General features: G+C 46.0%; 96 protein-coding genes, 1 other RNA gene and 1 pseudogene (1 of these 98 running past the window's edge). 41 read left to right on the top strand and 57 right to left on the bottom strand.

Features of this window, described 5'->3' with window-relative positions; all coding sequences use genetic code 11:
- On the bottom strand, window positions 1-1,018 hold the start of the coding sequence (locus QUB08_RS00485) for a hypothetical protein (RefSeq protein ID WP_333222497.1). Its footprint begins 1,589 nt before the window's first position; only the first 1,018 of its 2,607 coding nucleotides appear in the window; its start codon is at window positions 1,016-1,018; its stop codon lies off the left edge, out of view.
- A 234-nt stretch (window positions 1,019-1,252) separates the two neighbouring features.
- On the opposite strand from QUB08_RS00485, the gene QUB08_RS00480 reads away from it, so the two are divergent.
- Both QUB08_RS00480 and QUB08_RS00475 read left to right on the top strand, forming a co-directional pair.
- Entirely contained in the window at window positions 1,253-2,632 is a 1,380-nt protein-coding gene (locus QUB08_RS00480) for an NB-ARC domain-containing protein (RefSeq protein ID WP_333222495.1), read from the top strand.
- 27 nt (window positions 2,633-2,659) lie between these two features.
- The gene (locus tag QUB08_RS00475) at window positions 2,660-3,595 is read left to right on the top strand and encodes a tetratricopeptide repeat protein (protein ID WP_333222493.1); all 936 of its coding nucleotides are present in this window, start codon (window positions 2,660-2,662) and stop codon (window positions 3,593-3,595) included.
- Between the two features lie 64 nt (window positions 3,596-3,659).
- On the opposite strand, the gene rph is transcribed toward QUB08_RS00475, so the two are convergent.
- Entirely contained in the window at window positions 3,660-4,379 is a 720-nt protein-coding gene (gene rph / locus QUB08_RS00470; protein ID WP_333222492.1) for a ribonuclease PH, read from the bottom strand.
- Between the two features lie 130 nt (window positions 4,380-4,509).
- On the bottom strand, window positions 4,510-5,076 hold the full coding sequence (locus QUB08_RS00465; protein WP_333222490.1) for a nucleoside monophosphate kinase: 567 nt from the start codon (window positions 5,074-5,076) through the stop codon (window positions 4,510-4,512).
- A gap of 356 nt (window positions 5,077-5,432) precedes the next feature.
- On the opposite strand from QUB08_RS00465, the gene QUB08_RS00460 reads away from it, so the two are divergent.
- Window positions 5,433-5,960 (top strand): P-loop NTPase family protein, encoded by a 528-nt coding sequence (locus tag QUB08_RS00460; RefSeq protein WP_333222488.1) that lies wholly within the window; start codon window positions 5,433-5,435, stop codon window positions 5,958-5,960.
- Between the two features lie 129 nt (window positions 5,961-6,089).
- Here QUB08_RS00460 and QUB08_RS00455 read toward each other — a convergent pair whose 3' ends face one another.
- Together QUB08_RS00455 and QUB08_RS00450 are read right to left on the bottom strand one after the other, a co-directional pair.
- Window positions 6,090-6,302, bottom strand: a complete 213-nt coding sequence (locus QUB08_RS00455) for a hypothetical protein (RefSeq protein WP_333222486.1) — start codon at window positions 6,300-6,302, stop codon at window positions 6,090-6,092.
- Window positions 6,303-6,571: 269 nt separating this feature from the next.
- Window positions 6,572-8,071, bottom strand: coding sequence for a GUN4 domain-containing protein (locus tag QUB08_RS00450; RefSeq protein ID WP_333222484.1), 1,500 nt, complete (start codon window positions 8,069-8,071; stop codon window positions 6,572-6,574).
- A 613-nt stretch (window positions 8,072-8,684) separates the two neighbouring features.
- Here QUB08_RS00450 and QUB08_RS00445 point away from each other — a divergent pair.
- Window positions 8,685-10,136 carry a hypothetical protein gene (locus QUB08_RS00445; RefSeq protein WP_333222482.1) on the top strand — a complete coding sequence of 484 codons (1,452 nt, stop codon included), beginning with the start codon at window positions 8,685-8,687 and terminating at the stop codon, window positions 10,134-10,136.
- A 47-nt stretch (window positions 10,137-10,183) separates the two neighbouring features.
- Here the strand turns inward: QUB08_RS00445 and QUB08_RS00440 are convergent, their stop codons facing one another.
- Window positions 10,184-10,351 carry a hypothetical protein gene (locus QUB08_RS00440; RefSeq protein ID WP_333222480.1) on the bottom strand — a complete coding sequence of 56 codons (168 nt, stop codon included), beginning with the start codon at window positions 10,349-10,351 and terminating at the stop codon, window positions 10,184-10,186.
- A 581-nt stretch (window positions 10,352-10,932) separates the two neighbouring features.
- On the opposite strand from QUB08_RS00440, the gene QUB08_RS00435 reads away from it, so the two are divergent.
- The 9 genes from QUB08_RS00435 (at window position 10,933) to QUB08_RS00395 (ending at window position 23,465) form a co-directional block, all read left to right on the top strand.
- Window positions 10,933-13,758 carry an ATP-binding protein gene (locus QUB08_RS00435; protein ID WP_333222477.1) on the top strand — a complete coding sequence of 942 codons (2,826 nt, stop codon included), beginning with the start codon at window positions 10,933-10,935 and terminating at the stop codon, window positions 13,756-13,758.
- Between the two features lie 11 nt (window positions 13,759-13,769).
- Window positions 13,770-15,146, top strand: coding sequence for a response regulator (locus QUB08_RS00430; protein WP_333222475.1), 1,377 nt, complete (start codon window positions 13,770-13,772; stop codon window positions 15,144-15,146).
- A gap of 71 nt (window positions 15,147-15,217) precedes the next feature.
- The gene (locus tag QUB08_RS00425; RefSeq protein ID WP_333222473.1) at window positions 15,218-15,367 is read left to right on the top strand and encodes a thiamine S protein; all 150 of its coding nucleotides are present in this window, start codon (window positions 15,218-15,220) and stop codon (window positions 15,365-15,367) included.
- A gap of 489 nt (window positions 15,368-15,856) precedes the next feature.
- Window positions 15,857-16,324 carry a ribosome maturation factor RimP gene (gene rimP, locus QUB08_RS00420; RefSeq protein WP_015178987.1) on the top strand — a complete coding sequence of 156 codons (468 nt, stop codon included), beginning with the start codon at window positions 15,857-15,859 and terminating at the stop codon, window positions 16,322-16,324.
- A gap of 270 nt (window positions 16,325-16,594) precedes the next feature.
- Window positions 16,595-17,881 carry a transcription termination factor NusA gene (nusA, locus tag QUB08_RS00415; protein ID WP_333222471.1) on the top strand — a complete coding sequence of 429 codons (1,287 nt, stop codon included), beginning with the start codon at window positions 16,595-16,597 and terminating at the stop codon, window positions 17,879-17,881.
- Between the two features lie 95 nt (window positions 17,882-17,976).
- Window positions 17,977-18,291 (top strand): YlxR family protein, encoded by a 315-nt coding sequence (locus tag QUB08_RS00410; RefSeq protein ID WP_333152294.1) that lies wholly within the window; start codon window positions 17,977-17,979, stop codon window positions 18,289-18,291.
- 382 nt (window positions 18,292-18,673) lie between these two features.
- Window positions 18,674-21,841: a translation initiation factor IF-2 gene (gene infB, locus QUB08_RS00405; RefSeq protein ID WP_333222469.1), complete on the top strand. Its 3,168-nt coding sequence runs from the start codon at window positions 18,674-18,676 to the stop codon at window positions 21,839-21,841.
- A 419-nt stretch (window positions 21,842-22,260) separates the two neighbouring features.
- Window positions 22,261-23,001 carry a low-complexity tail membrane protein gene (locus tag QUB08_RS00400; protein WP_333222467.1) on the top strand — a complete coding sequence of 247 codons (741 nt, stop codon included), beginning with the start codon at window positions 22,261-22,263 and terminating at the stop codon, window positions 22,999-23,001.
- Between the two features lie 239 nt (window positions 23,002-23,240).
- Window positions 23,241-23,465 (top strand): hypothetical protein, encoded by a 225-nt coding sequence (locus tag QUB08_RS00395; RefSeq protein WP_333152289.1) that lies wholly within the window; start codon window positions 23,241-23,243, stop codon window positions 23,463-23,465.
- 286 nt (window positions 23,466-23,751) lie between these two features.
- On the opposite strand, the pseudogene QUB08_RS00390 reads toward QUB08_RS00395, so the two are convergent.
- From QUB08_RS00390 to QUB08_RS00360, 7 genes and pseudogenes are all read right to left on the bottom strand, one after another.
- A pseudogene (locus QUB08_RS00390) lies at window positions 23,752-24,479 on the bottom strand (IS1 family transposase).
- A gap of 147 nt (window positions 24,480-24,626) precedes the next feature.
- Window positions 24,627-25,202, bottom strand: a complete 576-nt coding sequence (locus QUB08_RS00385) for an alpha/beta hydrolase (protein ID WP_333222465.1) — start codon at window positions 25,200-25,202, stop codon at window positions 24,627-24,629.
- A 678-nt stretch (window positions 25,203-25,880) separates the two neighbouring features.
- Window positions 25,881-26,189: a DUF3493 domain-containing protein gene (locus tag QUB08_RS00380; RefSeq protein ID WP_333222463.1), complete on the bottom strand. Its 309-nt coding sequence runs from the start codon at window positions 26,187-26,189 to the stop codon at window positions 25,881-25,883.
- 169 nt (window positions 26,190-26,358) lie between these two features.
- On the bottom strand, window positions 26,359-27,591 hold the full coding sequence (locus tag QUB08_RS00375; RefSeq protein WP_333222461.1) for a DUF445 family protein: 1,233 nt from the start codon (window positions 27,589-27,591) through the stop codon (window positions 26,359-26,361).
- An 85-nt stretch (window positions 27,592-27,676) separates the two neighbouring features.
- Complete coding sequence (ubiE, locus tag QUB08_RS00370) at window positions 27,677-28,378, bottom strand: bifunctional demethylmenaquinone methyltransferase/2-methoxy-6-polyprenyl-1,4-benzoquinol methylase UbiE (RefSeq protein ID WP_333222459.1); 702 nt, start codon at window positions 28,376-28,378, stop codon at window positions 27,677-27,679.
- 280 nt (window positions 28,379-28,658) lie between these two features.
- Window positions 28,659-29,603, bottom strand: coding sequence for a response regulator (locus QUB08_RS00365; protein ID WP_333167152.1), 945 nt, complete (start codon window positions 29,601-29,603; stop codon window positions 28,659-28,661).
- An 87-nt stretch (window positions 29,604-29,690) separates the two neighbouring features.
- The gene (locus QUB08_RS00360) at window positions 29,691-30,905 is read right to left on the bottom strand and encodes a transposase (RefSeq protein ID WP_333222457.1); all 1,215 of its coding nucleotides are present in this window, start codon (window positions 30,903-30,905) and stop codon (window positions 29,691-29,693) included.
- A 227-nt stretch (window positions 30,906-31,132) separates the two neighbouring features.
- On the opposite strand from QUB08_RS00360, the gene QUB08_RS00355 reads away from it, so the two are divergent.
- Window positions 31,133-32,227 (top strand): RuBisCO accumulation factor 1, encoded by a 1,095-nt coding sequence (locus QUB08_RS00355; RefSeq protein WP_333222455.1) that lies wholly within the window; start codon window positions 31,133-31,135, stop codon window positions 32,225-32,227.
- 142 nt (window positions 32,228-32,369) lie between these two features.
- Here the strand turns inward: QUB08_RS00355 and QUB08_RS00350 are convergent, their stop codons facing one another.
- On the bottom strand, window positions 32,370-33,344 hold the full coding sequence (locus tag QUB08_RS00350; RefSeq protein WP_333222453.1) for a DUF4349 domain-containing protein: 975 nt from the start codon (window positions 33,342-33,344) through the stop codon (window positions 32,370-32,372).
- Between the two features lie 166 nt (window positions 33,345-33,510).
- Here QUB08_RS00350 and QUB08_RS00345 point away from each other — a divergent pair, with 166 nt between their 5' ends.
- Window positions 33,511-35,973 (top strand): ATP-dependent helicase, encoded by a 2,463-nt coding sequence (locus QUB08_RS00345; RefSeq protein WP_333222451.1) that lies wholly within the window; start codon window positions 33,511-33,513, stop codon window positions 35,971-35,973.
- A gap of 275 nt (window positions 35,974-36,248) precedes the next feature.
- Here the strand turns inward: QUB08_RS00345 and QUB08_RS00340 are convergent, their stop codons facing one another.
- The gene (locus tag QUB08_RS00340; RefSeq protein WP_333222449.1) at window positions 36,249-37,931 is read right to left on the bottom strand and encodes a tetratricopeptide repeat protein; all 1,683 of its coding nucleotides are present in this window, start codon (window positions 37,929-37,931) and stop codon (window positions 36,249-36,251) included.
- A gap of 459 nt (window positions 37,932-38,390) precedes the next feature.
- Here QUB08_RS00340 and QUB08_RS00335 point away from each other — a divergent pair, with 459 nt between their 5' ends.
- Entirely contained in the window at window positions 38,391-40,259 is a 1,869-nt protein-coding gene (locus tag QUB08_RS00335) for a pseudouridine synthase (protein ID WP_333222447.1), read from the top strand.
- 102 nt (window positions 40,260-40,361) lie between these two features.
- On the opposite strand, the gene QUB08_RS32065 is transcribed toward QUB08_RS00335, so the two are convergent.
- Both QUB08_RS32065 and QUB08_RS00330 read right to left on the bottom strand, forming a co-directional pair.
- Window positions 40,362-40,496 (bottom strand): DUF6883 domain-containing protein, encoded by a 135-nt coding sequence (locus tag QUB08_RS32065; RefSeq protein WP_445300873.1) that lies wholly within the window; start codon window positions 40,494-40,496, stop codon window positions 40,362-40,364.
- A 226-nt stretch (window positions 40,497-40,722) separates the two neighbouring features.
- On the bottom strand, window positions 40,723-43,245 hold the full coding sequence (locus QUB08_RS00330; protein WP_333222445.1) for an EAL domain-containing protein: 2,523 nt from the start codon (window positions 43,243-43,245) through the stop codon (window positions 40,723-40,725).
- Between the two features lie 303 nt (window positions 43,246-43,548).
- On the opposite strand from QUB08_RS00330, the gene dapB reads away from it, so the two are divergent.
- From dapB to QUB08_RS00310, 4 genes are all read left to right on the top strand, one after another.
- Window positions 43,549-44,376, top strand: coding sequence for a 4-hydroxy-tetrahydrodipicolinate reductase (dapB, locus tag QUB08_RS00325; protein ID WP_333222644.1), 828 nt, complete (start codon window positions 43,549-43,551; stop codon window positions 44,374-44,376).
- Between the two features lie 291 nt (window positions 44,377-44,667).
- Window positions 44,668-45,378 carry a phosphate ABC transporter permease gene (locus tag QUB08_RS00320; protein WP_333222443.1) on the top strand — a complete coding sequence of 237 codons (711 nt, stop codon included), beginning with the start codon at window positions 44,668-44,670 and terminating at the stop codon, window positions 45,376-45,378.
- A 73-nt stretch (window positions 45,379-45,451) separates the two neighbouring features.
- Window positions 45,452-45,688, top strand: coding sequence for a DUF4160 domain-containing protein (locus QUB08_RS00315; protein WP_333222441.1), 237 nt, complete (start codon window positions 45,452-45,454; stop codon window positions 45,686-45,688).
- Window positions 45,669-46,001 (top strand): DUF2442 domain-containing protein, encoded by a 333-nt coding sequence (locus tag QUB08_RS00310; protein ID WP_333222439.1) that lies wholly within the window; start codon window positions 45,669-45,671, stop codon window positions 45,999-46,001. Before QUB08_RS00315 ends, QUB08_RS00310 begins: the two co-directional genes overlap by 20 nt.
- Window positions 46,002-46,019: 18 nt before the next feature.
- Here the strand turns inward: QUB08_RS00310 and QUB08_RS00305 are convergent, their stop codons facing one another.
- The 6 genes from QUB08_RS00305 to QUB08_RS00280 all read right to left on the bottom strand — a co-directional run bounded on the left by QUB08_RS00305 (window position 46,020) and on the right by QUB08_RS00280 (window position 56,767).
- Window positions 46,020-46,643, bottom strand: coding sequence for a precorrin-8X methylmutase (locus QUB08_RS00305; protein WP_015179019.1), 624 nt, complete (start codon window positions 46,641-46,643; stop codon window positions 46,020-46,022).
- Window positions 46,644-46,743: 100 nt separating this feature from the next.
- Window positions 46,744-47,550 carry a TPM domain-containing protein gene (locus QUB08_RS00300; protein ID WP_333222437.1) on the bottom strand — a complete coding sequence of 269 codons (807 nt, stop codon included), beginning with the start codon at window positions 47,548-47,550 and terminating at the stop codon, window positions 46,744-46,746.
- A gap of 265 nt (window positions 47,551-47,815) precedes the next feature.
- A complete protein-coding gene (locus QUB08_RS00295) occupies window positions 47,816-48,136 on the bottom strand; it encodes a transposase (protein ID WP_333222642.1) in 321 nt (106 codons plus the stop codon).
- A gap of 97 nt (window positions 48,137-48,233) precedes the next feature.
- Entirely contained in the window at window positions 48,234-48,986 is a 753-nt protein-coding gene (locus tag QUB08_RS00290; protein ID WP_333222435.1) for a transposase, read from the bottom strand.
- Window positions 48,987-49,276: 290 nt separating this feature from the next.
- Entirely contained in the window at window positions 49,277-54,751 is a 5,475-nt protein-coding gene (locus QUB08_RS00285) for a WD40 domain-containing protein (RefSeq protein WP_333222433.1), read from the bottom strand.
- A 684-nt stretch (window positions 54,752-55,435) separates the two neighbouring features.
- Window positions 55,436-56,767, bottom strand: a complete 1,332-nt coding sequence (locus QUB08_RS00280) for a P-loop NTPase fold protein (RefSeq protein WP_333222431.1) — start codon at window positions 56,765-56,767, stop codon at window positions 55,436-55,438.
- Between the two features lie 337 nt (window positions 56,768-57,104).
- Here QUB08_RS00280 and QUB08_RS00275 point away from each other — a divergent pair, with 337 nt between their 5' ends.
- From QUB08_RS00275 to ftsZ, 3 genes are all read left to right on the top strand, one after another.
- Window positions 57,105-57,992 (top strand): FtsQ-type POTRA domain-containing protein, encoded by an 888-nt coding sequence (locus tag QUB08_RS00275; RefSeq protein WP_333222429.1) that lies wholly within the window; start codon window positions 57,105-57,107, stop codon window positions 57,990-57,992.
- Between the two features lie 42 nt (window positions 57,993-58,034).
- A complete protein-coding gene (locus QUB08_RS00270; RefSeq protein WP_333222427.1) occupies window positions 58,035-59,135 on the top strand; it encodes a transposase in 1,101 nt (366 codons plus the stop codon).
- A 476-nt stretch (window positions 59,136-59,611) separates the two neighbouring features.
- Window positions 59,612-60,886 carry a cell division protein FtsZ gene (ftsZ, locus tag QUB08_RS00265; RefSeq protein WP_333222425.1) on the top strand — a complete coding sequence of 425 codons (1,275 nt, stop codon included), beginning with the start codon at window positions 59,612-59,614 and terminating at the stop codon, window positions 60,884-60,886.
- Between the two features lie 161 nt (window positions 60,887-61,047).
- Here ftsZ and QUB08_RS00260 read toward each other — a convergent pair whose 3' ends face one another.
- Window positions 61,048-61,812 carry an MBL fold metallo-hydrolase gene (locus QUB08_RS00260; protein ID WP_333222423.1) on the bottom strand — a complete coding sequence of 255 codons (765 nt, stop codon included), beginning with the start codon at window positions 61,810-61,812 and terminating at the stop codon, window positions 61,048-61,050.
- A 215-nt stretch (window positions 61,813-62,027) separates the two neighbouring features.
- Here QUB08_RS00260 and thiD point away from each other — a divergent pair, with 215 nt between their 5' ends.
- Window positions 62,028-62,837: a bifunctional hydroxymethylpyrimidine kinase/phosphomethylpyrimidine kinase gene (gene thiD / locus QUB08_RS00255; RefSeq protein ID WP_333222421.1), complete on the top strand. Its 810-nt coding sequence runs from the start codon at window positions 62,028-62,030 to the stop codon at window positions 62,835-62,837.
- A 62-nt stretch (window positions 62,838-62,899) separates the two neighbouring features.
- Here the strand turns inward: thiD and dndE are convergent, their stop codons facing one another.
- The 8 genes from dndE to dndB all read right to left on the bottom strand — a co-directional run bounded on the left by dndE (window position 62,900) and on the right by dndB (window position 71,101).
- The gene (gene dndE / locus QUB08_RS00250; protein WP_333222419.1) at window positions 62,900-63,301 is read right to left on the bottom strand and encodes a DNA sulfur modification protein DndE; all 402 of its coding nucleotides are present in this window, start codon (window positions 63,299-63,301) and stop codon (window positions 62,900-62,902) included.
- A gap of 265 nt (window positions 63,302-63,566) precedes the next feature.
- The gene (dndD, locus tag QUB08_RS00245; RefSeq protein WP_333222640.1) at window positions 63,567-65,564 is read right to left on the bottom strand and encodes a DNA sulfur modification protein DndD; all 1,998 of its coding nucleotides are present in this window, start codon (window positions 65,562-65,564) and stop codon (window positions 63,567-63,569) included.
- Between the two features lie 285 nt (window positions 65,565-65,849).
- Window positions 65,850-66,302, bottom strand: a complete 453-nt coding sequence (gene tnpA / locus QUB08_RS00240; protein ID WP_333222417.1) for an IS200/IS605 family transposase — start codon at window positions 66,300-66,302, stop codon at window positions 65,850-65,852.
- Between the two features lie 29 nt (window positions 66,303-66,331).
- Entirely contained in the window at window positions 66,332-66,718 is a 387-nt protein-coding gene (locus QUB08_RS00235; protein WP_333222415.1) for a hypothetical protein, read from the bottom strand.
- A 204-nt stretch (window positions 66,719-66,922) separates the two neighbouring features.
- Window positions 66,923-67,135: a hypothetical protein gene (locus QUB08_RS00230; protein WP_333222413.1), complete on the bottom strand. Its 213-nt coding sequence runs from the start codon at window positions 67,133-67,135 to the stop codon at window positions 66,923-66,925.
- A gap of 7 nt (window positions 67,136-67,142) precedes the next feature.
- On the bottom strand, window positions 67,143-68,828 hold the full coding sequence (gene dndC, locus QUB08_RS00225) for a DNA phosphorothioation system sulfurtransferase DndC (protein WP_333222411.1): 1,686 nt from the start codon (window positions 68,826-68,828) through the stop codon (window positions 67,143-67,145).
- Entirely contained in the window at window positions 68,825-69,823 is a 999-nt protein-coding gene (locus QUB08_RS00220; protein WP_333222409.1) for an HNH endonuclease, read from the bottom strand. The genes dndC and QUB08_RS00220 overlap by 4 nt, the downstream gene beginning before the upstream one ends.
- Before the next feature lie 165 nt (window positions 69,824-69,988).
- On the bottom strand, window positions 69,989-71,101 hold the full coding sequence (gene dndB / locus QUB08_RS00215; protein WP_333222407.1) for a DNA sulfur modification protein DndB: 1,113 nt from the start codon (window positions 71,099-71,101) through the stop codon (window positions 69,989-69,991).
- 271 nt (window positions 71,102-71,372) lie between these two features.
- Between dndB and QUB08_RS00210 the strand changes: the two genes are divergently transcribed.
- Window positions 71,373-72,965, top strand: a complete 1,593-nt coding sequence (locus QUB08_RS00210) for a DGQHR domain-containing protein (RefSeq protein WP_333222405.1) — start codon at window positions 71,373-71,375, stop codon at window positions 72,963-72,965.
- A 62-nt stretch (window positions 72,966-73,027) separates the two neighbouring features.
- On the opposite strand, the gene QUB08_RS00205 is transcribed toward QUB08_RS00210, so the two are convergent.
- The 14 genes from QUB08_RS00205 to QUB08_RS00140 form a co-directional block, all read right to left on the bottom strand.
- The gene (locus tag QUB08_RS00205; protein WP_333163313.1) at window positions 73,028-73,243 is read right to left on the bottom strand and encodes a DUF6887 family protein; all 216 of its coding nucleotides are present in this window, start codon (window positions 73,241-73,243) and stop codon (window positions 73,028-73,030) included.
- Complete coding sequence (locus QUB08_RS00200; RefSeq protein WP_333077086.1) at window positions 73,230-73,418, bottom strand: DUF6888 family protein; 189 nt, start codon at window positions 73,416-73,418, stop codon at window positions 73,230-73,232. Before QUB08_RS00200 ends, QUB08_RS00205 begins: the two co-directional genes overlap by 14 nt.
- A gap of 155 nt (window positions 73,419-73,573) precedes the next feature.
- Complete coding sequence (locus tag QUB08_RS00195; RefSeq protein WP_333222403.1) at window positions 73,574-74,620, bottom strand: endonuclease/exonuclease/phosphatase family protein; 1,047 nt, start codon at window positions 74,618-74,620, stop codon at window positions 73,574-73,576.
- A gap of 10 nt (window positions 74,621-74,630) precedes the next feature.
- Entirely contained in the window at window positions 74,631-75,101 is a 471-nt protein-coding gene (locus QUB08_RS00190) for a DNA phosphorothioation-associated protein 4 (RefSeq protein ID WP_333056136.1), read from the bottom strand.
- A 67-nt stretch (window positions 75,102-75,168) separates the two neighbouring features.
- A complete protein-coding gene (locus tag QUB08_RS00185) occupies window positions 75,169-75,489 on the bottom strand; it encodes a nucleoside triphosphate pyrophosphohydrolase (RefSeq protein WP_333222401.1) in 321 nt (106 codons plus the stop codon).
- Between the two features lie 12 nt (window positions 75,490-75,501).
- On the bottom strand, window positions 75,502-76,161 hold the full coding sequence (locus tag QUB08_RS00180; protein WP_333222399.1) for a Uma2 family endonuclease: 660 nt from the start codon (window positions 76,159-76,161) through the stop codon (window positions 75,502-75,504).
- A complete protein-coding gene (locus QUB08_RS00175) occupies window positions 76,148-78,214 on the bottom strand; it encodes an AAA family ATPase (RefSeq protein WP_333222397.1) in 2,067 nt (688 codons plus the stop codon). The genes QUB08_RS00180 and QUB08_RS00175 overlap by 14 nt, the downstream gene beginning before the upstream one ends.
- Complete coding sequence (locus tag QUB08_RS00170; RefSeq protein ID WP_333222395.1) at window positions 78,211-78,486, bottom strand: hypothetical protein; 276 nt, start codon at window positions 78,484-78,486, stop codon at window positions 78,211-78,213. The genes QUB08_RS00175 and QUB08_RS00170 overlap by 4 nt, the downstream gene beginning before the upstream one ends.
- Window positions 78,487-78,572: 86 nt before the next feature.
- A complete protein-coding gene (locus tag QUB08_RS00165; RefSeq protein ID WP_333222638.1) occupies window positions 78,573-79,919 on the bottom strand; it encodes a DNA phosphorothioation system restriction enzyme in 1,347 nt (448 codons plus the stop codon).
- 90 nt (window positions 79,920-80,009) lie between these two features.
- On the bottom strand, window positions 80,010-80,585 hold the full coding sequence (locus QUB08_RS00160; RefSeq protein ID WP_333222393.1) for a Uma2 family endonuclease: 576 nt from the start codon (window positions 80,583-80,585) through the stop codon (window positions 80,010-80,012).
- A 34-nt stretch (window positions 80,586-80,619) separates the two neighbouring features.
- Complete coding sequence (locus QUB08_RS00155) at window positions 80,620-81,063, bottom strand: hypothetical protein (RefSeq protein WP_333222391.1); 444 nt, start codon at window positions 81,061-81,063, stop codon at window positions 80,620-80,622.
- A gap of 198 nt (window positions 81,064-81,261) precedes the next feature.
- Window positions 81,262-81,642 (bottom strand): phasin-related domain-containing protein, encoded by a 381-nt coding sequence (locus QUB08_RS00150; RefSeq protein ID WP_333056143.1) that lies wholly within the window; start codon window positions 81,640-81,642, stop codon window positions 81,262-81,264.
- Window positions 81,643-81,665: 23 nt separating this feature from the next.
- An RNA gene (ffs, locus tag QUB08_RS00145) (signal recognition particle sRNA small type) lies at window positions 81,666-81,762 on the bottom strand.
- Between the two features lie 23 nt (window positions 81,763-81,785).
- Entirely contained in the window at window positions 81,786-82,052 is a 267-nt protein-coding gene (locus QUB08_RS00140) for a YciI family protein (protein WP_006632991.1), read from the bottom strand.
- A gap of 120 nt (window positions 82,053-82,172) precedes the next feature.
- Here QUB08_RS00140 and QUB08_RS00135 point away from each other — a divergent pair, with 120 nt between their 5' ends.
- Complete coding sequence (locus QUB08_RS00135) at window positions 82,173-82,727, top strand: 2'-5' RNA ligase family protein (RefSeq protein WP_333222389.1); 555 nt, start codon at window positions 82,173-82,175, stop codon at window positions 82,725-82,727.
- A gap of 378 nt (window positions 82,728-83,105) precedes the next feature.
- Here QUB08_RS00135 and QUB08_RS00130 read toward each other — a convergent pair whose 3' ends face one another.
- Window positions 83,106-83,792 (bottom strand): ComF family protein, encoded by a 687-nt coding sequence (locus tag QUB08_RS00130; protein WP_333222387.1) that lies wholly within the window; start codon window positions 83,790-83,792, stop codon window positions 83,106-83,108.
- Between the two features lie 72 nt (window positions 83,793-83,864).
- Here QUB08_RS00130 and QUB08_RS00125 point away from each other — a divergent pair, with 72 nt between their 5' ends.
- The 3 genes from QUB08_RS00125 to QUB08_RS00115 all read left to right on the top strand — a co-directional run bounded on the left by QUB08_RS00125 (window position 83,865) and on the right by QUB08_RS00115 (window position 87,270).
- Window positions 83,865-86,351: a putative PEP-binding protein gene (locus QUB08_RS00125; protein WP_333222385.1), complete on the top strand. Its 2,487-nt coding sequence runs from the start codon at window positions 83,865-83,867 to the stop codon at window positions 86,349-86,351.
- Between the two features lie 199 nt (window positions 86,352-86,550).
- Window positions 86,551-86,997, top strand: coding sequence for a hypothetical protein (locus QUB08_RS00120; RefSeq protein WP_333222383.1), 447 nt, complete (start codon window positions 86,551-86,553; stop codon window positions 86,995-86,997).
- A gap of 117 nt (window positions 86,998-87,114) precedes the next feature.
- A complete protein-coding gene (locus QUB08_RS00115; protein ID WP_333222381.1) occupies window positions 87,115-87,270 on the top strand; it encodes a hypothetical protein in 156 nt (51 codons plus the stop codon).
- On the opposite strand, the gene QUB08_RS00110 is transcribed toward QUB08_RS00115, so the two are convergent.
- The 3 genes from QUB08_RS00110 to QUB08_RS00100 form a co-directional block, all read right to left on the bottom strand.
- On the bottom strand, window positions 87,267-87,554 hold the full coding sequence (locus QUB08_RS00110) for an RNA-binding protein (protein WP_333222379.1): 288 nt from the start codon (window positions 87,552-87,554) through the stop codon (window positions 87,267-87,269). The two genes, QUB08_RS00115 and QUB08_RS00110, sit on opposite strands and share 4 nt — an antisense overlap.
- A 546-nt stretch (window positions 87,555-88,100) precedes the next feature.
- Window positions 88,101-89,666, bottom strand: a complete 1,566-nt coding sequence (locus QUB08_RS00105) for a methyl-accepting chemotaxis protein (RefSeq protein WP_333222377.1) — start codon at window positions 89,664-89,666, stop codon at window positions 88,101-88,103.
- Between the two features lie 1,677 nt (window positions 89,667-91,343).
- The gene (locus tag QUB08_RS00100; protein ID WP_333206003.1) at window positions 91,344-91,562 is read right to left on the bottom strand and encodes a hypothetical protein; all 219 of its coding nucleotides are present in this window, start codon (window positions 91,560-91,562) and stop codon (window positions 91,344-91,346) included.
- 186 nt (window positions 91,563-91,748) lie between these two features.
- Here QUB08_RS00100 and egtC point away from each other — a divergent pair, with 186 nt between their 5' ends.
- The 3 genes from egtC (at window position 91,749) to egtD (ending at window position 95,348) form a co-directional block, all read left to right on the top strand.
- Window positions 91,749-92,537: an ergothioneine biosynthesis protein EgtC gene (egtC, locus tag QUB08_RS00095; protein WP_333222375.1), complete on the top strand. Its 789-nt coding sequence runs from the start codon at window positions 91,749-91,751 to the stop codon at window positions 92,535-92,537.
- Window positions 92,509-93,780, top strand: coding sequence for an ergothioneine biosynthesis protein EgtB (locus QUB08_RS00090; protein ID WP_333222373.1), 1,272 nt, complete (start codon window positions 92,509-92,511; stop codon window positions 93,778-93,780). Before egtC ends, QUB08_RS00090 begins: the two co-directional genes overlap by 29 nt.
- Before the next feature lie 512 nt (window positions 93,781-94,292).
- Window positions 94,293-95,348 carry an L-histidine N(alpha)-methyltransferase gene (egtD, locus tag QUB08_RS00085; protein ID WP_333222371.1) on the top strand — a complete coding sequence of 352 codons (1,056 nt, stop codon included), beginning with the start codon at window positions 94,293-94,295 and terminating at the stop codon, window positions 95,346-95,348.
- 284 nt (window positions 95,349-95,632) lie between these two features.
- On the opposite strand, the gene QUB08_RS00080 is transcribed toward egtD, so the two are convergent.
- Together QUB08_RS00080 and QUB08_RS00075 are read right to left on the bottom strand one after the other, a co-directional pair.
- Window positions 95,633-96,244 (bottom strand): hypothetical protein, encoded by a 612-nt coding sequence (locus QUB08_RS00080; protein ID WP_333066699.1) that lies wholly within the window; start codon window positions 96,242-96,244, stop codon window positions 95,633-95,635.
- 409 nt (window positions 96,245-96,653) lie between these two features.
- Complete coding sequence (locus QUB08_RS00075) at window positions 96,654-96,965, bottom strand: RNA-binding protein (RefSeq protein WP_333222369.1); 312 nt, start codon at window positions 96,963-96,965, stop codon at window positions 96,654-96,656.
- Between the two features lie 1,013 nt (window positions 96,966-97,978).
- On the opposite strand from QUB08_RS00075, the gene QUB08_RS00070 reads away from it, so the two are divergent.
- The gene (locus QUB08_RS00070; RefSeq protein ID WP_333222367.1) at window positions 97,979-98,788 is read left to right on the top strand and encodes an SDR family NAD(P)-dependent oxidoreductase; all 810 of its coding nucleotides are present in this window, start codon (window positions 97,979-97,981) and stop codon (window positions 98,786-98,788) included.
- Window positions 98,789-99,007: 219 nt separating this feature from the next.
- Entirely contained in the window at window positions 99,008-99,844 is an 837-nt protein-coding gene (locus QUB08_RS00065; RefSeq protein ID WP_333222365.1) for an MBL fold metallo-hydrolase, read from the top strand.
- 17 nt (window positions 99,845-99,861) lie between these two features.
- Here the strand turns inward: QUB08_RS00065 and QUB08_RS00060 are convergent, their stop codons facing one another.
- On the bottom strand, window positions 99,862-100,170 hold the full coding sequence (locus QUB08_RS00060; protein ID WP_333222363.1) for a DNA methyltransferase: 309 nt from the start codon (window positions 100,168-100,170) through the stop codon (window positions 99,862-99,864).
- Between the two features lie 169 nt (window positions 100,171-100,339).
- Between QUB08_RS00060 and ribBA the strand changes: the two genes are divergently transcribed.
- From ribBA to QUB08_RS00030, 6 genes are all read left to right on the top strand, one after another.
- Complete coding sequence (gene ribBA, locus QUB08_RS00055; RefSeq protein WP_333222361.1) at window positions 100,340-102,055, top strand: bifunctional 3,4-dihydroxy-2-butanone-4-phosphate synthase/GTP cyclohydrolase II; 1,716 nt, start codon at window positions 100,340-100,342, stop codon at window positions 102,053-102,055.
- Window positions 102,056-102,083: 28 nt separating this feature from the next.
- Window positions 102,084-103,523: a pentapeptide repeat-containing protein gene (locus QUB08_RS00050; RefSeq protein WP_333222359.1), complete on the top strand. Its 1,440-nt coding sequence runs from the start codon at window positions 102,084-102,086 to the stop codon at window positions 103,521-103,523.
- Window positions 103,524-103,621: 98 nt separating this feature from the next.
- Window positions 103,622-105,355 (top strand): ATP-binding protein, encoded by a 1,734-nt coding sequence (locus QUB08_RS00045; RefSeq protein ID WP_333222357.1) that lies wholly within the window; start codon window positions 103,622-103,624, stop codon window positions 105,353-105,355.
- An 878-nt stretch (window positions 105,356-106,233) separates the two neighbouring features.
- Window positions 106,234-107,238: an RNA polymerase sigma factor, RpoD/SigA family gene (locus tag QUB08_RS00040; RefSeq protein WP_333222355.1), complete on the top strand. Its 1,005-nt coding sequence runs from the start codon at window positions 106,234-106,236 to the stop codon at window positions 107,236-107,238.
- A 532-nt stretch (window positions 107,239-107,770) separates the two neighbouring features.
- Window positions 107,771-108,268: a hypothetical protein gene (locus QUB08_RS00035; RefSeq protein WP_333222353.1), complete on the top strand. Its 498-nt coding sequence runs from the start codon at window positions 107,771-107,773 to the stop codon at window positions 108,266-108,268.
- A gap of 66 nt (window positions 108,269-108,334) precedes the next feature.
- Window positions 108,335-111,001 (top strand): CHASE4 domain-containing protein, encoded by a 2,667-nt coding sequence (locus QUB08_RS00030; RefSeq protein ID WP_333222350.1) that lies wholly within the window; start codon window positions 108,335-108,337, stop codon window positions 110,999-111,001.
- Window positions 111,002-111,148: 147 nt separating this feature from the next.
- Here the strand turns inward: QUB08_RS00030 and cobO are convergent, their stop codons facing one another.
- The 4 genes from cobO to QUB08_RS00010 form a co-directional block, all read right to left on the bottom strand.
- Entirely contained in the window at window positions 111,149-111,784 is a 636-nt protein-coding gene (gene cobO, locus QUB08_RS00025; protein WP_333222348.1) for a cob(I)yrinic acid a,c-diamide adenosyltransferase, read from the bottom strand.
- Window positions 111,785-111,843: 59 nt separating this feature from the next.
- Entirely contained in the window at window positions 111,844-112,422 is a 579-nt protein-coding gene (locus QUB08_RS00020) for a Uma2 family endonuclease (RefSeq protein WP_333222347.1), read from the bottom strand.
- Between the two features lie 105 nt (window positions 112,423-112,527).
- A complete protein-coding gene (locus QUB08_RS00015) occupies window positions 112,528-113,106 on the bottom strand; it encodes a Uma2 family endonuclease (RefSeq protein WP_333222345.1) in 579 nt (192 codons plus the stop codon).
- A 161-nt stretch (window positions 113,107-113,267) separates the two neighbouring features.
- Entirely contained in the window at window positions 113,268-113,885 is a 618-nt protein-coding gene (locus QUB08_RS00010; protein ID WP_333222343.1) for a hypothetical protein, read from the bottom strand.
- Between the two features lie 117 nt (window positions 113,886-114,002).
- Here QUB08_RS00010 and QUB08_RS00005 point away from each other — a divergent pair, with 117 nt between their 5' ends.
- On the top strand, window positions 114,003-115,277 hold the full coding sequence (locus QUB08_RS00005) for a molybdenum cofactor synthesis domain-containing protein (protein ID WP_333222341.1): 1,275 nt from the start codon (window positions 114,003-114,005) through the stop codon (window positions 115,275-115,277).
- The last annotated feature ends 66 nt before the right edge of the window (window positions 115,278-115,343 follow it).

The following is a 115,343-nucleotide window of genomic DNA, read 5'->3' as shown; positions in this document are numbered from 1 at the left end:
TGAGGCGATAGTCATCGGCATAAGCACCGCTACGAGTGGGGTTGTTTCTGTCAGTGGTACTGAGGGAACTGTTTATAGTGTGGTTGAGACTGAGAGTCGGTAAGGTTGTACTTCCACCTGAAGAAACAGTCCTTAAAGTGTAACTACCTGTCGCTCCTGGGGCATAGCTAGTTGCTCGCACCAAGTAATTCTTGCCTGACAGGGGTGTAAATGTGAGTCGGGAATTATTGTTTCCTGCTGAGTCATCATCAAAATCAATTACTTGTGCCGTACCAACATCGATAAGTTGCAAGTAGCTATCGAAAGCTGTTGAACTCATTTCCACTTGCACGGGTAAACCTGGTATTAAACCTGATAGACTGTATTGGTCTGTGTACCGACCACTACGAGTAGGATTGTTGATATCTGTAGTGCTGAGAGTTCCGCTGACTGTTCCGTTCGCACCGAGAGGAGTTGAATTTTTTTCTATGGCAATTTCGCTGCCATTTATGACAATTATTGCCCGATCGTCCTCAGCTTTTAACGCAGCTAATTCTTCCGAACTTAATGCTTTCTCTCGAACAGCAGCGACAAAAATCGCTCCCTCATCTCCCGGTGTATCAATTGCATTCACCTGAGCATCAATTGAGTGTCCGATTTCTTCGAGAATAAGGTCTTCTAAGGCTGCGGTGTCTGCGCTCTCTCCGGTTAAGATATCCTTTGACAAATAAATCGTATTTGTTGCTGTAGCAAATGCACCATTCGCTCCGGCAATGTCCCCACGATCCACTAATTCTATAGGTGGAATGGTACTAAAATCACCAATAAGCCATTTGTCTACAATTGTTTGTGCGGCTTGAACATTGTAATCAGCTCCGAAGACCAACTTAAGTTTTTCCTTTAAGTCGGGCTCGGCAGCAAAGCGTTGAAGGTCTTGATAAACCTTTGGTATTACCTGAGAATTTAGGATATTAGTAGAGGCGTAATTCTCATAAGTTGTCAAACTTTGGTTAGGATTAGTGTTGTTCAATTCAAACATAGCTTACCTCTGGTTGGGCGATCTGAACGAGGTGATTTTCACCTTTTTATATCTATGTCATGTGGGAAGTTTCGAGTTTAATTGGCCGCCCACATTTCTAATATCTCAGATCCCAATTGGATTAACGGCTCAGCTTGGCTCATTTTTTTGTTCACTAAATAGTTCACTGCTTCTCTTACTTACGGAACCAAGGTGAGCTATAATTGGGTGAGAACACCGCAGGGGTAATGCAGAATGGTTAATACTCTGAAGGCGTCACAACGAGGGCTAAAAATCGTTGACGAAGCTAGATGCAACAAGCGCTGGACTCAAGAAAAGTGGAGGCAAGCTTCTTTTACCTCAATCTCAACATTGAAGAGGTTTTTGAAGGGGGACCGGATCGATCGGTATGCTTTTATTGCAATTTGTCAGGCTGTATGCGTTAACTGGGAAGAAGTTGCTGAACCCAACGAAATTCAGGAAACAGAGTTACCTGTGGTATCTGTTGCCAGCACAAAACCTTCACTGGAAGACCAAATTAACGTATTACCACTACAACCAACTGACGGTTACAGCAAAAACCAGCGTGGAGTATGGATTCCCAATTTACGATGCCGAAAGGTGTGGGGAAGAGAGAGTTTCAGCGAAGAACTGTTACACCGGCTAAACGACCCGCAAGAAGCACCTATTCTCTCTCTATGCGGTAGTGCGGGGTACGGCAAGACAGAAGTAGCCTGTAATGTTGCTATGGCAGCAGTGCGTAACAATCTCTTTGCTGATGTACTATGGGTCAAAGCAAGAGACACTGAATTTTCTGATGGTAAAATCAGCCAGTCAGAACGAGATGAGGCGCTTAGTTGGAATCAGTTACTTCAAGAGATTGCCCATCAACTAGATGGCTGTTCGGTAAAGCGAGTTCACCAGCGCATTAAAGAAGAAAAGAGGCTGATTGTACTAGACAATGCTGAAACTGCACAACTTGAGGAGATTTTACCCAAACTTAATGAAATGCTTAACCCTAGTCGGGTATTACTAACCAGTCGCTTTCAAACCAATGCTTCTTATGTTGGACTGATTAATATTCCGCCCTTGGAAGAGAACTGCTCTTACCAGTTGTTGCAAGATGAAGCTAAATACAAAAATGTACCTGCAATACTACAAGCAAACACAGAGCAACTTCAACAAGTCTATCATTTATCTTGTGGTGCTCCGCTTGCATTACATTTTATCGTTGGGCGTGTCTTTGACGATGGCACATTGGAGCCAGTGTTGTCGGCACTAGAACAAGCTGGCGGAGATGTTGAAAAAATTTACGAGTTTTCCCTAAAGACAGCTTGGCAGCGAATTAGCGATGTAACTAAGAAGGTACTCCGTTACATGGGGAACTCTGATGCAGGTGTGACTTGGGAAGAATTGTCTGGTGCTAAACAGGTACAGGAATCAGACTGGATCGTAACCCGGCGCGAACTGGGGCGGTGGTATTTGATTGAAAAGGAAACAGATGCCAAAGGTAAACCGCGCTATAACTTGCATCCTTGGGTAAGACGCAGCCTGCGAGGAGGATTGGTAGATAAGTGGCAACTGTCCCTTCAGGAATGGGAACAGATAGCAAAATGGAAGTACGATATTGACTAATCCAGACAATTAAATGGAAAGGTAATTATGAAGATAGATTTAACATTACAAGAAGAGAGAGCAAATCTCTTTAGTGCTTTGAGTCGGTGGGCAGAGATATGTTTATCACAAAATGATGAAACTGATGATTCATTCATATTACTATTGAAGGTGTGGGAAAAAGTCAGTGGAAAACTCTGGTTTGAATGTTACTGGAACGATTATTTTCACTGCGGTAAAATCGTTCTTAAAGCTGCTAGATATGTAAATGATGTCAAGGTTCAAGCACAGCTATTAGGTGAACTGGGCTACGCTTGCATGGAAGGCGAAAATTTTGTCCAGGCTCAGCAATGTTTCCAGGAATCGCTACAGAAGTATCAATTGCTTAAAGAATTTTCAAAAGAATGTAAGTTGCTACGCTATTTGGGAAATTTAGCAAATCGGCAAAAGCAGTATGAACTTGCTTTAGAGCATTATCAACAAGCTTGGGATATTTTGAAGACCAAGCGGAGTCAAATACCTATTGACGATCAATTAGCTCTTCATGAAGCAGAGTTACCAAATGTTATTGGATGCGTGTATCTTGAGTTGAGAGATTTTTCTGCGAGTTATCAGCAGTTTAATCTATCTCTAAAAAACTATCAAGTTTTGCTAGAAGATTATCCTCAGAAGAGAATTCGATATCGCTACTATCAAACCGAGCTAATAATGAATTTGGGAAAATGTCACTTTCTACAAGGAGATTACGAGCAAGCTAGACGTTGCTATGAAGACTGCCTCCTAGTCAGCAGAGAAATTAGTCGCAATGATACAATGGCTACTGTACTACTAAGTTTAGCTGAGTTAGCAGAGGTAGAGGGCAACAAGGAAGAGGCTATAAAACTAGCAAGTGAATCTGAGCGTGTTGCTGGTACTGAAATTACCTCTGTACGGGAGCGAGCTGCTATTTTCAAGGAAAAATTGCTGTCAAAGACAATGTTTTGACCCTGGAATAGTGAGACTATACCAGATTTACACTATTTCTCTATATATTATGAATTAGATTTACCTACTCAGCCAAAGCCTGCCGCTGAGCCTCTAACAATTCCAGAATCCCGGTTTCTGCAAAATCCAAAATTTGATTTAACTGACTCCGACTGAAACTTCCATCTTCCGCAGTTCCCTGAATTTCAATGATATTCAAATCTCCATTCATCACCACATTACAATCAATTTCAGCAGCCACATCTTCAAGATAATTCAAATCTAAAAACGGCTCGCCTTCCAAAAGTCCCACAGACACGGCCGCCACTTGACGAATAATGGGCGATCGCACTAAATCACCTTTTTGCACCAACTTATTCAAAGCGTCAGCCACAGCCACAAACCCGCCAGTAATTGAAGTTGTGCGAGTCCCCGCATCAGCTTGCAAAACATCCGCATCCACAAGTATGGTGCGTTCTCCCAAGAGTTGCATATCCAAGCACGATCGCAAACTGCGTCCAATCAACCGCTGAATCTCCTGAGTGCGTCCCGATAACTTCATAAATTCCCGCTCTTGTCGCTGCGGCGTAGATCCCGGCAACATTCGGTATTCCGCTGTCAGCCAACCTTGTCCGGTATTCTCCAGAAATCTCGGCACTCCCGGCTTGATTGTAACGCTGCAAAGTACCTGAGTATCGCCACTTTTCGCGAGCACAGAACCGCTAGCAAATTTGGTAAACTGTCGATCGAAACTAATCGGACGAAGTTGATTTGGTTGTCTGCCATCGGGACGTTGGAAAGCCATAATATTTAGGTGATTGGTAATGGGTAATTTGGTATTAAAAAATTAAAATTGGGTATTAATCTTCCGGTTTCTTTGATTCCGTCAATATGCAGTCATTCCATCTAAAATCTAAAATCTAAAACCTAAAATCTTATGCCGATTTGCCCTTAGCCTCGATTAATTTGAGAATATGCTGCTGGACTTGTTGTGGAGATTGATCGCCATCAATAGTTAACAGTTTGTTGCGGTATTCGTAATACTCTAAAAGAGGAATAGTGCGTTCGTGGAACAAATCGAGCCGACGCTGTAAAATTTCAGGGTGGTCATCCGATCGATCGCGCTCGATCGACCTACTCAGCAAAACCTCGATCGGCACTTTCAGCCAAACTGCCCAATCTAGCTCCTGCGCCAAATCCTCTAATAAAAAATCCAACTCCTCAGCTTGAAAAGCCGTTCGCGGATAGCCCTCCAACACCCAGCCATTAAAGACATCCCACAGCAGCAGTCGGCGGCGAAAGAATTCAATCATAGCTGCGTCGGGAACTAATTCCCCTTTTTCGACATAAGACACCGCCAGCTTGCCTAAATCTGTGTCTTCTGCGATCGCCTCCCGTAGAATGTCCCCCACAGCCAGCAAAGGAAGGCTCAAATTGCTGCACAGTAGTTCAGCCTGAGTTCCCTTTCCCGCTCCTGGCCCTCCCAGAATCACCACTCTCACAGTCCCTGCTCCTAGTGCCGCGACATTCAAATTTTACGCGATGTGTGTACCTTTTCTTAAAAGCCCTGGACGCAGCAAGACTTTCATCACCTTGGTTTTTCACCCTATAACGGTATAAATGTCAAGCTCCACGCCGTATTTTCGTAAAAAACCCCGTTTCTGCCTAAGTGCTAATTGAGTTCAAAAATCGCACAAACGACTGCGAATGCCACTGCCGCGAGCTTTTGACAACTTGTATATCTAGTGTTCGATCGGATGTGCACCCGGCCCGGTACACTATATATTGTCAAGCAGGCTTCAGCCGCGCCAAGGTCGGAGCTGCACTCAAGACTTAGTTGCTGATTAAATATTGCCCTATGGTTGCTCAGTTACAAACCCCTAAACTCAATTTAACCCACAGCTTGCCCTACACAGTTCAAGGGCTGGTGCAAGTTTTTACAGGCCCGCACCGCTGCTTTTTTACCAGTGTCATGGCTCAAGCCCTCAGAATTGCAGGACAGGGAGCTCCCGTGCTAGCGGTGCAGTTCCTCAAAGGGGGAATTAATCAAGGGCATCAGCATCCGGTGCGGCTGGGGCAAAATTTAGATTGGGTGCGCTGCGATTTGTCACGCTGCATTGAGAATGCCGATTTAGATGAGCTGGAGACGCGATCGATCGAACAATTGTGGCAGTATGTTCAAAATGCGGTGCGCGAAGGCCGTTATGCCTTAGTTATTCTCGATGAATTGAGTTTAGCGGTTAATTTAGGATTGATTCCCGAAGCCGAAGTGGTGGCATTGATTGACAGCAAGCCACATCATTTGGATATGATTTTTACCGGGCCATCCATGCCCCAAAGAATTTTGGATGTTGCCGACCAAATTACTGAAATTCGCCGCAGTTAAGGACAATGATTCAATTTGCGATCGCCTTTTTAGCGGTCGCATTTTTTATGTATAAAAATAGTATCTAAAAAAAAGAGGCGATCGCTTAGCTCAAAGAGCGATCGCACGCTGATCAATTTACCAGCGACGTTACGCTTGAACTACCGGATCGAACACAACACTCAATCGATCCGTCGGCACCATCCGCTTGAGAATTTTCAAGTGACCGTCTGCATCCGACCAACTGCGAAACTCACCCACAACCACCTTTTCCACATTTGGAAGCGAGCGAACTATAGTCCACGGCTTAAGACGTTTTTCTTGCAACATACTAGATAAATCTCCTTGGTAAATTGGAGCCAAAGCCAGTCCCCATGATTGGCCACGGTCGAGGACTGACTTTTGACTTTGCAAACTTGCCCTTCTCTAAGAACATAGCACAAAAAAAATGGTTTGTGATTATATCTTATTTTTCGCTTTTTTTAGAGCTATTTTCTACATAACAGACGATTAAACTCAAAACTTGTTAACTCTTTAATTCCCCACTCAAAACTCTTTCATTACTAACACTTCGACTTCGCTTGGGGTGCAGCCTGACTAATAAATTCTGCCTTCTACCTTCTACCTTCCTTCTACAAATCCCGCCGCGACAGCAGAAACCAGATCCCACCCAAACCCAAAACACCGCACAAAACCCCGCCTTCCCACCCAAAAACAGTCCCCCCCGGCAAATGTCCCGGCTTTGCTTTAGAAGTAAAATTCAGCTCAGAATAGTATACCCACTGGCTGTTAACCCGCCAGCCCACTCGATCGCCAAACTTCTCCCAAACTGTAGCATCATAAACACCAGGCTTTCCCCCCAACTTCAGCCACAAACCCTTTTGCACAGAAAAACCGAATCTGCGGTGACTGTGCCGCACCCAAAGTTTATCGATAGTCTGCAAATCCTTAGCTGGAAACTTCCTAATATCTTCCTCACTCAAATAACCCCGTGAATTTTGCTGCATCACCTCCAGCATTTTCACAGAAGTTTCCTCATCAGCACCACGCCAATTTTTAGCAGCCAGCAGCCTTGCCAAGTGAGAATAATCAATACCTTTTTCGGACTCTAAATTCACAGAAACTAGCGGAGAATCAGTCACTGGTTGAGTCGGAACCGAAGGACTAACAACAGTTGCCTGCTGCGACTTTTCCCGCACGGGGACAACAACAACAGGAGGTTTTAAAGCATCCAAAACTTCCACAGCCGATTTGTAGCGATCTTTAACATATTCCTGAATCAACTTATCCAAAACCTGACCTAAATCCTCGCTAATTTGTGTTCCTTTTGGCAAAGCCTCCCTCCACAGCCACCGGCCTTCAAGCGGATCGTAAAGGTCATCGTGAATGTCGCCGTAGATATCCAGATAAGGCATAACAGAAGTCAGCAAGCGAATGCAAGTCACCCCCAAACTATAAAGGTCGCTAGCAGGAACAGCCCTACCGTGACGCTGTTCTAGAGCCGCGTAGCCGGGAGTTCCCAGCTTAGTTCCTGTTTTGGTCGGAGCCGCAGCTACTACCTGTTTAGAAACCCCAAAATCTATTAGCACTAACTTACGATCGCGAGCTCTGCGGATCACATTCTCAGGCTTAATATCGCGGTGAATTACATTTCGGTCGTGAACAAACTTCAATAATGGCAACAAATCTAACAGCAGTTCGCAAGTTTTAATTTCGCTATAAGCACCGTACTTATCTAACTCATCCTTTAAATTATTGCCATCAATAAACTCTTGAACCAAATACAAGCGCCCATCTTCCTCAAAATAAGAAATTAACTGAGGAATTTGCGGGTGCTTCAGTTCGTATAACCGCCTTGCCTCTTGTTCAAACAGTCGAACATATTTTTTAAAATGACCGGGCTTACGCTGAAACTCTTGAGGGGGGGACAACTGTTTAATCACGCACAATTCCTCAAATTTTCCATGATTAACAGCTCGGAAAGTCCTGCCAAATCCCCCATCGCGCAGCGGTTCAGTTGCTGCATAAAGGTCTTTTAGCAGCAGCTTTGAACCACAATTAAGACAATACTTTGTGCCTGGTGGGTTCTGACGCTTGTCTCTTGGGCAATCGAGATTAAGGCAGTATGTCATATATTAAAAAAATGCGAACAAAATTAGTAGGAAGGGTTTTATATTATTCAAGAGTCCGATCGCGAGCTGGTTTTTGTAGAGGCGAAACCTCGAACCTTACGGAGGCGACAGCCACCCTCGCGATCGGAGGGGGCGCTCCCGCCCGACTGCCGCCCCTGAGCAAGTATAACTCTCTTGAGGGTTTGACCTCAAACTCGAAGTCCTCATCTAACCTTAGACTCCGCTGCGTGCAATACATTTGATTTAGCGGTCAAAGAGCCACCAGATCAAACAGAAATAGTAATTTATTACCAGCCCCGTGAGTTCTGCAACGCCAAAAAAACTGAGGATTCCCCCTGAGATATAATTTTATTGCCAGAGAGAAGCACACTAACGGGAGCTGCGGCTTCCGTCAAGTTCGATCGGCTTTAATATTTTAGCAGGATAATTTATTACCTAACCAGGCGGAATCAACAATCCCAAACTCCCCAACAAACGCACGTTAAAATAAAGACTAGCTTGCTCGATCGCAATCCGAGCGTGACCAGACAATTAGCCAGTTTTCCCTGTTTCCTTTTTTCAGCTATTACCAGTTACATCTATTTCCATAGTTCTACTTAATTAGGAACCGTCAGTGACACCAAAACTACAGCCATCTCCCACTCCAAACTCCCGCAAAAAATCACCAAAAGTACCTTGGTTCGAGCGGTTCATGGCACTGGTCGCCCTAGGAAATTTAAGCCTAGTAATATTTGACATAACTTACGTACCGGGGCGAGATTTCTACCTCCGGCAACTGCCAGTTATAACTCAACTATACGACCCATTTAAAGGAATTAAACCCCACCGAGACACCCAACAATATCTGGAAACCTTAGAAGAATTAAAAATTCAAGTAGTGCAAACAGGCTTGCCATCCCCCGAAGTAGCAGCCAAATTGCAGGAAATAAACAATCTGAGCGCGAAAATGATCGACGAAGATCCCTTTCGAGTAGCATCAAAAAGTGGCACCCTAGAAAAAATAAAAGACCGGATGCGCGATCGCGCCCCAAATCCGCAAGACTCCGCTAAACAATCATTCCAAAGATTCTGGAGCCCTGACTATTTAAACAAACAAGGCTGGCAAAAAGAAATCCAGTGGTTTGACTCCAAAATCAAGCCATTAATCGCCACCAACTATTACCGCGAGATTGGAGAAAACGGCGAATTTACCGATAATTTCTGGCTAATCGACCTGCCATTCATTGCCATATTCGCGATCGAATTTTTAGCCCGTACCTACTTGATCAGCCGCCGCCACCGCAGCGTCACTTGGCGATCGGCCATGCTCTGGCGATGGTACGACATCTTCCTGCTCCTCCCATTCTGGCGCCTGTTGCGAGTATTACCCGTCACAATTCGCATCCACCAAGCCAAAATGCCGGATCTCCAACCCATACGCACCCAAATCAGCCGAGGTTTCGTCGCCAACTTCGCCCAAGAATTGACCGAAGTTGTAGTAATTCAACTGATCAACCAGATGCAACAATCAATTACCACAGGCGAACTCGCTCGTCAACTCTTTAAATCCCCAAAACAGCGCTATCTAGACATCAACAATATCAATGAAATAGAAGCGATCGCCACCCATCTCGTCCAAATAACCGTCTACAAAGTCCTCCCCCAACTCCAGCCAGACCTAGAAGCCCTCCTCCGGTACAATATTGAAAGCTTCCTCAAACAATCCCCCCTCTATCAAGGATGGAAGCAAGTACCCGGCCTGGGAAATCTGCCCGAACAGCTAGCACAGCAATTAGTTGCAGAACTCTCAAAATTAGCCACCCTCGGCCCCCAAGATGCCTACGAAGCCTTCAAAATCGCCAGCGAAGACCCCATAAGCATCAAACTCTCAAGCCAGCTAGTGCAACATTTCGGGCAAGCTTTAGGAACCGAACTGCAACAGCAGCAAACCTGGCAAGAAATACAACTGCTGCTGTGCGACTTCCTAGAAGAGTTCAAAATCAACTACATTCAGCGGTTGAGCGAAGAAGACTTCGAGAAAATTTTAGAACAAGCCAAAGAACTGCAACGGATAACCCCGCGTTAGGGCAAGTCTCCACCGCTTTACTTATTTTTTTCTTCCCCAATTAGCAATTAGCAATTACCCTGCTGTAACTCCTGCAAATGAAAATTGCTGGAATTGTAAAGTTTCATGTGCGATCGGCATTCTTTACCAGAGTCATCTGCAGAGTTGTGCATCACATCTTCAGCGCCGTAGTTAGTTAGACCGCCGTTAGGGTTCTCAGCGGCCTGGCGTGTCATGTTTTTAGCGAGAAAGGTCAATCGATTTTCGATTTTCGATTTTCGATTTTCGATTTTCGATTGAAGCATTGACTTGCGCGAGATAAATACGTTCGGCAAGTTTCATCGGATACAGGTTTTTTATTTCTGGGTCCTGAGTCTGCTTTCGGAATGAATCGGGGGGCTTGTATCTTGGATGCTTGATTGTCAATTTTTTTAGACGTATATTATATCAATTTCTATGTAAGTTTGATGAGATTCTAGTTTTTAGACTCAATCTGTAAAGTAAAGTTAAAAAAATACTACAAATCTCTCTAGACCAAGTAATCTATTAGATATGATTGCTAAGGGGTTTCCTAAAGGCTAAAAAAAATTACAAATGCTATAAAAAAATAAGCCGCGTCAGTATCTTTAGTCAGATATTATTATACCCATCTCAGAGAAAGCACGTAAGTAGCCCGGCTTGTTTAAGCAAGTTACTGTCTAAAACTTTTCACTAAATATTATAGATTGCTTTTCAATATATATTTCCTCAGCCTCATTTCACTCTTCTCCACTGAGATTTTTCCGCCAACTCGTTACCCCAGAAGTAACACCAATCAATGTCACAGACCTCTGCAACCACTTTCCTGTCAAACCGTTCTAAAAAAAAGGTGTCCCTGCGCCTAATTTTAGTATTCCCATTCGTTCTACAAATATTTGCCGCCGTCGGGCTGACAGGCTGGCTATCCTTACGCAACGGGCAAAAAGCAGTCAACGAAGTTGCTAGTCAGTTGCGGAGTGAAATTACGGCCCGCATCCAGCAGCAGCTCAACACATACCTAGATACAGCCCCTCGCGTCAATCAACTGAATGCCAATGCCCTTCGCCTAGGATACTTAAATCCCGACGAATTGGAGAGTACGGAGCGCTATTTGTGGGAGCAACTTCAAGCCTTTCCTTCTCTGCCCCAGATGGGTTTTGCTACTAAAACGGGAGAGTTCATTGCCATTGAACGCCAAGAAAATGGCAAAATTTTTTTTAAAATAGCAGACAAAGAGCATCGGAATGAACTTCATATTTATGAATCTGATAGCAAAAGCAATCAAAGAAAGCTCTTACAAGTCTCCCGCAACTACAATATACTCCGCCGTTCATGGTATAAAGACAGTGTACGCTTAGGCCGGCCCACATGGAGCGAAATTTTTCCGCTTACAGGTCAGAAAACGCTCTCCCTCCCTGCCGGACATCCAGTTTATGACGAAAGTGGCGAACTGCGCGGAGTATTCGTTGCTAATTTTTTGATCTCTTTCCTCAGCGACTTTCTGCAAAGCATAAAAATCGGTCGATCGGGACAGACATTCATTATGGAACGTTCTGGACTCCTAGTAGGCAGTTCAACTCTCAAAGAAGCATTTATCACCAACAATGGCAAACTCGATCGCCTGAATGCTTTAGACAGCACAGATGATTTAATCCGGCTGACAACAGCGCATTTAAAAGAACACTTTGGCGACCTCACTAAAATTAATAGCTCTCAGCAATTGGATTTTACGATCGCCGGCCAGCGGGAATTCCTCCAAGTTATGCCCTTTCAGGATAGCCGAGGATTGGACTGGCTGATCGTCGTCGTAGTTCCTGAAAGCGATTTCATGGATCAAATTAACGCCAATACCCAGACTACCATTTTGTTGTGTTTGGGAGCCTTGGCGCTGGCTACCGTTTTGGGAATCTTAACCGCACGCTGGATTACCAGCCCGATTCTCCGTTTGAGCGAAGCTTCTAGAGCGATCGCCAGTGGCGACTTAGAGAAAAATGTGCAGGTAAAAGGCGTAGAAGAACTAGAAGTTCTGGGTCAGTCTTTCAACCTTATGGCACAACAGTTGCGCGAATCCTTTGAGGCGCTAGCCAAGACCAATTCCGAGCTAGAAATCCGAGTAGAAGAACGCACCGCCCAACTCACGGAAGCCAAACAAATCGCTGATACTGCCAACCAAGCTAAAAGTGAATTTTTAGCGAATATGAGTCACGAATTGAGAACGCCCCTCAATGGAATTTTAGGATACGCTCAAATCCTAGAACGCTCAACAACGATGGCTCCGAAAGATATCCAAGGCATCAGTATTATTCACCAGTGTGGTTCCCACCTTTTAACCCTGATCAATGACATCTTAGACCTCGCTAAAATTGAAGCTCAGAAATTGGAACTGTACGCGAAAGATTTCCATTTTCCTTCCTTTTTGCAGGGAGTCGCGGAAATCTGCCGCATTCGAGCCGAACAAAAAGGAATGGCTTTTGTTTATCAACCCAGTTCGGAAATTCCTGCTGGCATCTACGCTGACGAGAAACGCTTGCGACAGGTACTAATCAACTTACTGAGCAATGCAATTAAGTTTACAGACTCGGGACGAGTGACTTTTAAGATAGAACATCTGGAAAAGGGGAAAGGTGAAAAGCTACAAAGCCATGAGCAAAAGCCAGCCTCACCAATTCACAAAATTCGGTTTCAAATAGAAGATACTGGCGTTGGTATGACACCAGAACAATTAGAAAAAATATTTTTGCCTTTTGAACAGGTAGGAGACAGTAAGCGGCAGGCGGAAGGAACCGGACTCGGTTTAACAATTAGCCAGAAAATTGTCGAAATGATGGCTAGTACAATTCAAGTAAAAAGTCAGTCAGGAGTCGGCAGTGTTTTTTGGCTAGATTTGGATTTACCGGAAGCAGTAGACTGGGCAAATACAGCCACGGTGGCCAAGCAAAAAAAGCTGGTTGCCTACCAAGGTAGAAAGCAGAAAGTTTTGGTTGTGGATGACAAATGGGAAAACCTCTCGGTCATTGTCAATCTGCTGGAACCCCTCGGATTTGAAGTAACCGAAGCTAAAAACGGTCAAGAGGGTTTAGAAAAAGTAGAAGAGTTTCAGTTCGATTTGATTATCACTGACTTGGTGATGCCAGTGTTAGATGGCTTTGAGATGATGCGCCGTATCCGAAATTTGTCACACTATAAAGACGTGGCAATCATCGCTTCATCTGCCAGTGTATTTGCTACCGACCAACATAAAAGCTTGGAGGGGGGAGCCAACGATTTTCTCGGTAAGCCTGTGCAGGCAGAAGAGCTATTTGAGATGTTGCAAAAGTATTTAAAACTTGAATGGATATATGAGGAACAAAAGAATGAAAAAATTAGCAATATTCCCTTTTCATCAGAGCCTCAATCACTTTCTGAATCGACCTCTGTAGTAGCGCCCCCGCCCGGAGAAATTGAACTCTTACTTGAACTGGCGATGAGAGGCAACGTGAAAGGAATTGTGAAGCGCAGTGAGCATCTAGAGAAACTGGATCAGAAATTTGTGTCCTTTGCTGTTGAGCTGCGCCAGTTAGCCCAAGGCTATCAGGTAAAAAAAATTAAAGAGTTTATTACATCCCACAGAATACAAAAAGAATGAAGGCAGCAAATATGGAAACAAGTAGCATCTTAATCGTCGATGATAATCCTAGCAATCTAGACGTGCTTTCTGAAGCTTTAGCGGGTTCGGGATGGGAGATATTGGTAGCAACTGATGGTGAAACTGCCATCGAACAGGCCGAATATACTCAGCCTGATTTGATTCTTTTAGATGTGATGATGCCAGGAATTGACGGGTTTGAAACCTGCCATCGCCTGAAGGAAAGTCCGTTGACGAACGAAATTTCGGTAATTTTTATGACGGCTCTTTCTGACATAGGAGATAAAGTCAAAGGCTTTAATCTAGGGGCGGTGGATTACATTACTAAGCCCTTTGAACAAAAGGAGGTATTAGCTCGCGTCAACCTCCATTTAAAGCTGCGTTCTCTTACTAAAATTCTCGCAGACCAAAATCTGCTTCTCAAACGGGAAATAGAAGACAGGCTCGCCGCAGAAGCAGCGTTACATCAGCTCGCGCAGGAGTTAGAAAAACGGGTGGAAGAACGAACCGCTGAACTTTCTCAAGCTTTGGATAATCTTAAAAAAGCTCAAGTGCAAATCGTTCAAAGTGAAAAGATGGCTTGCCTTGGTCAACTTGTAGCTGGAGTGGCTCACGAAATTAACAATCCAGTTAGTTTTATTTCCAATAATATCCCTATTGCCAAGGAATATATTGCCGATTTGATCGAGATGACTCGGCTTTGCCAGCACAACGTTACTTCGACATCAGAATTTGAGGATAAGTCCCAGGAGATTGAGTTAGATTTTATTGTTGAAGATTTGCCAAAAATTATTGATTCAATGGCGGTCGGAACAGAGCGACTTTACAATCTTTCTATGTCACTGCGTAATTTCTCTCGGTTGGATACATCGGCACTAACGCCCGTGAATATTCACGATGGGCTAGATAGTACCTTATTAATTTTAGGGCATCGACTGAAATCTAAAGGAAGTTTCCCAGGAATTGCAGTGATTAAAGAGTATGGGGAATTGCCGCTAGTAGAGTGTTATCCGGGGCAACTTAATCAGGTATTTATGAATATATTGGCGAATGGAATTGATGCTTTAGAAGAGTCTACGATTAGTTGTCCGCTGTGCGGGGAAAAGAAACAGAGTAATGACACTCCACAGATTCGGATCTGCACAGAAATGCTTCAGGATGACAGAGTGGTGATTCGGATTGCTGATAATGGGGTTGGCATAACTCAGGAAGTAATGCAGCATTTATTCACGCCGATGTTTACTACTAAATCAGTAGGTAAAGGGACAGGTTTAGGTTTGTCTATTAGCCGGGAGATCGTAGAACGAAAACATGGTGGTAAGCTGACCTGCATTGCCTCGCCCGAATGGGGGGTAGAGTTTGTAATTGAGCTTCCTATTCAGCATTAGTAATGGGGATTTTTTATGGTTAATTTTAGTTTTGCTGTTTTGTCAATATACCGTTAATCATGCGATCGCCCATGTCTAATCTACCAATCACCATCACTGTCAAACTCTTGGCAGCCTATCAAGAAGCAGAGGGCTTGTCCGAAGGGAAATTAGAATTTCCCAAAGAAACTCCCGTATCGCAAGTCCTAGAACGCCTGAGTGCCACTCCCCCCCTGTTCTAGGATCGATCGCACCTGCTTGAATATCAACCAGGAATTTGCCCTCGCCCCACCCCACTCCAAAACGGTGATGAAGTCGTCCTTATTCCCCCTGTCAGCTCTCCCCTTCTGCCCTCGGACAGTCCGCCGATGGCGATCAGTTTGTCACCGGGCGGGCGATCGAGCTAAACTGAGAACTGAGGCCTGCCTTCGATCGGAAGAAGTCCTCAAACTTCTTGGAAGAAATTGTTTTACCTAGGAGTGGGTCAAGCCCACTTTTTTTGTTGCATTAGTCGCAGGAAAAGAGCTCAGGGCGTCTGACTTGCAAGTTGAGGACTGATTTAGTAGGGGTACCCCCCCGCTTGAGATCCCCAGCAGGGATGTTGGGTAAGTCCCAAAGTTGAAGACGAAAGTCGCAGCCACCTAATCAAACCACCTCAAAGCCAAGCAATCTCAACACCAAATTTTTCCTTGCCGTGTCCGAGTTCAGGAGTTTTAACTTAAGTATTCGATATGACTCATCCCCTAATCCCACAAATCATTGACTTAGCTACCCCCGTTGCGGAAACACTGGGATTGGAAGTAGTGGGAGCAGTGTTTCACACCAACCAAAATCCTCCCGTCTTGCGGGTAGACATCCGCAACCTCCAACAAGACACTGGTTTAGCCGACTGCGAGCGCATGAGCACAGCCCTCGATGCCGAGTTAGATGCAGCCGACATCATACCCGATGCCTACGTGCTAGAGATTTCCAGTCCCGGAATATCCCGATTGCTCAGCAGCGATCGAGAATTTATTACCTTTAAAGGTTTCCCCGTGACAGCCAAAACCACCGAACCCGACTCGCGAATCAAAGAGTGGAAAGGACTCCTCCTGGGCCGGGATGAAACAGCGGTTTATCTCAATCAAAAAGGGCGACAAGTTAAAATTCCCCGCCCTCAGATTGTCAAAGTTGAACTAGACGAAGGAAAGGAGATGTAAAGGGAAATTGTGAGTTTTGAGTTTTGAGTTTTGAGTTTTGAGATTGCCTCGCAGCAAGCTGAAAACGCTTGGCTGCGAGTTAATTTTTAACAATCACATCTGTAGCCACGGGTTGAATAGGAACAACAAATAAATTGTTACAGCACCCAGAACCCCTAATCATATCAAGTAACTCATCACTCCTCTGTCATCACTTTTCCTGGAAAATTTCCAAGTACTACTTACCGATTACCAGTTACTTATTACCACAGCAAAAAAGGAGAGTTTTATATGTCAATGGTTCCCCTGCCCGGACTCAAAGAAATGGTCGAAGGTATTAGCAAAGAACGCAATTTACCCAAACACGCCGTCCAAGCAGCCTTGCGAGAAGCCCTGCTCAAAGGATACGAACGCTACCGCCGTACCCAAAAACTCGATCACTTCAGCGAAGAATACTTCGACAACTTTGATGTAGAACTCGACGCAGAACAAGAAGGTTTCCGCGTTTTAGCAAACAAAACTATTGTCGAAGAAGTCATCAATCCCGATCACGAAATCTCACTTTCCGAAGTGCAAGAAGTAGCCACGGAAGCTCAGCCGGGGAGTATCGTGCTCGTAGACGTAACACCAAATCAAAAAGAATTTGGTCGGATGGCGGCCATCCAAACCAAACAAGTTCTCGCTCAAAAACTGCGCGACCAACAGCGCAAAATGATTCAAGAAGAGTTTAAAGATTTAGAAGAAACCGTTCTTCAAGCAAGAGTGCTCAGGTTTGAGAGGCAGTCGGTAATTTTAGCAGTTACCAGCAGCTTCGGTCAGCCAGAAGTAGATGCCGAACTCCCTAAGCGCGAACAGTTGCCCAACGACAATTACCGGGCCAACGCTACATTCAAGGTTTATCTCAAAAAAGTAGGCGAAGGCTCAACTCGTGGGCCGCAGTTACTTGTTTCTAGAGCTGACGCAGGTTTGGTGGTTTACCTGTTTGCTAACGAAGTACCAGAAATAGAAGACGGGGTGGTGAGGATTGTCGCCGTAGCCAGGGAGGCAAATCCGCCATCCCGGCACGTCGGCCCCCGGACTAAAATAGCAGTTGATACTCTCGATCGCGACGTAGACCCTGTAGGAGCCTGCATCGGAGCGCGGGGATCGCGGATTCAGGTAGTAGTCAACGAATTGCGGGGCGAAAAAATCGACGTGATCCGCTGGTCTCCAGACCCAGCAACTTATATTGCTAACGCTCTGAGTCCCGCTAGAGTAGATGAAGTGCGTTTAGTTGCTCCAGAAGGCAGGAGAGCTCACATTTTGGTCGCTGAAGACCAACTGAGTCTTGCCATTGGCAAAGAAGGTCAGAACGTCCGCCTCGCAGCCCGCCTAACTGGTTGGAAAATCGATATCAAAGATATTGCTAAGTACGATCGCGCGGCCGAAGACAGCAAATTGGCAGCAGAAGCAACTAGGCTCGAAGAACTAGCAGACGACTACGACGCAGACGAAGCAGGCGACTACGACGACGAGGAAACCGCAGAATTTGATGAAGAGGAGGCAGTCGCCACGGAGGAAACCGAAGCCGCAGTCTAAAAACTGTGACATTCACTGTTATTTTCTCACTTCGGGAGACAAGGAGGACTTGTCCCCTACTCCCTCCTCTCCCCCTACTCCCCCTCTGACAAGAAATGAAACCGAACTACCGGTGCTGTGCAAGTTGTCGAAAAATAGCTCCAAAGGAAGCTTTTTGGCGAGTAGTCAGGCTCTATCCTTCTCATCAGGTACAATTAGATCGTGGCATGGGCCGTTCTGCTTACCTTTGTCGGGAAGCCGAATGCCTCAAAGCAGCTCAGAAAAAAAATCGACTTGGGCGATCGCTCAAAGCGTCTGTGTCTGACGAACTGTACCAAACACTTTGGCAGCGTTTAGCCACATCTGACTGTACATCTTACTCTGGCCTAGCCGGACGAAAAACCGACAATAGTTCGGCATCGACTGTATAAACCCTCTTGGCAGCCCTACCAGTAATTACCGGTAGCGCCAGCTATAAAACCCCAATCCGATCTGCCCACCAGTCTGGAAAGATTTGTGTCAGATTAGATAAGGGTAGGGTACTAGCAGAGGTATCCTCAAGGTGGAAAGGCAAACTTTGAAGCTTGAGAGAGTGGGTTTTGCCAAAACTCAGACTTCGGAGTTCCAAGTTCCCAAACAGACTTGAGAATTCTTCAACCGCAGACTTCAGCGAGTTGCATCTTTTAGATAAAATTGCTGAGCGAGTACCAAAACCCCGATTCCTGACACTGAATCAATCACACCGAATGATGTCGTCATTAGCACAAAAAATCACAATGTAAAAACTGGTTGGCACAAAAGAGGGCAGAGTGGATGAACAACGGCAAAGTAAGAATTTACGAATTATCACGGGAACTAAATTTGGATAATAAAGACATCTTGGCAGTTTGCGAGCGGCTCAATATTTCAGTCAAGAGCCACAGCAGCACAATTACAGAATCCGAAGCAGAGCGCATTCGCAAAACGGCGGAAAAATACGTAGCCAGTAGCCACTCTTCCCCCGGCAAGCCAGCTCCACCCGAAAGAGCAGCCGCGCCATCGAGAGAATCTGGCCCTCACCCTAACGACCAACAAAAAAAGCAGCAAATTTTAGAAATACGCAGTCCAAAAGTACGGCCGGCTGGTGCCTCCTCCCAGCCTGCAGGCAACGAGGAGAACAAAAACCAGCCGGCGGCAACCGTGGCAACTCCTCCCAAGTCGCCTGCTGCTCAACAACTCCAGCCTCCAGCTAAACCGAATATCAATCGACCTGTACTGTCGAAGCCAAATGTCGCTGTGTCGGCGGCTCCGTCAGAAAGAGTGTCGGAAAATGTAGGTGCGATCGCCCCGGAGACCACCGCCCAGGCTCAGGCACCGGCGGCACCTCAACCGCCGTCGGAAAAGGCTCCAGAACGCACCCAGCAACCGCCGATGATCGCACCGATCGCGCCCTCGGCAAAACTCACGTCGCCCCCAGTCAGAGGGGCGTCCGAGTCGGCTAGCCGTAGCCCACAAAATCTGGGGAACAAGCCGGTACTCAAACTGGCAAAAACCGAGCAAGAGCAATCAGGACAGTCAGAAACTCTGGAAGCGCCGGCTAAACCGAGCCGCCCCAGCAGACCTGCACCGGGAGGTACCGAATCTCGCGACGCGCAAAGACCGCGCCGGGAAGGCCCAGGTGGCCCAGTCAAAACTCCACTGGCCGATCGACCCCAGCCCGGTGGGCCGCGCCGGAGCCTGGCCCCCGCAACGTCAGCTACCGGGCTGCGTAGCCGGGGCGGTGGCACCGGAGCGCTAGGGGATGACACTGATGACAATGAAGAAGATAATACGCCGTTGCTGGAGATTCCTCTCCTCGAAAGGCCCTCCCTCCCTCGTCCTGCCAAAAAGACATCGGTCATTTGGGAAGAAGATGATGACGAAAACTCAGATGCTGCCAAAGCTGCCAAAGCTGTTAAGGCAAAACGTTCTCGCCTCAAACCCATAGACGAGGATGACGATGACTTAGAAAACGGCTTGGATCTGCCAGCACCAGTCACGGTCAGCCTGTCCCTAGCCCGCCCAGCGAAAGCGAAGGGACAAGCAGCACCCAAGTCAACACCAACTCCGGGCGCACCCGGAAGCAGCGGAAAAAATAAGAGACCAGGCCCTTCTCACGATAAAAGTTCTTCAGGTTCGAGCGGGGGACGCGGCAACCGGGGCAAAACAGCCGAAGCTAAGGTAGAACGTCCAGAAAAGCTGCTGCTGAGCAGGCCGATGACCGTTCAAGAACTAGCAGTTACTCTGGCTGTTCCCGAAACCGAAATTATTAAGCGGCTTTTCTCTAAAGGAATTGCGGTAAATATTACCGAAACCCTGGACATTCCAGCGGTGAGGATGGTAGCCGAAGAAATGGGCGTAGAGGTGGAAACCCCAGAAAAAGTAGCCCCAGCTATCAAAGTGATCGAGATGCTGGACGCAGCGGATTTGGAATACCTCGAACGCCGTCCGCCAGTAGTAACGATTATGGGTCACGTGGATCACGGTAAAACTACCTTGCTCGACTCGATCCGCAAAACCAAGGTGGCTCAGGGAGAAGCTGGGGGCATTACTCAGCACATCGGTGCTTACCACGTAGATGTGGTACACGAAGGCAAGAGCCAGCAGGTGGTATTTTTGGATACGCCCGGTCACGAAGCCTTTACAGCGATGCGGGCTCGGGGAACACGGGTTACGGACATCGCCATCTTGGTGGTGGCTGCAGACGACGGCGTGCGACCCCAGACAATTGAAGCGATCAGCCACGCGAAAGCGGCGAAAGTGCCAATTGTCGTGGCTATCAATAAAGTTGACAAGGAGGGTGCTCAGCCGGAACGGGTGAAGCAAGAGCTTACTGAGTACGGCTTGGTGGCAGATGACTGGGGCGGCGATATCACGATGGTTCCAGTCAGCGCGATCCGAGGCGAAAACCTGGATACTCTGTTGGAAATGATTCTGACAGTGGCGGAAATGGAAGACCTCAACGCCAACCCGCACCGACCTGCTAAGGGTACTGTGATTGAAGCTCACCTCGACAAGGCAAGGGGGCCAGTGGCAACTCTGCTGGTGCAGAACGGCACTCTGCGAGTGGGCGATATTGTGGTCGCAGGCTCGGCTTTGGGCAAGGTGCGCGCCATGATCGATGACCGGGGCGATCGCGTAGAGCAAGCAACTCCATCCTTCGCGGTGGAAGTGCTGGGGCTGCGGGAAGTTCCTCGCGCCGGAGACGAGTTTGATGTCTTCGCAAACGAAAAAGAAGCTGCGGCGATCGCAAGCGGAAGAGCTACCTCCAGACGAGATTCACGCCTGCTGCAAGGCGGCCGGATCAGTCTCAGCGGCTTCTCTCAACAAGCTAAGGAAGGCGTTCTCAAGGAACTCAACTTGATCTTGAAGGCAGATGTCCAAGGCTCCCTCGAAGCAATTGTCGGCGCTCTGACTCAACTTCCTCAAAAAGAAGTTCAACTCCGACTGCTGCTATCTGCTCCTGGGGAAATTACCGAAACGGATATTGACCTCGCAGCAGCCAGTAATGCTGTAATTATCGGGTTCAATACTACTCTCGCCACCGACGCTCGCCTCGCGGCTGACCAAGCGGGGGTAGACGTGCGAGAATACAGCATCATCTACAACCTCTTGGATGACATTCAAGGGGCGATGGAAGGTCTGCTGGAACCCGAATTGGTGGAAGAACCTTTGGGTCAAGTAGAAGTGCGCGCTGTCTTTGCGATCGGTCGCGGGGCTGTGGCTGGATGTATGGTACTCTCTGGCAAAGTCATCCGTAACTGTAAGGTGCGGGTGCGCCGGGGCAACAATGTCGTTTACGAAGGTGTCCTAGACTCCCTAAAACGGATGAAGGAAGATGCCAAGGAAGTCAATGCTGGCTTTGAATGCGGCATTTCCTTGAGCGGGTTTAGCGACTGGGCGGATGGCGATCTTATTGAAGCCTACCGGATGGTTACTAAACGCCGGACTCTCTCTCAATAGTTTTGAGTTGTGAGTGTTGAGGGGGAAGAGAATTTTTGAGCGATCGCAACCAAATTGCCGATCGCTCGCCACTCTTCTCTTCACTCAATACTCCCAAACTCATCACTCGCAACTTTTGTTTTTAACTTATAGCAGAAGGAAGAAGCCAGAAGGCAGAAGGTTTTAGTTATCGAGGATAGAAGGAAGAAGTAAGAAAAGCAAATATATCCGCAATTAACAACGTCCTCATAGTCTTGGCTGTTGCTAAAAATTCTAAATTTAAAACTCCAATAAGACTTACGCACAGCAATCGAGTTTCCTCCCAAAATGCTTGGTGTTACCGCTAGATATGTAGTCTTCGCACCAGATTTATTGGTTAAGAGTGCGTCGCCGACTATCAAAACTCTGAATTAAAAACTCATAACTCATAATTATTGAAAGTGCGTTCTTTTTGGTCCGATCCTTTTTTGTGGATTCACCTTTCTGGGGCGGCTACACTGCCGATATTCCTAGGAGTGTGCTTGTTGGGACTCGCAGTGGGTTCTCCCTTGCTCCCTGTCTGGTTAGAAATATTTTTAGTGGCTGTAGCAGGTATTGTTCCTGTGCTGTGGATGCAGTGGTTCCGCCCTTTTTACATTTTTAGTATTTTAGTGGTGGCGGTGAAACCGCAGAATTTAACTTCTGTGCAGCACCGACTTCTGACTCGGTTTAAAACTAAGTTAAATCAAGGAATCGCTCTTTTTGTAGCTGTTTTGCTGGCAGTAATTTTGTGGCAACTCTACCGATGGGCTCCTCTCGCGGCTTCGGTGGCTCCCTTTCCTCCTTCCTGGCGGTGGGCTGGATTGTTGTTGGCAGTTGCTGCTTTTTTAGCTAGCAATTTGTTTTTGCAGGTGTCTGCTAGTGTCATGGCGGTTTTGTTGACGCCGGAATCAGAATTTGCAGTGACAAAGCCTCATGTTTTAGAAAAAATTCGGCAGGATTTTACGATCGCACCTTGGCAAGTCGATCGACTTTTGCCGGCTTTGGCAGCCGAGACAACTGCCGCTGTGGCTGCACCCGCAGACTCAATTGGGCCAGCATCCGGCATAGGGAATTCGTCAGTCGGCAGTATAGTCAACCCAAAACCTGCTGACACCAACGGCGTTACATCTCTACCCGAACAGTCGAGCGAAAAAAAGTGAAATAAAAAATTAAGAGGGGACAATTGTAGTTTAAGCTACTTTAATTTGTACAGATGTATGCTGTGAAAAAATAGGTAAGGCCCCTCTTCTGATAGAGATTATTAATAGTCTTAATATTTAATTTTTAATTGCAAGTTGTGGATATTTTAGGTTGGCTCTTTGGAGAGAAGAATCTATAATAGAGAGTGTCAAGGTCAGCTTTAAATCCTTACAGGGGATTAAAACAGAGGTATAACAATATGGCGAATTATCTACCGATCGCACAAGAACCTCAAGCCGCCGAGCCGATCGAGCTGTGCGAAGATTCTGAAATCTGGGGCAGTCTCAAATCCGCGATCGGCGCAAGTTCAGGATTTCAACGCTGGCAGCTAGAACTCAATTTTGAGCGTCAGCAGCAAAATGCCACCATCGATCAGCAGGTTCGGTCCTATCTGCGGGAAACTTTAGAAACTTTGGCTTACTGAGTGCCGTAAAACCAAATATTGTCACGGTTTGTGAATTTTATAGCCCAATTCTGCTGGCATCCCCTCCAATATGCTATGTGAGTGCCGAGAGTGAGTGTCGAGAGTGAGTGTCGATCGGAACTTCGGAGATCAAATTGCAGGGGACAGTATTTCTCGGCGTTGCTGATTTACGGTATGAAAGGCTAAATATGCAAGTCATAGAAATCAGTATCCACAAAGCTTCTGCCTTTTCAACTTATTTTTTTCATACCCTAATTAAGCAACGCCTTTTTTTGGCGTTGCTGAATCAAGGTATGAATGCCCCAGGCATGGGAATATCGTGAAATTTCAAGTAATGTATTAATAACTTAATAGAATGCTTGAGCATTTTCTCACACTTAGAATAACAAAGAGTCTTCCGATGTAGTCTGGCTAAATAATGTCTTAGTCTTGTATTTTATCCTTCTAAGGAGTGTCATATAAGTCTTACTGATAATCTGATACTCATCAGGAATAAACATGGGATATACAGACCATCCATCAGTTACATAAAAGTAGCAGTTCCATGCACTTACTTGGTTCCATAATGGTTCAAATGTCTTAGCACGCTAGATCCCCTAATACCCATCCTAAAATTCCTGGTCGAAAATGGTCAACCGCTGTCCACAACCAGATTTTGTCTGTTTTTTTTTACATAAGTTTGTAATTCCGAGAGCTCACCAACTTCTGGAATGACTTCAGGGTCATAAACCTCTGGTAACAGTTTTCCGACTTGTTTTACCCTATTTATTACGCTCGGTATGATGAACTCCCTTAACTCGTTCTATCGCCCGTAAACCCATACCATTGACGTACATTTTTAGGCAATCACGTTTGATGCTCTCGCTATAACCAAGGGTGGGATTCATACTGATTAATGAATTGACGACCACATTGGACACAAATGTGATTCTGTTTTCCTTTCTTCTTGCCGTTTTTACGGATATGGGTTGATTTACATTCGCTTGCATTGCATAAATTATTCCTCCTATTCATACTCTAACTCAGCAACGCCTTTTTTTTAAGCTTGTGTAAAAATTAGGCAAATTTTGCACAAAAAAAATGTAACTCCCCTGTAATTGATGCAGGTTCAGCAACATTATGCGATCGCTCGAAGCAATCAACCGTCCTTGACCAAATCCACTACAATCTAGGCAGACGAATCTTGTTCAAAATGTCTTGCAGCCGTTCTGAAACTCCGCCCAATTGTTCTGACAAAGCTACAAGTTTGCCGTAAGCTTCAACTAAGCGATCGCCCTCAACATAAACTTCTGGAGTAGGATAATTCTTCATCGCTTCCAGCATTGTAATCTCGTTATCATTAGTTGCAGACAGCACCAAGGCAGATCTCAAAGCTTCTCGATTTGCATTCCCAGAAGGAGTGCGAATTACCTGACCTACCTCATCGAGAATTATTTCCCCAACCTTGCTGTTAAGCGTCCGATCCAAAAAGCTTTGACTGACTTTTACTGGTCTCGTCAGACTGTTGCGAACCGCTTCCGGGTCTTTTTTTGCTTTTCCCAGCAGCATTTCTAACCCGGGCGACATTTTCCCAGTTTCTGCAAAAATTTCTAATTCGCTGACGGGTAAAGTCATTCGGATCGCACTGTATTTGAGCACTACCTTTTCGGCCGCCGCCGCAGCATTGCTGTAAAATACAATTCCCGCGCCTGCTGCTAAAAATAGTGTCCACCGCCCTTTGAAAAATGATCGACCCATAGTAAAATCTCCCAACATCTTTTTCTACTTCGACTTTGACACATCTCATTAGTTACTGCACAGGCTAAGGTCTTCGGGAAATACCAAATTATTCTATGGCCCCAGCACTGATACCATTTTAGATTTTAGATTTTAGATTTTAGATTGGCGAATGACTGATGACGATCGTGGTTTTGAGCACAAGTCTACAGGTGCAGGATTTTTGGGAACTGGTATTACCTATCTCGGATGCTAGGGAAAAAACTCGGTTCAGGGCGCTTCTACGCGCCTCTCTGTACACGGTGCACACCCTACTGATAACACTCAACCATTCAGTTTTGCGACCGCGATTCAACAGTCAACAGTCAACAGTCACCGACATTGCAACCGGAATTGATATGATTCTCTCTCCCAATCTGCCGATCCTACCAAAATGCCTAACGCCAGCTCTTCTATCAGTGAAGGCTGGCGCTGGGCTTAAGTTTATTTTATATATTTAGGGTCTTTATGAAAGCTGACCCCAATTGAACGAATTACAAGCGGTTTATGATTAGGGCCTTTAAATTTGCTGACCCCAATTAAAGCCACATTCTTAGTATTACAGGGATCGCTGGGAAACCACGATTTCATAATAATTTCTTTATATTTATAACTTTTCCTTGCCTCAGATAGATTTTTGTCTCGATTTGTAAATTTTTATTACTTCGACTTCGGGGCTCGGCTCTGGGCGCGCTGCTCCCAGCGAAACAGGAACACCATCAGGGCCACAACTCCGACTTGGAGGGCAAAATTGGGCAAAGCAGAACCAATTTCCCGGCCAGAGGCAATTTTAGCGAGGAAAACCAAGCCGCCGATAAAGCCCGAAGCGCCACAAGCTACATAGACAAACTGTCGCAGAGGCCGGTAGGGAGTGGCCATTTCTGCAGTTAAACGCTCGTATTGTTGGCGGCTGAGGTTGCGCGGGTTTTTTGGGATGTTTGTGCGATCGTCCGAATTTGGGGTTGGCATAGATTTAGGAAATAAGTAAATTAGGATTGGGCCACAAAAACCCGGTTTTTACCAAAAACGGTCTGGCTGAGGTAGCAAATACTAGCGAAAAACCAGGTTTTTGGTAGTGGGTGCACCATAGAGAGTGAATATTAGACTACAACAAATATCTCACCACTGCCGAAACAAATCACCGCTGAATCCAAAGCACAACTGTCTGCAAACAGCCGACAAAAACGCCCAAAATGCCTCCTAAATTTACAATTCCCTGCAACTCGCTTTTGACAATTCCCTGAATTGCTAACTCCAATTCTTCAGGAGAAGTACCTTTGACTCGATCGACAATCACCTGGTCAATATTCAAAATCGGGATAGCCTGAGCTACAATATTTTCTAAATCCCGCTCTAGATAGCGTTCTAAAACCAAAGCAAGTTCTTTGCTGACAATTCCGAGGGAAGCGCTCATCACCGCTGAAGTTTGCAAGCGATTGAGAATCAACCGCGAAATATTTTCCCAGTCAATAGATTTGCTCAACCCCTCAAGTACCTCTGTACCCCGCTGCTGAACATAGCTGCGAACACTGTCGCGCATAGTTTTTCGCAACTGTCTCACAGTCGAAACCGGTAAATTTTGCATCGACAAATTTTGCAGCCATTCCTGAATTCGCCCGCGAATTCCCAAAGAAATAGTTAACTCTGCTAACCGCTGATTTGTCGCTTCTCTATCATCCAGACAAAAAGTCCGCAGCCGAGTTAAAGTGTTCCGCAAACCAAACAAATTTGCTACTACCCAATAAGTGCCGCTGGTTTTTTCTCGAAACCCTTCATCGATGATCGAAATATTGCGATCCGTCAAAAAGTCAATTAAAGCCTGCCGCAGCACTTCCGGGGGTATTACTACCTGCAACAACCACTCAGCAAGCTGAGCCGCCTGAGCTTCAGTTAGCTGAATCTCCAGCAAAACTTGGTCAAAAATTTGATTTAGCTGAGCTTCTAAAAAATCTTCCCGGCGCGCCAAAACTTTGAGAATTCGCGGCACAGATTCTCCCAGCAAATCTCGCAGAATGTTAGCAAGAATTTTAGCGGTTTTTTGCTCTGCGTCTGCTTTTACCTGATCCAGCGCCAACTGCAACAACCAGAGAATTATCGACTGCATCCGCTCGGTTTGCAGGAGGCGGCGAGCTAAGTTTTGCAGTTCCTGTGGGGTCAGCAGCGAACCCATAATTGTGTCGGAAATTCGCTTTGCTAAACGCTCTTGGTTGCGGGGGATCAAGCCTGGAGTGAAAGGCAACTTCCGCCCTTTGATGTAAATAGCTCGATAGGGGCGGAACAGCATTTTGATAGCTATATCGTTAGTGAAATAGCCAATAATTCCTCCCACTACAGGTGGGGCCAACAACAGCCAAATGTCAGACGGATTCATCAATAATTGGGAATTGGGAATTGGGAATTGGGAATTGTTAACTGTTGTTAACTGTTGACAACTGACAACAGTCAACTGACAACAGTCAACTGACTAATACCAATACTCCCATCATAGCTCCGGCAATCGGGTAGTGGGTGGCGGTGGCAAATCCGGCTTGGCGGGCGATCGCGACTTGCTGCTTGCCGATCGGGAATTTTTCTAAACTAGGATTAATGTAAGCATATTCTTGAGTCATGCCAAATTGCTGAGCAATGGGCACTACGAGACTGTCTAAATAAAACTGCTGAAAGCTCCGCATTAGGGAATTGCTGGGGCGGTGGAGGTCGAGAATAGCTGCTTTGGCACCGGGTTTGAGCACGCGGTGCAATTCCTGAAGACTGCGGGGGATGTCAGTCACGTTACGTAGGCCATAACCCATTGTGGCGCAGTCGAAGTAATTGTCAGCAAAAGGCAAGTTTAGGGCGTCAGCTTCTATCCAGGAAATGGGACTTGCAGGGGTGAGAAAAGGTCGATCGCGCCTGGCCGCAACGGCCAATTGTTCGGCAGAAAAATCTACTCCAAATACGCAACCGGTCGGCCCTGCTTGTTTAGCCAGCAACAAAGCTAGATCCCCGCTACCGCAGCACAAGTCTAAACAAGTATTTCCGGGGCCCGCACTGCTCCATTTCACCGCCATTTGCTTCCAAATCCGGTGCTGCCCAAAGCTCAACCAGTCGTTCAATTGGTTGTAAACTGGTGCAATTCGATTAAATATAGTTTTAATTTGTTCGGCGTTATTAGTCATTGGTCATTTGTCATTGCGGAAAAGGTGAAAAGCTGATTGGGGAAAAGGTGATTGCTCAGCCGGAACTAATAATTAATCCGTCCATTCATGTCATGTTGTCGCCAGTCATTAATGCTTTTTTATTTGTTAGCGATCGGTGATATGTTGTCTTTAATCATTGGTTGGCTATCATTTTCAACTCAAGACACAGAGCCGACTGATGACTGATGACTGATGACTGATGACTGATGACTGATGACTAATGACTAATGACTAATGACTGATGACTGATGACTGATGACTAATGACCCTGAAAACTCGTCAATACCAAAGCAACTTCTTGAGCTGCGAGGTGAACTGTTGTGAGTTCGTCGGGGCGCAGGGAACAAGGTTGCTTCCACTGCATGGAAATTAGGGCGATCGATCGACCTTTATGACTCACCGGGATGCTCAGGTGAGCTTGAATGCCGGATTTCTGATAGTGTGGCAGACTCGCTAGGTTGGTGTCGAGTCCAATATTCACAACACCCTGAATAGTTTGAGAGGTAATTGCTTCTCGAACCAGAGGGTCATCCGCCAGCCAATTTTCCACAGTTGAACCCGTGGTGTGACAGCCTTGGACTGGGATTAAAACATTTCCTTCCACCAGTTGCAAAATGCAAGAATCCGCCAAAAAATTATCACTTATAGCAGTAGCAATTGGATCTAAACTTGCTTCCAAACTCGGATAATCCACAGCCGTTTGCATGATTGTTGCTAACAGTTGTATTTGATTTTGAGCGCGATCCAATTCCTCAGTCCGCTGCTTGAGAATTTCATAAGTCTCGGCCGCCTTTTGCACCACCATTTTCAGTTCGTTCGGGTCCCAAGGCTTGGTGATATACTTGTAAACCTGTCCTGAGTTAATGGCATCCACCAAGTCTTCAATATCCGTAAAACCAGTCAAGATAATTCTGACCGTATTCGGAAACTGGGGCACGGTTTTGCTCAAAAACTCCGTTCCCTTCATTTCGGGCATCCGCTGGTCGGAAATGATGACGGCGACCTCGCCTTCGATGCCGAGGACTTCCAAGGCGCGAATTCCGCTCTCAGCTTTGAGAACGTTAAAATCTCGTCGGAAAGTGCGGTAGAGTAAATCCAGATTGTCTGGTTCGTCGTCTACTACCAGCATTTTGGGCTTTTTCGGTCTGTGTAGGGTCATGAGCTGGCGTTTAATTTGATCTAGCTCTGAAATGGCATTATCCATAACAATACGATAAACTCCCCTTCGTAAATTTAGGCGAGCAACTATTCTTTGACACTCCCCACGCATAGAATGCGGGGGATTCTTCTCTCAAAGGCTCGACTCTAGACCGATATTACTATCGATCCCCGATAGAACGCCTCCAGAAGCAGTTTTAATCACGAGCTGCCCGACCGCAAGGATACCTCTGTCTCTAATTACTTGTGCTGCTGCTGTATCGCGATCAGTGGTGTACCCGCACGACTGACAACTATGGATTCTGACATCCAAGGTTTTCTTACCAGTATGGGTTCCACATTGGGGGCAAATTTGACTCGTATAGTTTTTATCAACACGAGCAAAATACACCCCGCGCTTCCAACACACATGAGACAGAATCGAGAAGAATTGACTATAGGCTGCATCGAGAGTATGTTTACCGAACATCCCCTTTGCCCAAGCCTTAAAATTGATATCCTCAACGAATATCATTCCTGCTTGGTCACATAATCGATGAGCTAATTTATAGTGCCAATCCTTTCTGGCATCACTGATTTTTTGATAAATTCTAGCAATCTTTTTCTGGAGATTAAGCCAATTATTAGACCCTTTTCTTTGATGCTTTAATCTTCGCTGCAGTGATTTCAACTCGCGGTGAAGTGCCTGAAAAAATCTCGGTCTGTTGACTAATTCTCCATCTGAAGTTACGAGGTATTTGTCAAGCCCAATATCTACCCCTAATGGATGTCCTGACGGTGGGCGAGCGGGCAGGTTGACTGCTAACTGGTAGGTCAGCATGACAAAATATCCTGATGCCCTTTTAACTACTCTAATTTGCTTGAGTATAAAACCCTCTGGTGTGGGTCTAGACATTTTCATCCTTACCCACCCAATCTTAGGCAGGTTAACCTTTCCATTCTCCACTGCTGCATCCTTAACAGCCGGGAAAACAAACGATCGCATCCGTTTTTTGAAGCGAGGAAACCCATGCCCTCTCTCCCACATTGCCACAAATGCCGACTCTAAAACCTTTAAAGTTTGCTGCAATACTTGCGAATGAGGGGTCTTTAATTCGGGACAATGCTTTTTAGCTTCTGCCCAACCTTTGCACTGACTAGCATAGGTTGGTCTAGGAGTATCCGGTGAGATAATATACTCACCAACTATCGAACAAGCATTAACAGAAGACTTACGAGAATTCACCCAATCTTTCCGTTCTCGCAAGGCATAGTTATAAACCTGACGACAAACAGACAACCAAATCTCAAATATTTGAACTTGAGATTTGGTTGGACGTAGTTTGTACTCGTGAGTTACTGTTAGCATGATATAATCATATCATGCTTTTAGAAATCAACCATGATTTTTCTAAGACTGTAGGTGGCCGCATCCGCTGCCGAGTTCATCCCCACGCCTGAAGTCGGGGGCTTTCCTCTCGTTTTCCGGTAACAATAGTCTCATAACTCACTTACTATTAATCTATCGCTCTGGCGCGACACGAGCCTTGCCGGTATCCAATCACACATAACTTAGCGCTAGTTTTTGATTCAATTATGACTGATACACCGCAAGATTCCTCCTCTCCTGCATCTGCATCCTCCACAAATGCTGTGGATGCCGAAAAGTTAATTCGATCGCTCCGCCGAAAAGAAGGCACTTGGGTAGAGTGGGGACAGGCCTGCACTGCACTGCTAAAAGCTGGGTACAACTCTCAAAGGATTTTTGAAGAAACTGGTTTTGAGCCAATTCAGCAAAATCAAGTAAGCGTCGCAGCCCAAGTCTACACCAGCATGGTAAATGCTGGGGCTTCAGACGAAGTTCGATCGCACTTTTTGGGCAAAGGTAGCGATATCTTATACGAGTTTCGGATTCTCTCTCAAGTAGAGCGGGCCGGGGCGGCTGCTTTGATGCTAACCCACAATTTGGATGTTGACGATGCTCGCCAAGTTGCTAAAGCGATCAAGGAGTTTTCCCACTTCGGGAGTCTCCCCCAAGGGTTCACAGACACTCCCGGCGATGCTATGGCTTACCAATGCTGGCAATTGGCGAGACAGAAAAGCGATTTGCAAGAGCGATCGCGCTTAATTGCTCGCGGTTTAAAATTAGCTAGCAGCCAAACCGCTAGGGCGCAAATCGAGCAGTTGCTCGTCGATTTTACCGTAGTTGCGAGACGGGAAGCGCCCCGCTTGCCCGTCTACCGACTCGATACCGAGGAACAATTGCCTCGCGTTGTCCCGGTTGTGGGCAAATTGCCGCTTTCTACGAGAGATTTGCTGGCAGTGCCTTTACCGGAGGAAATCGAGCCGTTCCGAATGGTAAAATTTTCTGGAGCCGGAGCTTGGGTGGCGATTCCCGGATGGCAGGTAATTTTGAACGCTGAAGATCCGGTGGCGGTTTTGGGAATGAGCGATAAATTGCCGGTACCGCTGCAAGGCAAAGTTGAAGAAGTTTTGATTATTGCCGATCGAGCTCAAAGACAGTGGGATGCTGACAGTTATTTCCTCGCAGATAACGCTGGCAATTTAGAATTGTACTGGTTTGAACAATCCCCGGATATTCCTATTTTAGGGCGAGTTGTTCTGGTGATGCGTCCGAAAAAGATTGTCGATGAAGACTATACCAAAGATGGATGGCAAATTGATGATTAGTCAGTTGACTGTTGACTGTTGACTGTTGACTGTTGACTGTTGACTGTTGACTGGAAAGCTAATACCAACTAATAACTAACAACTAACAACTGACAACGAACAACTGACAACTGACTAATGACTACTGACTAATGACTACTGACTACTGAGGCGGTTTCGGTTCTTGAATTTGCGGAACAGAATGCTGTTTCTTAAATCGATTAAAGCCGTAAACCGCAGCCCCAATTAACAGCAAATAAGGACTGTAAGCCAACAGCCAAATACCCAAAGCAAACAAACCGAGCGTCAATTCGCCCACAGAATGAGTCGCTTTCCCCCAAGTTTCCTGCGCCCGCAAACCTAGAGAAGGTTCCTGAGTTTGTTGAGCCGATACTGCTGCTTCTAGAGTTAAGCTAATAGTCGAATAGGCTACTTGATTTCGCAAACTTTTTAACTGAGCGTCAATGCGTTCGATCGACTCCCGAATATTGCTCAACTCTTGAGCAGCTTTGAGCACATCGCCGACAGAGCCCGATCGCTCCATAATTTTTAACACCATTTCCTCGGATTTGCGGAGATTCCGCAGTCTAGCCTCGCTGTCAACTAATTGAGCGGTAACATCCTCAGCCGTCAGAGCACGGTTCTCTACAGTTCCGAGTTTGGCCAAAGCGTCTAAAGTAGTTTCTAACCGTTCTTGAGGCACGCGAATCTCCACAGACGCGGTTTGGCGGACACTGGAATCCGGGGGCTTTTGATTTTGGAAACCCAAGATATCGCCTTGCTGTGTTTCGACAATATTAGTAACAGATTTAGTGCTGGCGTCAATAGATTTCACAACTACACTGAGTTGGGCTTTTTTAATCAGTTGGGGACGGGTTGCGGGAGTTTCTGCTGCTTTTTTTGATGCACCAGAAGTTTTTGACCTTTGGGCTACTGGCTCCGGTGCTGGTGCCGATTGTGGAGCCGATGCGGCAACTTGGTTTTCAGGGCTGCTGGATGTAGCTCCACCGCAGCTAGGCAAAGCAATGGCTGAAGATAAAGTTAAGAATAGTGCCACAGCCAAACGAGTTGTGCTGCTGTTGGCTGGGTTTGGGTTTGGCTGGTGCGGGGGGGAATTGATTTTGAGGTGAGTTTTCATTTGGGTGATTCCTATAAAAAAGGCTTGGGTATTGAATTTTATGCTGGTTTTAATTTAAGCTCGAATAGATAGTGTTAGTTTAGCCGATACCGAAATGGAAACGGTAGAGGTTGCAGATTTTTTTATTCTTAACCGCAGATGAACGCAGATAAACGCGGATGTAATAATGACTGATGAATTTGATTCTGATTTTATGCGATCGACAACCAGTATCGCTCGCCCGGATGTAGCCTCAGCGCTTTCAGAATCAGGGGTGGCCGCCGTTTTGCGAGAACAAGCTTGCCTTAAAATTCGTGAAAGCTTGCGTGCGGGCCAGCAGGACATGGCGGATTGGCAAGGCGGCCCCCTTGCTGTTTCGGCGGTTCCGGGGGCCGGGAAGTCTACGGGAATGGCTGCTGCGTCGGCAATTGCGATCGCCCGCAACCAGCTTCACAGCCGCCGCCAGTTAATTGTCGTGACATTTACGCGATCGGCTGCTGCAAATATTAAAGCTAAAATTCGGGAAAGATTGGCCCAATTGTCTTTATCTCAAGGCGGTTTTGCCGTGCACACTTTGCACGGTTTAGCTTTGAATATTGCGATGCGCCATCCTGATTTGTCGGGTTTAAATTTAGAAAATTCAACCTTAGTTACTCCAACTCAAAGTCACCGATTAATTCGTACCTGTGTAGAACTTTGGATTGCGGAAAATCCCCGCCGATATCAAGTTTTGTTGGAAGGACAGCAATTCGACGGAGAAGAAACGGAGAGGCTGCGGCGACAATCGGTTTTGCGGACGGAAATTTTGCCGCAGGTAGCTAAAACTGTGATTCACGAGGCGAAATCTTCGGGTTTGTTTCCAGAACAGTTGTTAGAAATGAGCGCTCTTGATACTGGGGACGGTTATGAGATTTTAGCCGTAGCTGGGGGTTTGTATCAAAAATATCAGGCTTTGTTGAGGAGTCGGGAATTCATCGATTACGACGAAATGATTTTAGCCGCTTTGCGGGTGTTGGACAATCCCAGGGCGAGGGCGATCGAGCAAAAGCAAGTATTTGCCGTTTTTGAGGACGAAGCCCAGGATTCGACACCTTTGCAGACTAAGCTTTTGAAAATATTAGCTAGCGAAACCGACAGTCCTAACTCACTTGAAAATTTTATCAGAGTTGGCGACCCAAATCAAGCAATTAATTCAACTTTTACTCCCGCTGACCCGATTTATTTTAACCAATTTTGCGATGAGTGCGAAGTAGAGAATAAGTTAGCGACAATGGATGGTGCAGGCCGCAGTACCCAAGTAATTATCGATGCGGCTAACTTTATGTTGCAATGGGTAAATGGCTCAGAATTAGCGAAAAATGAAAAGCCTTTTCGCGATCAAACTATTAAGCCAGTACCCAGCGATGACCCGCAGCAGAATGCCAATCCGGCTCCCATTGGTCGAGGCTTAGAATTGCATACTCCCCGCGATATTTATCATACAGTTGAGTTAATTGGCAAGCGGGTAATTGAGTTGGTCGAGGAATTTTTACCCACCGATTTTGAATTCGCAAGGAATGAAAAAGCTATCGATTCAGGCGCGGAAGCTAGCGATGGAGAAAATAGTGCAAAATTGCCGTTAGAAAATCTGAAGTCGATGGCTATTTTGGTGCGGGAAAATAAACAAGGCAAGTTTATTAAAGAAGTGCTAGAAAATCCTCAAAAACACGGATTAAGCTTTGATTTGCGGAAATACGGGATTAAAATTGAAGATGTGGGAGAACGCGACAGACATTCTCAAGTACCTTGGGAAATCTTAACACTGCTGCAATTTCTCGATCGCCCCCACTCTCCAGACTACCTGAAAGCAGCCTTAAAGATTTTGAGCGATCGGCAACTCATCCCCAAACAAGACTACAATGCTTTTGCGACTAGCCCAGAGCAATTCCTTTACCCAGGCCCCCTAGACCCGCAGCAGTCAGACCCCGTTCGCAAATGTCGCTATTTTTGCTGCGGTTTGCTGCAAGCTAGCTTAGAACTACCACCCTACCAAATCATTTCATTCTTAGCCTTAGCGCTGCAATACGACCAAACAGAATTAGCCACCGCCGACAAACTAGCAGAACGGGTAGCAATCCAAACAGCCGGCAACAATTCAATGCACAATATTTTGGGCGTACTTAGCGAAATTGTCAGTTCCGAAAGATTTGAACCTGTGGATGCAGACGACAAAATAGAAGAACGTTATACCAGCAAAGGTCAACTAACAATTATTACCATGCACAAGGCTAAAGGATTGGATTGGGATTGCGTATTTTTGCCGTTTCTGCACGAACAAACCATCCCCGGAAATTTGCGAGTTTTGCCGCAAGCCCGATTTTTAGGAGATTTCACTTTAGCAGAGGTAGCGAGAGCACAAATTAGAGCAAGTTTGCACGAAAAATATCCTTTACCAAATCTAGGCGAAGCCTGGGAACAAGCAGGTTATTTGAAAACAGCAGAAGAGTTTCGACTGCTGTATGTGGCGATGACGCGAGCAAAAAGTTTGTTGTGGATGGCGGCGGAGAAAAAAGGGCCTTTTACTTGGAACAAACCAGAGAATTTACAGGAGCAAAAACCTTGTCCGGTAATGCCTGTTTTGAAGCAGAGATTTCCGAGTAATGCGATATAAAAGAAGTAAGAATTATATCATGTCCGGTCGATTACCCCAAATCAGGTAGGGGCGGGTTCACCAACAATATCGGCTAATAATTAACAATCTCAAAAACCCGCCCTGCCGGGATATTATGGTCAATCTATCGGACATGATATTAAGGATCGCGAATTAAATAACTTACAATTTTAATTGTTCTTGTGGGATGGGCGTCCCGCCCGCCCTTTCTGGACGGGCGGGACGCCCATCCCACAAGAACCATCACGCATTGTAAGTTATTTAATTCTCATTCCTTACCACTTTCCTGACATCGTGCCCTTGAGTCTCAATTCTTCTCGACTAACTAGAGCTTCGTAGTAATCGGGTTTGATTTCGAGGGCGACTCCGTAAGAGCTAATGGCATCTTGAGTTCGCTGCAATTTTTGCAAAACGTCGCCCCGCTGTGCCCAAGCTTCCCAGTTGTCTGGCTTGAGTTGAATCACTTGGTCAAAAGCGACGAGTGCTTGGGAATAGTTCTGCATTTCCCCTAGAATCACACCTCGCTGCACCCAGCCTTGATAGTTGTCCGGCCAGACAGTAATTGCTCGATCGTATGATGCTAGAGCTTGTTCGTACTGCTGCAATTTTGACAAAGCGTTGCCGCGTTGCAACCAAGCTTCAAAATTGTCTGGCACGATTTTAATTACGCGGTTGTAAGCTGCGACGGCTTCTTCGTAACGCTGCAATTTTTCCAGCGCTGCGCCTTGCTGCAACCCTACTTTTGATGTAATTTCTGCTTCTGAAGTCAGAGAGATTACTTTATCAAAACAGGCGATCGCTTCTTCGTATTGCTGTAATTTTTCCAACGCTTCGCCTCGCAAGTTCCAAGCTTCTAGAAAATTACCTTCAATTTGTAGGGCATTGCTGTAAGCGATAATTGCCTCTTTGTAGCGTTCCAATCCTGCTAGGGCGATGCCTCTACCCAGCCAAGCTTCGGGAAAATTTGGATTAATTTGAATGGCTTGGTCAAATGCAGCGATCGCCCCTTCAAAATCTCTTGATTCTGACAGTGTTTGACCGCGCCCGATCCATGCTTCGGGATACAAAGAATTAATTTGAATTGCCCGATCGAAACAAGCAATTGCCGCATCGGCCCACTGGTGTTTGAGGGCCATTCCTTTATAAAACCAAGCTTCGCAGTCGTTGGGCTGCATTTGCAGTACGCGATCATAAGCTGTCACCGCTTCTGCATATTTGTGCAATTTTGCTGAAGCAATGCCCCGATTGAACCAAGCCAGACTATTTTGTGGTTGCAGTTGAATGGCGCGATCGTAAGAAGTTACAGCTTCAGCGTAGCGTTCGGCTTTCATCAAAGCCAAACCTCGGTTCAGCCAAGCTTCCCAATTAGTCGGGACGAGTTTCAGCGCGCGCTCAAAAGCCGCCACGGCTTCAGGGTAACGCTCCGCTTGAACCAACACGTTGCCTTGCCGATACCACATGGCGGGCAAATTCGGATGAAGTTGGGTTGCTCTTTTGTAACAGGTTGCGGCTGCATCCCACTGTTGCAATTCCTCTAAAACTCTGCCTCGCTGATACCAAGCTTCGTGCTTTTCTGAATTGATTTGAATTGCGGTGTCGAAAGCCACGATCGCTTCTGAGTGATTTTGCAAACTTAACAGCCCTGTGCCGCGCAGCATCCAAGCCCAGTATTCTTCGGGATTAATTGCTGTAGCTCGATCGGCGCAGGCTACGGTTTCTGCGTAGGAGTGCAGTTGCTTGTAAGCTTTGCCCAGATTCAGCCACGCCCTAGCCCAGTCCGGCTTAATTTGAACCGCTTTTCCGTAGCAAAGGACTGCCGCTTCGTACCTTCCTGCGGCGTACAATCTATTGCCCCGATCGTAATCTGGAAATGCTGCAAAAATTCTTAAAATCGGCGGCAGCAGAGCTGGTTGGGGGTTTGAGGAGTTTTCAGGAGCCGAAGTCGAGAGGTCTGGCATACGCCTTGCACATAAAAAATTTAGTGGGATAACAAGCTTGCGGTCTTATATATTAACTTATGCTTTTCTTAATCTCGCTGCTGTTTTGAAACAAATTTAGCATATCAGGCTTGGTGCAACCAATCATTTTTACTTAATTATAGTAGGTATAAAATTATGCACCCTTCCCACTTTCGGTACACCCCTGTAAGATAGGGTCAGTCGATTTTCGATTTTCGATTTTCGATTGACAATCAAGCATCCAGGATACCCGCCACGTGATTCATTCCGAAAGCAGACTCAGGACCCAGAAATAAAAAACCTGTATCCGATGAAACTTGCCGAACGTATTTATCTCGCGCAAGTCAATGCTTAAATCTAAAATCTAAAATCTAAAATCTAAAATCTAAAATCGATTGACCGAAAGCATCCAGGATACAAGCAGATATGTCCTAATTCAGATTTCAAACCAAATTTAATATGTTAGAATTTCACGCGCTTTTAGATGTCACGGACTGTCATTGGGAGTCGATCGACTCGCGCCCGAATTATTGGTACGAAGGCCGTTGTCCTCAGACTGGCGAGCTGCTGAGACTGCCGCGCACTCGAATGTCCGAGGAACTCGCGCGGGGTTTGATGCAGTACCTGGCGGCTGACGATTCCTACGATCGCGAAGGGAAGATGTACGGCATATTACTGGTGGAGATGCCTTCGGGGGAACAGGGGATACTCAAAGCATTTTCCGGGCTGCTGAACGGTTGCAGCATTGTTGAGGGGTGGGTGCCACCGATTCCGGGACGAGATCGTGTTGCTTTTGAGGAAGCCCGCACCTTAACTCAATTGGAGGCGATGAAACAGGAACTTATTGCACTCAATCAACTCCCGCAGCGACAAGAGTATGAAGCCTTATTTCGGGAGTTTGAAGTGCAAATGCAAGTTTTGAGCGATCGGCATCGCAATTGCAAGCTGCAGCGAGACGAAAAACGCCTGTTACTGTGTCAAACTCTCGCAGCAGAAACACTAGAAGTTGCCCTGGAAAAACTGAATCAAGAAAGCCGTTTGGAGGGAATTGAACGCAGACAATTCAAACGGCAGCGGGATGAAACATTGCAGCCGCTAAAACAATTAATTGAAGCTGCGGATCTGCAGATGCGGGCGCTCAAACAGCGGCGAAAAGAACTTTCCCGCGAACTTCAGACGCAAATGCACGCGGCTTACACTCTGGTGAATTTTTTGGGGAAATCAGGATCGCTATCCTCATTGATGCCAACCAATTCTATTCCGACTGGCACCGGCGACTGTTGCGCGCCAAAATTGCTCCACTACGCGGCAGTACACAATCTGAAACCGCTGGCAATGGCTGAGTTTTGGTGGGGGCCGCCATCGGGCGATAAGATACAGGAAGAATTTTATGGTGCTTGTGGCGATCGGTGTCAGCCGTTGATGGGTTTTTTGCTGTCAGGATTGGCTCAAAATCCGATTCTTTCTAATATAAATGAGGGTTTGACGGGTGGGTTAGAAGCCCAACCCCTACTCCCCACAAGCAATAATATTTCTTGTGGAACGGGCATCTTGCCCGTTGCGGGCGGGCAAGAAGCCCAACCCCTACTCCCCACAAATCATCATATTTCTTGTGGAACGGGCGGGCAAGAAGCCCAACCCCTACTCCCCACAAATCATCATATTTCTTGTGGAACGGGCATCTTGCCCGTTACCGAAATACTACCGATTATCTATGAAGACAAATGGTTGATCGCGGTCAATAAACCCTCTGGCTTGCTGTCAGTGCCAGGTCGTTATCTAGAAAATCAAGATAGTGTTTTCAGTCGTTTGCGTAACTTTTTACCGGATAGTTTTAATTTGACAGTCGTGCATCGTTTAGATTTGGAAACATCTGGGATTTTGCTATTGGCGCAAGACAAAGAAACTAGCATTCAACTCAGGCAGCAATTTGCAAAAAAGCAGGTTCACAAAGTTTATGAAGCGGTGCTTTCGGGTACTGTAAAAATTGATGCGGGGACGATCGAACTCCCACTTTGGGGTGATCCCGAAAATCGCCCTTACCAGCAAGTCAATTGGGAGTGTGGAAAACCCAGTGTTACTCGCTTTCAGGTAATGGCGAGGGAGGGAATTTGTGATCGCGTCGAGTTTTTGCCGCTGACGGGACGCACTCATCAATTGAGGGTTCATGCAGCGGATGTTCGAGGGTTGGGGATACCGATTTTGGGCGATCGACTTTACGGATGTCGGGATGCTGCGAAGCGGCTACACTTGCACGCGCGGGAACTTTCGTTTGAGCATCCGCAGTTGGGAGAAAAGCTGCACTTACAGGCAGAAACACCATTTTAAGCTAAGGGCGATCGGGCAACGATCGATATCTGTAGAATAACAAGTAATTGCTTCAGCCTCAAGAGTTTTAGTTGAAATCTGTGCTAACAGTAAGTCATAGTTTTATTGATTTAATCCTAAACGAGGCTGAAATATTACAGCTTTATCGCTACCGAGAGCGTTATCTAAATTAAGAGGATACTCTGTTAATTTTCGAGGAGCGATAACGAGATGGCTGACAATTTTTTTCAGATTCATGTTTGTTTACCTAGCAGTAATTTTAGCAAGCAACATATTAGAGATACGCTTTGGGAACCCGATCGACTTTCAATTTTAGCTCTAACGTATAGCGGTTCTCAAGCATGGTGAGGTATGCCCACGGAGGCCACGGAGGTCACGGAGGCCACGGAGGCCACGGAGGCCATGAGTACCTCATATGAGAGCTCGAAAGGCTATACAATAACTAATAACTAATAACCCACAACTACCACTGCGGCTCGGAAGCCATCAAAGCAGTAGCATCATCACTCGGTAACGGCTTAGCAAAAAAATAACCCTGACCATATTCGCAGCCGATCGACCTCAACCTAGCTAATTGTGCCCCCGTCTCCACACCCTCAGCAATCACATCCATACCCAAAGCGTGAGCCAGCGTCACAATAGTCCGCACGATCGCCACATTCTCCCCCTCGCTTTCGAGCTCCATTCGCCCCACAAACGACTTATCAACCTTCAAAGTATCCGTAGGAAACCGGCTCAAATAACTCAACGACGAATAACCAGTGCCAAAATCATCAATTCCCAACTTGACATTTAACGCTTTCATCTGCTTTAAAACCGCGATCGCCGACTCCACATCATCCATCACCACACTCTCAGTAATCTCCAACTTCAAACTCTCGGCACTCAAACCCGTTGTTTCCAAAATCACCTTCAGGCGATCGACCAAATCCGGCTGGGCAAACTGCTTCCCCGACAAATTTACACTCATAATCAAAGGTTGATCAAAATCAAACATTCCCTCCCAAAGCCCCAACTGCCGGCAAGCCTCCTCCAACACCCACTCACCCAGCGGCACAATTGCCCCCGTTTCCTCAGCCACCGGAATAAACTTCATGGGTGGAATCAAACCCCGCAGCGGGTGTTGCCAGCGTACCAAAGCCTCAAACCCAATAATCCTCCCGCTTGCCAAAGATACAAACGGCTGGTAGTGCAGCAAAAATTCCCGACGCTTGAGGGCCATCCGCAAATCAGTTTCCAACTGCAACCTCTCCACCGCCAAATCGTGCATCGAAGCATTAAACACCTGATACCTTCCCGTCCCCAAAGCCTTCGCCCGGTACATCGCCGTGTGGGCGTCCCGCAGCAAGTGTTCGGGCTGTTCGCTGACATTAGCAGCGGGTTCGCCCCCGATGGCAATCCCGATGCTTGCCGTCACAAACACCTCCTGCCCCTTCAACTCAAAAGGCACAATTAAAGCTTGGTGAATTCGAGTGGCCAAATCCACCGCACTAGCAACATCAACATTCCTCACCAAAATCGCAAAATCATCACCCCCCACCCGCGCCACAGTATCTGCACGGCCAATACTTGCCCTCAACCGCAGCACCACCCCCATCAGCAGTTCATCCCCCACCAAATGACCTAAAGAATCATTAATCACCTTAAACCTGTCTAAATCCAGAAACAGCACCGCAAACAGATAGCTGCGCCGGCCCCTAGTATTGGCGATCGCCCGCCCCAAGCAATCCACGAACAAATCCCGGTTGGGCAAACCCGTCAGAGAATCGTGAAAAGCATCGTAAAGCTTCCTGTAAGCACTGACACCCACACCAGTCACCACCAAACCTAAAGCCGGCGACACCAGCGGCACCCACCCGCCCCCAGTAAAAATCCCAAAACTAATCCCCAACAAACCCATCAACGCCGCACCCCCAGCCACTCCCGCCCTAGCAGGGTGCTGAATCCGCCAAGCCAAAACCCCGCCAACCATTGCCCAAGCAGCGTTCCACAAAATTTCCGCCCATTCCGGCCACACCCAAAACAGCGATCGTCCATCCAAAACCGCACTCAATATTTGGCTGAGCATGTGCGCGTGCAGCAACACCCCCGGCATTTTCGGAGTTTGCTTTTTAACCGGGCTGTAAGGCGTCAAAAACAAATCTCTGGTACTCGGTGCAGTCGTCCCGATCAACACAATCTTGTCCTTAACCCAGCTTGGGTCAATTTCTCCGTTCAATACCTGCCTGATACTGACTTGTCGCGCCACCTCGTTCGCAGAACGGTATTTGAGCAGAATTTGGTAGCCTTTGGCGTCGAGATTTGCATAGCCGCCACTGTCAGAAGTTAAAGGCACAAATTCTGCCTTTCCCCAGTCGATTTGGTGGGGATGAACAGGGCTATTTTTCTGCTGTACTCTGTCTTTGAGATACAGCAAAGCCACTTGCACAGAAAACGATAAAGCAATCTTTTTATCTGGTTGCGAGACTGAGAGCAAATTGCGGCGTACAACGCCATCAGGATCGAGCACGAAGTCGTTAAAACCAACCCGATCGCGCGGTATCCCCGGAGGCGCAGGCACTCCCGGACTTTCTGAATCGCTCAATTGGTTGATTGCCACCACATTCGGTGCTTTCAGCCCGGCCAGCAATTCTTGGTGTCCCGGCGCTTGAGGCAAATCCCGGTACAAATCCAAACCGATGACTTTTGGCTGATACTTTTGCAGTTTTGTCAAGGTTTGAGCGATCGTCTTGTCGGAAATCGGAAATCTCCCCAAAGCTTGAATATCGGCTTCAGAAATTTCCACTACCAGCAGCCGCGGATCGGGGCCGGAATCTGGCTGTAAGCGCACTAACGAGTCAAAACTCCCCAACTCCCAGCTTTGCAGGCCTCCCAACTGCCGAACTCCCATATTCAGCAGCGTTACAGTCGCGCCCACAAGCATTGCAGGCAAAATCCTGACCCGTCGGTTTTGAGAACTCAGGTTGAGACCAGTTGCCACAGACATGACATATCGAAGATTTCGAGAGAATTTGGCAGTCACAGAAAAAATATGTCGGTGCAAATTAGCTTTGCACAAGTCTGTTCTTACAGAATTGAGCTTAATATGAGATTGAATGTAATTTTTTCAGAACTTGTGCCACAACCGAGTTTCTTTAAGCTAATTACTCGATGCAGGCAAAGTATTTCTCGAATGGGAACCGGGTTTTTGAAGATTTGCCGACAAATCCTGTCTTTCATTGCTTGTTTCCCCAAATTCGCACAAGCGTTAAAATTTAGTCGATCGAACTTTCAGGATATTTTTGAGATGATGGCGAATCAACTTCCGATTCCGGTGATTGTTAACGGTGCTGCAGGCAAAATGGGCCGCGAAGTAATTAAGGCGATCGCCCATGCTAGTGACATGACCTTATTTGGGGCTGTAGACCGCTCTCCTGAGTGCCTCAACGCCGATGCGGGCGAATTAGCCGGATGCGGCCCGTTAGAAGTTCCCATCACTGACGACTTGCAAGGAATGCTGGTATTAGCAGCTCAGGAAAAGCAGTTAGGCGTGATGGTAGATTTTACGCACCCTTCGTCAGTTTATGAAAACGTGCGATCGGCAATAGCTTACGGCATTCGCCCAGTAGTCGGCACTACCGGATTGAGCAGCAAGCAAATTGAAAACTTAGCTGAATTCGCTGATAAAGCGAGCATCGGCTGTTTGATCATACCCAATTTCTCGATCGGCATGGTTTTGCTCCAACAAGCCGCCGTCACGGCATCTCAGTATTTTGAACACGTAGAAATTATCGAGCTCCACCACAATCAAAAAGCCGACGCCCCCAGCGGTACGGCAATTCAAACTGCCCAAATGCTAGCAGAAATGGGAAAAACTTTCAATCTGCCTGAAGTCGAGGAAACGGAAAAATTAGCCGGTGCTCGGGGTTCAGTGGCCGATGAAGGGATTCGCATTCACAGCATCCGTTTACCCGGTTTAATTGCCCACCAAGAGGTAATTTTTGGTGGCGCCGGTCAAGTTTATACTTTACGACACGATACGAGTGATCGCGCTTGTTATATGCCAGGAGTCTTGCTGTCTATACGCAAAGTCATTGAATTACGATCGCTCGTTTACGGCCTGGAAAAAATCTTGTAGTCATTAATCATTAGTCATTAGTCATTGGTAATGTGGAATTAATCTGACTTCTAATATTATGTCCGGTCGATTACCCCTAATACGGTAGGGGCGGGTTCACGAAAAATATCAGCCAATAATTGACAATCTCAAAAACCCGCCCTTTTAATCGCGGTCACTCGATCGCACATGATATAACTTCTGATTTGTGACTTAAACATCAATCAGTTAAATCTGTTAAATGCCTTAATATAATCAGCTTCCGAACAGACAGCCGTTGCATCCCGTACATTGCTCGTTGCCAAACTTCCTATGCTAATTCCCTTAACCCGCGAAACCTTTCAAGAACTAATTCCCGCCGTCGCCACGGGAGCGCAATACAAATATATCTGGGGAAAACCGCCCGATTTTTTGAGGCGAATGTTAATATCTGCAGTCAGCGTAGTTTTCCTCCTGGTAGTTTATAACTTCGCCGGTTCCGATGTCGCGCCGCTAGTTTTAATCACCGGATTGATAGCTGGTTTGTACTGGCTGTGGGGGCCAATTCTGTGGGCGAGTTTGCGGAATGCAGAATGTCGCAAATATCAATACTGCGGTTTTTGGCAAGGAAGAGTTTTGGATATATATATTACAGATGAAGTCACAAGTCAAGAAGAAACAGTCAATCAAAAAGGACAACTCGTAATAGTTGACAACCTAGAACCGCGCATCAACTTAGAAGTTGGTGACAAAACCGGATTTACTACTACACTTCGAGCTCCATTGCGGAAAGATCACCAAGGAATTGTCCCCGGTCAAGCTGCTTTAATGTTAATTATGTCAAATCAAGAAGATTTAGGCAGAATTGCCAAAGTTTCAGATATTTATATTCCCAGCCGTGACGTGTGGGTGAGCGACTATCCTTATTTACGCAGAGATTTGTTTGTCGAGATGAGCCAACAGATTAAAAAAGGTAGGAAAAAAGACCGCGATCGCACTAATCAAAGCAGAGATGTAAAAAGGCGATCGCCCGCTGATTATTAATATGGATAGTAGGGACAAATTTAAGAGCGATCGCAAGTTAAACTTAGGACAAAATTCACTCTTATAGCAGCTAATGCCTACGGTTCTTCAGGTTGGCCCCTACAGTTTCATCTTTTTTAGTTCCGATCCAGGCGAACCAGCCCACATTCATGTTAAGCGCGATCGGCAACTTGCCAAATTTTGGATGAATCCTGTATCTCTAGAAAAAAATCGAGGCTTCAAAGAGCATGAATTAAACCAGATTGCTCGTCTTGTAGAGGAATATGAACAAATATTGTTGGAGGCTTGGCATGACTACTTTGATCCTTGAAACAGAACCCCTCGTAATTAAAGTCACGGTGACAGATGAAAAAGTAATTGTGGACTTAGTTGATGGTCGCAGTTTGAGCGTGCCCTTAGCTTGGTATCCCCGTTTGTTGGACGGTACCCCGGAGGAAAGACATAATTGGCAGCTACTTGGAGATGGTTATGCCATTGAATGGGTTGATTTAGACGAACATATTGGAGTTGAAGGTTTGCTAGCCGGCCGACGCAGCAGTGAAAGTCAACGATCGTTTGAAAGTTGGTTAATTAACCGCAAGACTGATCGAAATAATCCAGAACGACTAATAACTAATGACTAATGACTGCTGACTTCTCGATTAACTGTTCCCCTCTTGGCCGTAAGCTTGCCAAGCCAAATCTACCAGCCCGTTAACAATAGCCACAGCTACCACGGCAGAGCCCTTGCGGCCCTCAATCCGAATGTGAGGAATCATCGAATCGTGCAGCCGCGACTTAGCCACGTCAACCCCCACAAACCCAGAAGGAGTGCCAATCACCAAAGCCGGCCGAATTTCCTCAGATTCAATCAAATCTACGATCGCCGACAAAGCAGTTTGAGCCTGGCCCACCACAAAAATCCCTTCAGGATAGCGTCTTGCCAAAGTTTCAATCCCCCAAGCCGCCCGCGTCCTTTCCTTTTGGGGGCGTGTCAAAGCCTCCATCGAACAGTAAACCGGATTCGCAAAGGTACTTTGGATCAAGGGCGTAATGCCCACCTGCACCATCGGCACATCTACCACGATCGTAGTCCGAGCAGCCAAAGCTGCCGCCCCAGCCTGCAAAGCCTGATCGGAAAAACTAATTAAAGACTTGTACTCAAAATCAGCAGTCGCATAAATCACGCGGCGGACTATTTCGTACTCCGCCGCTGAAAAACCGTGGTCGCCAATTTCGTTATCGATTAATCCCAGACTCTGGGCATCGCTTACGTGCCATTCCATTTGTTGGATAGCTGTCGCCTGTGAGTTGTCAGGTATCAGCTTACCAGCTTTTAGTCATTTGTTGACTGTTGACTGTTGACTGTTGGCTGTTGGCTGTTGACTAAGTTTCCGACGACGAAGAAGATTTGCCCAACACCGGAGTCAGGAATGCCACCAAAGCTCCGATCGCAAAACCGGCCACATTCCGAACCAAAGGCAACCAGTCAGAAGTCCGAGTCACCACCGGCCCAAGTCCGAAAGCGAAAAACAGAATGCCCCACAGCGGCGAAAAAATCAGCGCCCACTGCCAAGCCACAACCTGTCCCGGCTTCCGAGGCTGAGCGGCAAACCCGCAGATGACGCCGCCAACCACCGACGTAATTAACGTCAGAACCCACTGTTCCCTCGGCAAACCAGGAACCACGCGGCATCCGCCCTGACGCAAACAGCCTTCTATCGACTCCAAAGATTCAATAATCGCTCGATCTTCGCCATTGTCCCGCACAAAAAATTGATTACCGTAGCGGGTTTGCAGTTCCACCCAAAAAGTGCGCGGCAGCAGCGGATACAGCGAGTCGCCCACATTAAAATTGAGCAAATTGCCCCCTCGCGGGTCAGCAACTAATAACACACTCTTGTCATCTAGCCCCCAATAGCTTTTGACAGCCAAACCGGGCGTGCGATCGTACTGAGTCAGCACTCGCAGTTTCCAGCCGGTTTCGGCTTCAAATGCCTTTAAATTTTTTGCCAAACTTTGTTCTTCAATATCTGTGAGGGCTTTAGCTAAATCAATGATCGGCGTCTGAGTTGACGGCAACAAATCGGGATTATTGAAAGCGTGGGCCGCAGGTGCGATCGTCCACACGGACAAAGCCAGAAAAAATGCGGCAACAGAGGCTAGAAATTTTCGCGGGAAAAGCTGTGACATAGGAACTTATAATCCGGGTCTTAATTGTGAATGCTAGCTGGCGGTCTTAACCAGAGGATAAGAGAAAACTCATATTTCTTTACAATTATTTACTTTACAGGAAGCCGAGAGCAAGGGGAAGGAAAAAATAGTTTTTGAGAAAGGGGGAGGGGGAGAGGGGGGAGGGGGAGAGGGGGAAGGGGGGAAGGGGGGAGAAATTAGCGATCGAGATCCTCAAGGGGGTGATTGACATACTCCCCCGGCTGAAGCACGGGGGATTCTAAGCTCAGACAGCGATTGCAGGCCTAGCCTGTCTAACATCGCCTAACTTAACGGTTGATGCCCCACCAAGGAAAACAAGCAAGTTATTCTTAGCTGTATTCTCGTCTCTGTCGTTCACGTTCTGACAGGACGGACATCGCCATTCTCTCGTATTCACATCCAACTTTTGTAGGACGTGTCCACAATGATTGCAAGTCTTCGATGATGGATACCACTGATCAATAAAGATCACCTGCTTATTTTTTTTCTTGGCAACCCATTCGAGAACTTGGAGAAATTCGCCGCATGCAAGGTCTGAGATTTTACGTCCCCAAAGTCGTTGCATTCCTTTTAGATTCAACGTCTCAAAGCACAGCACGTCGAACTTATCAGTTAGTTCGTGAGCCAATTTCCAGAACCAATCAGAGCGACGATTCACTACGTCAGGAGTACTTGCGAACTAGATTGAGTCTTGCTCTTTCCCGGTTCGCTGAGCCTTTCCGTTTTTTGGAATGCTGACGATTTGCTTTCTTAATAGCGTTGAGGGACTGTTTCAGAAATTGCGGTGATTCGATTTTCGTTCCATCTGAGCAGGTGAGAAACGTTTTTAAGCCGCAATCAAAGCCAGCGATTCTACTCGTCTCGACTTTGGTTTCAGGTTCTTCAACGCTGTCAACGACCACAACCATAAATAGCTCTCCTAATGTCGTGCGTTTAATGGTTAACGTCTTGACCGTCCCCTCTATCTCTCTGGAATTCCAATACTGATAAACGCGATTCCCAATCTTAATTCGATTGCCGCCTAAGAATTTGTAGCCAGCTTGCTTGAGAGTGAACGATTTGTATTTGCGAACTTTCTTGAATCCGGGCGGTCTAACTCCTTTCTTGTGATGCTTAAAAAACAGTTGGTAGGCGATCGAGATGCGTTGGCAGATATCCTGCACAGCTTGAGAGCCGACCGTTTGCCAGAACGCTTTACGCTTTCTGTGTTTGGCAATATGCGATTGAAGTTTTGCACAAGTCAAATGCTTTCCCCACATCCGGTAGTACCGTTTATGGAGTGCAATGCAATGGTTGTAGATCACCCCGGCAGCATTGATACTTCGCTTGAGGTGTCTATTCCGCTTGCTTTGATATAGCTTAAACTTCAAGGTTTTCATGCTATTATTGTAGCTCATATAGATATACTTTTCCATAAAAGAAAGCGTATTTTTTAGGCTGAATGATGAATAGTTTGAGAAGCTAGAATCTTACTGCGAATCACCCGGGATATCGAAATCAGATGCTCTAAGGGAGCTTATTAGAAGCCTTAAGATAAAAAAAAAGCCGTCAAGCGAAGGACGAGGCTTTAGACCCTATTTTTCGGTAAGATCTAAAATCTAAAATCGACTGAATCCCCCAATCTAAAATCTAAAATCTAAAATCTAAAATCGACTGAATCCCCCAATCTAAAATCTAAAATCGACTGAATCCCCCAATCTAAAATCTAAAATCGATTTGGTTTTGCCCCAACCCCCTCACAGAGAAGCCGATCGCGATCGCTCACATTAGGATTAGTTCTCAGATAATCTCCCACCCAGTCACAGCCCCTGACCAGCAAATCATCAAGATCCAAATTCCACAAAATCACCCGATTATCCCGGCCAGCAGAAGCCAGAACCTTCCCATCCGGGCTAAAACTCACACTCATCACGCTATCCTTGTGACCCGTCAAAGTTTTCAGCAAAGTCCCGCTGCGGCTCCACAGTTTCACCTTATGATCGTAACTACCCGAAGCAACCAACAAACCATCCGGGCTAAAAGCAACGCTAGTCACGCTGTCGCTAGAACCCTTCAGCAGCGTCGCCACCAAAGTCCCATCTACCTTCCACAATTTCACCGAATTGTCGTAACCAGCCGAAGCCAGCATTTTGCCATCAGGGCTAAAAGCAACCCCCAACACAAAACTGTTGTGAGCTCCTTCAAACGTTCTTAGCAAACGACCGTCCCGATTCCAGAGTTTGAGAGTACCATCATCGCTTGCAGAAGCCAGCATCGAGCCGTCGGGACTGAAAGTCACCCCAGTTACCCAGCCAGTGTGTCCCGTCAAAGTCTTAATCAACCTGCCGTTTCTAGTCCAGAGTTTCACAGTCTTATCCTTGCTAGCCGTTGCCAGAACCTCGCTGTCGGGGCTAAAACTCACGCTCATCACGCTGTCGGCGTGGCCGTCGATAGTGAACAGCACAGAAGGCGAACACGGGAATAGGGGAGCCGAAGGACAAGGGAGAATATTATTCATGCCATCTTCTGTCAAACTCCAGACTTTCACCGTTTTGTCGTAACTCCCAGAAGCAAGTAGCTGGCCGTCGGGGCTGAAACTGACGCTGGCGACTCTCTGAGTGTGTCCTTCCAAGGTTTCCAGCAAAACCCCCGTGCGGCTCCAGAGTTTGATAGTGTTGTCCGTAGAAGCAGAAGCCAGCCTTTGGCCGTCGGGGCTAAAACTCACGCCTTGCACCCGGTTTTGGTGTCCGTCGAGGGTTTTGAGCGGCACGTCATCGAGTCGCCACAGCCTGATAGTTTTGTCAAAACTTGCCGAAGCCAAGGTTTTGCCTTCCGGGCTAAAACTCACCTGAGTAACTCGATCGGCGTGTCCCTCAAAAGTTCTCAGTAAGCGACTCTCTGGTTTAATGTTGCTAGCATCGGTTGGGCGTTTGTCGCCAACACCAGCAAGACTCCAGAGTTTGACAGTCCCGTCTGCACTTCCCGAAGCAAGTGTTTGACCATCGGGGGAGAAACTGACACCAAATACCCACTTGCTGTGTCCCCGCAAAGTTGTTAGCAGTTCACCTTTTTTTGCTTGTGTTGAATTTTCTGTTGCTGGGTGTTTGAGTGCAGCGAGGCTCCAGATTTTCACCGTTTTATCTTCACCCGCACTGGCGATCGTTTCACCATCGGGGGAGAAACTGACGGTGTAAATTTTCGAGGGTTGTCTGTTTTCGCTGTGCCACAAATTAGCGATTAACTTACCGTCAGAACTCCACAGTTTCACAGTACCGTCATCGCTCGCCACAGCTATTATTTTGCCGTCGCGGCTGAAGCTTAGCCAATTTACGGGAGCAAATTGTTCGATCGTTCGCAGCAGCGTGCCATCGGTTTTCCAAAGTTTGATAGTTTTGTCTGTAGATCCAGTGGCGAGCGTTTGACCGTCCGAACTAAAAGCAACGCTGGTAACGCTATTAGTATGGCCTTTGAAAGTAGCCAGCAAACTGCCGTCAGTTTGCCAAATTTTGACAGTTTTATCTAAACTTGCCGAGGCTATGGTTTTGTTATCGGGACTGAACGCGACAGAGGAGACACTGTTAGTGTGGTCTTTGAAAGTTGCCAGCAAACTGCCGTCGCGCCGCCAAAGTTTGACGGTTTTATCTACACTGGAAGAAGCTATTGTTTCGCCGTCTGGACTGAAGCTAAGACCCCAAACTACATCACCGTGTCCTTCCAAGCGGTTGCGTTCTTTGACTCCATAAACTGCCTGCTGGAGGGCGGCAGAAATCAGAATTTCGGTATCTTTAAGAGTATACATTTGTTGGGAGTGTTCGATCTGTTTCCACTTTTTACCAGCTCTCAAACTTTCCATCATGGCGTCAAATTTGTTGTTTGAGAAATAAAGTGCTTCCGAAGCGGCTGTCAGGGTACTGATTTCGGCTCGCTGAGTTTGAGCGACAGCTAGCTGTTTTTGACCCACAGCCCGCCACCAAAAATTTACGGCGGCGATGGTGGAACTGGTTAGCAGCATGACGCCGATCACTGCTAATCCCAGCAGTTGTTTGAGAAAAGTATTGGCTCGGTAGAGCTGTGCTTGACTCATTTTTTTGTCTGCTTCTGCTTTGTGCAGTCTGGCTTCTAAGCCGAATCTTTGGCGGATAGGTCGCACTAAATAGTCGTGTACCAATTGATAGCGGTCTTCGGGCGCTTCCCGTAGCAGAAATAGCAAACCGTGACCAACTAAAATGTCTAAAATTAAGTCTAGGTTGTCGGTTTTCTTAGGTCGGCTTTCAGGGTATGCAGCGAACTGTCGCGGTAGGGAAATTCTGTTTCTGCCGATCGCCGATAATTCGGTTTCGCGGGCATCGGCCGGCTGCTGACCTGTAACTAACGAGAGTTCGTGTTTGGTTTTTATCAGTCGAACGCCTCTTTCATCTGTTAGGGAAAACAAGATTTTCCAAGCTGCGTCTTCGTTAACGGGCCCGCAGTCAGAGATGACTCTTTCGAGCGAGCGTTTCACTAATTCCGCTTTGGGATTGTCCCCCAATTGCTGGTATTGTGCTAGACTGGTAATACCTTCTTCTTGCAGTTGCGCTCCTACTACCTGCAATTCGATTGGTCGGACTTCTTGCAGTTCGTCTGCTAAATCTTCTACGAAGGCATCGATCAGTGCCGGCTCTAAATAAAATTCCGCCCGTTCTGTTAAGTGTCCAATGACAGCCCGCGCGTCTTTGATAGAAAAACTCCGCAGTTGGTAGCGGATGCTTTTGTCGAGAATATTATTGTTAATAGCGTCAAGATTTGGGAAGCGATCGCAATCTAGTAAGTAGTGCAAATAATCTTCGCGCAAGCACAGAATTATCTTGACATAAGGCAAGTTCAAAAACAAACGCAAAAAATTATAAAAAAGTTGTCTTTGTGCCACAGAAGTCGAAACAAAGAAAAACTCTTCAAATTGATCGAAAATCAGCACAGTTAACAAATTATTTGTGGCATTTTCGCGCAACTGTTCTATAATAAAAGAAGAGACTTCCGAGCTGCGAGCAGGAATAACCGAGCAACTTTTTTTGTGGATTTCCTGTAGTCCTTTCGAGATTAATTTACTTTCCTCTTCGGCTTGTTTGTCGTACAGTGCGCTGTTCAAAGCATTTTCTAACTCCACCAGCCAGTCAGTGTAAACTTTGACTAATACGGGCAATGTATCGCGCGCGCCCGGAGTAATATTTTTCAAAGCTGGTACTAAGCCGGCATTGACTAGAGAACTTTTCCCGACTCCGCTGGGCCCGTGAATAATAGTTAATTTATGGTCGTCCCTGCTAATTCTTTCTAGCAAGCTATTGATATCTGTTTGGCGCGAGTAAGCTGTCATGGACGCTGCGAGGGCAGCTTGGTTTTGAGCTGAGGGACCTGAAGGATTGACCGCTTGGCGCTGCTGCTGCAATTGGCTGGCTCCGATAAAAGCTCTAAATCCGTATTGATATTCGATCGAACGCTGGGTTTTTTTAATCCGAAACGCTTTAAGATACTCTCCCTGCTCGAAATAAACCGCTTGCAATTCCGTCAAAATATCGATGTAAAGTCGGGGGTCGTACTTCGGCTCGCTTTGAGATTGAGCCAACTCCAAAGAATGAACCGCCGCTTCCCACTGGCCTAGCTGCCGCAAACTGCGGGCTAAAAGTAAAAGATACGAACTCCTGTCGGATTTGGGATGTTGGATTTTAGATTTAAGTTCGTTACTTGACTCGTTAGGGCCCACAAATTCTGGATAATTTCCCTCAAACCCCAATCTCAAATCTTCAATCAGCAATCTCAAATCATTAGGCGTTTGATCCAAAATCGCCAAAGCCAACTCGGCTAGCTGGCGGGCTTGACTCCACCTCGACTCTTGCAGGGCAACTTCAGCCAAAAAGCCGTAATCTTGAGCTAGTTGGCTGGGAGTACCGTAAGTGAAGTGCAACTGCAAAGAATTTTCAGCTAAAGCTTGCAACTCTCCCCAAGCTTTCAGGCGCTGCAGCACTTCTCCGAGGTGTGCTGTCACCTCAGCTACCAATTCGAGGCGTGATGCAAGAGAGAAAGCGTTTCTAGATTGTTCGAGGCAAATCCAAGCTTGTTCCCAGTGGTGGCGGTTGGCTACCGGATTTCTGGCTGCTTGCAAGCGGTGACACAGGGCTATGTGAAACAGCACTATGCCTTCTCTCTCTAAAAATAAAATTTTGGGGACAGGATTCGACAAGGAGGAGAAGGTTTCTGGGTTTTCGGAATGTTCCAACTTTTCCAGTTCCCAGTGGCCCGTTTTCTGCTGCCAAAATACTAAACTTTCTTGGTAGTGAATTAAGGCAGTTTCGGTTTGGTCGCTGACATAGTAATCTCGACCGAGAACGAATTGCAGGCTGGCTTTGAGGGCGGGTTCTAATTCTTCACCGCGATTTTGTAAATCTCTTAAAGCTAATTCTAGTTCTCGGCGTGGCAAAGAGCCGATCGCCAAATCGAAGGTATTGCCGGGACTCAACGGCGAATACGAGTGGATATCTGATTGTCGTCGGTTTTGAGGCTCTGAGTTAAAAGTTAGAAAGCGTTCTCCAGGGCTGATTTCGCGCTCCAGGCCGCGTTTTTCGCACTGGGTTTCGCAGGTCTCACAATTAGCGATGGTGCTGACGTTGCTACTGGCGAGTTCTTGATTGAGTTCGCCTATTTTAAATATAGTATCGGCCCGCCTAGCGAGGAAATTAATTAATTCGTCAACGCCCATTTCAAATTTAATTGTGGCGGCGGCCCAACTTTTGAAATCCGGGGCCAGACGAATCATTTTGGTTACGATGTCATCTGTTACCCACAAAATCACTGGGCAGGAAAAATTTTTGCGAAATTCGTCTCGCACTTGATTGGTAGAAGCCATCAGTTCGTCGATCGCTACTACTGTTTCTAAACCGAATACCATCAAAGCCGAGGCGGCACCGACAGGCGAGTACCCCTCGTGGAAAGTGCTTGAGAGCAGAGTAGTGTAGAGGGTTTTAACTGAAGGTGGCAGGACGAGATCTTGAATTGGAACTGGGGACACTTCTCGCAGCCGCTGCGCTATTTGTTGCCGCAACTGCTCGTAGTTGCAGCGCACCAAAATTAGCGAGAATTGGTGTTGAGACATTGTGATGGACCTGACCAGAGTTTTGAGCGATCGCTCGTTGTAGTTGGCAGTTTCTTGTACCTTAATTAGATCGGTCATGGGTGCACCTCTTTTGCATAAATCAATTACCTAACCCTCGCCACTCCTGACAAAAAGCGTATTTCTACAGAGATACCCGTCTCTGTTGGGCGCTTTCTCTCTGTATAAATACGTAGTTTTCCGTACTTCTTCTATCAATACTTACATAGTTATTAGAGCTAATGTAAAGATATCATACCTCTCAATCTCAGAGAATGCTAGACTTCCCAATAAAAATTTAATGTCCCCTTAGATTTTTTGATTCAGCTATATATAGAAGGACTACCGATCATAAATAGCCAACCGCTAAGTTCACGATCATACCGACGGCTAGCTATTAGTAAACAAGTCCGCTTTATCTGTAGCAGGCATTTAACACAACCGCAAAAAAAATGTCCTCTGGGATAGGATTAGTTGAAATTAAGAGCAACAGGTAAAAAACAGACATAGGGGGTCTGACATTGCAGATATCAGAGTTGAGAGTGGGCAAAGTCCTTAGTGGCTGCAAAGTTTTACACGGCAATAACATTCACCGCCTATAGCCAGCATTCAACAGAAATCAGCCAGTGGCAAAAACCGCTGACTGATTTCTGTATTGGATGGTAAGATTTCGGATATGTGAGCGATGAGTTTTCAGTTAAATACTTTCTAAGTCCTTCGTGGTTAAGGGTTCTTAGAGTCACAAAGCTATCTCAAAAATCCCAACTATTTTGCTTCAGTGCGCTGCTGCCACTCCTTATATTTTCTGGTTTCTGCTAGGGCTGGATTAATCCCAAACCAACGACCTTCTTGATCGCGGTATTCAAAGACAAACATACTTCGCAACAAGATTTGAGATTCTTCTTCGCCGGTGACACTTTGTCGGTTGACGACTTGAAACAGCAATTCCCATTCCAGGTCATTGATGGCTCCCAAAAGGTCATCGCGATATTCTTGAATGACGCTTTCGAGGCATTCGCGAGAGAAGGGAGGGTCTTCGTGCTGCAAACAGCTATACAAAAGCATCAGTAGATTGCGAACGTGACCGCCACTAATCCGACAAAGCCGATCTAAAGTTTCGGGAGAGTCAAACACCTGGGAAATCAAATCGATGCGTTGATGGGGAGGAACTGCGGGGAAAGCTCTAGCTAATACTAGCTGCCGCAGCAGTGCCATTCCTTCAATGTGGTCGTCGCCCGATCGCACTTGCACTGGTACCATCGGCATCACCTTGGGCTTGACTCCAAATCGACTGGCGAGGCGGCCGAAGTCGTTGGAAAAAATCAAAGTCAGGGGAATCGTGTAGACAACATGGCAATTAAGTTTTTTCAACTGTTCGCCTCGGTCTAAAAACAGATATTCTGGCTGGGTGCGTCCGCTGGGTTTGAGGGAGGCATCGAGGCGATCGAGGTTGTCAACGATGACTGCGAGCCCTTTTTTGCCTTGCTGCTTGAGTTCGGCGTTAGCTTTGTTGAGGAGTTCTTCGTTGATGGACTGCAAAATGCTGTTGGTGCGGGGTTCGAGATATTGCCTAAGTTGCGATCGCAGTTTGGGAGAGTCTTTAGTTTTAGCAGTCACTCTAGCAATGCCTACAGATAACTCGGCTTCCGCTGACAAATCTATGGGAGTCTGCAAAAATTCTGCCACTTCTGCAAACAGATTTGTAAAATAGCTCGGTCTGAGTTTGATTTTAGCCGATTCCATAGTTTCGCTGACTTGGCGCGCAATGCTCAGCAAAATATCGCTGATATCTACATCCCCCATGTCTAAGTCTTGGGAAGACTCAAAGTAGACGACGCAAAAACCCTCTTGCTCTAACTCAGCTTTTAGTCGAAACAATTCCGTAGATTTGCCACACCCGATATGTCCTGTAAATAGCTGACAGGTTGGCTCGTTGGGGGAGATGCGGGTAATGGTTCGCTGTAAAGATTCAATGATTTTGCCGCCACGCACGGAACCAAAATCAATGTAGTATTGATAATCCCCTGGGTCTCCCGCAACAAGGGTCTTGCTGGGGTTGCAGGCTTTATAGAATCTGTCTAATTCGAGTGCGATCACAATTGAAGCCGAATAAAAGTTAAAAAGTTAATCGAAAGTCTAAACTTTCTTTACTTGAGTTTAGTTTGATTTGTAACCTTTTGCCCTGTGGGGTAATGCCCTAAATACCCAAATAACCTTGATCTGGTAAGGGGTTTTCCCGGCGCTGGAATTGGGAATTTTTAATTAATAATTTTTTATTACTTAGCGGTATCCGTGATATTACTGATATTCGCCGGAGTCTGGGTAAATTTGCGGGGATCTGGTTAAATGGTAGGGGAAAACAGGGTTCAAGAGAGAGAGATTAAACAGTTTTGAATTTGTGCTAATGCTTAATTACTATATTGTCAAGAGGTAGATGGCTAGTTTTGGAGCGGTTTCTCAAACAGAGTTAGGGCGCAGACGCCAAAAGTTGCGGCAGCTCCGTCGCGCTCGATTGGCGGCTGTTGTGTGGCAAATGCTGGCAGCGAGCGCGATCGCCGGAGGTTTGCTGTGGTGGATTGGGCAGCCGGCTTGGTTGATTGCCCGATCGGAACAAGTGAAGGTGGAGGGCAATCAGTGGCTATCGGATAAGGCGGTGCGGTCTTTGGTGCCGCTGTCTTACCCGCAGTCGCTGTGGGGGATTCAACCGCAGGCGCTGGCCCAAAAGCTGGAGTCAACGGGACCCATCGCTAAAGCGAAGGTGACTCGTAACTTGTTTCCGCCGAGTTTGACTATAGAAGTGGCAGAACGGCTGCCGGTGGCGGTGGCGCAGCCGACGGCGGTGTTGAGATCGAACAGTGACAAGGAAAAAGTGGGGTGGCTGGACGCTCGCGGAGGTTGGATGCCGTCGGATAGTTATACTGCTGTACGATCGCAGAATAGTTCGATCGGGCCAGGCAGCATTCCGGGAACGCAGCCTCAGCGTTCTTTGCCCACTTTAAAAGTCATCGGGCCTTTGGAACAGTATCGCGCCTCTTGGCCGAAGTTTTACCAAGGACTCAGCGGCTTGACGGTGAAAGTGTTTGAGATTAATTGGCAAAACCCGAACAACTTGATCTTGAAAACAGAGATCGGTACCGTACACTTAGGGCCGTACAGTTCCAAGACTGCGGAGCAACTTAAGGTTTTAGACCGAATGCGACAATTGCCAAAACAGATAGATTCAAGCCTCATAGCCTACATTGACTTGAAAAATCCTGCTTCGCCGATCGTCCATTTGCCAGAACTCCCCGGCAGTTTGGAGTCGGACTTAATTGCTAAATAGTTTGCTAAACTTATCTAAAGTTGATTGTTGAGAGGAAGTTCCATGTTTGCCGTCAAGCGAGCGCTCAAATTGAATAATAGGGAAGCAACCTTGATGGCAAAACACGCAGGATTCCGGCGTGTAGTATTTAACATGGGATTGAGCTTGCGAGTCCAAATGTACGGTGAGGGCAATTTTTCAGACTCAAAGGTCATCAACGAAGTCAAGAAAGTTCTCACCCACCACGTCAAGAAACAACCTGAATGCGCTTGGATGAACCAGTTGTCCAGTCGAGTTTACCAAAACGCTTTGATAGACTTGAAAGATGCGTTCAGTCGGTATCGCTTGGGAAAAGCCGATCATCCGAAATTTGCCAGCCGCCGGGATGGGCAATCATTCACGGTTGATTCGTCTAATGGAAAAGTTTTACTAACTGCTGGCAACACCATTAAGATTCCCACGCTGGGAACTTTTCGACTTCACGAGCCACTGGAATGCGGTTTTGTCTCTCAAACTTTTACCATTTCACAAGAAGGAAATCGCTGGTTCGTCTCTTTCTGTGTTGATGCGGAACTTTTACCAATTCAACAACCCGAAAGCTCTGTAGGGATTGACGTGGGTATTAAATATTTTGCTACCCTGTCAAACAGTCAAGTGTTTGATGCACCAAAGCCATTAAAGCAAGCGAAAACCAAGCTTGCACGGTTGCAGCGCAAGGCATCAAGACAAATAAAAGCCTCAAACAATCAGCGCAAAACTTACAACAAGCTCGGCAGACTTCACGCACGAATAGCTTGCATTCGCAAAGATTTCCTTCAAAAGTTAACGACTTATTTAGCTAAAACTTTCAAGTCAATCAATATAGAAGACTTGAACGTAAGCGGAATAATGGCAAATCACAAGTTGGCTGGGGCAATATCCGACTTAGGGTTTTACGAATTCAGGCGGCAGCTAAATTATAAGTGCAAAATGTATGGAGCGAATTTAGTGCTGGTGGATCGATGGTTCCCCAGTTCTAAGACTTGTGCGAATTGCGGGCATAAAAAAGATATGCCACTAAGCGTTCGGACTTATGATTGTCCTGCTTGTGGCTCCTCAATAGATCGCGATCTCAATGCCAGTTTAAATATTTTAAATTGGGAACCCAAGGCTATTGGGGGATAGCCTGCTTATCTTGGGATGGCCGACCACCCAACAGCGCAGGAAGTCAACTCCGAATTGCGGCTAAAGGTGGCTTTAGCAAAGTTTGGGTAAGTTTGACAAAGCAGAGTTCAACTCCCGCACCCACTCGCGCCCAGAATTGATTCTCTGTCAACAGAAGGTAGAAGGTATCGATCGATAGGCAGAATTTTTGCCCATAAGGATCGATAGGCAGGGCTTGAAATCAGCCGAGTTTTTGGATAGCGCCCCGCGTCTGGGGCTAGTATCCATTGTTTTTCCTGTTGCCTTGCTTTACAACGGCCTTAATCCGGTCAAGTACCTGGATGGCGTCAAGCGAGGTCTGGGCTAGCGAGGTCGGCAAAATCCGAGATTGCTAACATTAAGCATCGACCAGTGTTAGTTTTTCGCGCAACTTAGCCTATAGTTGATTGTGAATTGGCGTTTAGTTAACGAGTTGTAATCTACTATCCCCGACTCTAATGAAGCTTAATAATAGACAGGGGTCTGACCAAGACAGTCCCCCTTCGGAAGAAGTAAAAAATTTTCCGGTGGCGGCAGATTCCGCCAATCCCTTTAGACGCAAGTCTGGTTATGTAAATGTAGATAGTATTGATATCGATCCTATGGTCAATCCCAAAGACATAATGCCCAGCAGTGCTGCCAAAATCAAAGTAATTGGCGTCGGCGGCGGTGGGGGCAACGCCGTTAACCGGATGATTGCTAGCGAGGTTTCTGGTGTCGAGTTTTGGTGCGTGAATACAGATTCCCAAGCTCTGGTTCTTTCAAATGCTCCGAAACGCTTGCAAGTCGGACAGAAGTTGACGCGGGGTTTGGGGGCGGGGGGCAATCCGGCGATCGGTCAAAAGGCTGCGGAGGAATCTCGCGATGAGGTTGCTAATGCTCTGAATCATGCGGATTTGGTATTTATCACAGCCGGCATGGGCGGCGGTACGGGCACGGGCGCGGCTCCGATCGTGGCTGAGGTGGCTAAGGAAATGGGCGCCTTGACTGTGGGCATAGTAACGCGGCCTTTTACGTTTGAGGGACGGCGGCGCACCAGCCAAGCTGAGGAAGGGATTGCAGCTTTGCAAACGCGGGTGGATACGCTGATCGTAATTCCTAACGACAAGCTGCTGTCTGTGATTTCGGAACAAATGCCGGTACAAGAGGCTTTTCGAGTTGCTGATGATATCCTGCGCCAAGGGGTTCAGGGTATTTCTGACATTATTACTATTCCCGGTTTGGTGAATGTTGACTTTGCTGACGTGCGGGCAGTAATGGCGGATGCGGGCTCGGCTTTGATGGGCATCGGCGTGGGTTCTGGCAAGTCGCGGGCTAGGGAGGCTGCGATGCAGGCTATTTCTTCGCCTCTGCTGGAAGCTTCGTCTATTGAGGGCGCTAGAGGTGTGGTGTTTAACATCACGGGCGGTACTGACATGACTCTGCACGAGGTGAATGCGGCGGCTGAGACGATTTACGAGGTTGTCGATCCGAATGCCAATATTATTTTTGGAGCGGTGATTGACGAGCGGCTTCAGGGCGAAATTAAGATTACTGTGATCGCTACTGGTTTTTCGGGAGAAGTTCCGTCGCCTCCGCCTCAGGGGCGGACGCAAAATGTTAATGCTCCTTGGCGGGCTGCAACTGCGCCGACGACTCCTGCTCAACAGACACCCGATCCGAAAGCGAAACCGCCCCAGGATTTGGGATTGGATATTCCTGAGTTTTTGCGTAACCGTCGCCCACCAAGATGATTTTAGATTTTAGATTGGGGATTTTGGGATTTTAGATTGGGGATTTTGGATTTTAGATTGGGGATTTGGCATTGAATCTCCAATCTCCCATGTAAAAAATCGAAAATATCGAGCATCTAAAATCTAAAATCTAAAAAATCTCAAATCTCAAATCTCAAATCTCAAATTTCTAGGGTTTGGCCTGGTTCGGGTTCGAGGAGTTGGGTGGAGAGTCCCGATTTTGCTAGTAAATCGCGAAATTCGGGGATGCTGCCGATCGATCGCACTAACATTGGTAAAATGCCTGTGGCTCGGATGTCTCCCGCTGCAGTAGGCAGGAAAAACCGAGGTTTCAGTGTTTGGGCGAGACTGAGGGCTTCAGAAGGCCCGATGATGACTTGTCCGAGGAATGGGAAGATTTGACCGATGACTGGGGCGATGGCTACGTCTACTGTGTCTATTTTCTGTTTGACTTTTTCTAATGGTGGTAAGTGCGGTTCGTAATAAAGTGTCTCGCCGCTGCTTAAATCTTTGAGCAAGTAGCCGTTTTCTTCTTGTCCGGGCTGGATTTCGGCTCCGGGTACGGCAGTAATTTGTAACTTTTCTTGATAATTAAATCCTTGCCAATTTGCTAAAGATGTGATATTGGTGTAGCCTAAACTGCTGAGGACTTTGGCGGCGGTGGGTGAGGCGATCGCGGGAATTGTGCGATCGAGCTGTTCGAGTGTTGGTCTGTGGCAGTGGTCGTCTAATCCTTGGGAAATTAGGATGAGGTCGATCGGCGGTAAGGTGCTGGGAGTGAAGGCGACAGGGGTGTTATGGTAGGCGGTGAACAGCCAGGGTTGACCGTAAAATACGAGGGGATCGACCAGCCAAGGATCGACGAGGATGGTTTGGCCTGCGATGTGGAAGATCCAAGAGTTGAGGTCGATTCGGGTGACTTTCACAGTTGTTTGCAATAATTCTTTACATTTGGTTTAATCATAGCTAATTTTGTTTGGGGAAATTTAACCCCTTCGGAAGCACAGGCGGGACGCCCGTGCCACGGGGAAGCACAGGCGGGACGCCCGTGCCACGGGGAAGCACAGGCGGGACGCCCGTGCCACAGATATGATTGGGATTTGTCTGGTTCAAGTTGGCGTTTATCTGCGGTTGAAATAAGATGATTAAATTGAAGATTCCTGTGGCTTTGACTGTGGCGGGTTCTGATAGCGGCGGCGGGGCTGGGATTCAGGCGGATTTGCGGACTTTTGCGTTTCACTGCGTGCACGGTACAAGTGCTTTGACTTGCGTGACGGCTCAAAATACTTTGGGGGTGATGCGAGTTGATGCTTTGTCTGCTGAGGCTGTGGCGGCTCAAATTGAGGCGGTGGTTGGGGATATTGGGGTGGATGCTATGAAGACTGGGATGCTGCTGAATCGGGAAATTATGGTGGCGGTGGCTTCACAGGTTGAGGCTTTGGGAATCAGGAATTTGGTTGTCGATCCGGTGATGGTTTCACGATCGGGCGATCGATTGATTGATGACGGGGCGATCGCATTTTTGCGCGATGTTTTGATTCCTTTGGCTGCTGTCGTGACTCCGAATCGGTTTGAGGCGACTATTTTGAGCGGTTTGGAGATTCATTCTGTGGATGATATGCGATCGGCGGCGCAACAGATTTATCGATCGGGCGCGAAAGCTGTTTTGGTGAAGGGCGGCGGGATGGCGGGAGATTTGCGGGGAATTGATGTTTGGTTTGATGGTGCGCGGTTGGATGTGTTGAAGACTGAAAATGTTGATACTGGGAATACTCACGGGACTGGTTGTACTTTGAGTGCTGCGATCGCCGCTAATTTAGCATTAGGTAAAGATTTATTGACGGCGGTGACATTGGCTAAGGATTATGTTACTACTGCTCTCAAATATGCTTTGGATATTGGGGAAGGCCAAGGGCCAGTAGGTCATTTTTTCCCACTTTTACTGAAGTAAATTGTGAACTCATCCCTTGTCTTCCCTTCTTCCTTCGCGTCCTTTGCGTCTTCGCGGTTCGTTTAATTTCTTAATTTTTCAGGCGATAAAGCGATCGCCACCAAGTCTTCGATTTTCTTAATATTCGGATCGCCGGCTAAATAACCAATCCCTCGGTGCAAGTGCAGGCGAAATTGTTTGGCTAGAGTTTCTTTTTCAGTGCCTAAATTGTCTTTGTGACACCGCTGCTTGAGGGCAATTATCAAGATATCGGCCATGTCGCCGCCGAAGACATCCCAGCTTAATTCGACGTTGCTGTCGCTGGGAATTGGTACTGGGGATGGGATGCTGGGTTCGGCGAGCGATCGGCAAAATCCCCACCGACACAGGATGTTCCACTGATCGATTTTGGTCGATCGTTTCAGTTTTGATAGTTGGTCTTTGCCTGTTTGGGAGAGGCGGATGCGATCGACTGGTGGTTCCATAGGTTTAAGATTGTTTGGTATATTGTAAAAAGTGTTAATCTTGGGGAAGCAAAGCCTCTAAATAACCCGAAATAATTAACATTTTTTTACACGGCGCGACTTGATAAAAACGTTGTTTTTTGGTATTGTATTTTTAGTAGGATTTATCCTTAATAATGGGATGGTGGCAAAAATAAAATTTTCGCAACCATCCCATTATGATATATATACTACCGCAACTCCACAGCAAAGTCAAGGGGTTGCGGCTATTTTTTAGGGCAAATTTTTATTCCCAGAAGTAACCTTTTTCGACCGTGGTTTGGTGTTTGGTCGAGTCGTATTTGAGGAGGTAGCTGTGGGCGATCGCCTCTAATTCTTGGAGTTTTTCGTATTCTACTTTTCTAATTTCCGTATCGGTAGAAAGCAGGATGACTTGGTGGCTGGCCGAGGGGAAATAGCGTTCCACTAGGTTGTTTCTGTGGGAGGAGTCGAGGCGGCCCAAGGGAGTGTCGATCGCCACTGGCAATTGTCTCCCCGATACTCTAGCCAATCCCCACAAAAAGGCGATCGCCAGCAATTGTTTTTCCCCGGCTGAAAGTCGGTGTTTGGGTACCGGTTTACCTTCTGGATCGTAAATTGAGAGGCTAAATGTGTCAGTGTCGATCGCAACTCTGTGCACGAGGTCGGTTTTGTGCAACAGGTAGCGGAAACAGTCGGTAATTTCTATTTCGAGTTTGTTGAGTTTTTTGAGGGTGAGTTTTTCTTTAAAGAGTTTGAGCGTAGCTTGGGCTTTGGCGATAGAAGCGATGACGTGTTGGCTGTTTCTGATGGTGATGTATTCGCTGCTGTAGTTTTCTAGTTCTTTTTGGTTTTTGGCTAATTCTCTCTCTAATTCATCGACGCGGCGGTTGGCTGATTCGCAGGCTGCGGATGCGATAGCGACTGCTTTTTGGGCTTTCCTGACCTCATCTTCTAGTTTTTCGTAGGCTTCGGGGGAAGCTGCGGCTGCGAGTTGTCTGTCTGTGAAGTCTATTTCTGCTTCGATGCTTTTGATTTCTTCTATTTGGTCGCGGGCTAGAATTTGCTGGGCTTTGATTTGGTAGCTAAGCAGGTTTTCTAGTTGCTGGATGCTGTTGTTGTCGGCGTTCATCCAGGGCGGGGAGTCTGTTCCGGCTTGATGTTCGAGTTCTTGGTTTTCTTGGCGGATGAAGTCTTGAATTTTATCTAGCTGTTGGGGATTTAACGAGATTTCCGCGATATAGTTTAGAAGGCGATCGCTTCTTTGTTTGATAACATTTTGGGCAATCTTTGCTTGCTGCTGGCTGGCTTCGGTTTCTGCTTGAATTTTTGCTTCACTTAGCAAGGGCGAAATTAATGCTAGTGGGAGCGTATTTGAGGCTACTTCCATCATGGATTGACGGGTTTTTTCTGCCTGATTCCTGTAGTCGTTTAGCTGTCTGTCTAGCTGACTGCGATCGGCGGCAATTTTCCCGCCTTCATAAATAAACTTTTCTGATGCTTGTTGCTGATTTTTTTGAGCTTTATCTAACTCGTTTTTAAAGCTGGCTTGTTCTTGCTTAGCTAAGTCTATTTCATCAGTAATCTTCTTAAAAGTTTGTTCAATTTTCTCTAAAGCAGCCAAGTCTTTTTTGCCAGCAATTTCTTTCCGCTTGCGGCCGGCTAAAATTTCTAAATCGACGGCGAGGCGTTCTGCTAATTCTAAACCTAAAAGAGATTTAATCGCCCCGACGACAAACTCTGGCGGTGTTTCGAGTTCGGCCAGTTCTTTTACTTGTTCCCCGTCAAACAGAAATAGGTTAGATATCCCGACGGGCAAAAGGGTTTCGATGTATTCGTCCCAAGTGTTAGTAATTGCTTTGTCCGACCACCAATCGCTGACAATCTCGCTGTATATGAGAATGCTTAAGGTGTCTTTGATGTCTAATTTTTTCCAGTATCTAACTATTTTGAATTGAGCTAATTTGTCATCTTGGACTTGTTCAAATGTTAGTTCGACGCGGGTATCTTCTAATGGGGGAGTGTGGCGGTTGACGCATTGATTGAGAAAGTCGCTGTAGCTTAAATTGCCTCGGGTGGAACATTGGGCGCGGCCACCGTAGAGGGCGAGGCGAATGGCGTCCATGAGGGTGGTTTTGCCGCCGCCATTCATGCCGCCAAATAAAATGACTGGGCAGGGATTTCCGTCTTTTTCGGGGCGAAGATTGATGGTTTGGGTGCCTGCATAGGGGCCGAAGTTTTTGAGGACGAGTTCGAGGAATTGCATTGTAGATGTTGTTGAGATGGGATGAAAGTTGGTGGGTGCGATCGGGGTCGATCGGCGAGTTTCATAGTCCGACAGGGATTGAAATCCCTGTCTCATAGCTGAAGTCCTCTGAAAGAGGACTGAAGTCGGCGGGCGTTTGATTTGGCTGTTGAGTCGGTTTTAACCGACTTTTGCTATGAGACGGGGATTTCAATCCCCGGCGGGCTTATGGGTAAGCCCGATCGCCCCTAAGAGTCCCGATAGCAGGAGATGCCGAAAATCGGGGAGTCTGCCAATATTTTTCAATTAATTCTCTGGTGAATTTGGGTGCCACCGGGTGGGTGAATCGTCTTGATGAGTCATTTGTTCGAGGTGTGAGTTTGTCGTTTTTTGCAAGTGATGTTCCTTTTGATTTATCACATAAGCGACTGCTGAGTCTAGTTGTTTTTGTCCTAAAGAAAATACTCCGTATCCTTCTTGCCACGAAAATTTATTGGGATTTTGCAAAGTTTGATTGAGATAACGGCTGCTGCTACCTTTAATATTTTTAACGAATTCAGCGATCGATTGTGTCGGAGGAATGGAAACTATTAAGTGGATGTGATTTTCTGTGCCGCCGATCGCATGAAGGATGCAATTGATGGCGTCTGCTTTGCCGGTGATATAAGAGTAAAGTTCGGTTTCTTTTGCGGGAGATATGAGAGGCTGTCGCTCTTTTGTTGCCCAAACTAAATGATAGTACAGCCGCCACATTGCCATAAAGATTTTTCCTTTTTTTTAGATAGATGTCAGCGAATACTCAGGTTCAATCGAGAGTCGATCGGTGAGTTCGACAGTCCGACAGGGATTGAAATCCCTGTCTCATAGCGAAAGTCCTCTGAAAGAGGACTGAAGTCGGTGATCGTTAAATCTGGTTGTTCAGTCGGTTTTAACCGACTTTCGCTATGAGACGGGGATTTCAATCCCCGGCGGGCTTGTGGGTAAGCCCGATCTTGCAGAGGACAATCGGGGTCTTGAGTGCGATCGGGGTCGATCGGTGAGTTCGACAGTCCGACAGGGATTGAAATCCCTGTCTCATAGCGAAAGTCCTCTGAAAGAGGACTGAAGTCGGTGATCGTTAAATCTGGTTGTTCAGTCGGTTTTAACCGACTTTCGCTATGAGACGGGGATTTCAATCCCCGGCGGGCTTGTGGGTAAGCCCGATCTACTTGCAGAGGACAATCGGGGTCTTGAGTGCGATCGGGGTCGATCGGCGTGTCCCATGATCCGAGAGTCCGACAGGGATTGAAATCCCTGTCTCATAGCTGAAGTCCTCTTGAAGAGGACTGAAATCGGCGATCGTTTGATTTGGTTCTTCAGTCGGTTTTAACCGACTTTCGCTATGAGACGGGGATTTCAATCCCCGGCGGGCTTGTGGGTAAGCCCGATCGCCCCAAAGTGCTATCAAAAGGACTGAAATCGGCGATCGTGTGATTTGGTTCTTCAGTCGGTTTTAACCGACTTTTGCTATGAGACGGGGATTTGAATCCCCGGCGGATCTTCGGGTTAGCCCGATGCCCCAAAGCCCGATCGCCCGATCGCCCGATCGACATTATTGACCTAATCTTTGCTATTTTTATCTCCTACATCGGGAGTAGAAAATTTAATATCCGCCCAAGATAGCTGTCTGCTTTGATTGCTGTTGCTTTCGAGTTCTTCTTTAAGTTTGGCAATATCAACGGTATCGTTTTTGGCGGAACTGTTGGTTTGGGCGATCGCATCTTTGACTTGCTGAATGTTTTCCGTCGGATTTGCCTTAACAGCTTCCACCGCTGTTTTTAAGTTGCGTTGATAGTGGGCGTTACCAATGGCTTCATCCTTAGATCGCGAACTGGTTTCAAAGCATTTGTCCAAATCGCCGTAAATTCCTGTACGCCTGGGTTTCGTGTAGTATTGGCGTTCTGTATCAAGGAGTTTTGCCATCAATTCGAGGTGCATTTTGTCCTCGCTGCAAATGTCTTCGATCACAGTCCATTCATCGCTACCGAGGAGTTTTCTTTCGGCGGCGGGACGGGAATCTTCAAAAGGTTCGCCCGTAACTTCTTCGTAAATCCGGGGTAAAGAGTCGTCGAATTCGTGCTTTTCTTCCAGCCAAATGCGGCGGATTTCGCTAAGTTCTTCTGGGGTAATTAAGGTGATATCGCGCATTTCAAGGGGTGCGGTTTTGCGGATTTGGGTTTGTGCTTCCAAGACTCGTCTCAGCCAGTGTTCTCGCCAGAATTTGGTGTAGGGCCCTGGGATGGGTTCGACGGAGGTTGTGTCGTCGCCCATGTTGCGTTCAAACAGTTCTACTCTACCGTAGATGCGGCGGAAGTCTCTTTTTGGGTGATCGTCTGGAATGTCTAATTCGTTGCGAATATCGAGTAGAGGCTGCATCCATTCTTTTTCCTCATCGTTTTGAATCATTGCCTCCATAGATTTATCTTGGCTTACCATTGTGCAAACCCAGCAGCCAAAGCGAGAATTTCCACAACTAGGGGTGGAAGTATCAACCACTAGAGGACATTCATTATCTGCTGTCGCACCTCGATACATAGTTAGCAAATCTTTATTGTTATTTCCCCACGGATTATCCCACTGCATCAAGTAAAGCCACACTTCATCTGTTCGCCAGTCTTCAATGGGAAGGTAAATATAAGAGTTAGGGCGAGTGGGATTAGCATTAAGGCGTTCGCTTACCCGCCACTCCCTATGTTTAGCCATATTTGCGGCGCGTTTAGCACTTTCAGCCTTGCGAGTACCTAGAACAAGAATTACCTCGCCGCTAGTTCTAATTATTTCACGAATAAAAGAACCAGTTGGTTGTATTTTTAATCGTTCCGTACACCATCTAAATCGGTTTCTAGGTGCTGGGTATCCTTTACCTATTAAGCACGCCCAAAAGGTATCTTGAACGGCTGGATAAGTTAAATGAGTTTCTATTGGCATTCCCTGTTCTTCGGCTGCAACTTTCATCCGTTTTAGAGAATTATGTACTCCAGCAGCTACTATAGGGTTTTCTACCAGTGTATCATTTGTTAGAACATGAATTTTTTTGTGGCGTTTCTCAATTGGCAACTCGGCAATCGCATACCAGACAAGCTGTAGGACTGCCGAACTATCTTTGCCGCCACTCCAACCGATTACAAGTGGGAGTTCATCTTGACAATAAAGCTCTTGAATTTCCTTTTTTAAAATTTCTATGTCTGCCATTAAATCGCCAATATTGCGTGGCGGAAATAGTGACATCTGTTGTAATTCATTCATTTTCTCGATCTCCCTTTTGATTTTGAAGTAAACACATTTTTGCGATGCCACTGAAGCGCATCTATTCTCGGATTATATTGCTCTGAACTTGGCAAAAGAATCTGTTCTCCGTGAAACTCTCTCATTAATCTAGGGTATGGTGAGTCCTCTTGTAGATCGCTAGCAACTATAATTTGATAACTATCGTCAACAGCAAACCATCCTCGGTCGAATGCCCAATGATGATTTTTACAGAGTGAGATCCCATTATCTGGTCTATTATCATAAAACTCAGAGAATGGCTTGATATGTGCGCCATCTACAATACTTTGACTAAGCGAACGTCTAACTTTCAATCGACAAAAAGCACATCGGTAATCATACAAATGCACGACGGATTTACGGAAAATAGCCTCTCTAAACAAAGATTTTCGTAAATACACCTTTGGTTGTGCATCTGTATCACTAGATTCAATACTCTCTAATTCATTCCAGGTAGAATCTTGGAGAGACTGATTTATTGTTAAAACATCTTCTATCTGTTTTTGGCTTGAGGAAAACCAGGCAGATATCAGTATATCTATTAATTCTTGTTTTGCATTATAGTCTCGCAATAAATCAAATAATTCATCATCTATTTTGGCTCTTTCAACATCTCTTCTTAAAGAGTTAATGGTTTGAGGGCGTCCTCCCGTGTATTGTTCGGTAAATTTAACGTGCCAAAATTTAGGTTTCTTGTTTTTTAAATGAAAAAACGGAATAGCAAAATCAATCTCCTCAAAACCCTCAGAACTCAATACAGACCAGTATCTTTTGAAGGTGTTAATTAATTGCTCGGAAACAGTAATATTGTTCTCATTAAGTAAGCCTTGTGTAATTAAATCAATTACAGACAGTAGCAGTATTGGCTGATTTAGAGCATCGCCTCCTTCTTTATTTTTGCCTACCTTAATCTGATCAAAACAATTGCGATAGTATGCTAAATTCTTATTTACGGACTCTTCTCCTGTAGTCATTTTCTCCTCCCGCTATGATCAAATACAATCCGACCTAAAATTTAACACTTTTTTCAACAAAAAGTTAAGCGCCACAAGGCACAACCATAACGCAGAAACTAGATAATTTAAGCAGTGTCAGCAGACTAAAAAGTAATTTTCTAGCCTAAACAGAAGATAATTATATCACTGTCGGCGTGCCTCTGCGGTTTCCAAACCCAACCTCACCTTCAAATAATCAGTCATCCAACTAACACTCGCCCTCGACTTAGAAATCCCCCCTTTCAACAAAATCCCACCCTCCCAATCAGGATTAGAAATCGACCAATCAACCTGCCGCAAAAAGATCAAACGTTCCTCCCAACTCTCAGGAAAAACCGACAGCAAAGCGGCCCCAACTTCCCCCAAACTCTCAAGCACAACACTGTGACAGTGTACGCAATCCCGCCGCATTTCCCCTGCCGCCACTTGCTTGTGCAGAACTAATTGCCAATCTGGAATAAAACTGCTAACCGCATTCCAATAACTAACGGCCAGTTGTATTTTTTGAGCAATTTCTTCCTCTTTCTGTTCTTTTTTGGTGCGAGAACCAGAGGGTTTTGCCTGTTCGCTGCCGTGAATATTAGACAGCAAAGCCACGATCGCACGATCGATCGCACTCAGCGCAAACAATTTGTGCGATCGCCCGTTCAAACTCCCCCTCTCCATCTCAGTCAAACACCGGAAAACCTCAACCTGCTTAACAACAGCCTTCACCACAAAAGCGCGATCGTCCCGGTGGTTGTAAAGTAGACTTAGCGACGCCTCCAAAGGAACTTGAAAATTATTCAAATCAGCAAACATCTGCTGCGATTTTTCCAACCCAATATCGAGAAACAAAATCAGCGCCACCGTCTCATATCCCAACTGCGGATTTTCCCTCAAAGCCATCTCAAAAGCCGCCCGGCGATGCTGTCCGTCATTAATAGTAAACTTAGCATCCATCGGCACTCGCAAGCGACCGATTTTCCTTTCCTCCGCCTCATTTCCCACTGCTTCAAAAGTAATATCCGCATCAATCGAAGCAGCAATTGCGCCACAAGTATAATTTGTAGGATTCTTAACAAAATACTCAGCAATTTCGGGAATCCTAGCTTTGTTAAGCGCGCGTTTCGCCCGCATAGACGGCGGCAAATCTTCAGATTCAAAGGGAAACAATTTCGGCAAAAAACGCACCGGACACATCGACACGTAATATTCGCGGCCCGCTTGAATGCCCCGAATTACCGGCAAAATGTATTCAAAGGAAGGAGTAGACATATTTTAGAATGGGGCATTGGGAATGAGGCATGGGGCATGGGGCATGGGGCATGGGGCATGGGGCATGGGGCATGGGGCATGGGGCATGGGGCATGGGGCATGGGAATTAAGCATTAATAGCTATTGATTTTTTGCAAATTTTATGGTATGACGGTGGGAAATTAGGGCATAACTTAAGTATTTCACAATGTTTTTTTAAAAACAAGTGTTGACATAAACTTTAATATATGATACTTTTTGAAAAAATAGCATACTTATGTAAAAACCGCCAATGAGTACCAACCCAGCGGATGACCTCGCTAGCAAAATTTTAGAAAAAGAAAATAGCGACCGACAGGAAATCGCACTTTTATTAGATAATTATTTAGGAAAGGACGATCGCATTTTCGTACAAAAAACCCAGATGGGAAACAGCGAAGCATACATCGGTTCAGTCACCCTAGAATGGTTAGACTCTCGCGTCCGTTTCGCCTCGCAAATGCCGCTTTTCCGCCAAAAATTCGACCTCCAAACGAACAACATCGTCCGCGACGATGAAACCATTGACGAAATTATCCAGCGCCCCTTAGATTGGTCGCGCCAAGCCGCCCTAACTCAATATTTAGCAGCCCGAAAATCGCACAAATTTCCTGCCGTTTTAGTAGTCGTCAGTCCCCCGTGGGTAGACAATCCTCTAGCAGAGGAATGGGATAAAAATGGCGTAGCAACTAAATCGGCTGCTGAATTTACATCCTTTGATAAAAACGAGAACTTAGGGCTTTTGAATGTCTCTCAAAAAGTCTCAATTTTTGCCTTAGACGGCCAGCATCGGCTGATGGGAGTTCAAGGTTTAATGAGTTTAATTAAAACCGGAATCCTGCAAAGATATAACAAAAATAAAAAACCTGTCGGCGCTGCAATTACTCTGGAAGATTTAGCAGAAGAGTATCAAATCGACCCCGAAACAGTGTATAAATTAGCTCACGAAAAAATCGGAATTGAGTTTATTCCGGCGGCGGTAGCGGGGGAAACGCGACAGCAAGCACAACGGCGCGTGCGATCGATCTTTGTGCACGTTAACCTAATGGCGGTAACGCTGAGTCAGGGCCAGCTAGCATTATTGAACGAGGACAACGGATTTGCGATCGCCGCCCGCAAAATTGCCGTCACCCATCCCTTATTAAAAGAACAAGAAGACAGAAACCCCCGCGTCAATTGGGACAGCGCCACAGTCGCAGCAAAATCAACTGTGTTAACCACATTGCAAGCGCTGCAAGATATGTCCGAACGGTATTTAGAATACAAATTCCCTCATTGGAAGCCGGAACGAAAAGGTTTAATTCCCATGCGTCCCGAAGATGAAGAACTCAAAGAGGGAATTGAAGAGTTTAAAAAATTGTTCGATAATTTAGCAACTTTGCCCAGCTATCAAAGGATTGAAAGTGGGGAAGAAACGACAGAACTGCGCCGATTTAGTTTTGAAAAGCCAGGGGGCGAGGGAAATATTTTGTTCCGTCCAGTCGGTCAAGTTGCTTTAGCTAATGCTTTGGGAATTCTAGTATTTAGAAAGAAACTTTCCCTGAAATCTATTTTCGACAAACTCCGCAGATTCGATGTGGATGAAGGATTTAGCCACATGGACAATCCTGAGTCTGCGTGGTACGGGATTTTGTACGATCCGAACAAAAAGCGAATGCTAGTTTCTGGAAAGGATTTAGCGACGAAGTTAATTGTATATTTGGTGGGGGGAATTCAGGACGATATGGATCGAGCTCATTTGCGGCAAGCGGTAGCGGAAGCGAGGACTTTTGAGGATAAAGCTATTAGTTTTAATGGCAGGTTTGTGCAGCCGCAAGAGGTAGGATTGCCACCGGTGCTGAGCTAAGTTTCTATTGGATTAAGTATGATGAAATACAGGAGACGGCAGTGCCGTCTCCCTAGCTTCATTCAGGTGCTGCGATTTCTTGCCACTTCTAACTTGCGGCGAATTGCGGCTTGAACTTTCTCATCAAAATCTGGATCGCCGGGACTTGCAATAATCCTCAGCGGATGCTGATTGATTCTGTCTAAGTACGCCTGAAAAGCGGCTCGATTTCCACGATGTTTAAGAAAATACTGTTTCAATTCAGTATTCGACATGGCGTTATAGTTAACTTGGCTCATCAGCAAACTCCCCATTGGGTAAAATCTGGAACTCAAGCTCTTCATCGTACCCAGCCAATATATATACGTTACGAGTGCGATCGTCAACACAAATCAGATGTATAGGCTGAAGCATCGTGTAGGTCAGTTGATAACTGATGCGATATAAACTCTCTAGCTGGGCAGCAGTAGGCATTTGTCAATCACTCAACCTAATACTTATTTTAACATATAGCTCAAGGAAAGTTGTATATTTATACAATCACTTTTAGCAATTTTTGTCGCTATAACAATACTACATATCGCGATCGCACCAAAGTTTACACCTCAATTTACATACATTATACCGCTTTATTTCAACAAAATAAGTTCGGCGGCTACAGGCAAATGATCCGACTCGGTTGCCTCCAAAACGGAACTAGATTTAGCACCCCAATGCTTTGAATACCAAATATAATCAATCCGGCAAACGGGATAATTTAATCTCCAATTAGACCTTTTTACCAAGAATTTAAGTTCCCAACCATGAGGCCAGGTAAAACCAAACCCAAATCCCGATTTTCGGAAAGAATCTTGCATGACTTTCTGCACCCTGTCATAGTCTTGAGTTTCGTCTGTCATATTAAAATCGCCCGCGACAATTACTGGCAGAGTTTCTCGCTCAACTCGCTGCACTAAGTCTTGAATTTCAGGCGATCGTTTGTCATATTTGTAAACTGGAATTTTGATAAAACCAAATTTTTTAGATATTTTCAACCACGGCCCGGTAGCTTGCATATTATAAATGACTACTTCTTCTCCGTTAAAGTTAATAATTGCCCGTTGCTGCGTTTCTCGATGGCCGGCTAAGTGCAGTATTTCGCTAGATATAATTGGATATTTGCTCAAAATCCCGACCCGTGAAATACCCATTTGATAGGGGTAGTCTGCTTTTAGCCAGGTGAAAGTTCTTTTGGTATGTTTCTTAACGATTTCTTGTAAAAATATAATATCGGGTTTTTGCTGCTGAATCAGTTTAACTAAAGTTTGTGACTGAGTTGCATACCAACCGACGTTATGGGATAAAATTTTGATTCCGGGCTGGGAATTTGTGAGGTTGATGGGTGTAGTAGAAAAGTATTTGACGTGCAGCCAACTTATTAGGAGAATGCAGGCGATCGCCGAAATAATAGTGAACCATCTTTTTTTGATAATTGACACTCCGATGATCGGAAGCAAGAAAATTGGGAATAAAATTAAGGGGCTAAAAGTGCTAATTAAGGCAATAATCCACAGTCGATCCCAAAAGATTAGTTTGAGAATGAAATAGCAGATAATAAATGCTGCGTAACTGTAAGCGAGAAATTTTGCAGCTTGCTTTAAGCCTCTCTGGATTATATCTTTTGGTATGTGCTTCATTGGGAACCTATTAAAATAAAAACTTGCTTAAATCAAATTCTTCATTTGACCGATGTTGGTTGTCTCTTTCTGAAATCAAAACCAACAAAAGGCGATCGGTATAATCCGCCGCGCCCCGCAACTCTTCCCGCAAAATTTCCAGTCCGCCATTAGCATATTCTTCAAAAATTTGCAAGCGTTCTGCTTCCAATTTTTCGTCGAGATGGGAAAGAATTTGAGGATTTTTGGTTTCGGCGATCGCAATTAACTTAATCGCCATATCGTAACCCCTGGATACAAAGATATCAACATCGATCGCACCCGGTTCTCGTTTGGAAATTTCACCCAAGGGCGATCGTTTTTTCCGCTGCTTTCCCAAGGATGCGGCGAAAGCGATGACATCGGCGTAAGTCTGGAAAGGGCCAGTGTGGTTATCCAATAAAGTTAATGATTTGACTAACTCCGCTTTATCTTTAGCAATTCTAATTTTGTTAGCAGCCATTGCCATAATATCTAGTTTCTAACTATAATACATCTCGCCAATATCCGACAGTCCGCGCAGGCGCACTTCACAATGTCCGCAACAACATAATTTTTTGTGCAAAACCTCCTCTTGCTTCCCGCCGCTTGATTTGTTCTGCCAAAAGTCGATCGCCCGAAATGCCAAAACTGGTCATCACCGCATCTATCACCTCATACAAATCCGCCAATTCCGCCACCAAATCTTCCTCATCAGCCTCCGCCGCTTCCCTCGCTTCTTCAATCAATTTCTGCAGCAAAGCTTGACGGTATTCTGCATCGGACAAAATTACAACCTCGCATTCATTCCCGCTTTTGCGAATAATTTCAGGAATGCGATCACGCACCAACTTATGATACTCTTTCTCCACGTCAAACTCCTTTCAACCTTGACTAAAAGTTTGAATCAACCAGCGATTAATTTCCCCATCATCTTGGGTTTGACTCCGGTTCAAAGCTTCCTCAACTAACCGGATTTCCAGCCCATACAAAACCCGCGACTCTTGAATTCTACCACTACCTCCGCCATTAATCGCAAAGGCAAAAACCTCCCGCGTGTTTGCACGTTCAACCCAATATTCGCTAATTCCTGCGTCTTCGTAAAGCAACCGCTTGCTGCCTAAATCATCATTCCAAGAAGATGCACCAATTTCTATTACCAAATTAGGCGCATCGTATTGATCCAAATTAACAGGTGAATTGCTGTCTTTAGGAGGCACTCTCAAATCTGAACCGATGTAGTAAGCTAGATCGGGTTGAAACTCGCGAATACCTGCTTTGCGAAAACTGGTATTTGCAAACTGAACTACTCGGATATTTCTCAACGTAGCAAACAGAATAACCACATAGGAAACAATCGAATTATCGCTACCGTGCAATGGCCCTACTGGTGACATTTCTACCCTCATGTGTTCTTGATAGTAATAAAACTTGCCCTTTTCCCATGCTGAATCCTCAGCAAAAGTTAGAAACTCTTCCCACGTCGCCTTCACCCAAATATCCGTTTCCAAAACCTGCGTAATTGCCGAATTAGAAGACATCATCCACCTCTACTATTTCTGTATATTCAAATTCATTCGGACTGCGCTTAACTAAAGGATAGCGCATCCCGCCTAGTTCGATCGCATCTTCTTCACAATCAGCTTTCGGAGAATTGTACACCAGCACGTATTCCCTGCCGGTGCAACTTTCCATCTCTTGAGCAACTTCTCCACGCCACTGAGTTTTTGTCACCAAAACTACCAATTGATTCGCCAACTTCGGCAGCTTATTTGCAATTTGCTTGCGATAAATCTCGTCCAAACTACCAAAGGGAGAATCCATCACGATTGGAAACGTACTGCTATCCGGGCCCATCAAAGTATTCTTTTGACTCCACTCCCGCACGCCTTCAATAATCCCGCCGATAAACGACAAACTGAGAATTTGATTTTCTCCCGTAGAAGCGGCAACCAATGATTCTTTTCCAGAGGTATTTTCTACTAGAGTCAGTTCGTATTTATCGCTCAACTTGGGGATGTAAGGAGTAAAAGAAATTTGACTAAAAATATCTTGCACTCGCTTTTCCAACTGAGAACAAAACTGTTTTTCTAAGCGCGATCGCACTTCAGTTAGACGATTGATCGCATCCTGAGTCGCAGCAATCCGGCGCTGGGCTAATACTTGCCTTTGCTCATTCAGGTGCTGCTTATCGATTTGCTTGTCCAAAGCCGACACCTGCACCTTCAAACTCTCAATCTGCTGCTGGTTAGAACCTGTTTCCCGGTGCAAATCGCCAATTTTTGCCTCAATTTCATCCAAGCGCTTTTGCAAGCGGCTGACATCGCCGTCAGGAAAATTTCGCAGCTTGTTGTGAATATCGTCTAGCTGATTTTCCACCCTAGAAAGTTCGGTTCTGTCACGGCTGATATTGCCTTGCTGTCGGTCAATTTCTTCCCAAAAATCAGTCACTTGTTTATCAATTTCATTTACCCGATCGCTAATCCGAATAGTTGTTTCTTCCACATCCCCAACACCCGCCTTATCCATCCAACCGCTAACCTGTTGGTGAGATTCAGAACCCTCCACTAATTCCGCACCGCAGATACACCGCTGCTGCGCTAATAACTCTTCCAAAAACGGTCGCTGAATTCCCGAAAGCAACGAGCCGCCTTCCCGCAAACCTTCAACAATTACTTTAAATTCAGCCGCCGCCTCTGACAGAAATACCCCATAACCCCGCATAGATATTGAGCGTTTTAGAGCATCTGTAGCCTGTACAATTTGTTGCTTAAATAAATTTTTCTGCATTTCCAATTCGTCTCGCAACTTTTGTAAATCTGCAGCACCGCTAAGTTCCAACAAGTTACCATTAACTGCTTTCTTTAACTCCCCTTGGTTTGCCAATTCCCGCTCTATTTCTCCTTGTCTGCTCGCAAGCTGCTCAGCTTCTTGCTCAAATTTTTGCTTGTCTTTTAAAAGTTTCTTCGTTTCAGCATTCCCAATTATATTTAAATCTGTCTCCAGAGATTTTTTGGCTTCTCCTAAATGCCGGATCGAGCGATTCAACACTTCCACCCCCAGCAACTCCTTAGTAGCTTCCGCAATTTCTGCCTTCTTGTCATGGCGGACAATTTGCTCAATTCGCTCCCCGTCAAAAAAGAAATATTTATGTAAACTTTCCGGCAAAATCCGCCCGATAATATCATCAGGATGCTGATCCGGCTTCAGCCACAGACCGTTATCTTTTGCTACATTCAGAAACAATTCAGCCTTGCCATGTTCTACAGTGTTTTCACTTTTATAAGCACGACAAATTCGTCTTGCTTGGTAGCGCGTGCTGTCGTGTTCAAACACAATTTCCGCCCAACAACCTACGGCTTTTCCCATTTCAGCCTCAGCCAGAGCGCGCTTGTTTACTAATTGTTCTTCCGCCGCAAAAGCCGCGCTAAATTCTTCGTAAAGTACCCACGTAAAGGCATTCATCAAGGCAGTTTTTCCGGCGCCATTATTCCCGTGAATTACTGTAATATTTCGCCCGCCCCAAGCTAATTTAATTTCCGGGCTTTTGCCGTAAAATTGACGAAAGTTGCACAGAGTAATTGAGATTAACTTCATACAATTGCTTCCTTAATGATTTTTAAAATGTCATCGTTAATGTGGCGGGGAACTCTCATGTACAACTTATCTTTTTCAATTTCCAATACCCGCTCAATAATTTGACGGACTTCGGGCGGCGCGCTAGTAATAGGTTCCTGTACGTCGCTGAATTCCTGATGAGTTTGATAAGCAGAACGCTTTTCTGCTAAAATAGTTGTCGGTAAGGCTGCGATCGCACTATCTTCATATCTAAATGCCATAATCAAATTTTCATGCAGATTTTCAGTCATTTTTTTTTCAAATATTAAAAGCTAGCAACTCAAACTGCGCTCGAATAATTCTCTATTCTCAAACATAAACCGAACCTTAATAAATGTCAAATGTCTAATAGCCCGTAACGCCTCTGAATTTGCAGCAATTTCACTCTAGCTTCCCCAGCATTGTCAGCTAAATCGGCAAATTCCAAGAACCGCTTCAACTCTTTTCGTAGCAAATTGCGCTCGACTTCTAAGGTTTCCCGACCCAAATCTGGAGGCAAAACTATCATGTCAAATAAAGTTGCCCTTTCCTTCCCCGGATGCGGCCGCAAAATCCGTCCCCGGCGCTGAATAAACTGGCGCGGATTGCTACTGCTTGCTAAAATTACAGCATTGCGAATTGCTGGAATATCAACGCCTTCATCCAAACATCGAATCGCGACTAAACCTTGCAACTCTCCACTCTCAAATTGCTGGCGCAAGCGTTCTCTTTCAGCTAAAGGAGTTGCCGCTGTATAAGTGTTAACTCGGTAGCCTAATTCTGAACCCAATAACTTCGCGGTTTCTGTTAGTTGGCGGTTGTTATTTCGGCGCGCACCTCCTTCGATCGCACCGTCGCCGCAGTAAAATAAAGTGTGGGCTGTGTCGAGGCGGTGAATCATTAATTCTCGCAAAGCTACTAATTTATTAGCCGCCGCTCCAATCAACCGAGCTCGCTGCATTAATAAAGTCGTTAAAGCATCATTTTCTTCTACTTTTTCATCGCCCCAAAGCGCCCAGCCAATTTTTTGAGTTAAGCGGGAATACTTACGGGTTTCGGCTTCGGTCAATTCTACTAAAATTGGATAGTATAAATAATGTACTAATGCTTTTTGGCGGATGGCGTCGGCTAAGGTGAGTTCCGGCTGCAAAACCTGGCCGAAATAATCTAAAATAGCTTCGGTTCCTTGTTCGTCGAAATGCCTTTCTGGGGTAGCGGAAAGGGCGAGTCGCAGTCCAATATTGCGCGGCAAACTTTCTCCTAAACGGGGCGCGCCTAAGTTGTGAACTTCGTCTCCAATAATCAGGGTTTTTTCTGGGAAATAGCGCAGTTGCGATCGCAAACTATCTCCCATTAAGGTAGCATTGGTAGTGATGATTGTGAGAAATGCTCGCTCGCCCGATCGCACTTCATACAAACCAGCAGCCAGCTTGTTTTGCCAACTGCGGGCGCTATCAAAAGCCAAAATAGGTTTTAAACCAAATTTCTCGGATTCGCGCGCCCACTGATTCACCAGGTGGCAATAAGGGCAAATTACGAGCAGAACTTGCAGGTTAATTTTATTGTATAATTCAGTGGCGATCGCCAGTGCAGTAATGGTCTTGCCGCTACCCGTCGCCATCTTCAGCGTACCGCGTCCCTGATTCGCAAACCAATTAGCAACCGCCACTCGCTGATACTGTCGCAATTGCAGCGATGGCGGCATTTTCGGAAATCCAAATTGCGAATTATTAGCCGTTGAGCGATTCACCTTTAAATGCCGTTAGATGCAATATTCCCTATACTCAACTTTAACTCACGGGCGATCGAAACTTAACAGCCCAAACAAATCCGCTGCCGACATTTGCAAATCCGACAGCACATCCAGAACTGGTAAAATATCTTGATTCTCCTTAATCTCAGGTTCTTGCTGCGGTTGAAAAACAATTACCAATTCTTCTTCCGGGTCAATCATCCAACCCAATTTAGTGTGATTTTTGAGGCAAAACAGAATCTTATTAATTACGCGACTTGAACTTTGCTCTGGCGATAAAATCTCAATTGTCCAATCGGGAGCAATTTCAAACCTATTTTCAATTTTTCCCAGAGAATTCAGAGGAATCCGCTGCCACTCGAACACTGCTATATCTGGAACAATAGAACGTCCCCCAAAAGTACAGCGCAGTTCGGGAAAAGCATAAGCTAATTTCTGCGGCTTGCCAACTCGATTAATAACAGATGGAAACTCGAATTGTAACGTACTGTGTTTTCCTTGCGGCATAGCTTTTTGATAAATTTGACCGTCAACATACTCGCTAGCAGGCTTAGTCTCTGGCAATAGCAGAAACTCTTCCAGAGAAATCTTTGACGGTGACTGAATTGACGTTACCATAAGCAATTAACCCCTCAACAACTCAACTGCCGTCTTAAAAATTCATATCGCTGTCAGTTTCCCAATCAGCACAACTCTCCGATTCCACACCAGTAGGGTGGATCGCACAAACCAACAAATTTCCCCCGTAAACTTGACCGTGATAGTTGCGACAACCGCGACAAGCCGGCTGCTGCGTCGGCGAAGGGTCTACATAAGTAACCATCGACAAATCTATCTCATCAAACTCCGGGTCGAAGTCGCGGCAAATTTCAATTATCGGTTCGATAAATTCATTAAATAAACCGTCAAATTCATTGAAATAACCGTCAATGTCATTAATCAGATTATTTTGTACTTGTTCTGTAAACTCTTCCGACATTTTTGCCAAAACGTCCAGCATTTCGACAAACTCTTCGCCCATTTCGCTGAAAAACTGCTCTACTTCAGAAACAGCATTTTCCATCACTCCAAAAAAATCTTTAGACCAATCTTCCATGAATTTGACAGCTTGCTATTACAAAATATTTTACAGACAGGTGCAGCCAGCCTCATGCGAAGCGATCGCACCTATTTTCAATTCTATTACCTATTGCCGGATATCCGTCCACATTTGACAGGGCAGATATTCAAAAAGGGAACTCAAGAGTATTATCCTGAGTTCCCTTCATGGTTTGCTGAGCGAGCTTTTTCCTGCTTAATCCCGCTTCAGCCGCCGCAATTCCTCTTGTAAATTCTGCACTTGTTCGCGGAGCTTGTCTACGCCGCCTGTCTCTTTAGCATCTTTTGCCGAGACATCTTCTTCCTCAGAAACAATTTCAATCCGCCGAGGTTCAGCGGGTTTTTCGTTCCCAGCCGAGGCTACGGGGGGCTGCTGCTGAGCCTGTTGCACCATATCATCAACAAAGCGACGAGCTTCTTCCGTGGACATCTCGCCCCGTTTCACCAATTCGTCTGCCAGCTTTTGGGCTTCAGTGCGTAATTCAGTTAACTTGCTGCCAGCTTTTTCACCAGCGTAGGAAGCTAGCCCGACACCAAGGTAAACTGCTTTTTGTAAAATATCTCCGAAACCAGGCATAGGAGCTACACCTCATAAAACTGGGTGAACCGGAGACCACGCCTATTACAAGCATCCCGTGTTGCTGCTACCTTCCGGTCCTGACAAGATTTGGGCGTTGGAATCGCGTGGATCCAGTTCATTTATGAGTATAACACAGTTATTTATTCTTCAACCACACACCAGTGATAAATTTCATAAATAACGCAACCGTTCTTCACCAGCGGGTCTTCAGCGACGATCGCCTTCGCCTCATCCATCGAACCCGCCTCAAACAGCAACATACCGCCGCCCCGCCGCCCCCAGTAGCCAGTTTTCGCTCGGTGTCCTTTAGAAATCAACTCTCGGACATAAGCTCTGTGAGCTGGCACGTATTGGTCAAAGACAGGCTTTTCGACAATTCCTTGCTCAATTTTGACAAACCAAGGCATTTTTATTTGGGATTTTAGATTTTATATTTTAGATTGGGAATGGGCGATCGGCAATGGGATCTAGAGCAAATGTTCTATATTCCATTTTGCACCATCCTTTCTTAACTGCGATGTTATCCTATGAACCAGTCAAAACAGCGATTTTTTATTGCCCTAGTGCCGCCTCCCGATATTGAACACCAGATTACTGAGATTCAACGGTATTTTGCGACATCCTACAACAGCCGCGGTGCTTTGAATTCGCCCCCGCACATCACGCTGCAACCTCCTTTTCACTGGTTAGCGGAGGACGTTCCCAAATTAGAGGAAAGTTTGAAAGAGTTTTCTGCAAACCGCCTTTCTATTCCCGTTACTCTATTCGGTTTTGCCGCTTTCGCCCCCCGCGTCATTTACATTGATGTTGTCAAATCACCCGAATTGCTGGAAATTCACAAAGATTTGATGAGTTATTTGGAGACACATTGGGGAATTGTCGATCTAGTTTCTCAAAGTCGCCCGTTTGTACCGCACATGACAGTAGCCTTTCGCGATTTAACTAAGGAGAATTTTCAAACTGCTTGGTTGGAATTTGCAGGGCGATCGCTCCACTTTGAGTTTACCGCTCCGGCATTAACTTTACTGCTTCACGACGGCAGCCGGTGGAACATCAGCAACCAATTCCCACTTTCCGCCTAAACTCTCTCCCTTCTCTTTCTTCGTGTCCTTCGCGTCTTCGCGGTTCGTTTTTCCAAAAAAATCTTATTAGCAAATCATAATTAAGCTGTCACGCATTTAAATTGCATCTTCATGGCGGGCTCTTAGGCCCAACCCCTACACCCCACAAGACTTAGATTATTTTTTGACATTCAATTTAAATGCACAACAGCTTAATGAACACTTCGGACAGTTTCAGGGCTGACTCGCGGGGAGCGAGAAACCCGGTTTCTACGAGTTTTGCGTCTACGAACGAGAAATATTCGTAGAAACCGGGTTTCTGAAGTCGCAAGTGCGTCCACAAACCTGATGAGTTTAGTCCTCACTACAAACCTGTTTAAAATTCAAGCCCTTCACAACTTACCGATTAATCTTATTCGGAGTTGCAAGTGCCACAGTTCCGTAAACCGAAATTCCAGAATGTTTCAATATTTGAATGGCCGACTTAACCGTAGTACCGCTAGTGTAAATATCATCAACTAACAGCACTCGATCGCGCGGAAGCCGACGACGAAAATCTTTCCCCAAACCTAAAGCATTTTTCATTTCCGCTTGCCGCTGCTGTGGCGTCAGAGCGAATAAAGCCTGAGTATTTTTCACCCGCTCCAAACCGTGCCGCTGCAAAGGCAAACCAGTCAACTCGCAAAAACTTTCAGCCAAAAGTTCCGCCTGGTTAAAACCGCGCTGCTTGAGCTTTTCTTGATGCAGGGGAATCGGTACAACTGTTAGATTGTCTATAGCTAATTCGGGAAAACTCAGCCAAGCTTCCGCCAGCCAGCCGCCGAGAGGTTTCGCTAATTGCGGATTGCCGTCATATTTCAAAGCTGCGATCGCCCGTTTGAGAGCCCCGCCATACTCACCCCACACAAAAACACGCTGCTCTGAATGCCAAAATCGACCGGGATCGCTTAACTGACATCGCTGAAGTTGCTTGTCACAGTACGGACAAAACTCTCCGGCGGCAGGTCGCTGACAAAGAGGACAGTTAGACTTAAGAAATAGATTGAGAAAAGATTTGACTAATCCCGTCCATTTTCGCTTGTTCATCCTAAAATTGTGGTAAGTGATTAATGGGAAAAACTTTCAACTTCAATCAGTTTCCACCGACAGGCTCGCAGCGTGAAAAACCTCTACTGGTTAGACAAAATTCAACCTTCAGACCGAGATGCAGTGGGAGAAAAAGCATTTTACTTGAGCTGTTTGCTCCAGAAAAATCATCCCGTTGTACCGGGTTTTGTCCTGCCGGCTACAATATTTTGGCAGTTTTTAGAGTCGATCGAGTGCCTAGAACCGCTGTTTGCTGACTGGCCACACTCTTCCCTGCACTTGAATGTCGATGAACCCAGACAACTGCAATCCATCGCCCGCAGCATCCGTCACCAAATCCTCGCCGGCAAACTGCCAGATTCACTGCTCTCCACCCTAGAGTCTGCTGTTTCTCAACTCAACTCACAGTCAAACTTAAACTCCACAGGCTTAATTTTTCGCCCTTCCCTGACTTCCTGGAACCCGAAAACAGTCGGTATTCTGGAATCTCAGGTAGTACGGGCAGAACCCGAAGCCATTGGGGCCGGACTCAAACGAGCTTGGGCAGAAATGTTCAGAGCCCGAAGTCTATTTTACTGGCAGCGGTGCGGTCTGCGGGTACAACAAATTAATCCCGCAGTTTTGGTGCAGCCACTTCAAGAAGCCATCGCCGCAGGCGAGGTGAAAACAACGGCTGGTGCACAGTGGGAAATCCAAGCCACCAGCGGTTTGGGATTGTCCCTCGCTAGGGGAGAAACCATCCCCGATTACTATCAAGTGCAGCCGGAAACAAGCGTGGTTAAATTCCAGCGGATCGGTTACAAAACATTAGCATACCATCTCAAAGTTGGCGATGGTGAAGGGAACAAAAAACTGCTGCTGGGCAAGTTTGCTGCTTTCCCAATTCCCGATTCTCCATTTATAATTACTGATTTTGCTGACTGTTGCGTGCAAGTTTTAGCGCTGGGAGAGGAAGCACAAACAGAATACGTTTTAGAGGAATCGCAACTGCAAGCAATCATTGAATTGAGTAAAAAAGCGATCGCAGAATTTGACTCAGATTTAATTTTAGAGTGGACGCTAAACCAGACAGGAAACAGCGGCGAACCCCAGTTTTATTTCACTCAAGTTCGTCTTGTGAAAGCGGAAAAAGTCGCGCCGATAGAGGAAAATTCGATCGCCCTCCCGCAGCCAAACTCGATCGCCCCAGCCCGAACTCCTGCCATACTCAGAGGTGTGGCAGCAGCATCAGGAAAAGCCGAAGCAATTGCCCAAGTTATGACTAATTCCCACCCAGAAAACGCGGAATTCTTAGCCGGAGGCATTTTAGTAGCCCGGACAATCGATCCGAATTGGCTGCCTTGGCTGAAGGTTGCTGCTGGGGTGGTTGCGGAACAAGGAGGTATGACAGGCCACGGCGCCATTTTAGCGAGAGAATTGGGGATTCCCGCCGTTGTGGGAGTTACTGGGGCCACGCGGGTGATCGCCTCGGGCGATTCGGTTTTGGTAGACGGCGATAGCGGAGAAGTTTTTGCCCTCGCCCCACCCGATGCGATCGACACAGGAGACAGCCGCCAACTTCGGAACACAGCAAAAAAGGCAGATATATACAGTACAGCAGCCAAAATGTCAATAGCCAAGCACCAATCTTCTACCTCTGATCGATCGCCCAATTCCGGGCCTAAATCTCGACAATCTGAGTCTACTCAATATATTTGGGGCCCACCAACGGCAACTCAACTGCTAGTTAATGTCAGCCAAACAAGTTCGATTGACCGCCTCAAAAATCTGCCAATAGACGGTATCGGATTGCTGCGATCGGAATTGATGGCCTTAGAAGCTTTGGACTGTCAAAACCCCAAAGTTTGGCTACAAGACGGCCGCCAATCGGAATTTGTCGATCGCATGGCGGATTGTCTGAGTTTATTTGCTGCTGCCGTTTCGCCCCGGCCAATATTTTATCGATCTTTCGATTTACGCGAGTCAGGCGCCCACGGCAGTTTCAGTTATACCTTTGAACCGGAATTATTTGATTTGGAACTCTGCGTACTTCAAAAAGTCGGCGAGTCAGGCCATACCAATGTTAATTTAATTTTACCTTTCGTGCGCTCGGTTGACGAGTTTATATACTGCCGCCAGCGCTTAGAAACAGTTTGGAAAAACCGCTCAACCGAGTTTCAAATGTGGATTATGGCGGAAGTTCCTTCGGTGTTATTTTTATTGCCAGATTACGTAAAAGCCGGAGTTCAAGGAGTTTCTATAGGTACTAACGATTTAACCCAATTGCTGTTAGGAATTAACCGCCACTCCGACCAGGTAGCAGGTGCTTTCAACGGGCGCAATCAAGCAGTGATGAGGGCGATCGAACAATTAATCAAACAAGCCAGGGCCGCCGGCATTCCTTGCTCAATCTGTGGCGACGCTCCAGCATTGTATCCCGATACAGTTGAATCCTTCGTGCGGTGGGGAATTTCGTCTATTTCGGTCAATGTCGATGCTGCAGAACAAACTTCCAGGGCGATCGTCCGCGCCGAACAGCGCCTACTCCTAGAAGCCGCTCGATCGATAATTAACAATTAACAACTCCGGGACGCACTTGACCCCAGAAATCCGGTGTCTGAGTAGATATAGCAACCGCGCCCGACGGTGAGGACGTTATTAATTGCTCAAACATGAGCTCTTATATTGCTTCTTCCTTCTTTTTCCTTCCGCTATCAAAAGATTTGATTTTAAAGCTAGGATAGAAATATCACCAACTCTTGACCCAGAGGTACAAACCGTGAAATCAAAAATTATTGCAACCGCAGCAATACTTGCCGGCCTAGCCTTTCTGCATCCTCACCCAGCATTATCTCAACCTGCAACTGACGGTGGCCAAAAACCCGGCTTCTGGCAACCTCAAGCGCAGGTTGACAATACTCGCAACATTACCCTCAGACTGTTAAATGAAACGGGCTTGAACCTAGAATACGGTGAATCAGGTGGCAGCTTGTCATCCTTGCCAGTCGGAACCAGCAAAAACATCATTGTTCGTATCAGCAATCGCACCGGCGACATTGCCAATATTCCGATTAATGCCACAGCAGGAACCACAACTTTGAAATACGACTATAACGTTGACTCGCAGACAAACCTTGTGACGATTCGCATCACCAGATCAGACGGCAGCACTCGGCAAGACCGATCAGTTTATATTGATGAAAAAGGGCGAGTTTACTCTTTCTAAAACTGCGGCTCATCAACCCGGTTTCTCCTGATAAATCTTGGTTTTAGCAGCGAGGTATCGGGGAAGAAATCGGGTTTCTAGACTAGCGTTCATAAATTCTGTCTTTCTCAAAAAGTTATGAATCAAATGCAGCCCACAAAGAATCGATGTTTTTGTGCAGCGGATTTGACATTGCATCCCCAAAATCAACTGCTGTTTGCAATTCGGCGCTACTGGCGCACTGGTGCATCAGGTGAGTTCCGAGAGGATGTCAACCGCCGCATCGCGGACTAATATCCGTCGTTTTTCTTGATACGTGCGCCTCGATTTCCCTCTTCTTTCGGTTTAGCTTTGTTCACTCGCAAGGGGCGTCCCATCCACTCTGCACCCTCTAATTCGGCAATTGCAGCGTCTTCTTGGGCATCCTCCATCATCTCAACAAATGCAAAACCGCGCATCCGACCGGTTTCCCTGTCGGTAGGCAAGACAACTCGCTTGACTGTGCCGTATTCTGCAAATACTGCTTTCAGGTCTTCTTCGGTGGCGCGGTAAGACAGATTTCCAATGTAGATAGTCATGTCGATCGAACTGAACTTGTTGTGCTATACATAATAACCTTTTAATTTAACTGTCAAGTGCTATCTAGCATACAACTGGGCGATCGACTCTGACTAAGCTGTGGAGCATTTAAACCAGTAACGAGGCTTGTATGGTGCGTCAATCGATTTGAGATTTGAGATTTGAGATTTTAGAGGCGGCCCCCACGGATAAATGCGGGGGCTTAAGGATTTTCGATTTGAGATTTGGGATTGATTCCACGGATAAATCACGTGGCGGGTACCACCTTTGAAATTCGTGGTTATGAGTGAACACTTACGCGCTTATGCGGGAAACACTTCTGTAGTGACGCACCCTACTATCGTCTGTTAAATGCCGAACAGCTTATACACATCTATACAGCCCTTTGAGGAAACCTACTTCACATCTCCCCAACCCTTTCCTAAACGGGGAGATGTCACCTTCAATCCTTGGACCCAATTTGGAATTGCCAAGGGGAAATGAGGAATGGAAAAAATTTTCTCTCCATCTCCTTAATCCCCAGTTTAGGATATTACTTTTCTCAATTAAACTAAGGATTTGAGATTTAAAGCCGCTTTGTTAAGTGTTTGAGTGCCAACTCGACTTTGGGTAATACCGCTGGCTGTTTCCGTTGCTCCTTTATTCAGAACATTCATCGCATCTACCACTTGCTCAATAGCGATCGCCTGCTGTTTGGTATTCAGATAAATTTGCTGACTGCTGACAACAACACTGTTAATAGCATTAGCAACATTGTTAAAATTATCCGCCGTACCTTCAGTCATTTTCAGGCTATTATCTAAAGTTTTCTTGCCCTCATCTGTTACCATCACTGTTTTATTAATGGAATTCTTAATACTGTTTATCAAATCACTAATCTGATCCGACGATTTTTTGCTTTGATCTGCCAGTCGGCGAATTTCCGTCGCCACCACCCCAAACCCCTTTCCTTGTTCTCCCGTGCGTACTGCTTCCACTGTAGCGTTAATCGCCAGCATATTAGTTTGATTAGCCAAATCGCTAACTAAATTGGTAATATTAGCAATCTGATTGGTTTGCTGGCTCAAATTTAAAACTTGATCGGCGATCGCTCCGACTTTTTCCGTCAAACTCAACATTCCCTGCTGGGTTTTATTTACTACTTTACTGCCTTCGGCGGCCATATTTAAGACATTACTGGCATTTTCAAGGGCTGATTGGGCTTGCATAGCTGATTGCCTTGATGATGCGCCCAATTCATCCATTGTGGTAGTTGTTTGATTAACAGAAGCAGCTTGTTGTACAGCAATACGTTCCTGTTGCTCAATTGTAGCAGCGATCTCGGTAGAAGAACTGACAATCATATTAATAATACCTTTCAGCGCTTTATCTAAAGGTTTGGCGATCGCTATGCTTAAAGCTATTGCTAAAATAATCGCTATTAGCGGCCCAACGGTCATCCCCAATAATACAGCTAATTGAGTCTTCCTACTATCATTTTGTGCGTTTTTATAAGCTTCGTCGGCTTGCTTTCTGTTGGATTCAACTACTGCCAAAGTGGCTTTTTCTGAATTTATAAATTTAAGGCGAATTACCTTAGATTGCTCACTAAGTTTATTCAAGAGGTTACTAGCTGTCTTGGCTCTTGCCATTTCTGGCGACTTACTTTTACCTTGATTAATTAGGTTTAGCTGCAAAGCCAAAGGATTCACAATCCCCACTTTTTCAAATTCCTGATTAATTCGCAGGAGTTCTTGATCTTCCTGCTGCCACTCCTCCCAATATCTAAGCATTTGTTGATAGAGTGCATCTTCCTCTGAGGTACGTGGAATGACTTCGTATGCTTTAAACCCATCTTTAATCTGCTGCCAAGCCTTGTCCATTCTGTTTAATGCTTCTTGCCGTTCTGCTTGAGTGAGTGCGGAATTAATTAGCGCTCTCTCTGATGACTCAATCTGGGTTTGTCCTTCGTTAATTTTCCATAATCCTTCAATACTCGGCAAGTTATTTTTACCTATAGTACCTAGGTGCTGACTGAGATTAGATGTTGAGTTCCATCCTACCCAAGCTACTAAAAATACTAAAAATCCCATCATCAGAAATGCGCCGATAAGTCTGGTTTGTAAAGTCATTTTTCTAAACATACTATTTCTGCTTCCTTCTACTACAGTTATCCTCGCTGCAATCATGAACATATCTTGTATATTATAGCTTTTCTCAGGTAGATTAAGTACCTATTAGGATTTTACCTGGGAGATTTTACATTTTAAAATTAGTAATTAATTGATGAGTAACTCCTGATCCTGAAAGTCGCTATCGATTTTGGGTGACGACGCAGTTACGGTAGCTTTTTGGTTGTCATCATGCTGAATTCATTTTTATAAACCCCTTTAGTCTACAGGTTAAAACCGGGCGTTACACAAACCAAGCCTGCCGAAGCCAACTATAAAAACTGGTAGGATTATAATTAAGTTCGGAGTGCACAGATATAGGCTTTGTCAGACAGATGAGGTATCATATTGCTGACGCATTCATAAAGGTAAAATATAAAATATAGCAATCCTTGCAGGAGTCGTAAATTTTTGACCAGGAATTTCAAAGGTGATACCCGCCACGTGATTTATCCGTGGAATCAATCCCAAATCTCAAATCGAAAATCCTCAAGAAAGAGCATTTATCCGTGGGGTCGCCTCTAAAATCTAAAATCTAAAATCGATTGACCCCACCCCAACCCTACCCTTATCAAGGGGAGGGAGTAAGAAATTTACAAATGATGCGAGGATTGCTATATATAAGATAAATGAACTATAATTCGCTTAAGAGTCACAACATCACAAGAAGTGGAGGGGATGCCACATCCATTGACATCACTTTTGTTCACCAAGCATCGAAAACATCATACATTACTAGCAATGAAAGCTTATCTTGATTTTAGACAATAAATTATCGATATTGAGCATTCCCGAAGCAAGCTCACAAAAATCCATAGCTAACTGTTCTTTGGGAGTTCTCAGTTTTGTCACAAAAAAGCACTTAAACACGCTCCTAAAACCCAAAATATTGCTCAGCAAGCTAATTTATGCGCTCACGTAAAATTAAGGCAGAACAACTCATAATTTTAGCGCCGATTTAAAATAAAAATGCTCCCACTCTTGAATAACTTCATGATTAGCTCTATCAATAAAAGGTTGAAGGGCGAAAAATAAAACAAACAAACCTGTAAAAATATTTATCACAAGCACTATACATAACGGTCACGAAATTTATTCTATAAGTTAATTCAAGAAGGAAAATGATACAATTAAATTTGATATTTTTATGCTCTAGCAACATACCAAAACTCTGGGAAAATGCTTTGGTAGTGATGGATAATGGTCAGAGGAATAGAAAAAATCAGTAAATAAAGTAATCAAGAAAAAGGGCGAAAGTAATATACTTTTCGCCCCCTTCGCCAGATATATCATAAGCCTGAGAAGTCATGGTCAAAACTTAAAAATTTTTTCATTTTTATCAACACAACAAATTATCAATAATTAGGAAAGGTGATAGAGTTTGCATTTCGTCAACTTTCTAAGCAAGATATTTGGAACTGGTTTACACACTGCTGTTATTGTACTTCATGAATCTGAGAAAGGCTATAGGGGAATCGCTTGTGTCTGTGCAGACTTACTAGCGGGGACTGAGAAATTCAATCTAGCCAAATCTGGAAATCCCGTAAGGGAAAAACGCGAAAAGCCAAACTGTGAAGTTTGGAAGCCCACGCCATAACTGTAATCAGTTTGGCGTTGGGAGGATGTTACTGCTTTTCCTTAGTCGATCGAGATTGACTGAGGCCCGCTGCTTTTACCGTTGGTGGGTTCGGCTGGGGGAGTAGTGTAGGAAGTTGAACCAGCTTGCTCGTCGATCCAGCTTTTAACGGGATCTTCGTGAAGGTTGAGTCGAAGCAGGCCAGATAAAAATCCGCCCGCGAAGGCGATCGGCTGTTCGATCAATTCTTTCGCCATTGGGATGAGTTCGTCGAGGAACATTCAAGAGTCTCCTTGTGCTGCAGGGGTTCTACCTTAACTGTATCGTTTGTACTGCGATGCTGGCAGCGGCCTACAAAAAACCTTGTTGCCAGCGCTGAAGATGGGCGATCCTCTTCGAGGGCTTCGCTAACGGGCAATTTTTCGGCTAATGACTTACAATGCTAATCAAATTGCTGCAAAAATTTTATGTGCCGTTTGCTGGGCTACCTCGGAGAGCCGATTTTACTTGATGCTATTCTGTACAAGCCGGAACATTCCCTAATTGTGCAGAGTTACCAGCCCCGCGAAATGACTTCTGGCCTACTCAATGCTGACGGTTTTGGTATTGGTTGGTATCACCCACACCTAGATACTGACCCGTTTACCTATAAAAATGTACAGCCAATTTGGAGCGACATTAACCTTCCGAGTATCAGTCGATACGTTGAATCTGGATGCGCGATCGGATATGTTCGCAGTGCAACTTCAGGACAATCTGTAGATTTGAGCAACTGTCAGCCTTTTCAGAACGATCGCCTGCTGTTCGTACACAACGGCTTCGTGAAGAATTTTCGGCAAACTCTTTACAGACCAATTCGCGATCGGCTCAGCGATACGCTGTATCAATCAATTAACGGTACTACAGATTCTGAGCATATCTTCGGCTTGTTTGTCAATGAATTGACCGCCGGAAATCTGACCATACAAGCAGCTTTGCAAAACACGCTGACAATTTTGGCAGAGCTAGCAAACTTTCACCAAGTAGAATTTTCAGCTAATATAATTATCAGCGACGGACACCAGCTCGTTGCCTCTCGCTTTGCTTCCCAAAAAACCCCTCCTTCCCTCTATTGGCTGCGAGACGATTTAAATTTCCCGAATTCTGTCATTATTGCTTCTGAACCTTTATTTGCTGGCAATTGGCACGAGTGCCCAGTCCAGAGCATTATCAGTACCGGAGTAGAGCGTGATATCGAAATCTATCCAATCTTGTAGAGAGGCAATTTATCGCGATTTGCAGCAGTGTCGCAGCGGCACTTTTAAGCTATTTGCAGACATCGATTATGATACTTTTTGCCGTCAAGCTCATCCTGATTTCAGTCCAGTTGGCTGGCACTTAGGTCACATTGCTTATACTGAGGATTTGTGGCTGTTGCAACGATGTGCTGGCTTGGAACCTGTCTTTCCTCAGTATCACCAACTTTTTGCTGCTGATATTTTGCCGAAAAAACAACGGGTTTTTCTGCCCGCGTTACCTGAAGTTGAATTATATCTGGACGCGGTGAGAAAAAAGGTGTTAGATTATTTGGAAGTAGCGCCGATCGACGAGCAAGAACGTCTCTGGCGGTTTATTATTCAGCACGAAAGCCAGCACTGCGAAACTGTTGCTTTCGTGTTGCAAATGCAAAGGAAGAAGGAAGAAGGAAGAAGGAAGAAGGAAGAAGGAATATTAATGCCCAATGCCCAATGCCCAATGCCCAATGCCCAATGCCCAATTACCGATTCGGCGATTGAAATTCCGGTCGGAGAATTTTACATGGGAAGCGATGCTGCTGAGGCTTTGGATAATGAGCGATCGCGCCACCTGTGTTATTTAGAAGCATATTCGATCGATCGCTATCCCGTCACTTGCCGTCAATACCGAGATTTCATGGAATCCGGCGGCTATCAAAACCATGATTGGTGGTCAGCGGACGGCTGGAAATGGCTGCAAGGCGAAGCCGTCTCTCAACCGCTTTACTGGTCAGAAAATCAAGCTTTCAACAACCATCCAGTTTGCGGTGTTAGTTGGTACGAAGCCGAAGCTTACTGCAACTTTATCGGCAAGCGTTTGCCATCGGAAGCCCAATGGGAAAAAGCTGCGAGTTGGGATGCCACAAATCAAACATATCGCATCTATCCTTGGGGAGAAGAACAGCCAAGCGGCAGCCTGTGCAATCACGGCAATAATATTGCCAATACCTCACCAGTTGATGCCTTTCCCAAAGGAGCAAGCGCGATCGGCTGCTACGATATGTTAGGCAATGTTTGGGAGTGGACTGCTTCAACCTTTGACGCCTATCCGGGATTTGAAAGTTATCCTTACAGGGGATATTCTCAAGTTTATTTTGATGGAGAACACCGGGTTTTGAAAGGCGGGAGTTGGGCGACTTTTCCGCAGGCACTGCGATCGAGCTTTCGGAATTGGTACTATCCGGGCGTGCGGCAAATTATTGCTGGTTTTCGCTGCGCTAAGTAGTTGGCTAGTTCAGTTGACAGTTGACAGTTGACAGTTGACAGTTGATAGCGACCTCTACCTGGAAGCAAGAGGATTGGAGTAATGAATAGTCTTCTTTTAATTTCTCCCTACAAGGGAGAGGCTTTAAACCAATTCTTTCTGGTAATTATAACTACCCTCAAATTTGTTCATAGTGAAAAATTTGTTCATCGGACTTTGCCGATGAACAAATTCCTTAATACTTGCATTACAAAGCTTATTTGACGAACCTCAGATAAATGGCTGGAGAGGGAATTGGGAAAAAATTTGTTTGCGAAATGCCCAACTTTTGTCCATGTAACAAGCTCAAAGAAAACAAGTTTGGTTAAGGATTCAATAATTTTTGTGGATAAATTTTAAGTTTTAATTGTGGATGCGATCGCCATCTGGTGAGACAATACATAACTGAGAGTGGCCTGAAAAATCTGACTTGAGCGCGATATTTGGCAACGCGACTGCGTGGTATACCCATATGTGCATCTAAAAATTACTTTATGAAATCCCCAAGACTGTCCGACACGACCAACTCAGCCTCAACCAAAGAAAACCGGCTGCACTTAGAGCGGCTGGTGAGCGCTGCGGCGCCGACACCCGCAGAAATCAATGCTGGCAGCGATGCAGTTAGCGGGTTGACTCAAACCCCCAAATCCCTGCCTCCAAAGTATTTCTACGACGATCGCGGCTCGAACCTGTTTGAGTTGATTTGCCAGTTGCCGGAATACTACCTGACACGTACTGAGACGGCAATTTTGCAGGGGTGCGCGGGGGCGATCGCCAATTTAACGGGCCCCTGCGAAATCGTCGAACTCGGCAGCGGCAGTTCCACCAAAACTCGGATTCTCCTTGATGCTTACAGTCAACTGGAATATCCCCTGCACTATTTGCCGATCGACATCAGTCCTACTATCCTAGAAAGCAGCGCTTGTCAACTGTTGGCAGATTATCCGTCGCTCCACATTCACGGACTTGTCAGCACATACGAATTAGCCTTAGCGAAAATTGCACCGTCGCCGTTGCCAACCCGAATGATTTGCTTTCTCGGCAGTACCCTCGGCAATCTCAACGCTCAAGAATGCGATTTATTCTTCTCGCAAATAGTCGGTGCATTGCAGCCGGGAGAGTATTTTTTGCTGGGAATTGACTTGGACAAATCTAAGGATATTTTAGAGCCTGCCTACGATGACACTCAAGGAGTAACGGCAGCATTTAACTTGAATATGCTGCGACATTTAAATCGAAAATATGAGGGAAATTTTGATTTAGCACAGTTCGAGCATTGGGCTTTTTACAATCAAGAGGAATGTCAAATAGAAATGCACTTGAAAAGTAAAAAAGCGCAAACAGTGCAGTTGCGTTCTCTCAATTTAACGGTTGAATTTGCAGCGGGAGAAACTATCCGCAGCGAAATATCGCGCAAGTTTAATCTCAATACTGTAAAAAAAGAACTGTCGCAGCGTGGTTTAATGCCAGTGCAAGTTTGGACAGATCCAAATCAGTGGTTTGGCTTGATGCTTTGCCAGATGTCAGTTGTTAATTCCGCCTGGGAATGAATGAATTCCCAGGCTAATAGCTAAAGTCCTCTTAAGATGACTAAGGAGTTTAACAGGACTTACGCACTCTAGATGGTGTTGCAAGGCTTTGAGATTCTTCAGTTCCTTTGCAATGCTCAAGACTCAGAAGGACATAGTTACGTTGTTAATGCCTAAGTCCTATCTCAGTCCTCATAGCGAGGACTTTAGCTTTGAGGCAGGGAATGAATTCCCTGCCGGATTGGGGGTTTAACGTTTAACAAGTCAAATCAGGACTAAAGTCCTGACTACAAGCAAATTACCAATTAACAAATCGGCCGCTGTCCGGGTTTGACGGCGTGAATGTACTCGCTGCCCGACGTTGGCCATCCCCGCTTATAATAAGCTTCCTCCGGCTTCCCCCAGCCCAACTGCAACAAAATTTCTAGAAAATCCAACTTTTCCCACTTCGAGAGACTAGCCCATTCTGTGCGCTGGGCTATAGCCTCTACATCAACCGGCTCGATCGATCGAAAATCTTTGCCGCTGTTAATGCTTAAATACAAATCCATCCCCGCAGTTACCTGCTGCCAGAATTCCAACATAGCAATCTTAGCTGCCTTCAACGTAATCAAATCAACCGGTAGAGCTATTAATTCGTCATCCACTGCCGGATAGCGTAGAGTATTGCCTTTAACCGCGATTTCCCGCCAGACAATCCCAGAAACTTGATGTTCCCGCTGGTATTCGTGCACAGCCGCCTTAAAATTTTGATAAGCAGTGAACTTCTGAACTCCCTCAGATTTGAGAAAGCGGTCAATCACGGGGTTGCCTGTAGCAGGAGTTTCAGTCAAGTTGAGGCGCCGCCCATGCAAGCAGGCTTGGCGCTCTTCTTCGAGGATTTTAATGAGTTCCGCCGTGCTGTAGACCTTGGACATCTTTATTGAGGCAAAATCAAGATATTGGCTGATATTCGGCTGGTTTTCTCGACTAATCTTCGGTAAAGATAGTTTGGCTCTTCTGGGCAATATTCAGTTTTGCCGTTATTCTAACTTTTCTTGCTGCTTAATTCTAGTTTGACAGTTTACAGGCGTCGATCCGCGAAATCCCGACAGCCTCTTAAAAAAAGCAGTTAAGAGGCTACTGAATCACGAACTAGACTGGGAACTGCACCGCCGACGTACCTCGCGGGATTTTTCGCCAAAAACAAAGCCCCCTCGAAGGAGGGGGCAAAACTGATTTAGAGGTTTGGGAGTTTTATTTGATGGGTCGATCGAACAACCCGAAAAAAAAGCAGCATTCGCACCTGCCGTCAACTACCAAAACTCAAATTTTCAGTCTCAAAGTTTAGTAGCGTCCGCGTGAAGAGCGATCTTTGTCGCCCCAGCCGCCGCCACCCGATGAGCGTTTGTTGTCTTCGCGAGGTTTGGCTTTGTTGACTTTCAAGTCACGGCCCATCCACTCAGCACCGTCTAAAGCTGCGATGGCTGCTGCTTCTTCTGCCTCGCTTGCCATTTCCACAAAAGCAAAACCCCGCATCCTGCCTGTTTCCCGGTCCATTGGCACTTGGACGCGGCTTACAGTACCGTACTCGGCAAATACTTCGTTGAGGTCGTCTGATGTTACCTCATATGAAAGATTACCCACGTAAATCGACATAAAATCTCCAGAATCATTAGGGTGCAGAGACTTAGATTCGGAGAGACGCTTGTAAATAAACACCAACAAACTACGCAACCGAATTTAATTCTTGGAAAACCACTATAACATGAAGCCAGCAGAATCAGCAATTGGCTGTCATAGATTTTCAATTTTCGGTGCCGTCGGGCAATCGCCAACAGAAAGTATTCGTGATAACTGACATCTTACACTCTTGGCGTCCTCCACTTGGTTTCTTGCTGTGCGATCGACCTGGTATCTGAGATTTTTCGTCGCTGTTACCAGGTTGATTGGGTCTGATTGAGAACAGTGCCTGAGATTCAGTTATATCAGTTATAACTGAGATCAGGCACTGTTCTCCCTGGACAAGCCTCCTGCCGGTTCCACCAGAGATAAATGTTTTTAGCCCAGGATTAATCTTCCGACTCAATCTCCCCTCTTCCATCTCCCGTCTCTCATCGCATCCGATTTAGCGCCCGATAATGGCGGCTCCCAAATAATTATCAAAAGAGTTATTAGTCATATCTACGCGCATTTTATACATATAGCCTTTCTCAGAAAGATGAGGTACTCATGGGCATAGGGCATAGGGCATAGGCCTCCGTGGGCATAGGGCATACCTCACCACGCTTGAGAACCGCTATATATAGCAATCCTAAATAATTATGCAAATAATTTAGGATTGCTATAGTTTATTGCATCAGTCAGTAAGACAATCATAATTTTTGATATAAAATTTCCCTTTTATTCGTTTTTTAAGGCTTTCGATAGTTTCTCTATTTGCTCTTTCTCTGAGTTGATTCTATGCAGGCATTTTTACACTAATTGGATGAAGCTTGTTTGCGATTATACCGTCTTTAAATGCCTAAAAGCTTATGTCCTGGGAAAGATGCGATCGCACTCCTACCTCCCTAGCATTATAAAAGTTGAAAGCCCACAGTTCACAAGATTGTCTGGTACAGAGAGAAGCAAGCCTAGACAAACGAGCGTGAAGCAGTTACAGAGGATTTTAAATGGTTATAAACAGTTCGTTGACCCGGCCCTTGGCTGTCGTGACGGGTGCCTCTAACGGTATCGGTTACGAACTCGCCAAACAGTTCGCTCAAAACGGATTCGATCTCCTAGTCACCGCCACCGGAGCGAGCATCCATGAAGCGGCTCAAGCCTTTGAGGGGCTCGGTGCCAAAGTCGAGACAGTGGAGGCAGACCTCGCTACCTACGACGGTGTTGAGACGCTCTACAGCCAGATAAAAGCGACTAATCGGCCAGTGGGTGCGATCGCAATTAATGCCGGTGTCGGCGTCGGGGGGGACTTTGCCCGCGAGACAGACTTGAAAGACGAACTAAATCTGATTAACCTCAACGTTGTCTCGTCTGTGCATTTGGCTAAACTGGTAGTCAAGGATATGGTCGATCGCCGCCAGGGACGGATTCTATTCACTTCCTCCATTGCCGCCCTAATGCCGGGGCCATTCGAGGCAGTCTATGCAGCATCAAAAGCCTTCATCCACTCGTTTTCCGAAGGACTCCGCAATGAGTTAAAAGATAAAGGTGTAACTGTCACCTCGCTCATGCCCGGCCCAACCGATACTAACTTCTTCCATCGGGCGGGAATGGACGACACTAAGGCGGGCGCCGACAAAAAAGATGATCCAGCCGAGGTTGCCAAACAGGGATTTGAAGCTTTGATGGCCGGTAAGGACAACATCATTGCAGGTTCACTCAAGACAAAAATTCTCGCCAGCGCCAGCAAAGTTTTGCCTGATACCGTCAATGCCGAACTGCACAGTCAACTTACTGAACCGGGCTCTGCTAACAAATAATTTCCGCCCGTCTTACTATTCTTAAGTGCAGATTTCAAGAAAGTAAATATCGCAGATAATGGCAAGGTCGCTGCCGATAAAAGCGTCTTTACTTCTCCCAGTAGTGACGATTTAGCACTGTTTTCTCATGCGTTCATCGATAGCATTATGCAGCATCGGCCTTGGATGCGAACTGAGGAATAAATGGTTCCCGCCTAAGTAATTTAGTGCAGCACATTTATGCAAATTCATCATCTCAATTGTGGCTGTATGTGTCCCATTGGAGGGGCGCTTTTCGATGGCTTTAGTCGCGGTCTGACGGCTCACCTCGTCTGCCACTGTCTGCTTGTTGAAACGAATCAGGGACTGGTTCTGATTGATACCGGCTTCGGATTGCGCGATATCAAGTCGCCTTACTCTCGGCTCAGCCCGTTTTTCGTTTATTTTAATAACATCCAGTTCGATCGCAAGTACACGGCAATCCATCAAATTGAACAGCTCGGATTTTCACCAAGCGATGTGCGCCATATTGTGCTAACCCACCTCGATTTCGATCATGCCGGTGGTCTAGAGGATTTCCCTGAAGCAACCGTACACGTCATGCAGGCTGAAATCGATGCCGCACAGGATCGGCATGGTTTCATCACAAAAAGGCGCTATCGTCCGGGGCAGTGGGATGAAGTCAAACGGTGGAAATACTATTCGGCGGGTGGCGAACCTTGGTTCGGTTTTGAAGCAGTCCGCGACCTCGACGGGTTGCCGCCGGAAATTTTGCTAATCCCGTTGGTGGGGCACACGCGCGGTCATGCTGGCATTGCCATTGATACACCCGACGGCTGGCTTCTGCACGCAGGCGATGCCTATTTCTACCGACACGAGATGGATGCCGCTAACCGACGCTGCACGCCCGGTCTGCGCGCCTACCAATGGATGATGGAGGTCGATCGCAAGGCTAGGTTGCTCAATCAAGGTCGGCTGCACGAATTATCGGTGCAGCATAGTAAAGATGTGCGCCTGTTTTGCAGTCATGATGCTATTGAGTTAAAAGCCTTTGCTGACGAGTCTAGGAGTTCTTAAAACTAGAAATTTCCTCCTTAGTTCGGAATTGCTTTTGCCCGATCGCGAATTGACAAATAACCTAAATTAAGCCAAAACGCTCCTCGATCGAGCGTTACCCGGTAAACCTCCGCTATCCACTGCTCGCACCAGTTTAAATACTCATCTAACACTAAGGATTTTTCGTACTCTTTGCCGATGTTATAAGGCGGGCTGGTAACGGTTAAATCTACAAATTGATCGGGCAGCAGCTTCAATGCCTCCAAACAATCCATGTGATAAATTAAACAATTAGGAGCTTGGAAGTACGGTTTACCTAAAATATTCGCGCTCTCAGTCAAGCTCATGAAATATTGGGGAGAGATTTTGTTGACAAGATGCAATAATTATAGTAAGTGACTTTAGAAAGATTGTCAAACTCATCTGGACTGGGAATCGCCCTGTCGGAAACAAAAGGTTACAATCACAAATAGATTCTATTTCCATAACATTACTGTTTATAGCTTGAACTTCTCAGTGCCAAATAACAACTCCTCAACTCAATCCTTTCAATTTGACTCAATTGACAGCGCCCTCGCAGACCTCAAAGCAGGTCGCCCCCTGGTAGTAGTCGATGACGAAAATCGCGAAAACGAAGGCGACGTGATTTGTGCTGCCCAATTCGCCACCCCCGACAACATCAATTTTATGGCCGTGAACGCCCGGGGGTTAATTTGTCTGGCATTGAGTGGCGAAAGGCTCGATCGCCTGGAACTGCCCCTGATGGTCAGCAAAAACACCGACAACAATCAAACTGCCTTCACCGTCAGCATCGATGCAGTCAACGGCGTCAGTACCGGTATCTCCGCCGAAGACCGGGCGCGCACCATCCAAGTAGCCATCCACCCGGACACCAAACCTCAAGACTTGCGCCGTCCCGGTCACATTTTCCCCCTGCGGGCGATCGACGGTGGCGTCCTCAAACGCGCCGGTCACACCGAAGCTTCGGTTGACCTCGCCAGACTCGCTGGCCTGTATCCCAGCGGCGTCATCTGCGAAATTCAAAACCCCGACGGTTCGATGGCGAGGTTGCCCGAATTAATCGAGTACGCCAAAACCCACAACCTTAAAATAATCAGTATTGCTGACTTAATTAGCTACCGACTTAAGCACGATCGATTCGTCCGCCGCGAAACCGTCGCCAAATTGCCCACTCAATTCGGCGAGTTTATGATTTACGCCTACCGGGACACCCAAGACAACTCAGAACACGTTGCTATTGTCAAGGGCGACCCGGCAGAATTTAAAGACAAACCCGTGATGGTGCGGGTGCATTCCGAATGCCTGACCGGCGATGCTTTGGGTTCCCTGCGCTGCGACTGCCGGATGCAACTGCAAGCGGCACTGAAAATGATCGAAAATGTCGGTTCTGGCGTCATCGTTTACTTGCGCCAAGAAGGTCGGGGCATTGGATTGGTAAATAAACTAAAAGCTTACTCGCTGCAAGATTTGGGATTCGATACAGTCGAAGCCAACGAACGGTTGGGATTTCCCGCCGACTTGCGGAACTACGGCGTCGGAGCACAAATGCTCAACGATTTGGGAGTTCAAAAAATTCGGTTGATTACCAACAACCCGCGCAAAATTGCAGGGTTGAAAGGTTACGGCATTGAAGTAGCCGATCGCGTCCCCTTACTAATTGAAGCCACAGATTACAACTCAATCTATCTGGCAACAAAAGCCGAAAAACTCGGTCATATGCTACTGCAAACTTATTTAGTAACAGTGGCGATTCAGTGGAACGAAAAAGCAGAAGGAAAAGAGGAAGATTCTGCTATTCAAAATCGGTACGAACACCTCGAAAAACTGCGGCATTTGGCGGCTAACCAGCACTTGCTGCTGCAAGAAGAAGCGCGGCCAGTGGGCATAGCGCTTTTCGGAGAAGGCTCCCTCATCGTTCACCTCGGCTTCGATCAAGCCGGACTCGCAGCCCCCGACTGGTACTCGGATGTAAACCATCCTTACGTCAAGGCGATCGGCAAAATTCTGGGTGAAATCAGCACAGAGCCGAATTTGCAAACATTAGAAGTAATGGTTTCCTCCGGTGGAGATCCGCTCAAAACCCTGCAAGTCCAGCTCGATCGCGAAACCTTCCCCCTCGAACAAGTTGCGTCCGTGTGCGCCAAGCTTCAACCTCAAAAAATTTATAGTTTTGCTCCTATTCCCGATTCAGCCATCGGAATGTCAAGCTAGGTTCAGCATTAAAGAGAGCGAATTTGACATGGAAATGAACGTTGGTGACTTTCTGCACCGGCTCGACCTCAGGGGACAAGCGCTTAAAGGCACCAACCTCGGCGGTGCGGAACTCCGGGGAGCAAACCTCAGAGGCACCGACCTCCGAGAAACCAACCTCAGCAACGCTATTCTCAGGTATGCAGACCTGATCGAAGCCGACCTTACCGGGGCCAATCTCAGCGGGGCGGATTTAGGTGAATCATTTCTCAATTTAGCTAACCTCACTAGAGCGGATTTGACCGGTGCTGTCCTCCGAGAAGCTACTCTCGTAGGAGCCGAACTCACGGGCGCCAACCTCAAACAAGCAAGTTTGATCAAGGCTAATTTAGTAGGAGCAAATCTCCACGAAGCCAACTTAACCAGAGCCAACCTTAGCGGTGCAGATTTGCGCGGTTCTCAGTTAAGCGGTGCCATTTTAGACAAGGCCGTATACAACAACCGGACTATCTTTCCCGAAGATATTGATCCGGGTGCAATGGGAGCATTTTTGCTAGCTCCCAATGCTTCGCTCCCTGGCTTAAATCTGGCTAGGGTAGATTTGACCGAAGCCGATTTAAAAGGAGCCGATTTGCGGCGGACAAACTTATACAAAGCTATTTTATTTGGCGCCAAACTCGATCGGGCAAACTTAGCAGGAGCCAACCTCAGCGCAGCGGACTTGAGGGAAGCTAGTTTGAGCAGCACGATTTTGGAGAAAGCTGTTTACAGCAACAAGACTTTGTTTTCAGAAGGTATCGACCCCAGTCTGGGCGGAGCTTATTTAATTGCTCCCAATGTATCGCTGCAAGGGGTAAATTTAACCGGAGCCGACTTAAACGGGTCAGATTTAAGCGGAGCTAATTTGAGCGCTTCTAACTTAACTTCGGTCAATCTCAAAAATGTAGACCTCAGCAGAGCTAGCTTAAAAAAAGCTTACCTCAAAGGTGCAAACTTGGAGCAAACAGATTTGAGAGGAGCCGATTTAAGCGGCGCAATTTTACACCAAGTAAACTTGAGTTCTGCTGACCTTCGGGGTGTAGACTTAACAAGGGCTGACCTCAGCGGCGCTAATTTAAGCGATGCCGATTTGAGGGAGACAGATTTCACCGGAGCTACTTTGCTGTTCGCTAACTTGAGCGGGGCCGACTTGAGAGGTGTAGACTTGACAAAAGCTAACCTCAGCGGCGCTAAGTTAAACGAAGCTGATCTCCGAAAAGCAGATTTGATGAGAGTAAATTTGGAGGGAGCAGATTTAACTGAGGCCGACTTGAGCGATGCTCATTTATTCCGAGTTAATCTCAGAGGTGCTAACCTGAAAGGTACTAACTTCAAAGGCGCAAGTTTAAAAGGGGTATTTTTGACTGACGCTTATTTGAGCGAAACGGATTTGACCGATCTAGAGCTGAGTCCGAGTTTTTTTGAATTGCCGCTAGAATCGGAATGGTAATTAGTTGACTGTTAACAATCAAAAATCTACAATCAAAACTCGCCCAGCGAAAATTGGTCGATTATTAACAATCTAAAATCTAAAATCTAAAATCTAAAATGGATCGACCGTTAGGCTCTGTTATTCAAGGTTCCCTGAGCAAGGGATTAGAAGTGCGACTGCACGCCGATGTTTCGGTGGAAGATATGAGGGTGGGGAAATTTCTAGTAGTGCGGGGGGTGCGATCGCACTTTTTCTGTATGCTCACCGACGTGTCTCTCGGAACTTCCAGCGCTCGCATTTTATCGAATCCTCCCAATCCCGACGACGATTTTCTGCTCGCAGTGCTAGCCGGTAGCAGCACCTACGGTACGATCGAACTGTCGCCGATGTTGATGTTGACTGCTGAACGAGAAAAACAGCAGGCAATTTTCGACCCGAGGAAAAACGGCGGAGTTCGCGAGAACAAGCTGGCTTTAGGAAATTTGGCTTCTTTTGAGTCACAAAGCGGTGCGGATATTGAGTTGCTGCCGGTCAAAACTATTCCCAGCCACTTTTCCCAGGTGTTTGATGCCAAAGAAACTGATTTTCGGGCAGTTTTTGGCTGGGAAGATGACCCGTACCGCCGCAATTTTGCGATCGGCAAACCGATTGACATGGACGTTGCTGTGTGCTTGGATTTAGACCGATTTGTGGAACGCAGCAACGGAGTTTTTGGCAAGTCGGGAACGGGAAAATCTTTTCTGACGCGCTTGCTATTGTCGGGAATTATTCGCAAGCAGGCTGCTGTTAATTTAATTTTTGATATGCACTCGGAGTACGGGTGGGAAGCTGTTTCGGAAGGGAAACAGTTCAGCACTGTTAAAGGTTTGCGGCAGTTGTTTCCCGATAAAATGCAGATTTATACCCTCGATCCAGAATCGACAAAACGCCGGGGAGTCCGCGATGCTCAAGAGTTGTTTTTGAGTTTCGATCAAATTGAAGTCGAAGACATCGCGCTGGTGCAGCGCGAGTTAAATTTGTCGGAAGCTAGTATCGAAAATGCGATTATTTTGCGAAATGAGTTGGGAAGTGGTTGGATCAACAAGTTGCTGGAAATGACCAACGAAGATATCCAAATGTTTTGCGAAGAAAAGCGCGGAAATAAGTCTTCGATTATGGCTTTGCAGCGGAAATTAGAGCGACTGAATGATTTGAAATACATTCGTAAACGCTGTCCGAAAAATTATGTAACTGAAGTTTTGCAGTGTTTGGATGGTGGCAAAAATGTAGTAATTGAGTTCGGTTCGCACTCGGATTTGCTGTCGTATATGTTAGCAGCAAACGTAATTACTCGCCGCATTCACCAAGCTTACGTGCGGAAAGCGGAGAAGTTTTTGCAGAGCAAAAATCCGTGCGATCGCCCGCAGCCCTTGGTGATTACCATAGAGGAAGCTCACCGCTTTCTCGATCCGGCGATCGTGCGATCGACTATTTTCGGTACAATTGCCAGAGAAATGCGAAAATACTTCGTAACCCTGCTGATTGTAGACCAGCGTCCCTCCGGCATCGACGCCGAAGTCATGTCGCAAGTCGGCACCCGGATCACAGCTTTGCTAAACGACGATAAAGACATCGATGCTATTTTTACCGGCGTTTCAGGAGGGCAGAGTTTGCGTTCAGTTTTGGCAAAACTCGACTCCAAACAGCAAGCATTAGTTTTGGGACACGCCGTACCCATGCCCGTAGTCGTGCAAACTCGCCCTTACGACGAGCAATTCTACAGAGAAATCGGGGATATTGACTGGCAAGAAATGCCCGACGAACAAGTATTTGCAGAATCTGAAGCTGCCAAAATGGATTTGGGATTTTAGATTGACAACTGCTAGATTCATTACAGAACTTAGGCAAATGTTACTGTAAATTAATCGTTGAAAAAAATAGGCGATCGCTGGCAATGACAGAAATATCAGATTTTTGCCTCAGTTATAAACGAAAAAGTGCGATCGAACTTCAAAACAATTAGCCCCTAGCTTTGAGTCAGAAGCTTTTCCCCTTTCACCCCCTCACCCCTCATCCCTAACGGCCCAAAATTTGCTTAAGCTTAAACATGATGGAGATGATGGAGCCTAGGGGCACAATGAAAGTCAAACAGGGCAACAGCCAGCCTTTATACACCTTGTCGTTACTCGTAGCAGAATTTTATTAGCATATTTAAATCAAAATGTCAATAAATATTTTAAACAGTTACTCGCATCTAATACGGCGATCGAGTTCGGTTATCTCGCATCCCACCATCTAGGCAGCGAGAAAATTTCAAGCGATGATGGAACAGAGAGCAAAACAAAGCCCTCGAATTGCATGAGTCTGTTTGCATGAGTATTGTGAAGTTGAGTTGCAGTTAAAACGAACAGGGAATTCAAAACCTTAAGGAAAAATGTAGAATCTTGACCTTAAGACAGAGGTTTTTACCCTTTACGATCCTCAAAATTGGGAATAATATTGAGAAAACTAAACTCTTACTCCACTTCGCCTTGAACTAGCCGTTAAAGCTAGCGAGCTACCGAAAATCGACGGGGATTACTGGAAAATCAAGCACAAAAGTAATCCCAAACAAAAAGCTTCTACCGATCGTCACCGATAAACAAGAGGGGAAACATCCCCTTTGTCGCAGTCTTTATCCCACTTGTAAAAGTGGGACAGGGTATCACCAACTTTTTATCTGTTGTTACAAGGAGTGCAATACTCACCCATGTCCACCACAACCCCCAAAAACAAAACAGTGAAAGCCGATCGCATGGGCAGCCGGCCATACTCCTCAACGGATACGGTTCGTACCTATCTGCACGAGATCGGTCGCGTACCCCTGCTAACCCGAGAAGAAGAAATTGTTTTCGGGAAGCAGGTGCAGCAAATGATGAAATTAATCGAAGCAAAACAAGCACTTGCTAAAGAATGGCAGCGGGATCTGACGAATCAAGAGTGGGCCGCCGAAATGGAGTTGACCGAACCTGAACTTAGCCGGATCTTACAAATAGGGCGGCGGGCAAAGCAAAAGATGATTGAAGCGAATTTGCGGCTAGTAGTGGCGATCGCCAAAAAATACCAGAAACGCAATATGGAATTCTTGGATTTAATTCAAGAAGGCACCCTCGGTTTAGAACGAGGAGTCGAAAAATTTGACCCGATGCGGGGATACAAATTTTCTACCTATGCCTACTGGTGGATTCGGCAAGCAATTACCCGCGCGATCGCCCAACACGCCCGCACCATTCGATTGCCAATTCACATCACCGAAAAACTCAACAAAATCAAAAAAGTGCAGCGGGAACTCACGCAGCAGTTGGGTCGATCTCCCTCCCCTGGGGAAATTGCCGCAGCCTTGGAACTGCACCCTTCCCAAATTCGGGAATACCTGCTGATGGCAAGACATCCAGTTTCTTTGGACTTGCGGGTAGGAGACAACCAAGATACCGAACTGCAAGAACTATTAGAAGACGAAACTGCATCTCCAGACAACTACATTACCTCGGAATTGCTGCGGCAAGACCTCGATACTTTGATATCAGAACTTACCCCCCAGCAGCGAGATGTAATAATTCTGCGCTTCGGTTTGGAAGACGGCACCGAAATGTCTCTGGCGAAAGTCGGAGAACGGTTAAATCTCAGCCGGGAACGGGTGCGGCAGCTAGAACATCAAGCCCTTGCCCACCTGCGCCGCCGCCAATCTCAAGTCCGAGAATACTTGGCGAGTTAGTCACTAAAAAAGTTGAGATTTTTCCCAAAATCTCAACTTTTTTTTCGTGTGGGCGCTGCTGGGAAGGATACTTTTATACCAGTTCAAAAAAAGAATGCAACTGTAGGCCTGTGCTCCAAACCCTTATGGAATAGGTCACGCCAAATTATTCAACTCTTTAATCTAAAATCTAAAATCTAAAATGGTATCATTTGACCGAAAGCATCCAGGATACCCGCCACGTGATTCATTCGTCCAGAAATAAAAAACTTGTATCCGAGAAACTTGCCGAACGTATTTATCCGTGAGGTCAATGGTTCAATCTAAAATCTAAAATCTAAAATCTAAAATCGATTGACGGGTCGATCGCCAGATCGGGGCGGAGGCAAAATTTGTCAAAACAAATCTTAGATTTAACTTCAGGAACCGGGCGGGCGATCGTTCATTCAAGTTAATAGCCAACATTAAGCCAAATACCCGGTTTCTCTACAATCTTTGTGAAACTGGTACAAGAGGCGCTTGGAACCAGCTATTTTAAATTTTGGGGTCTGGAGTGGTTTTGACTTATTTGATATTGACAGGAAGTTTAGAAGCGATCGCGATCGTGCTTGCTCTCTCGCCCGGTAACTTCAGCATCGCATTCCCCGCACACCGGGCACACGACTCGGACATCAAATCCGGCGTTTTTAGCTCGCAATCCCCGCCAACTCCTGGGCCAGATACAGCTAGCACAGGTTTAGCAGATGGCATTTACCTCTACGGCCAGTCGAGCCAGCCAGAGGAACTTAAACAAGAATATTTTGTATTTGAAATGCGGCAGAGTAAGGTAGTCGGGGCTTTTTACCTGCCTCGGTCTGCTTTTTACTGTTTTTACGGCACGGGCGAGCTAACTCAGTTAAATTTAACAGTAGTGGACACTTACGACGGCAGTCGCTCTCCCTACTCCGTAAACCTAGAACAGTATTACCCAATTTCCACCATCAGCCAGAACGATCGGCGCATCTTGGGTATTTGCAAAGAATCTCACAAACAGCAGGTGTGGGAAAAGTAGGAAACACGCGCTGCGTCACCAGTCAATCGATTTTAGACTTTAGATTTTAGATTTTAGATTTTAGAATTGAAGAAAGCAACCCCACTGATACATCGGGGGCGCCCGGATCAAATTGCTTTCGGTCAGGGTTCAGGAAACAGTAGTAAAATTGCTCCTGAGTTGAGAATTGCGGACGGACACCACACACATGGCAAGATGAAACTGCGTCGGAAAACACTATCGATCATTGGCATTACTATCGCTGGATTGACTGGCATTCTGTATGTCGCCTCCTCAAGCATCCTCTTGGGCAGCCTGATCAAAGCAGAGGAACAAGAAGCCACACAGGTGGTCAAGGGAGTGCTCAGCGTGTTCGGGCAAACCGCAGATGACTTCAACTCTCGTTTTGCCGACTGGTCGGCCTGGGACGACACCTACGATTTTATCCAAAACCGCAACTCAGAATTCATTGCCTCCAATTTAATTCCAGAAGGGCTCGCTAATGTAAGAGTTAATATAGCCGTATTTGTCAATACTTCTGGCAAAATAGTTTACGGTACAGGTTTAGACAGCGAAAAGCTGAAATTAACGCCTGTTCCAGAAGCATTAAAACAGCATATTTCTCTCAGCGACCCGCTGTTGCAACACCCGAACGCCAAAAGCAGCATCGCTGGTATCTTGCTGCTACCGTCAGGGCCAATACTGATTACTTCCCGGCCAATTCTCACGACTAAAAGCACCGGCCCGATCCGAGGTACGGTGATATTCGGGCGCAATTTGGATGCTGCGGGGATTGCAAAGGTTTCTAAAATTACTCGCTTGCCGCTAATCGTACACAGCGTGAATGAGGCTCGGTTGCCTGCAGACTTTCAGAAAGCGCGGGAGAAACTGTCGGAAAAAAAACCGATTTTGGTGCGTCCTTTAAGCGAAGAGTCGATCGCGGGTTACGCCCTGATCCGCGATATTTACAACCAACCTGCGCTGCTATTGCGGGTGGATATTCCCAGAGAAATATATCGGCAAGGTCAAATTAGTTTGCTGTACCTGCTGGTGTCTGTAGCGTTAGCGGGAATTGGGTTGATCGGCTGCACTCTGCTACTGCTAGAGCGTCTGGTACTGTCTCGGTTGAGCGGTTTAGCGAAAGCAGTGAACCACGTCAGCAGCAGCCAAGACCTCTCGGTGCGACTGCCGGTGACGGGCGAAGACGAGTTGTCCGACCTTGCCCATACTATCAACGGAATGTTGAGTGCGATCGCGATCGCCGACAGCGAACAACTTGAGGAAAAAGCCCGCTACAGAGCCGTCGTGGAACAAGCTACAGATTGCATTTTCCTGTGGGACGCTCAAACCAAACGCCTTTTGGAAGCCAATACAGCGTTTAGAAACTTGCTCGATTACAGTCTTGATGTGATTTCGCAACTGACTATTTACGATATCATCGCTTACTCTAAAGACCTAATTGACAACAATATCGAGTTGCTGCTGACGGACAAACAATTCAGAATTGGCGAAGTTCTCTACCGCCGCCGAGACGGTTCCTGCGTGGATGTAGAAGTGAGCGGGAGCGTGATTTCCTACGGCGGCCGCGAGATTATTTGCACGGTTGTCCGCGACATTACCGAGCGCAAACAAGCAGAAGCAGAACTGCGAGCCTCGGAAGAACGCTATAGACTTTTGTTTAAAAATAACCCCCATCCGATGTGGGTTTACGATTTAGAAACTCTGGAATTTATAGCCGTCAATCAGGCTGCTGTCCAACACTACGGCTACACTCGCGACGAATTTCTCAACATGACCGTTGCGGATATTCGTCCCCCCCAAGAGCTGCCGAAATTGCTAGCAAATATCTCCCCAGTAGATGTCGGTATTGACTTTACAGGTGTGTGGAAGCACCAGAAAAAAGACGGAACAATTATTGATGTAGAAATTACTTCTTATGGTCTGGTATTTGATAGCAGGAATGCTGAATTAGTGCTGGCTCACGACGTGACCGACCGCTTGCAAGCCGAAGCAGAACTCTACAAGGCAAAGGAAGCCGCAGAAGCAGCTAATTTGGCGAAAAGTCAGTTTTTGGCTAACATGAGCCACGAACTGCGAACTCCTCTGAATGCGATTATCGGTTACAGCGAGATTCTGCAAGAAGAGGCTTTAGATTTAGGCGAAGAAACTTTTGTGTCGGATTTGGAGAGAATTCACAATTCAGGCCAGCTTTTACTTTCCTTAATTAATGATATTCTGGACTTGTCGAAGATTGAAGCCGGTCACGCGGAACTTGAATTAGAAACTTTTGACGTGTCGGAGGCCGTTCAAGATGTAGCCAGAACTGTTGAACCGCTATTTTTGCGGAACACTAATCGCCTGAATGTGGAGTGTCCTAATAATATTGGCGAATTGTATTCCGATCAAATTAAGTTTACTCAAATTTTGTTTAATTTGCTCAGTAATGCAGCTAAGTTTACTCATAAAGGAACAGTTACACTCAGCGTTGAAAGAATTAAAAATGACGAGAATAGTTGGGATTCGGAACAGTTAATTATTAAGTGTACGGATACGGGGATTGGGATTACTCCTGAACAGCTACAAAAGTTATTTCAACCTTTTACGCAAGCTGATGCTTCGACTACCCGCAAGTACGGAGGTACGGGTTTGGGTTTGGCAATAGCGCAGAAATACTCTCAGATGCTGGGGGGAGAAATTACTGTCAATAGCGAGTTTGGCAAGGGGTCAACTTTTACTCTGATGTTGCCAGCATAGCTCGATTTTAGATTTTAGATTTTAGATTTTAGATTGGGTAAAAAGTCCTGACTATAAACAACATAAATACGGTTTGTAGTCAGGGCTTCAGTCCACTCCCAATCAGCTTTTAGCTAATTAGGACTAAACTCTTGAAGACCAACAACATTAATACTCAATACCTGCTTGAGCTTTAATGCCTTGTTCGCGGAATGGATGCTTAACTAAAGTCATTTCTGTCACCAAGTCTGCCCGTTCGATTAGCCCTGGCGGGGCGCTTCTGCCTGTTAAAATAATGTGGGTTTCTTCTGGTTTTTGGTCTAACCCGGAAAGCACTTGCTCGACTTGCAAATAACCTAGTTTTAATGCTATATTGACTTCATCTAGAAGAACTAATTTAAATGCGGGATTGCAGATAAAAGTTAGGGATTTTTCCCAGGCTTTTTGAGCTGTTTCGATATCTCGATCGCGGTCTTGCGTGTCCCAGGTAAAGCCTTCTCCCATTGCGTGAAATTCTAGCTGTTTTTCCCAGAGTTGAAAAACGGCTTTTTCTGCGGGTTCCCAAGCTCCTTTGATAAATTGTACTATGGCGACGCGGTATCCGTGACCGAGCGATCGCACAACCATTCCCAAAGCGGCCGTGGTTTTGCCTTTACCGTTACCCGTATTGACTATAATTAAACCTTTTTCTTTGGAGGAGTTAGCGATTCGCTGTGACTGCACTTCTTGGCGCCGCTGCATTTTCTGTTTGTGTTGTTGGGCTGTTAAGCCAGTGGTTGCAGTGGTTTCTGTATTAGTTTCCATGAGATTTTTTTTAACCGCCGATAAACGCAAATAAACGCTGATAGATGCAAGATGTCTAGTTATTGCCACAGTGTTTTCAAGTTTAGCACGAAACCGGGCAAAATATCTTCTCCTGAAAGTTCTGTTGGACATTCCAAAACTTCCATTTCTTGTCCTTGGCGATAGATTTCGACTCGGCGGGTTTTGCGGTTGATTAACCAGCCTAGTTTTACGTGGTTATTCATGTATTCTTGCATTTTGTCTTGAGTATCTTTTAAACTATCGGTGGGCGACATTAATTCCAAGACAAAATCTGGGGCGATGGGAGGGAATTTTTGTTTTTGTTCGGGAGTAAGTGCGTCCCATCTTTCCTTTTTTATCCAAGAGACATCGGGAGAACGATTTGCACCGCAGGGCAGTTTGAAGCAAGTTGAAGAATCAAAACAAATTCCTAGTTTAGTTTGTCTGTTCCAAATTCCAAAATCAGTAGCTATTTCAAACTTGTAATTTCCAGTTTCTCCTCCTGTGGGTGGCATGACGATTATTTCTCCTTTGGCGTTGCGTTCAAATTTGACATCGGGGTTTTCGCGGCACAGTTGATAAAATTGGTCGTCGGTTATTTGGGCGATCGAGTTGAAGTTGATGGTAACTGCTATCATGGTATTTTAGAGGCTGCATTTGGAGTATTTTAATGGCACATGAATGCTGAGCGATGCAGGTAGTCTGTTCGCCCCGAAAATATTGTTGTTAAAGTCGATTTTGCCTTACGCCCAGACTAGCTGCAAATTTAGCACGAAACCGGGCAAAATATCTTCTCCTGAAAGTTCTGTTGGACATTCCAAAACTTCCATTTCTTGTCCTTGGCGATAGATTTCGACTCGGCGGGTTTTGCGGTTGATTAACCAGCCTAGTTTTACTTGGTTATTCATGTATTCTTGCATTTTGTCTTGAGTATCTTTGAGGCTGTCTGTCGGCGACATTAGCTCTAAAACAAAATCCGGGGCAATGGGAGGGAATTTTTGTTTTTGTTCTGGAGTTAGTGCATCCCATCTTGATTTTTCAATCCAAGAGACATCGGGAGAACGGTTGGCACCGCAGGGCAGTTTGAAGCAAGTTGAAGAATCGAAACAAATTCCCAGTTGAGTTTGCCGGTTCCAAATCACAAAGTCAGCATTAATTTCTGAGTTGTAATTTCCAGTTTCTCCTCCTGTGGGTGGCATGACGATTATTTCTCCTTTGGCGTTGCGTTCAAATTTGAGATCGGGGTTTTCGCGGCACAGTTGATAAAATTGGTCGTCGGTTAGTTTAACTATGGAGTTGAGGTTGATTGTAACTGCTATCATGGTATGTTATCAGGATGCGTTGGGATTTTTAAGCCAGAGAATGTATATGAATGCCGATTAATGTTGATCGATGCAGATGCTGTAAATATTATTGAGCTAGCAAGAGGATTTTAGGAGAGTTTTTTTTAGACGCTTGCGATCATGAGCTCACCTACTTATAACTAGCTCTCAATATTTTTATAAAAAGCTTTTTCCAGAAAACACTTACAGACATACCAATAATAAAATACAATGTTAATTTCGCTAAACAGTTTAGGTACTCCCTCTAGTAAACTGGAGAATATTTTGTTTTTTAAATGCAGGGCATCTACGCCGATCGCAAAAAACAACAAGCCTACACCCGCTAACAATATTTGGTAGGGAGTACACTGTAGTTCTCGCCGAAAAAACCATCCGTAGGATGACAAAATAACGGCGTACAAAAGACTTACTCCTAGCTTGGTAATTCCCCCTGCTACCATATATATATGAATTCTGTAAATTTCATTTAGTAAAAATCCACCTGTTAACAAAGCAGAAAACAGAATAAATCGATTTTCTGAAGTGCGCGGTTGAATACTTTGAGCTAATTGATAGGTGAAAGTACAAACAATGACGGGTACAGAACATAAAATCTGGAAAGTCCGAGTTAACAAGGCGACATTGGGATGGGGATAAGAATAAGGCGGAAAGAATAAATCGCTGACTTTTAACCCTGAAACTTGAGTAAAAAATATCAGTAGCGCCACCACAAATAAGGATAAACAATTGAGTCTAACAACCAAACGAGAAATAGTCATAAGCAATTAACACCAGAAATTAGGTTTACTGCCCAAATCCAAAAAAATTATATCACCAATATCTCTGGATATTTTGCTAAACTTAATCATGAGTGTTATCAAAACAAGGAGACAGTCATGCTGTCAGTGAAAGAAGCAGAATCGATCGTTCTAAATTTGGCGCAACCCCTCGACAGTCAGGGGGATGTAGAAACTGTAGACTTGCTGGCAGCATCGGGGCGCATTTTGGCAGCAGCCGTCAGTGGTTCCCTTGATTTTCCTTATTGGGACAATTCAGCAATGGATGGGTACGCGGTGCGGTTTGCGGATGTGGAAAATTGTAGCGCCGAAAAACCAGTGGTACTCGAAGTAGTTGAGGAAATTCCAGCGGGATATCAGCCTCAAAGTACGGTGCAATCGGGGCAAGCGGCGCGAATTTTTACGGGTGGGGTGATGCCGGCGGGTGCTGATACGGTGGTAATACAGGAAGAAACGAGGCGTGAGGGCGATCGTATTTTTATCTTAGTTTCTCCTGAAAAACCGCAAGCATTTGTCAGACACAAAGGCGCTTTTTATCAAGCAGGAACAACTTTGTTAACTTCCGGTACAGTTATCAATGCCCCAGAAATGGCGGTGTTAGCAACTGCCCAGTGCATTCAAGTTCCAGTTTATCGGCGGCTGCGGGTGGCAATTTTTTCTACAGGTGACGAATTGGTATCGCCTGACGAACCTTTGGCACCGGGGAAACTGGTAGACTCGAATCAGTATGCTTTGACAGTTTTGTTGGCGCAGATGGGATTTGAACCAATTCGATTGGGGATTGTTCCTGATAATCAAGATGCGTTAAACAAGGCGATATCCGGGGCTGTGGCGACGGCGGATGTGGTGCTTTCTACGGGCGGCGTCTCGGTAGGAGACTACGATTATGTCGAGAAAATTTTGGCGGATTTGGGAGGAAAAGTTCACATTAGTTCTGTGGCGATTAAGCCGGGGAAACCTTTAACGGTTGCTGAGTTTAAACGAGGTGAAAAAAATGATGATTCTCCGAGTTTGAGTTCGGATTGTCTCTATTTTGGTTTGCCGGGAAATCCGGTTTCGGCTTTAGTCTGCTGTTGGCGGTTTGTTGTGCCTGCTTTGAGAAAGATGTCTGGGCTTGGCCCGGATGCTTGGGGGCCGGAGTTTCTCAAAGCTAGGTGTAATGCTGAATTGCGATCGCACGGTCAGCGCGAAACTTATGTTTGGGGTAAACTACATTTAGTTGCGGGAGTCTGGGAATTTGAACCTGCTAGCGGCAGCCAAAATTCAGCGAATTTAATTAACCTCGCCAATACGAGTGGTTTAGCAGTTTTGTCACCAGGGGACACCTGGATTGTACCGGGCGAATTCGTTGAAGTTTTAAAAGTTAGTCATTAGTCATTAGTCATTAGTCATTAGTCATTAGTCATTAGTCATTAGTCATTAGTCATTAGTCATTAGTCA

The organism is Microcoleus sp. BR0-C5 (genome assembly GCF_036705045.1).
Classification (GTDB): Bacteria; Cyanobacteriota; Cyanobacteriia; order Cyanobacteriales; family Microcoleaceae; genus Microcoleus.
The sequence above is the reverse complement of the archived record's forward strand: the minus strand, read 5'-3'. Positions and strand labels throughout refer to the sequence as shown.

Coding starts and splice junctions, on each gene's coding strand:
- QUB08_RS00480 (WP_333222495.1), top strand. CDS start 1,253: ATGGTTAATACTCTGAAGGCGTCACAACGAGGGCTAAAAATCGTTGAC.
- QUB08_RS00475 (WP_333222493.1), top strand. CDS start 2,660: ATGAAGATAGATTTAACATTACAAGAAGAGAGAGCAAATCTCTTTAGT.
- rph (WP_333222492.1), bottom strand. CDS start 4,379: ATGGCTTTCCAACGTCCCGATGGCAGACAACCAAATCAACTTCGTCCG.
- QUB08_RS00460 (WP_333222488.1), top strand. CDS start 5,433: ATGGTTGCTCAGTTACAAACCCCTAAACTCAATTTAACCCACAGCTTG.
- QUB08_RS00450 (WP_333222484.1), bottom strand. CDS start 8,071: ATGACATACTGCCTTAATCTCGATTGCCCAAGAGACAAGCGTCAGAAC.
- QUB08_RS00440 (WP_333222480.1), bottom strand. CDS start 10,351: ATGACACGCCAGGCCGCTGAGAACCCTAACGGCGGTCTAACTAACTAC.
- QUB08_RS00435 (WP_333222477.1), top strand. CDS start 10,933: ATGTCACAGACCTCTGCAACCACTTTCCTGTCAAACCGTTCTAAAAAA.
- QUB08_RS00430 (WP_333222475.1), top strand. CDS start 13,770: ATGGAAACAAGTAGCATCTTAATCGTCGATGATAATCCTAGCAATCTA.
- QUB08_RS00425 (WP_333222473.1), top strand. CDS start 15,218: ATGTCTAATCTACCAATCACCATCACTGTCAAACTCTTGGCAGCCTAT.
- rimP (WP_015178987.1), top strand. CDS start 15,857: ATGACTCATCCCCTAATCCCACAAATCATTGACTTAGCTACCCCCGTT.
- nusA (WP_333222471.1), top strand. CDS start 16,595: ATGTCAATGGTTCCCCTGCCCGGACTCAAAGAAATGGTCGAAGGTATT.
- QUB08_RS00410 (WP_333152294.1), top strand. CDS start 17,977: ATGAAACCGAACTACCGGTGCTGTGCAAGTTGTCGAAAAATAGCTCCA.
- infB (WP_333222469.1), top strand. CDS start 18,674: ATGAACAACGGCAAAGTAAGAATTTACGAATTATCACGGGAACTAAAT.
- QUB08_RS00395 (WP_333152289.1), top strand. CDS start 23,241: ATGGCGAATTATCTACCGATCGCACAAGAACCTCAAGCCGCCGAGCCG.
- QUB08_RS00385 (WP_333222465.1), bottom strand. CDS start 25,202: ATGGGTCGATCATTTTTCAAAGGGCGGTGGACACTATTTTTAGCAGCA.
- QUB08_RS00380 (WP_333222463.1), bottom strand. CDS start 26,189: ATGCCAACCCCAAATTCGGACGATCGCACAAACATCCCAAAAAACCCG.
- QUB08_RS00375 (WP_333222461.1), bottom strand. CDS start 27,591: ATGAATCCGTCTGACATTTGGCTGTTGTTGGCCCCACCTGTAGTGGGA.
- ubiE (WP_333222459.1), bottom strand. CDS start 28,378: ATGACTAATAACGCCGAACAAATTAAAACTATATTTAATCGAATTGCA.
- QUB08_RS00365 (WP_333167152.1), bottom strand. CDS start 29,603: ATGGATAATGCCATTTCAGAGCTAGATCAAATTAAACGCCAGCTCATG.
- QUB08_RS00360 (WP_333222457.1), bottom strand. CDS start 30,905: ATGCTAACAGTAACTCACGAGTACAAACTACGTCCAACCAAATCTCAA.
- QUB08_RS00355 (WP_333222455.1), top strand. CDS start 31,133: ATGACTGATACACCGCAAGATTCCTCCTCTCCTGCATCTGCATCCTCC.
- QUB08_RS00350 (WP_333222453.1), bottom strand. CDS start 33,344: ATGAAAACTCACCTCAAAATCAATTCCCCCCCGCACCAGCCAAACCCA.
- QUB08_RS00345 (WP_333222451.1), top strand. CDS start 33,511: ATGACTGATGAATTTGATTCTGATTTTATGCGATCGACAACCAGTATC.
- QUB08_RS00340 (WP_333222449.1), bottom strand. CDS start 37,931: ATGCCAGACCTCTCGACTTCGGCTCCTGAAAACTCCTCAAACCCCCAA.
- QUB08_RS00335 (WP_333222447.1), top strand. CDS start 38,391: ATGTTAGAATTTCACGCGCTTTTAGATGTCACGGACTGTCATTGGGAG.
- QUB08_RS32065 (WP_445300873.1), bottom strand. CDS start 40,496: ATGAATCTGAAAAAAATTGTCAGCCATCTCGTTATCGCTCCTCGAAAA.
- QUB08_RS00330 (WP_333222445.1), bottom strand. CDS start 43,245: ATGTCTGTGGCAACTGGTCTCAACCTGAGTTCTCAAAACCGACGGGTC.
- dapB (WP_333222644.1), top strand. CDS start 43,549: ATGGCGAATCAACTTCCGATTCCGGTGATTGTTAACGGTGCTGCAGGC.
- QUB08_RS00320 (WP_333222443.1), top strand. CDS start 44,668: ATGCTAATTCCCTTAACCCGCGAAACCTTTCAAGAACTAATTCCCGCC.
- QUB08_RS00315 (WP_333222441.1), top strand. CDS start 45,452: ATGCCTACGGTTCTTCAGGTTGGCCCCTACAGTTTCATCTTTTTTAGT.
- QUB08_RS00310 (WP_333222439.1), top strand. CDS start 45,669: ATGACTACTTTGATCCTTGAAACAGAACCCCTCGTAATTAAAGTCACG.
- QUB08_RS00305 (WP_015179019.1), bottom strand. CDS start 46,643: ATGGAATGGCACGTAAGCGATGCCCAGAGTCTGGGATTAATCGATAAC.
- QUB08_RS00300 (WP_333222437.1), bottom strand. CDS start 47,550: ATGTCACAGCTTTTCCCGCGAAAATTTCTAGCCTCTGTTGCCGCATTT.
- QUB08_RS00295 (WP_333222642.1), bottom strand. CDS start 48,136: ATGCAACGACTTTGGGGACGTAAAATCTCAGACCTTGCATGCGGCGAA.
- QUB08_RS00290 (WP_333222435.1), bottom strand. CDS start 48,986: ATGGAAAAGTATATCTATATGAGCTACAATAATAGCATGAAAACCTTG.
- QUB08_RS00285 (WP_333222433.1), bottom strand. CDS start 54,751: ATGACCGATCTAATTAAGGTACAAGAAACTGCCAACTACAACGAGCGA.
- QUB08_RS00275 (WP_333222429.1), top strand. CDS start 57,105: ATGGCTAGTTTTGGAGCGGTTTCTCAAACAGAGTTAGGGCGCAGACGC.
- QUB08_RS00270 (WP_333222427.1), top strand. CDS start 58,035: ATGTTTGCCGTCAAGCGAGCGCTCAAATTGAATAATAGGGAAGCAACC.
- ftsZ (WP_333222425.1), top strand. CDS start 59,612: ATGAAGCTTAATAATAGACAGGGGTCTGACCAAGACAGTCCCCCTTCG.
- thiD (WP_333222421.1), top strand. CDS start 62,028: ATGATTAAATTGAAGATTCCTGTGGCTTTGACTGTGGCGGGTTCTGAT.
- dndE (WP_333222419.1), bottom strand. CDS start 63,301: ATGGAACCACCAGTCGATCGCATCCGCCTCTCCCAAACAGGCAAAGAC.
- dndD (WP_333222640.1), bottom strand. CDS start 65,564: ATGCAATTCCTCGAACTCGTCCTCAAAAACTTCGGCCCCTATGCAGGC.
- tnpA (WP_333222417.1), bottom strand. CDS start 66,302: ATGGCAATGTGGCGGCTGTACTATCATTTAGTTTGGGCAACAAAAGAG.
- QUB08_RS00230 (WP_333222413.1), bottom strand. CDS start 67,135: ATGTCGATCGGGCGATCGGGCGATCGGGCTTTGGGGCATCGGGCTAAC.
- dndC (WP_333222411.1), bottom strand. CDS start 68,828: ATGAATGAATTACAACAGATGTCACTATTTCCGCCACGCAATATTGGC.
- QUB08_RS00220 (WP_333222409.1), bottom strand. CDS start 69,823: ATGACTACAGGAGAAGAGTCCGTAAATAAGAATTTAGCATACTATCGC.
- dndB (WP_333222407.1), bottom strand. CDS start 71,101: ATGTCTACTCCTTCCTTTGAATACATTTTGCCGGTAATTCGGGGCATT.
- QUB08_RS00210 (WP_333222405.1), top strand. CDS start 71,373: ATGAGTACCAACCCAGCGGATGACCTCGCTAGCAAAATTTTAGAAAAA.
- QUB08_RS00205 (WP_333163313.1), bottom strand. CDS start 73,243: ATGAGCCAAGTTAACTATAACGCCATGTCGAATACTGAATTGAAACAG.
- QUB08_RS00200 (WP_333077086.1), bottom strand. CDS start 73,418: ATGCCTACTGCTGCCCAGCTAGAGAGTTTATATCGCATCAGTTATCAA.
- QUB08_RS00195 (WP_333222403.1), bottom strand. CDS start 74,620: ATGAAGCACATACCAAAAGATATAATCCAGAGAGGCTTAAAGCAAGCT.
- QUB08_RS00190 (WP_333056136.1), bottom strand. CDS start 75,101: ATGGCTGCTAACAAAATTAGAATTGCTAAAGATAAAGCGGAGTTAGTC.
- QUB08_RS00180 (WP_333222399.1), bottom strand. CDS start 76,161: ATGATGTCTTCTAATTCGGCAATTACGCAGGTTTTGGAAACGGATATT.
- QUB08_RS00175 (WP_333222397.1), bottom strand. CDS start 78,214: ATGAAGTTAATCTCAATTACTCTGTGCAACTTTCGTCAATTTTACGGC.
- QUB08_RS00170 (WP_333222395.1), bottom strand. CDS start 78,486: ATGACTGAAAATCTGCATGAAAATTTGATTATGGCATTTAGATATGAA.
- QUB08_RS00165 (WP_333222638.1), bottom strand. CDS start 79,919: ATGCCGCCATCGCTGCAATTGCGACAGTATCAGCGAGTGGCGGTTGCT.
- QUB08_RS00160 (WP_333222393.1), bottom strand. CDS start 80,585: ATGGTAACGTCAATTCAGTCACCGTCAAAGATTTCTCTGGAAGAGTTT.
- QUB08_RS00155 (WP_333222391.1), bottom strand. CDS start 81,063: ATGGAAGATTGGTCTAAAGATTTTTTTGGAGTGATGGAAAATGCTGTT.
- QUB08_RS00150 (WP_333056143.1), bottom strand. CDS start 81,642: ATGCCTGGTTTCGGAGATATTTTACAAAAAGCAGTTTACCTTGGTGTC.
- QUB08_RS00140 (WP_006632991.1), bottom strand. CDS start 82,052: ATGCCTTGGTTTGTCAAAATTGAGCAAGGAATTGTCGAAAAGCCTGTC.
- QUB08_RS00135 (WP_333222389.1), top strand. CDS start 82,173: ATGAACCAGTCAAAACAGCGATTTTTTATTGCCCTAGTGCCGCCTCCC.
- QUB08_RS00130 (WP_333222387.1), bottom strand. CDS start 83,792: ATGAACAAGCGAAAATGGACGGGATTAGTCAAATCTTTTCTCAATCTA.
- QUB08_RS00115 (WP_333222381.1), top strand. CDS start 87,115: ATGAATCAAATGCAGCCCACAAAGAATCGATGTTTTTGTGCAGCGGAT.
- QUB08_RS00110 (WP_333222379.1), bottom strand. CDS start 87,554: ATGACTATCTACATTGGAAATCTGTCTTACCGCGCCACCGAAGAAGAC.
- QUB08_RS00105 (WP_333222377.1), bottom strand. CDS start 89,666: ATGACTTTACAAACCAGACTTATCGGCGCATTTCTGATGATGGGATTT.
- QUB08_RS00100 (WP_333206003.1), bottom strand. CDS start 91,562: ATGTTCCTCGACGAACTCATCCCAATGGCGAAAGAATTGATCGAACAG.
- egtC (WP_333222375.1), top strand. CDS start 91,749: ATGTGCCGTTTGCTGGGCTACCTCGGAGAGCCGATTTTACTTGATGCT.
- egtD (WP_333222371.1), top strand. CDS start 94,293: ATGAAATCCCCAAGACTGTCCGACACGACCAACTCAGCCTCAACCAAA.
- QUB08_RS00080 (WP_333066699.1), bottom strand. CDS start 96,244: ATGTCCAAGGTCTACAGCACGGCGGAACTCATTAAAATCCTCGAAGAA.
- QUB08_RS00075 (WP_333222369.1), bottom strand. CDS start 96,965: ATGTCGATTTACGTGGGTAATCTTTCATATGAGGTAACATCAGACGAC.
- QUB08_RS00070 (WP_333222367.1), top strand. CDS start 97,979: ATGGTTATAAACAGTTCGTTGACCCGGCCCTTGGCTGTCGTGACGGGT.
- QUB08_RS00065 (WP_333222365.1), top strand. CDS start 99,008: ATGCAAATTCATCATCTCAATTGTGGCTGTATGTGTCCCATTGGAGGG.
- QUB08_RS00060 (WP_333222363.1), bottom strand. CDS start 100,170: ATGAGCTTGACTGAGAGCGCGAATATTTTAGGTAAACCGTACTTCCAA.
- QUB08_RS00050 (WP_333222359.1), top strand. CDS start 102,084: ATGGAAATGAACGTTGGTGACTTTCTGCACCGGCTCGACCTCAGGGGA.
- QUB08_RS00045 (WP_333222357.1), top strand. CDS start 103,622: ATGGATCGACCGTTAGGCTCTGTTATTCAAGGTTCCCTGAGCAAGGGA.
- QUB08_RS00040 (WP_333222355.1), top strand. CDS start 106,234: ATGTCCACCACAACCCCCAAAAACAAAACAGTGAAAGCCGATCGCATG.
- cobO (WP_333222348.1), bottom strand. CDS start 111,784: ATGGAAACTAATACAGAAACCACTGCAACCACTGGCTTAACAGCCCAA.
- QUB08_RS00020 (WP_333222347.1), bottom strand. CDS start 112,422: ATGATAGCAGTTACCATCAACTTCAACTCGATCGCCCAAATAACCGAC.
- QUB08_RS00015 (WP_333222345.1), bottom strand. CDS start 113,106: ATGATAGCAGTTACAATCAACCTCAACTCCATAGTTAAACTAACCGAC.
- QUB08_RS00010 (WP_333222343.1), bottom strand. CDS start 113,885: ATGACTATTTCTCGTTTGGTTGTTAGACTCAATTGTTTATCCTTATTT.
- QUB08_RS00005 (WP_333222341.1), top strand. CDS start 114,003: ATGCTGTCAGTGAAAGAAGCAGAATCGATCGTTCTAAATTTGGCGCAA.